Consider the following 111,088-nt stretch of genomic DNA (forward strand, 5'->3'; position numbering starts at 1 on the left):
CACGTTTACAGTCGAGGATTTCGGGAAGCGCCTGCGCGAGCTGCGCAAGGCACAAGGCTATTCACAGGAGGGCTTTGCCCTGACCGTGGAGCTTGACCGAACCTATATCGGCGGGATCGAGCGCGGGGAACGGAATCCCGGCCTCAAGACGATCCTTCGGATCGCTGAGGCGCTCGGGGTGCCTGTGGCGGAGTTGTTCAGGCTCAGATAGTCGAGGACTGTTTCCCGGCGATTTGTGCTTCCCATGCTGAATTGGGAAGATTGCTCAACGCACGAAGACAAGCCGCCGAATTGACTAGTGTCCATAGACAGGTTACTCTCGTCTAAGCAGAAGGGGATTGCACAGGATGATACATCCGGGAGTTGAAGTGCGAAGAACCTGCGTCACGGCGAATGGTTTGTCTGTAACGCAAGCAGCCCAAATACTCGGCGTAGATCGTCGAACACTGAGCAATCTTCTAAATGGCCGATCCGGAATCTCCGCTGAAATGGCTGTGCGGCTTGAGAAGGTTTTTGGTACATCCGCAAAAGGCTGGATGCAGCGCCAGTTGGAATACGATTATGCCCAAGTAATGCTGCGGGCAGCGAAAATTACGTTGGAGCCGTTCTCGGCTGCTGACACAGAAGAAAAGGGCAAGTAGCAGATGGCGGCGGACATTCAAAACCTAGGTGGCTTCGTCTGGTCCATCGCCGAGATTCTGCGTGGTGATTTCAAACAGTCTGAATACGGCAAAGTAATCCTGCCCTTTGTGGTATTACGCCGCCTTGATTGCATCCTGGAGCTGACGAAAACCTATGTTTTAGACACGGCAGAATCCCTGCCAGATGGGGTAGATGAGGCTACCCGCGACATGATGCTGTTTGGCGCGGTCGGCGGCAATGTGAGGGTCTACAACCTATCCCGCTTCACCTTTGACACGTTGCGCGGACAAGACCCCCGTCAACTCCACGACAACCTGGTGGACTACATCACCAATTTCTCGGGGAACGTGCGCGACATCTTCCTTGATAAGTTCCTATTCACCGACCAACTCAAGCGTCTGAAAGATGGCGGCATCCTCTGGAACGTCTTCGAAAGATTTGCAGAGATTGACCTGCACCCCGACACCATCTCGAACCTTGAGATGGGTTACCTCTTCGAAGAGCTGATCCGCCGGTTCTCAGAAATCTCAAACGAAACCGCCGGGGAACACTTCACACCGCGCGAGGTGATCCGGCTCATCGTTGAACTGCTCATCGCAAACGACGATGAAAAGCTCACCGGGCGCGGCATCATCCGTCAGGTATATGATCCAGCGTGTGGTACGGGCGGGATGCTGGCGCTGACCGAAGAAGCCTTGAAGGATTTTAACGACGCCATCCGCGTTGAACTCTATGGCCAGGAGCTGAACGGCGAGTCATTCGGCATCTGCAAATCTGACATGCTGGTCACGGGGCACGATCCCGAGCAGATCGCCTTCGGCAACACACTCACCCAAGACGCCCATGCGGGCAAGCGTTTTCACTACATGCTCTCTAACCCCCCGTACGGTGTGGACTGGAAAAAGTACCAAGATCCCATCAAATCTGAGGCAGAAAACCTCGGGATGGAAGGGCGCTTTGGCGCAGGCACCCCCCGCATCTCTGATGGTCAACTTCTGTTCCTTCAGCACATGATTTCCAAGATGCGCGACGACGAAATCGGCTCACGCATCGGGATCGTCATGAATGGTTCACCGCTATTCACTGGTGGCGCGGGTTCCGGTGAGAGTGAAATTCGCCGCTGGATGCTTGAGAACGATTGGGTTGAGGCCATCATCGCGCTGCCTACAGACCTGTTCTATAACACAGGCATCCAGACCTATGTCTGGCTCCTCACCAACCGCAAGCCCGCCAAACGACAGGGCAAGGTGCAGCTCATCGACGCCAGCGGCGAACGCTTCTGGAAATCCATGCGCAAGTCGTTGGGCAGCAAGCGCCGGGAAATAACCGAAGAGGCCCGCGCCGAGATCGTGCGCATTTATGCGGGCTTCCTCAACGGCGAGAGCGGGGAAGGCGAGGTGTCCCGCATCTTCGACACTGCCGACTTCGGCTACCGCGAAATCCGCGTCGAGCGCCCACTCAAGCTGAATTTCCAGGTAAGCGCCGAGCGGCTAGCCCGCTTGGCCGATCAGAAGCCCTACGCGCGGCAGGATGAGGCTGATCGGGCGGCCATCGAGGCCGCGCTTCTTACCATCGGCGATCAGCTCTTCATCAATCGGGACACTTTCGAAAAAGCGTTGACCAAGGCGCTGAAAAGCACCGATTTAAAGATCGGTGCACCTGTCAAAAAGGCCATCATGACCGCGCTTTCAGAGCGGGATGACGAAGCCGATATTTGCACCGACAAGAACGGCAAGCCTGAACCAGACACCGACCTGCGCGACCACGAACTCGTGCCTTTGGCTGAGGACTGGCGCGACTACATGAAGCGCGAGGTTCTGCCCTTCGTGCCTGATGCCTGGGTCGATCAGAGCCATACGGACGCCCGCGACAAGCAGGTCGGGCGCGTTGGCTATGAGATCAACTTCAATCGTTATTTCTATCAGTACGTGCCGCCCCGCCCGCTTGAAGAGATCGACGCGGAGCTGAAGGCGTTGGAAGCCGAGATCGCTGGACTCCTGAAGGAGGTGGCGGCATGATTTTTGGCGCGGACCGGTCGGTTTCTTATTGCTTTGGTAGGAATCCTGCCCTATCTATCGTCACAACAAGACCCGCCACGCCTCGGACGGAACCTCGGTTTCGCACTGCGCACCCCGGCGGGTTACTTGTTTTCAGGGTATCGCTTTCGCGGCATGGAGGTGCCGCATGAAGTTCGAAAAGCCCGCCGTTTCTGTCCCGGATCAGATCGAGCTTCTCAAGCGCCGTGGCATGATTGTCGGCGATGATGCCCTTGCACAGCACTATCTCGGGTTCATCTCCTACTACCGGCTCAGGGCCTACTGGCTGCCCTTCGAGGTGCCCGCTGCGAACAATGGTGATCACGCCTTCCGTGACGGGACCGCATTCGAGGATGTGCTGACGCTCTACATCTTTGACCGCGAATTGCGGCTGCTTGTTCTGGACGCCATCGAGCGGGTCGAGGTGGCCTTGCGCGCGCAGTGGGCGCATCACATGGCGATGAACCATGGCCCCCACGGCTATCTCGATCAGGTTCACTACTCAATAATTCGACATCACGCAAAAGACGTCACTGCGTTGGAGAAAGAATTCAATCGCTCCGAAGACACTTTCGCAATCCACTACCGTGACAAATACGCCTCGCCCAAGCTGCCGCCGGTCTGGATGGCGGCTGAGCTTATGTCGTTCGGGCTATTGTCGAAATTCTACAGCAACTTGAAAACACGCGCCGATAGAAAAGCAATTGCTGACCCGTTTGCCTTGGATGAAGCAGTGGTCACGTCGTTCGCGCACCATATTAGCACGGTGCGCAATATCTGCGCTCATCATGGCAGACTTTGGAACAAGCGTTTCACTGTGACGATGACCACACCGAGATTTCCCGCCAAGCTGCCCGTCGCCATGCGGGATGCCGACCCGCGCTATCTGCACAACACGCTGGTGATGCTCGACTACCTTTTGGCCCTGATCGCGCCGGATAATGAATGGAAGAAGCGCCTTGTCGCGCTGATCGACGGCTGCCCGCGCGCTGATCCTGCCAGCATGGGCTTTCCGGCGGACTGGCGAACTAGAGGGGCGTGGAGGGTATGAAGATGGTCACTGGGCAATCAGATTTTAGGGCGCTTGAAGCAGAAATCGCAGGGCTTCTGAAGGAGGTGGCGGCGTGAAAACCGTAGATCGGCTAGGAAATAAATCGTCGATTGGCTTGCTACCCACGACCTGGAAGGTTTTGCGGGCAAAGGTTCTGTATCAAGAGAGAAAAGAACTTAGTGAAACTGGTGAAGAAGAACTTCTTTCTGCGTCTCACTTAACAGGGATCACAAAGCGATCCGAAAAGAATGTGGGAATGTTTCTAGCGGAAACGCTCGAAGGATATAAAAAAGTCCATCCGGACGATGCGGTCGTAAACACAATGTGGGCATGGATGGGGGCATTGGGAGTAAGCCAAGAATATGGCGTTATCAGCCCCTCATACGGAATCTATCGCCCTATCGGTGATTCCAAAGACCCCAGATTTTACGATTATGTATTTCGCTCAGCTCCGTTCGTTGCAGAAGTTAATCGTCGCTCAAAAGGCGTATGGTCTTCCCGTCTCAGGCTGTATCCTAACGACTTTTTAACAATGCGGCTTCCATACCCTTCACTTTCTGAGCAGCGTTCCATTGCGGATTTTCTTGACTACGAAGTCGCTCGCATCGATCAACTCATCGAGAAAAAGAACCTGTTCATAAGCCTTACAGCTCAGCGCATTGACGCGCTCGTCGATGAGGTATTCTCTAACTCTTCGGTTCCTAGAATACGATTTGAAAACGTTGTGCGCAGAGTGCAAAGACCAGTTGTATTGTCAGAACATGACGAACTCATCAGATTAGGATTGTTCAATCGCGGACGCGGGATTTTCAAAAAGCCTGCGGCTGACGAGGAAGGTATGGGGGATTCCAGCTTCCACTTCGTGCGAGATGGGGATCTGATTTTGAGTGGGCAGTTTGCTTGGGAAGGTGCCGTTGCCTTGGCGACTGAAGATGAGGACGGCTGCGTCGTTTCGCATAGGTACCCTGTTTTCAAAGGCCGGGATGGCATCAACACAGCCTATCTTCTTGGCTTGCTCAGAAGCGGCTTTGGCGACTTTCTTCTTAACGAAAGTTCGCGAGGATCAGCAGGCCGCAACCGCCCACTCAACACATGGAGGCTTGGGAAGGAAAAAATTCCGATCCCGTCCCGCGAGCTTCAGGAAACCGTTGATCGCGCGCTCGCTTTCGAACGCCAGCTTAAGAAAAAAACCGAGCATTCACTCAGCCTTCTGACTGAGGCGCGAGCGGCATTGATCACAGCCGCTGTCACCGGCCAGATTAACGCGACGGCCTGGGGCAAGCAGGGGCAGACCGACCGCCGCCTTGATGAGATCGAGGAGGCGATGCAGGCATGACCAGACTTTGGATTGTCAGAGCAGGGGCACATGGAGAGCGGGAGCTTGCAGCTATCGACCAGAGCAAACTGTTTCCCGGTTTTCTCGAAGTCGGCGATCTGAGCGCTTGTGCTGATCGGGATGCGGTGCTGGCACAGCTCCAAGAAGTGATGCCCGATCAAGGCAAGAACCGCCTGCGCAATTTCGCCGCCCAGCTCAACCAGTTCGTGAACCGGATCGAGATTGGCGATGTCGTGGTGATGCCGCGCAAGGTCACGAACGGCGTGGCCATCGGGATCGTGACGGGCGGCTACCAGTTCGACGGCGAAAGCGACTTCAAACACTCCCGCACCGTTGAATGGAAGGAAGAGTCGCTGCCCCGCGACACCTTCAAGCAAGACCTGCGGCACTCCTTCGGGGCGTTCATGACCATCTGCCAGATCAAGCGCAACTCGGCGCTTGAGCGTGTGCATGCCGTCCTTGAGATCGGCACCGATCCCGGAGCGCTCCTGGGCAAGCAGGGACAGGCATCGAAGCCCTTGCCGGTGAACGGGACAGACGAAGATGAGACCGAAGCCGAAGACTACCAGACCGACATCGAAGACATTGCGCACCAGCAGATCATCTCGCTGATCAAGTCCGAGTTTGCAGGTCATGCCCTTGCTGATCTTGTGGCCGAGATCATGCGGGTTGAGGGCTACACCACCAAGGTTTCCCCGCCTGGTGCCGATGGCGGTGTCGATATTCTGGCGGCAGGCGGCACGCTTGGCCTTGGCGAAGATCGCATCTGCGTGCAGGTGAAATCCGGCGACGGCGCGGCCAACCATGACGTGGTGCTGCGCCTGATCGGTTCGGTATCGAACACGCAGGCGCAGACGGGGCTTCTGGTCAGCATCGGCGGTGTGAACGCCGTTGCCCAGAAGGAGCTCGACAGCAACTTCTTCAAGCTCCGCCTATGGCAGATGCCCGACCTATTGAAGGCGCTTTTCCGAACCTATGGCGAGCTCTCCGACGAGACCCGCGCCAAGCTACCCCTGAAGCAGATTTGGGCACCGATGACGGGAGGGGCGAGCTAATGGGACAGATACAGCAACACGCTGCCGAGTATGAAACTGTTCGCCGTCTTGCCGAAATGCTGACGAGCACAAGGGAAGACTACAAGGCGACGGAGTCTTATGCGCTTTTCACCACTATCGTTTGTTGGGTTGTTCAGCGGGCGCGCACACCGGCCAATCAGAATGGCCCCGATGATGAGCAGGCGCGAGAAGTAGGCATTGCCTTACAGGCGGCGCGGATCAGTGACGCACCTTGGTTGGTTCAGAATTTACCAGAGATGACGGCATTCGATTTTTTCACCAGCATTCGCAACGCCGTTGCTCATGGTGACGGTCGTCAGATCAGGCCATTGAACGAGAATGGATTTCTGACAGGTCAGATCGTTCCAGTAGCTGGGAATCGCCTTCGATTGCGACGTGCTGACATGCAGCGCCTTGGCTGTGCACTTGCCAACCTGTTTTGCGCGACAATGGCAGCATATGAGCAGGAGGGTGATCTGCAAGAAGCGGCTGAACAATTTGAAGCAGCCGAGGCCATGCCATGACCATGAGAGACCCGCGCCGTCACGCCTTGTTCTGGGTGCCCGATACAGAATTTCAGAGATTTGATGAGTGGAGCTTCCCGAAGTGCTTTTCTTTCGGGGATATGGATATTTTGGAGGAGCATAATTTGGGAGATATTTCAGATAATTACTTTCGATGTGGTCAGGCGCTGATCGAGCAGGTTTACAAAAACGACATCGAGGACTTTGTCGCGCAGTTTCCGATCATCTATCTGTTTCGTCACGCCTTCGAGGTGAAGCTGAAGCAGATCATTCTTGATGATGCACTGCGCCGCTTCGGCAGTATCACATGTGAAAATTACGAGAAGCTGGCAAAAGACCTCAAGGATACGCATAGCCTTCACAAGCTCATGAACCAGATTTCTGGGCTGGACGATTGGGCGAAGAAGCGTTTGCAAGAGCTAAACGCTGTTGATCCTGATTCAACCGCCCTTCGATTTGGCGGCGTCGGAACCAAGGCAAAGGATTATCTCGGTACTGATGTGCGTTTCTTTCACGAGGCGATGTGCGCCCTACGCGACCACCTGACCGCCTTCATGGGTGCGCAGCAGGGGAGGGTCGCGTCATGACGATTTCCGCGCACAGCATACACAAGGAAAAAGTCCTTCAGGATCATCTCATCGCAGAGCTTGTGAGGAGAGAGGGTTACGAACGCCGCGACCCGAAGGTCGATTATGACCGCGCCCTGGCAATGGATCGGGCGCTTGTCCTGCGCTTCATCCAGAGCACGCAGCCTGAGGCGTGGGAAAAACTCACGCAGCACTACACCGCTTCCGCCGAAGACGTGCTCTTCAAGCAACTCGACAAGGCGCTGAAGGATCGCGGGTTGCTCGATGTACTGCGCAAGGGGATCAAGATCGTTCCGGGCATCGCGCTCAGCCTTTGCTATTTCCGATCTGCAAGCGCCTTGGAACCCAAGCGTGTTGCCGAATATCAGGCCAACATCCTGTCAGTTATGGATGAGGTTGAATACAGCCAGAAGCACGGTGGTCGCCTTGACGTGGTGCTCTTCGTGAACGGTTTGCCCGTTGTCACCATCGAGGCGAAGAACCTTTTGACGGGATCGACCTTCCGCAACGCCGAGAAGCAATATCGGGATGACCGCAAACCAGCGGGCGAGCCGCTTCTGACCTTCAAGCGTGGGGCGCTTGTTCATTTCGCGCTCGACGAAGACAACGCCTCGATGACCACACGGCTGATGAACGGCAAAACCCGTTTCCTGCCGTTCAATCGCGGTCGCGATGGTGGTTCGGGCAACGCCGATGTCGAGGACGAACACCGCATCGCCTACCTCTACAAGTCTGGCGAATGGGGGGAGGCGATCTTTTCTCGCTCTGTGCTCCTTGATGTCATTGGGCAGTTCATGCACCTGGAAGTGAGCGGCAAAGACGAGGTGATGATCTTCCCGCGCTTCCAGCAGCTTGACGCCGTGCGCAAGATCATGGCGCACGCCAAAGACCACGGCACCGGCTCCAACTACCTGATCCAGCACTCGGCAGGCTCCGGGAAGTCCAACACTATCGGCTGGCTGGCGCATCATGCGATCAACCTGCATGACGAAACCGACAAGCAGGTTTTCAACACGGCGATCATCGTGACCGACCGTGTTGTGCTCGACAGACAGCTCCAAGGAACGGTCACGCAGTTCGAGCAGACCACCGGCGTCGTCAAGAAGATCGACGGCACATCCCGCCAGCTAAAGGACGCCATCGCCAAGGGTGCACGGATCATTGTCACGACAATCCAGAAGTTCTCGACCGACCACCTGAAAGAACTGTCGGGGCAAGGAAACCGGACCTTCGCAGTGATCGTGGACGAGGCGCATTCCAGCCAATCGGGCAAGAGCGCTCAGGCGATGACTGACGCCCTGACACGCGACGCCAGCTCAAGTGATGACATCGAGGATCTGATTGCCGAGTACCAAAAGGCGCGCGGCCCGCAGGCCAACATCAGTTTCTTCGCGTTCACTGCAACGCCGCGAAATGTCACCTTGGAGCGGTTCGGTGTGACAGGTGAGGATGGTTTGCCCCATCCGTTTCACCTCTATTCCATGAGGCAGGCTATCGAGGAGAAATTCATCCTAGACGTGCTTCAGAATTACATGACCTACAAGGCTTATTATCAGCTCGAAAAGGCTATCGAGGATGACCCGGAGCTGAGCGGGCGCAAAGGGCAGCGCAAGGTCGCACGCTATGCCAGTCTGCATCCGACCGCCATCGGACAGAAGGTCGAGATCATCGTCGAGCATTTTCGCCGTCACGTCATGCGGGAGCTGGACGGGCAAGCCAAAGCGATGATCGTCACACAAAGCCGCGAGCACGCGCTCAAATATTTCTTTGGGGTGCAGACATACATCAAGTCGCAGGGCTATGCTGACCTGAAAGCGCTTGTTGCATTCTCCGGTGATATGGACGTGAACGGCGAACCTGCAACCGAGGCTGACCTGAATGGTTTCGCGGAGACTGAACTTCCTGGCCGCTTCGACGGCTTCAAGCCTGACGGGACGCCTTATCCCGATACGTACCAAATCCTGATCGTGGCCGAAAAATACCAAACCGGCTTCGACCAACCAAAGCTCTGCGCCATGTATGTTGATCGGAAGCTTTCCGGTTTACAGGCCGTGCAGACCCTCTCTCGCTTGAACCGGACACGGGCGGAGAAAGAGCGCACTTTCATCCTCGATTTTCAGAACACCATCGAGGACATTCAGACTGCGTTCCGCCCCTTTTATGAGGCGACCACCGTCGAGGCGATGTCGGACCCCAACCAAGTCCACGACCTGGAGGGGCGATTGTTTAAGTTTGGATATCTCGACAGGGATGAGATCGAACGGTTTTCGCAGACTTATTTTAAGGGCGCACTTAGCACCGCAGACCGACCGCGCCTTGAGGGGCTTGTCCGACAGGCTGTTGCCCGCTTCGAGACAGATGAGGACGAAGGGCGGCAAGAAGAATTTCGACAGTTATTGAAGAGTTTCAACCGCTTTTACGCCTTCATTGCGCAGATCATCTCTCTGGAAGACACCAGCCTTGAAAAACTGGCGTCCTATGGCGGCTGGCTCTCGCGCTTGTTGCCTAACCGGGAGCTTCCACCGGAGATTGAGATCACCGAGGAAATGCTGAGGTTGCAAGCATTCAAAGTTGACAAAAAAGAGCAAGGCAGCGCATCGCTCTCCCCCGGTGACACGCAACCGCTGGCGGCGATTAGTGAGTTTGGAGCAAAACCCTACACCGAAGATGAAAAGAAAGAACTTTCAGAGATAATCAAGTCCTTCAATGATCGGCATGGAACACAGTTCACCGAGGCCCAGATGGCGAGAATTGAGGCCGTAAATCCTGAAATCGTTGACGAAAACATGCGCGAGATGTTGCGGAACAATCCTCCAGATGTTGTTCGGTCAGCTTATGATCAGGCTGTGTTTCAGGGGATGATCCGGATGTTCCAGAATGACGCTGAAATGCGCGATATTATCCTCACTGATCCCGAGATCAGAAATAAGGTCACATCGTATCTTTTTGGGCGCGCATTGCGTGACGCGCAGCGCGTTGCATGATGGGACAAGTGGCGGCGGGGGGCTGATGCCAGCCGAAAAAGCTACTCGTTCTTTTCGCCGGTTGGAAAATCCTCATCCACGATCCGTTGCCACTCAGCCATGTCACGTTCCCATCCTTCTTGGTCATCTCCGTAGTCTTCGTGAAACGGCGGCGCGGGGAGGTCCTCGGGGTGTAACTTGTAGCGGGTCACGATTTTCACAAAGTCTCGGATAATGTCTGGATGCATCCGAGGAAGGCCGTCGAGATCTTCAAGCGCGTGAAGCCGGGCGACCTTGTAACGGTCTTCCATAGACATGTCGGGGTATTTCACGGCCAGAAATCTTAAAACTACTATAGCTTCATCAATCGCCACTTGTGCAGCCCTACCGCTGCGTGGTGCGGGGCGGCCTAAGATGATCTCGTTCAGATCGCCCCCGGTCAGGATAGCCAGGTGAGCAATGGCCGGCGTGGGCACTGCTCTGTGACCCTCTTCATAGGCATAGTAGGTTCGTGGGGTCACTTCTAGAATTTCAGCCATCTGCTGCTTTGTGAAGCCTAACCGAACTCGATAGTTGCGCAGGTTGTCATGTATCGCGCCTTCCGGCGCGAATCGATCTTGCATCGCCTCCCCAGCAATACGCTCATTCTCGTCGCGCTCACCCCGGAGCAAATCTTCTGGTGTTCTTGTGTCTGGGGGCAAAATTCCGAGTTTGGACATAACTTCTCCTGAGTGAGTCGGAACGAAATTACCGACATTTTTCATCTTTGCAAGAACTTATAGACATCACCCCAAAGCCGTGGAATGTTTGCAGAAACTTGTAAGTGTACGAGGAAAAGATGTCGAATTTTCTATCTGAAGGTCAAACCCCGGAGGCTTGGAGCAAATCTCTCAAAAGTCATGGCGTGCATGTCTCCCCAAGACTGATCCGGACGAGAGCACGCGAAATTGGTGAGTTTCACCAGATCGGAAGACTGATGCTTCTGACCTCCGAGCAAATGGAAAAGCTCTTTCAGTCCTCCGGCTCTGCCGCAGAGACCGGCAAGCGCCAATTTTAGGTGACACAAGATGACGCGTCATCAGTTGCCGTCCTGTGGCTCCGAGATTCTTGATAGCGGAATGACACCTGCGCAATGGGTTGAAGTCCTCTCGTCCAGAGGGATCGAAATCGCCGAGCGGACGCTACGAGAACATGCGAACCGCTTGGAGGCGCGCTTTAAGCTCGGCAACGCGATGATCATCACGCCATCACAAATGGATAAAATTCTGACGGAGAGCCAAAAATGCCGCTCGAAATTTACAAACGTGGCTCGGTCTACTGGGTCAAGGGCTGGGTCGAATACAACGGTCGACCGATCGCCGGTCCATATCGCAAAAGCACGCGAGCGACTACTGAAGCTGGCGCAAGGGACTGGATAAGGGATGAGACCGACCTTCAGGTCCGCCAATATGTATTTGGAGAGGAGCGCACTCTACGGTTCGCCGATGCCGTTGAAATCTATCCACCAACCCAGCAGACGGCCCGACAACTACTGCCGATCCTTGAAGAGATTGGGGACCTACCGCTTGGCGAAATCACTGGTGCGCTATTGAAAAGTCTCGGCCCCAAACTGAAACCGAAGGCCTGCACAGATACATGGTGGCGCGAAATCGTAACTCCGGCGCGTGCTGTCATCAACAACGCGCACGAATTCAAGGGAACGCCACTCCTGCGGGTCAAACGGTATGACAAGTTCGAGCGTATTGCCCAGGATCAGCGGAGGCAGAAAACCAGTCGGGTAGAGCGCATTCCGGCAACGCGCGAATGGATCGAGGCGTTTTGTGCGGAGGCTGATCCTTACAACGCCGCTATGGTGCGCTTCATGTTCGAGACGGCGGCGCGCATTGACCAGGCGATTTCCATTGAGCCGGACGATCTGAGACGCGAAACCTGTGAGGTTCGCATCAAGGCCCAGAAAGGCCACGAGGAGAGCTGGATTGCAGTTTCACCCGAAATGATGGCTGAGCTTGAGGCCTTGCAGCCGAAGCGGCCCAAGAACCTGAAAACTGGGCAGCTCCTGTCGCCCCGTGTTTTCGGTTACGGCAGCCCGACCGGCTATAACAACCGCTGGAAGACGATCTGCAAGCGTGCGGTCATCCCATATCTTTCGGCGCATCCCGCCGGGAGGCATGGTTTCTTCACAGAACTGGTGGTCCGGCAGGGCGTTGACCCTGTGACAGCGGCCAAAGCGGGGCGGTGGTCGGACCCCAATCTGCCGATGCGTATCTATGCTCATGCGGAGACCGACGAAGCCGCCATCAGGGCGCGTTTTCGTACAACTCCGGTACAGACGACAAAGCCAAAACCAGCTAAGAAACGGAAAACAAAGAAGGAAATCAAAGATGGATAACTCCCTCCTAAGGGGCAGGTTGCAGGTTCGAATCCTGCCGGGGTCGCCATTTTTCCACGTTCATTGATTTTTTCATTTTTATTCAGTTGGTTGCGAATTTGGGTCCCATTTTTTGGGTTCGTGTGTCCCAGATTACGCGCCCTGTATGATGAGTCTGACAATCTGCTCTCGGTCGGCAGCGCGAGTATAGCGCTCTACCTCAGTCAATGTCACATGACCCGCCATAGCTGCGATTTGGTGCACAGTCTTACCTTGCTCGGCCCAGTAAACACAGAACGCTTTGCGCAACGGAAATATCGAGGTCAAGCTGACGGACCACGACGACCTGCCATATGTCGTGGGATTGGTGCGGCAAGCACTGGACCGTCAACTCGGAGCGGATGAGCCAGCATGACGCAATTCGTTTTCTTGACCGAAACGCTCACTCCAGAGCCGCGTCCGTACCCATACGAAATCCTCGGCCTGCAACCGGGCGATCCTCTGGACGATGTTCTGGCCGTCTACGCAGAACGCAGCGACGCTGCCCCAACAAGCGAGAGCGAAGTTCTACGGGTGCAATCGCCGGATGGGGCTGTGTTCGAGTTCACCTATCAGCTTTTCACCCGGATCGGGGATGTCGGCATCAATGGGCGGCTCCCAGACACGCTTGATCTCGGGGCGCAGCTCCGTATCCCGTTGATGCCGGGCCGAAGCTTTGGCAGGATCGGCTTGGCACGCCGATCGGTGATAATATATCGACGGCGCGATCGGCAGACCCCTGCAGATCGACTCGACGCGCCGATGTATCCGTCGAAACTGAGCCGCGCCGAACTGGCGCGCGCTGCAGAGGCTGGGTACCAGGCAATCGCTGGTGGGCCGGATGCTCTTACGGCGTCGTTTGGGAGAATCAAGGCTGCGTCCAGCAGTCCGACACCCGGTTTCCAAGCCGATTTTGGCGCTTTGGCAAGGCGGATAGAACGGATGGATCATGGTTCCCCACGGTTCGCCAGTTTCATCGACCAACTCAGGGAATTTGCGTTCCAAAATTACCCATACGGCAAGGGGGACGTTCTCTTCGGTCGAACATGTCCCGAGCGACGCGTACACAATCTCGCGTCTGCTGCATCGGCGCATGGCTGAATTATTCAAGGATGTGCCGCATTGCCGTAGGTTTGGGACTGGGCACAACGGATCAGGCAGAATGCATAGAGTTTTCGGCTGAGGTGCATGATGCCCAGATCGCGAACTATGCCTCCTGTTTGTCGCCGAAACGATCTGCGGGCTACCTAGGGATCCGGGGAGAAATGCTGAACCGCTTGGTCAGCGTGGGTTTGATTGGTCTTCGGTTTGATCTTCCCAGGCTCAATCCGATCTACCATCCGGATGACCTGAAACTGCTGGTCGAGCCGCTGGTTGGTCAAGCCGCGTTTATGGATCATCTGCCTTCGGGATACGCCAGCCTAATCAGCATCGGAGGCCATGCGAAATGTCGTTTCGAAACGGTGATGCGCTTGGCTTGTGATGGCAAGCTTGCCACGCTGAGCAGGCTGGACGCAATTCCAAAGCTGGATGGCCTGTTCGTGAGTCTGGATGATCTGCGGGATCAGCTTGAAGTTCCGGCTCCATCAGGGATTACACGTGTCGAAGCCAAGCGCTTGCTACGCATCAACTCCTCGACGGTCGCGTGGCTCATTCGTCAAGGTTGGCTGCCAGCGAAAACGGTGAAGCATCACCGATATCGGCGTCCAGTCACCCTAATCAGCCGCGAGGCGCTAGAGGAATTTCTCAACAGTTATGCCACGCTTGGCATGATGGCAGCGGACGGACATACGCAAGCGATGCATGTTGCCCGCAAGTTGGAAAAAGTAGGCATATTTCCATTGGATTTGGATTGCCGCCTCAGCAAACTTTACCCGCGGACACCGCAGCCGGAGAGGTTGTTCGATCCAGGCCGGATGCCCGAGCCCACCCCCTCATAACTCTCTGAATTTACGTCGCCGTTTGCGCCGTCGCCTTGTGGGCGACGGTTTTTTCATGTTCGGCGGAGATCACTGAACACTCATAAAAATCCTGCTTCAGTCCTTCCGACAGACGCCAAACTAAGTGTCGAAAATCGCCGATTTATTGTCGTCCCCGGAACTATGAATTGCAATAAACAATGGCTTGCATAGCATCCAAGTGCCAAACCATGTGTTGTTCGACATCAATTGAAAAACGACAGTAGGTTTGGCGTTTTTGACAATGCCTCTTCGCATCCTCGCAGTCTTGCAAACCCAGAGGGTCAGATGCGCGGCTCAGGACGTTTTCGTTGATCTGGATTGACGGCACACATTCTATCAGGTCTTCCACCATCCAGTTGAGTGCGACATCGCTCAGGCGGGACTCGGCTTCGGGATACCCGATGATCACTTGGAACCACGCACCCCCCCAATCCCTACAATTCTTCGGCCACGTTCATAACAATTGGCGCGGCTCACGAAACAGCGTGAATGTCGGGTTGATGTTCGGCCCGTCGACATCACAGAGCTTTGTGCGGTTTCACAGGCCGATGCTTCAAATACGGTCGGTCACATGAGCAACACAGCACACGGTCTTTACCTGCTGGAGGTGCGAGATTGACATGAATCATGATTCATGTTTCATATTAGTTAGAGGAGAAATCAGGGAGGAGACCCTAATGCTGCGCTTGTTTGCGTTGACGGCTACTGGTGTGTTGATGTCATCGACAGCCTTTGCCGAAATCCGGATTGCCCATGTCTATGGCAAAACCGGTTCGCTGGAGGCCTATGCCGCCCAGTCGCACAATGGTCTGATGTTGGGGCTGGAATATGCCACCAACGGCACCATGGAGATCAACGGCGAGAAGATCGTCTTGATCGAGAAGGACACCCAGCTGAAGCCGGATATCGGGCGCGCGCTGCTCGAAGAGGCCTATGGCGACGACGATGCACATATCGCCGTGGGTCCGGTCAGCTCGGGCGTGGCGTTGGCCATGCTGCCGGTGGCCGAAGAATACGAGCGTGTGCTGATCGTCGAGCCCGCGGTGGCGGATTCGATCACCGGCGAGAACTGGAATCCCTATATCTTCCGTACCGGTCGCAACTCCTCGCAGGACGCGATTTCCAACGCGGTCGCTCTAGGTGGCGAGGGGGTGGTCGTGGCGACGCTGGCGCAGGATTATGCCTTCGGTCGTGACGGGGTCGCGGCCTTCCGCGAGGCGCTGGAAGAGACCGGCGCCACCATCGCCCACGAGGAATACGTGCCCACCGATACCACGGATTTCACTGCGGCGGCGGAGCGTATCTTCACCAACATGGCCGACTTGGAAGGGGAGAGGAAGCTCTTCATCATCTGGGCCGGGGGCGGCAATCCCATGGGCAAGATCAATGCCATGGAGCCTGAGCGATTTGGCATTGAGATCGCCAGCGGCGGTAACATCCTTGCGGCGCTGAAAGCCCACAAGGAAATCCCAGGCATGGAGGGCGCAACCTACTACTACTACGAGATTCCGCAGAACCCGATCAACGAATGGCTGGTGAAGACCCATTTCGAGCGCTTCGACAGCCCGCCGGACTTCTTCACCGCCGGTGGTATGGCGGCGGGGTTGGCGATCGTTGAAGCGATCAAGCGGGCCGGTGGTGCCGAGGATACCGATGCGCTGATCGAGGCCATGGAGGGGATGACCTGGGAGACGCCGAAGGGCCCGATGCAGTTCCGCGTCGAGGACCACCAGGCGATGCAGTCCATGTATCACTTCCGGACCGAGATCCAGGACGGCAAGGACTATGGTGTGCCGGTTCTCGTGCGTGAGATCGGTATGGATGAAATGAATATCCCGGTCCGCAACCAGTAACACGCGACGCGTGCCCTTCACTTGTGCCACCCCGGGCGGCCGATGCGGCGGCTCGGGGTACAAGGAAAAGAGACCCATGACCCAGACACTTCTTGAGACCGATGCACTGACCGTGCGTTTCGGTGGCCATGTGGCTGTCGACGCGGTGTCGTCCAGCTTCCGCGCGGGCGAGTTGACCGCCATCGTTGGCCCGAACGGCGCGGGCAAGACCACCTATTTCAACCTGATCTCGGGGCAGATCCCCGCCAGTTCGGGGCGCGTGAAACTGCTGGGCGAGGACATCACCCGGCTTGGCGTGGCGGACCGTTGTCGCCGCGGGCTTGGCCGTGCCTTCCAATTGACCAACCTGTTTCCCAGTCTGAGCGTGCTGGAGAACGTGCGCCTGGTCATCCAGTCCAAGCAGCACAAGGGGTTCGGCCTGTTCTCTATGGCCGATAGCCACCAGGAGCTGACCGTTGCCGCTATGGCGATCCTGGAGCGGGTACGGCTGGACATCCAAAAGGGCCAGCTTGTCTCGGAGCTGTCACACGGGGACCAGCGTAAGCTGGAGGTTGCCCTGCTGATCGGCCTCGACCCGATGGTCTACATGTTCGACGAACCGACCGCCGGGATGAGCGTGGACGAGGCGCCGGTGATCCTTGACCTCATCGCGGAAATCAAGGCGGACCGCGCGCGCACGGTATTGCTGGTCGAGCACAAGCTCGACGTGATCCGCAGCCTCGCCGACCGCATCATCGTCCTGCACAACGGGGCGCTGGCCGCCGATGGACCGCCTGCCGAGGTCATGGCCTCCGCCGTGGTGCAGGAGGCCTATCTGGGCAAGGAGCTGGACCATGTCTGAGCCGATCCTTTCACTGCGCGGGTTGCACACCGACATCGCGCAATATCACATCCTCCAGGGCGTTGACCTCGAGGTGCCGCGCGGCCAGGTGACCATGCTGCTGGGGCGCAACGGCGTGGGCAAGACCACGACGCTGAAATCGATTATGGGGCAGTGGAGCGCCAAGTCCGGCCAGATCCTCTATGATGGTCAGGACATAACCCGGCTGCCCGTCTCGGCGCGCGCCCGCGCTGGAATCGGTTTCGTGCCGGAGGACATGGGCATTTTCCGCGACCTGACGGTTGAGGAGAACATGGTGCTGGGCTGCACCACAGGGCCGCTCGACCCCGCGCGCAAGGACTGGCTGTTGAGCGCCTTTCCGGCCCTAGGCACCTTCTGGCACAGCGAGGCGGGCAACCTCTCCGGCGGCCAGAAGCAGATGCTGTCCATCGCGCGTGCCATGGTAGAAGAGCGCAAGCTCTACCTGATCGACGAGCCGACCAAGGGACTTGCTCCCGCCATCGTCTCGACCATGGCCCAGGCGCTGCGGGAGCTGAAGGCGCAGGGTGCCTCCATCCTGTTGGTGGAACAGAATTTCTCGGTCGCCCGTGCCTTGGGCGACAGTGCCGCGGTCATGGACGACGGTCGGGTGATCTGGACCGGCGAAATGGCAGAACTTGCCGCAAACAAGGACCTGCAGGAGCGCCTGATGGGTTTGAGCATGGAGACGCACTGACATGACCCTTGCCCCTGACCACAAGCCGACCTTCGCCAATCTCAGCCTCACCGACCGGCTGGGCAAGGCCATGCCGGTCATACTTGTTCCGATCCTGATCGTGCTCGGCTTCGTTGCCATCGGTGCGCCCTCGTCCTGGCTGACGTTGACGGTGTCCGGCCTGGCAATGGGCATGATGATCTTCATCATGGCCTCCGGCCTGACGCTGGTCTTCGGCCTCATGGACGTGATCAACTTTGGCCATGGCGCCTTCATCTCTGTCGGTGCTTTCGTCGGCGTGTCTGTGCTGATCGCCTTGGGCGACTGGACCGGTGCCGCCTCTCTCCTGCTGAACATGGCGGCGATCCTGCTGGCCGTGGTGGCGGCCATGGCCGTGACTGGTGCTCTCGGCTGGGGCTTCGAGAGGGTCATCGTGAAGCCGGTCTACGGTGCCCATCTCAAGCAGATTCTGGTGACGGTCGGCGGGCTGATCGTCATTGAGCAGCTGATCTATGTGATCTGGGGGCCGGATGAGATCTTCATCAACCGTCCGGAAATGCTGAAAGGAGCGGTGACTTTCGCCGGGGCGGCGATGGAGAAATACCGCCTGCTGGCGGTGGGGATCGGCCTTGTGCTCTTCATCGCGATGCGCATGGTTCTCCGCCGCACCAAGATCGGCCTGATTGTCCGCGCCGGGGTCGAGAACGGCCCCATGGTTGAGGCGCTGGGGTACCGCCTGCGCATTGTCTTCGTCGGCGTGTTCATCGCAGGCTCGGCCCTGGCGGGTCTGGGTGGCGTGATGTGGGGGCTCTACCAGGAGGTGATCACCGCCGGGATGGGCGAGGAGATGATGGTTCTGGTCTTCATCGTGGCAATCATCGGTGGGCTGGGCTCTGTCGAGGGGGCCTTCATCGGCGCGCTGCTGGTGGGGCTGCTCCAGAACTACGTTGCCTTTCTGGAACCGAAACTGGCGCTGGTGTCGAACATCGCGCTGATGACCACAATCCTGATGTGGCGGCCGCAAGGCATGCTGCCTGTCGTGAAGGCAAAATGAGATGATCGTTAAACTTCTTTCCGGGGATCAGCCGCGCTCTGTCCTCCTGACCCTGCTGCTTCTGGTGACCCTGGTCTGTCTGGCTGGCGCGCCCTTCCTTTTTGACGGCGTGCGCGCGCTGGACACGGCGGCGCGGATCTGCATCTTCATCGTTCTGGCGGCGAGCTACGATCTGTTGTTGGGCTATGGCGGCATCGTCAGCTTTGCCCATACCATGTTCTTCGGTCTCGGCGCCTACGGGGTGGCACTGGCGTCGTCGCATATGGGGCGCGGCTTTGATGCGCTGCTGGTTGGCTCCGTGTCCGGCACCGTGGCTGCGATCATCCTGGCGCTGCTGATCGGGCTCTTCAGCCTGCGGGTGCGGGCGATCTTTTTCGCGATGATCACCTTGGCTGTGGCCTCGGCTCTGGCGGTGCTGGTCTCGCAGTTCTCCGGTCTGACCGGTGGCGAGGACGGGCTGACCTACAAAATTCCGCGCGCCCTGACCTCGGCCAACCGGATGGGCGAATTCATGGGCACGCAGATCAGCGGCAAAATTCTGAACTACTATCTGGTGTTCACCGCTGCGCTGATCCTGTTCCTACTGCTGCTGCGCATCGTGAACTCACCTTTCGGGCGGGTGCTGCAGGCGATCCGCGAGAACGACTTCCGCGCCGAGGCCATCGGGTACCGGGTGATCTGGTATCGCACCATGGCCACCTGCCTCTCGGCAGCGGTTGCTGCCCTGGCCGGGAGCCTCTTTGCGATCTGGCTGCGCTATGTCGGGCCGGACACCACGCTGAGCTTCGAGATCATGCTGGACATCCTGTTGATGGTGGTGATCGGCGGGATGGGCACCATGTACGGTGCGGTGATCGGGGCGACGCTGTTCATCCTAGCGCAGACCTATCTGCAGAATCTGATGGGAAGTGCCTCTGAGGCCACCTCGGCCCTGCCACTGGTGCCTGATTTGCTGAATCCGGACCGCTGGTTGATGTGGCTGGGAGTGCTGTTCATTCTCAGCGTCTATTTCTTCCCTACGGGCATCGTGGGCCGGCTGCGCGAGCGCCGTGCATCGTGACGGTTCCGGTTCTCTTCCTGCATGGCTGGGCCATGAACGGTGCGCTCTTTGAGGACATTGCCGGGCGGCTGGGCACGGACTTCGATTGCCATGCGCCCGACCTGCCGGGCCATGGCAGCCGGGCCGCGGCAGAGCCCAGCCTCGACAATTGTGCGGCGGTAGCCCGGCAGTGGATCGAGCGGCTCGATCAGCCGCTCCTGGTCGGCTGGTCCATGGGGGCAGCGGTCGCCTGGCGCCACCTGTCCCGGTACGGCACCGGTGGGGTGCGCGGGCTGGTCACCATCGACATGAGCCCACGCATGCTGCCGGACGCGAACTGGGATCTGGGGCTGATCGGCCAGAGCTCCGCGGCGATCCTGACGACCTCCGAGAAGATCGTGCCGCGCTGGTCCGTCATGGCCGAGCGCATTGCCTGCAACATGTACGCGCGCGACAGCGAGCCGACGGTCAGCCGCGAGACGATCCGGGACCTGCTTCTGGCGCAGGACCCCGAACGCCTGCGCGCGCTCTGGGACGATTTGACCGCCATGGACGAGCGCCGAACGATGGCCGGGATCAACATCCCTTATCTCGTTTGCACTGGCGCCCGGAGCCGCCTTTACAGCCAGAAGGTGGCGCATTGGATCGCGGCACAGGCGGGGCAGGCGCGGGTCGCACGCTTTGACCACTCCGGCCATTCGCCGCACCTAGAAGAGCCCGAGGCCTTCAGCGATGCCCTCCGGTGCTTCGTGGCACGGGAGGGGCTGGCACAAATGGTCCAAGAGCAGGAGGGCAACACCCCATGACCAGACAGACAGGGGCCAGACCCAAGACAAAACGCGGCATCGAGCGGCGCGCCAAGATTCTCGCCGCCGCCGAGCAAGTGATCGGGGAAAAAGGGTTCAACGCCGCCTCCATCGCCGACATCACCCGTGCGGCGGGGACCGCGTTGGGGACCTTCTACATCTATTTCTCCGGTAAGGACGTGCTGTTCCGCGAGCTGGTGCAGGACATGGGGCGCGCCACCCGGTCGCAGGCAGCGGAACGCATTGCGGGTGCGGCCAACCGGCTGGAAGCGGAGCGCGCCGGTCTGGAGGCCTATCTGACCGTCGTGCGCGACCGTCCAATGCAATACCGCATCGTCGAGGAGGCCCGTTTCGTCGATCCCGACGCTTACCGCGACTACTACATGGCCTTCGGTAAGGTCTACGCCGAGCAACTGGAGAAGGCCGAGCGCCGGGGCGAGATCTCGGCCGGTGACGCCGAGGTGCGCGCCTGGGCGCTGATGGGCATTGCCAAGGCCCTGGGCGAGCGTTTCGTGCTCTGGGAAGAGGAGGTCGATATCGAACGCGTGGTGACGGAGACGCATGCCTTCATCTGCAAGGGGCTGGCACCATGACCGATCTGATTTCCTGCGAAATCCTTGACCTTCCCGGTGGGGAGGCCTGCTTTCGGATCACCATGACGGCCCCGCGCGCCAATGCACTGGAACCGGGGTTGCTGGCGGCGCTGCATGCTGCGTTCGATGCGCTGGAACGCTCCGGCGCGCAGAAGGCGCTGATCTGCGGCGGACGAAATTTTTCCACCGGCGGCGACGTGGGCAGGTTCTTAGAGGCGGTACAAGAGGGCCGCGCAGAGGACTACGCCCGGGCGGTGGTGCCGGTCCTGCAGGACCTGATTGCCCGCATGATCGCCATGCCCGTGGTCATCGCGACCGCCCTGTGCGGCGCTGCGACCGGCGGCTCGGCGGGCCTGCTCTTTGGCTCCGATCTCACCGTGGCGGCACCCGGCGCCTTTGTGCAACCCTATTACGGCACCATGGGTTTCGCGCCTGATGGTGGCTGGACTGTTGTCCTGCCGGAGCTGATTGGCACCGCACAGGCGCGGGGCTGGCTGATGGCCAACCACCGGCACGAGGTAGAGGAACTGCTGCGCCTGGGGTTGGTGCAGGCCGTGGATGAGGCGCCCGAGACCCGGGCGCTGGCCCTGCTGGGCGCGATCGAGACGGGCTCTGCGCTGGCGACCAAGGCGATCCTCTGGAACGCCCCTCGACGGGCAGCCCTGCGCGCCGGGCTGGATGCGGAAACCTCGGCCTTTCTCGACCTGATCGGGCGACAGGCGACTCTGTCGCGCATGAAACAGTTTCTTCAACCGAGTGGATGATTGCGATGTTTGATCTGATTCCGGATATGGCTGCGAAACGGGCGGAGTTGACACCCGAAGCCCTTGCCTTTCACGACACCACGACGGGCCGCGACTGGAGCTTTGCCCGGATCAACGAAGCAGCCAATGCGGTTGCCGACGGGTTCTTGGCACGCGGCTTGGCCGAGGGCGATCGCGTTGCCATCCTTTGCCAAAACCGGGCGGAGTTCTTTATCACGCTCTTCGCCTGTCAGAAGACCGGTATCATTCTCTGCCCGCTGAACTGGCGCCAGCCGGTGAGAGAGCTGGCGCAGACCCTCGCGCCGGTGGGCGTGTCGCTGATGCTGACTGATGCGGCCTTCGTCGCCACGGCTCGCGACACAGCCGAGGCGCTCGGCGTATCGGTTCTGACACTGGAAGAGGACCTCGCCAGATGGATCGAGGTGGGCGGCCCAGCGCTGACGGCACCTGTCCCGTCAGAGCGGCCCTGGTATCTGCTCTTCACCTCCGGCACCACAGGGCTGCCGAAATCTGTGATCCAGACCGCGCGCATGGCTTGGGTCAATACGGTCAATATCGGGCAGGCCATCAACATCGCCTCCACCGACCGGGCGGTCTGCTACCTGCCGCTCTTCCACACCGCCGGCATCAATCTTTATACGCTGCCGATCTTCCTGAGCGGCGGCAGCTCCACCATCCTGCCGAAGTTCGAGGTCGGTGTGGTGCGGCACCTGCTGGCATCGGGGCAGATCAACCAGTTTTTTGGCGTGCCCGCGATCTATCAGGAGCTCTCGCTGATGGCGGATATCGGTGCGATGGACTGGGCGTCGATCCGTTGCGGCTGTGGCGGGGCACCACTGTCGGAGCCGCTGATCCGCTTTTTCGCGGAGAAGGGTGCCAAGGTCCTGAACGGCATGGGCATGACGGAGACCGGTCCGACCGTCTTCCTGATGGACCCGGTCCAAGCCGATCGGAAAATCGGCTCTGTCGGGAAGCCGCAAAGCCTGGTGGAGGTGCGCTTGGCCGGTGTCCCCGACGGGGCCGAGGGTGTGGGCGAGTTGCAGCTGCGCGGGCCGGGCATCACGCCGGGCTACTTCGGCAACCCCGAGGCCACGCGCAAGACCTTCACCTCGGACGGCTGGCTGGCGACGGGGGACGTCGCGCGACGGGATGCGGATGGCTACTACTTCATCGTTGATCGCATCAAGGACATGTTCATCTCTGGCGGCGAAAATATTTACCCCGCCGAGGTCGAGCGCGTGCTGAACCAACACCCTGCCATCCTTGAAGTGGCGATCGTGGGCGTGGCGGACCAGAAATGGGGGGAGGTCGGCGCGGCCTTCGTCATGCTGAGGCCCGGCCAGAGCCTCGATCCGACCACGCTGCGGCCCTGGTGCCGGGAACGGCTGGCCGGATACAAGGTGCCCGCGCATGTGCGGATCGTCGCGGATTTTCCGCGCACGGCGGCGGGCAAGATATGCAAACCCAAGCTGCATGAGGGTCTCGAGAATGATTGATTTGCAAGAGCGGTGGTCGCCGACGCAGGCGGATTTCGACGCCTTCGCCGCCGTGTCGGGGGATGACAACGCGATCCATGTCGACCCGGCTTTCTGCGCCGAAACCACCTTCGGACGCACGGTCAGCCACGGCATGCTTCTTTACGCAAAGCTCAGTGGGATGTTGAAACGGCATGACGCGGGACTGGCCCAGGTCAGCCAGACGCTGATGTTCCCGAACCCGGCCTTCACGGGTGAGGAGTTGATCCTGAGCATCAAGGAGGATGCCCCGGGACACCTGCGGATGCAGGTCACCCGCGCACAGGACGGTGCCGAATGCCTTACGGGGGAGGCGGTGGTGACATGTTGATGGTTGGACAGACGGCGCAGATCACACGCAGCTACAGCAAGGACGACCTGGCGGCCTATGCCGCGCTGAGCGGCGCTGGTAGCTCCGATCATGTGCCCGAGCCGCTGATCGCGGCGCTCTTTTCCTACCTGCTGGGTGTGGAGCTGCCGGGTGCAGGCACCAACTACCTCAAGCAAGAGCTGAGTTTCAAAACTGACGCACCGCTTGCCGGGCCGCTTGTGGCTAAGGTCGAAATCATACGCCTACGGCCTGAAAAACACCTCGTAGACCTTTGGGCCAGCTGCAGTGGCCCCGATGGCACTGTCATCTGTGAAGGCCGCAGTTTGGTAAAGGCAAAGGATGTGGCTGGCGCATTCTAGCTGTAGCCTTCCGCCTCAATTCTCTGACAGCGCCAAACCAAGCGTCGAAAAACGCTGGATTGATATCGAACGCCATCCTGTGAGTCGTGAAAAACAATGGCTTGCGTCACCTTGAGGTGCCAAACTAGGTGTCGTCTGACATCCATTTCGGACGCGGCAATGGCTTCGTGATCTTTGATTCTCGGGGCTGCTGCGCGTAGATGATTTTCCTCAACATGCGGTGCGTTTGGCCCAAATGTAGTACCGGACTGCCGCGTACAAATGATTTCTGGCACGGTCTCCAAAGTCGCTCATCCCAGATAGACCGTACCAGACGGATAGGAAATCCGCTTTGGTTTGCGCGTCGCAAGCAGGAAACCCAGCGTCAGAGGCCCCACGCGTCCAACAAACATGATGAACATGATGACAATGCGGCCGGTTGTGTCGAGGTCACCGGTCACCCCACGCGACAGCCCGACGGTCCCAAATGCCGAGACGGTCTCAAAGGCAACATCGAGAAATTCGCCCTCATGAAAGACGAGCATGACGAAAAGGGCAAAAAGGATCAGCAGGACACTCACCATTGCGAGGGCAAGAACCTTCATCACCTGATCGGCGCCCAGTCTGCGCCGGAAAACGTCAAGATGCTGGTGTCGTTTGAAAAAAGCATAGGTTGCAAGAAGCAGTACGATAAATGTCGTGACCTTTATGCCGCCCCCCGTCGAGGTGCTGCCTGCGCCGATGACCATCAGCGTCATGAACATGAGGGTCGTGCCATCGGTCAGACTGCCGATATCAACCGTATTGAAACCTGCTGTGCGTGTCGAGGCGGCTTGAAACCAACTGGCCCAAAGACGGGGCGCCCAATCGAGTTGCCCCAATGTGGCAGGATTATTCCATTCCATCACCGCAAAGGCCGTTGTGGACCAGATGAGGAGTGATGCGGTTCCCACAAGCATCAGCTTGGTATGCAGTGCGAAACGATGCCATTTCCGGGTTCGCCAGATATCAGTGGCAACCGTGAAGCCGAGACCTCCGAAGATAAAGAGCACGGGGACCACGATATTGATCACTGGATTGCCCACCCATTGGCTCAAACTGTCGGGAAAGAGAGCAAAGCCGGCGTTGTTGAAGGCAGAGATCGAGTGAAAGAGTGAGTGCCAAATCCCCATACGCCAGCCGAACTCAGGAATGAAGACCAACGCGAGCAGAGCCGCGCCGATCAATTCACAGAGCAGGACGACACGGAGGATCATTTTGGTCAATTCGAGAAGGTCGGTCGCAGAAGTCTGGTTCAGATCTTCACGCAGATACAGATGATGGGTAAACCCCACCGGCATCCCGAGCATGGACAGGATCAGCACGGCGAACGTCATCAAGCCAAGTCCACCAAGCTGGATTAGAAAAGCGATCACGGCTTGACCGAAGATGGTGAAATTGCTTCCGGTGTCGAGCACAGCAAGACCCGTGACAGTCACAGCCGAAGTTGCCGTGAACACCGCATCGGACCAGGTGATCGGAGCGGCGGTAGAAAACGGTAGCATCAGCGCCACCGCGCCGAGTGCGATGAAGGCTGCGTAGATCAGCACAAGAACGAGTGGCGGAGGAAGGTGCGAGACCTTCCGTTTTGCGACAGGGCGCGACATTGATCAGCTCCCGTAGCGGAGATCATCCCCGAAGTGACGGAGGTCAACGCGCTTGCCGAGCAACAGGAGTTTGTCGCCTTCCTTGAGTTTCAGATCACCGCTTTCGCAAGAGAGGAACTGGTTCTCGCGCATGGCGCCAAGCGGTCGCAGATCGTATTTTGAGAAGATGGCGGGATCGTTCACGGGCTTGCCGTCAAGCCGCGCAGGAACTTTGAAGTCGACAACATGGTATCCGTTGCCAAGGCTGACATAATCCCGCACCAGAGGGTTGTGCAGCATCTGGGCGATATGCTGACCAACCTCTTGTTCGGGCAGGATCACCCGATCCGCGCCGAGTTTGGTCAAGATGCGGTGATGTGTCCGGTTCAGGGCTTTGACCCAGATCGTCTCAAGGCCGAGCAGTTTGACATTCATGGTGCACAGGATGTTCGCCTCGAGGTCTTCACCGATTGCCACAATGGCAACATCGTAATTCCCCACACCAGCTTCCTTGAGGGCCGCTTCGTCCTTGCCATCCGCAATGATCGCTTCGGTCAGTGTATTGGCCAACCGCGTGACATGCCGTTCATCGGTATCAATCCCGAGCACAGGGTTGCCAAAGCGGGCAAGTTCACTGGCAACTGTGCTACCAAAGGTTCCAAGGCCGATCACGGCAAAGCTTCTGGTTTTCAAAGGTCGGGCCTTCCGGCTGTTAATGCTGCCCGCATGTAACGCGTTTTTTAAAGGAAATGGCAAGGTGATGGTCCAAATAAGCAACCAATGGTCCATGACATTCTGCGTGGCGGCTCGAAATTTGATACGGCGCGCTGTTGCCCTCGCTTTTTACGGCGCTGCTATCGTCATATTTTCGCTCCGCGGCCTGACCTCAAACTGTGCAAGTCTTGCATTAAATGCATCCGTTGCTGAGATTTGCCTTGTTGATTGTCATAGAGGCGTTGGACATTTGCGTGAACTCTGATACTCGGCTTCCAACGAACATGGAGCCGGGTGAAATTCCCGGCTGGCTCCTCCGGCCGCCTATCCGCCGGATAACCCATCAACAGATGACATTAACAAAGACCGCTGGAATTGGCTGGCGGCCTATGGATACAGAACTGTTCATGATCTCTCTTTCTCAATACAAGCGTCAGTGGACGCATAACATTCGCGGTGATCTTCTCTCTGGACTCGTGGTGGCTCTTGCCCTCATCCCCGAAGCGATCGCCTTTTCCATCATCGCGGGCGTGGACCCCAAAATTGGCTTATACGCCTCATTCTCCATCGCGGTGATCGTTGCGATCACTGGCGGGCGGCCGGGTATGATTTCGGCCGCGACCGCTGCGACGGCCGTTCTCATGGTGACGCTTGTGCGTGATTATGGGCTGGAATACCTGCTCGCGGCCACTGTGCTGGCGGGGCTTTTGCAAATCGGCGCGGGGGTGTTGAAGCTGGGCTATGTCATGCGTTTCGTGTCGAAATCCGTCATGACGGGTTTTGTGAATGCCTTGGCCATCCTGATTTTCATGGCGCAATTGCCGGAACTTGACCCGGCGAAAGTGCCGATGCTGACCTATGCGTTGGTGGCTGGCGGCCTTGCCATTATCTATCTGTTCCCGCGGATCACCAAGGCCATTCCCTCGCCGTTGGTCACCATCGTGGTGCTGACGATTTTGACCCTTGTGATGGGCTGGGATGTGCGCACTGTCGGTGACATGGGTGCGCTGCCCGACACGCTGCCGGTGTTCCTGATCCCGGATATTCCGCTCACTTTCGAGACGCTGTCGATCATCTTTCCCTACTCCGTCGCGGTCGCTATTGTCGGGCTTCTGGAAAGTCTGATGACACAGCAGATCGTCGATGATTTGACCGACACACCCTCGGATCGCAATCAGGAGTGCATCGGGCAGGGCATCGCCAACACCGCCACCGGCTTTATCGGCGGCATGGCGGGCTGTGCCATGATCGGCCAGTCGGTCATCAACGTGAAATCCGGCGGTCGCGGGCGGCTTTCGGCCTTTGCCGCGGGTGTCTTCCTTTTGATCATGGTTGTGGCGCTTGGCGATATCGTGGCGATGATCCCGATGGCAGCCCTTGTTGCCATCATGATCATGGTCTCAATCGGGACGTTCTCATGGTCGTCTATCAAGAACCTGAGCGAGCATCCGAAATCCTCGTCCATCGTGATGCTGGCAACGGTGTTTTTCGTGGTTTACACTCATAACCTCGCCATCGGTGTTCTTGTGGGCGTTCTGCTTTCGGGCATCTTCTTTGCCTGGAAAATTGCGCAACTGTTCCGCGTCCGCAGCGAGGTCACACCGGACGGCAGCCACCGCACCTATACCATCGAGGGCCAACTGTTCTTTGCGTCCTCTGAGGATTTCATGAAGGCCTTCGATTTCAAGGAAGCGCCGGAGAAGGTGACGATCGACGTGAGCCGTGCCCATATCTGGGATATTTCCTCGGTGGCGGCCCTGGACATGGCCGTGCTCAAATTCCGCCGGGAGGGTGCAGAGGTCGAAATCATTGGCCTCAATGAGGCATCCGAGACCATCGTCGACAAGCTTGCCGTCCATGACAAGCCGGGCGCGATGGATCAATTGATGGGCCATTGAGGGAGAACCAGACCATGACAACGAAAACACTGATCGCCCTTGTCGACGGCTCTGCCTATTCAGAGAGCGTTTGTCGTCACGCGGCATGGATTGCGGACAAGACCAAGTGGAAGGTCAAACTCTATCACGTGATGAATCGGCGCGATGACGTCGAAAAGCAGGACCTGTCCGGGGCAATCCGGCTGGGCGCACGCAGCGAACTTCTTGCGCAACTCTCCGAACTCGATGCGGCGCGGGCAAAGCTCTCTCATGCGCATGGCCGTGCCATTCTCGAAGATGCCAAGGCGCTCATTGCGGGCGATGGTGTTATCGAGGTGGAAACCCGTCTGCGCCAGGGTGATCTGGTTGAGACGGTGACAGCCAAGGACGAAACCGGCGACATGATCGTGGTGGGCAAACGCGGCGAGACCGCAGGCCTTGCTCTGGAGCATATCGGTTCCAATCTCGAACGCATCGTGCGCGCAAGCCACAAGCCGGTGTTCATCGCCAATCGGGCCTTCAAACAGATCGAAAAGGTGCTGGTGGCCTTTGATGGCGCAAGTTCCTCGCTCAAGGCGGTGGATTTTATCGCGCGAAGCCCGCTCTTTGTGGGGCTGAAGGTTGCGCTTGTGTTCGCGGGAAAGGACACGCCGGAGATGACGAAAGCGCTGGACAGCGCTGTCTCAACGCTCAAGGCGGGAGGCATTGAAGCCGAAACGATCATTCAAAGCGGCGAACCCGAAAAAGTTCTGTCGCAACTGACGGCGCATGAGGGGTATGATCTTCTGGTCATGGGGGCTTATGGCCACAGCCGCATTCGGTCTCTCCTTATTGGGTCGACCACGACGGAAATGATCCGCTTGTGCCATGTGCCTGTGTTGATCATGCGATGACCTGATCGCCATTGACCGAGACCGCGGGGCGCTCGATCCGAACGCCCCGCCGCAGTTCAGATCTACGCCGAAACGGTAAATTCTGTCATCATACCCGTCGCCAGATGCGGCATATGATGGCAATGCAGCATCCAGCGCGCGGCCTCGCCTGCATCGAGTGCGACATCAATCATCGACATCGGTGGTACGTAGACAGTATCCCGTAACGCACCCGTATGTGCGCGTCCATTCAAGCCGATGACTTGAAACACGTGGCCATGCAAATGCATCGGGTGGCCCATCATCGACATATTATGGAACGACAGCATGACACGGTCCCCGGTGCGCGCAGTGACCGGCCTGTGTTGGCCCCAGACGGTGCCGTTGATCGTCCAGACATAGGGCTGCATCGCACCGCCGAGCATCAGCATATGAGTGCGATCCACGGCCCGGTCCGGCAGGGCGTCCAGCGCGATCAGGTGCGATTCCTGTACCAGATCGGTGTCGAAGGCGGGCGCATCGGACTCTGCGACAGAGTCAAGTTGCCGGATTTCCGCCCCCTGCGTGGCGAGGATCAGGCCGGTGCGTTCTCGGGCACCTTCGCGTTGGGCAAGGATCGGCCACATGCCGCCGCCAGCGGGCAGGTCAATCTCAACGTCCAGCCGCTGACCCATGGCCAGCCCGAACCGTGTACCCGAGACCGGCTGGATAGCGTGCCCGTCCACCGCGACAAGTCGCGCCTGCTCAGCACCCGTTTCGATCCAGAACACCGTGGCCGCAGAAGCGTTGATGACCCGGAGGCGGATGCGACCGTTCCGCTCGACCTGCACCACGTCCGGGTCCGACAGCGTCCGGTCGTTGGCAAGATAAGCGTCCCAGTTATAATCGTTCAGGTCCATGGCCATATCGCCCATGCCCATCATCCCGCCCATGCCCGGCATGTTGACGATTGCGTGATGATCCATGCCCTGCATCGGCATACCCTGCGTGGGGGACGGGTTGGCATCGACACCATGTCCTGTGTCGTGTCCACCCGCATGGCCGCGGCTGATTTCCGCGAGAACCTCTTCAGGTGTCTTAAACGAGAAGTCATGGAGGAACATCACAACCTCTTGCCGGTCGATGGTCAGGTCCTCGGGCGAGCGGACAATCAGTGGTGCGGCGAGCAGTTGCATTTCTTGTGTGGGCACATGGCTGTGCATCCAGTGTGTGCCCGGTCGCGCGTCGAAGTCATAGGACCGGGTCTCGCCCGGTGCGAGCAGGGGCATGGGCATGTGTGGCACACCGTCCTGTACGTTGGGCGGGATCTGGCCGTGCCAGTGGATGATCGTGCCAACGCCAAGAGTGTTGGTCAGATCGACCCGGAACCTTTGTCCGGGGTTGAGTGTCAGCCCTTGACCTCCGGGACCGGCAAGACCCAAGACGGTCGCCGCTTGCCCGTCAATGTCAAGTGTGCGGGTGGTGGCGGACAATTTGAAAGGCACCAGAGACTGCGCGATGGCAGAATGGGGCATCTGTACAGCGGCAATTGCCGAAGCACTTGCGGCAAGAAAACCGCGTCGTGAAAAGGTGTTCATGGTCGTCTCCTTGGGACATGCCGTCCCGTTCTGAATGCCGATAGGACGCCGCAGGCTTCGGCCTGGACGCACTTAGACGTTAGAAGAGACGGAGCTGAGGAGGACGTTCGTTCAATCCTGGTACATTCACGATGTGGTTCGCATCGGAGGGGACGGCATGGGTGGCAGCGCTGTAAGGGTGTGTGGCCACCGTTCCATTCGGAATCAGAAAGGCCGACAGGCCCGCGCAAACCATATTGCACATTGCCTTGTCCGCAGATCCGCAGTTGTGCTTTTCGCCACAGGCAGGCTGCCCAATTTCAGTCGAATGGATCATCTCACTCAGATGCGATGCGTGATCCGGACCAGTGGTCAGATTCATGCGCGCCGCATGTGCCGAGGCCACCATCGTGACCACGGCGATCAAAACTATGGAAAAAAGGGTCACAAGACGGGCTGACATGCGAGAAAGATAGGCATTGCTCAGGCGAATGTCCATGGCCGCGCCGCTTGTCGGCGTTAGTCCCCGATGACAAGTTTAGTCTCCGTTGACACGCACCTTTCGCCCATCTTCGCGCCATTCCGGTAGCCCGCCTTCAAGGCGCCGGGCATTGAAGCCATGCTTGCGCAGGGCGGTGACCGCCTGATGGGCATAGACACAATAGGGTCCGCGGCAATAGGCCACGATTTCGGTGCTTGGGTCGAGCATCGATAGGTGTCGCTCCAATTCTGCAAGCATCATGTTGCGTGCCCCCGGAATATGGCCCGCAGCGAATTCGTCGGCGGGCCGGACGTCCAGTACAGTCACAGACCCCTCGGCAAGCCGCCTGGCCAGATCCTCTCTGGTGATCGGTTCGGGTGCGTCCTGCCCATCCGACAGTCCCCGCAAAATCTGATCGACCTGTGCGAGGTTGCGCTCGGCGACGACGCGCAGAAGGTCCATCAGGTCCAGTGTCTTCGTATCTGTCAGCCGATAGATCACGGCCTTGCCCTCGCGGCGGCTCGTCACCAGCGCCGCCCGCCGGAGCTGCTGCAGATGCTGTGAACAGTTAGCGAGTGTGAGGCCGGTCTTTTCTGCAAGCGCCTCTACCCCACGCTCTCCCTGCGCCAGTTGTTCGAGCAGCATCAGCCGCGCCGGGGCGGAGAGGGTGCGCGCAACGAGAGCGTATTCTTCGAGAAGGGCAATTTTCGGGCTGGTTGACACAAGTCGCATCCTGACGTTAGAACAATCAAGCAATCAATTGAATAATAGTGAATCCATCGCCCTGTGCAACCCTTGAGGCCCGTGCTGATGCCCCAGTCTATCCTCAGTGCCGAACCAACCATTCGTCTTGCGGTCTTTCTGGGCGTTTTGGTGGCAATGGTGCTATGGGAAATCGCCGCACCGCGCAGGCGGCGGGACATCCCGCGCGTCATCCGCTGGACCAACAACCTTGCGCTGGTGGTGGTCGACACGATCCTTCTGCGGCTCAGTTTCCCGATCCTCGCGGTTGGCCTTGCCGCGATGGCGCAGGATCGCGGTTGGGGGCTCTTGAACAACGTCGATGTGCCTGTCTGGGTCTCGGTTGGTGTCTCGATGCTTCTGCTCGACTTGGCGATCTACCTCCAACATGTCATGTTCCATGCCGTCCCTGGACTTTGGCGGCTGCACCGGATGCACCATGCCGACCTGGATTTCGACGCGACGACGGGTCTGCGCTTTCACCCGGTGGAAATCCTGATTTCCATGGGGATCAAACTGGCGGTGGTCGCCGCCCTTGGCCCGCCTGCCGTGGCGGTGCTGTTGTTCGAGGTGATCCTGAACGCAACGGCTCTGTTCAATCATGCCAATATCGACTTGCCGCGTCCGGTGGACAGGGTGCTGCGTCTTATCGTGGTGACGCCTGACATGCACCGCGTCCACCATTCCGTTGATCCGCGCGAGACCAACTCGAACTATGGCTTCAGCCTGCCATGGTGGGACCGCCTGCTGGGCACCTATGTCGCGCAGCCCGCGAAAGGGCATGAAGAGATGAAGATCGGCATCGAGCAGTTCCGCACGCGTCGCGACCTCTGGCTCGACCGGATGCTGATCCAGCCCGTCCGCGGCCCGGCTTCGGGCCCTGCGCTCGATCCACTCATCTCCGTGAAGGACGCTGAATGACATATACCCATGGTATCCGCGAGAACCTGCGCCCGTCTCTGGAAAAGCTTTTGCAGGTGTTTTTCGTCGGCCTGACCATCGGCGTCCAACGCACTGTCATCCCGGCACTTGCCGAAACCGAATTCGGCGTTGTTCAGGGGGCAATGACCACGATCTTTGCCCTCGTCACATGGCGTAACCACACCCGTCCTGACGCGGCTCGGCGCTTGGCGTCTATCGTTTCTGGCGGGATTCTGGCTATGCCATCGGGGCGCTCGCCATGGGGCTGATTGTGGATGCGTCGGGGATGCTCGAAGCCGGGTTCTGGCTGATCATCGGGATGGAGGAAACCCATCCGCGCAAACGTCCCTGATCGGTATCGCTACCGGAACCAGACCAAAGAACCCGCTCCCTATTTTTAATCGGTTAAGAGGAGAAACCGGATGAAGTTGCAGCACCTACTCTTGGCGACGACTGTCGCATTTGGCCTTAACGCGGCACCTGCCCTAGCACAGGATACGGCCATAGACGCTATGGAGGAATACTTGATGTTCTCGGATTACGAAGCCGGCATTATCCTGCCCCAGCAGCTCGATCAAACCGTCTTTGAGACTGCGCTCTTCGTTGACACCCGCGATGCGGGCCAGTTCGAGGAAGACACGATCCCCGGTGCCGTCAACATTGAGTGGCGAGAAGTGCTTGACCGGATCGAGGAAATCCCCGAGGACCGCATGACCATCCTCTTCTGCAATACCGGTAGCCTGTCGGCGCAGGCCGCCTTTGCGCTGCGGGTGGCGGGGCGGTCGAACGTCGTGGTGATGCAGACCGGCTTTACTGGCTGGCAGCAGGACGCGGCTTATAAACCCTAACCGCTTACCCGCGGTGAGGCAGCAGGATCAGCGCGCTCCCGACCAGACAGAAAGCCAATCCAGCCAGATCCCAGCGGTCTGGCCGGTTCCCTTCTACCAGCCACATCCAGATCATAGATGCAGCGATATAGATCCCACCATAAGCCGCATAGGTGCGCCCAGCGATGTCACTCTCGGTGCGGGTCAGTGCCCAGGCAAAGAAAGCCAGACTTGCGAGACCTGGCATCAGCCAGAGCGCGGATTTGTCGAGTCGCACCCAAGCCCAGACAGCGAAACACCCCGCGATCTCAGCTATGGCTGCCACTATGAACCAGACATAGGTCATTCTTTCGCCCCTTTCCGGCGTCGGGCCAGTTCCCGGTAGAGTGCTTCGCGGGTCACGCTCAATTCATGCGCCACATCCTGCCATCGGCCTTTTGGGGGCAGATGGTTTCCGGCACCAAGCCAGGCGTCCAGCCGGTCGGCCACTTTCGGCAACGATCGGATTTCTGACCTGAACCGTGCAGCCTGAACCCCTCGGGCCAGCGTGGCGGCCCAGGTCGCGGCAAGGTCGGAGTCCGCTGCCAAAGCAGACAGAAAAACAGACTTGGGCAATGTCTGAACGATGCTGTCTGCCGCCGCAATCGCATCACAATGGTAGCTGTCTGAATAGGCCGACGCCTCAGCCAAGACCATTCCCGGCATGGCTCTTTGCAGAACCATTTTCGTACCATGCACCGTATGGCGGCACAGATGAATGTGCCCCGCATTCACCATAAACATCTCGGATACTGGTGCGCCGCTGCGAAATAGAACCTGTCCAACGGCGAGGTAAACGGATCGTGATCCGGTGAACAAGGGTTCCAAGTTCTTCAACATGACTATGATCATATGAAGGATATGACAGGCCTGCAATAAAGGAGGCAACTGGAAAGGCGGAACATCCCATGAAATTGATCCCACTGGCCCTTATAGCTTTAACCTTGCCCGGCTTTGCTCTTGCGCAGGACGAAATGGACACCAACCATGCGCGCCATTTCATCCATCAGGACACCCCACAGTTGAATGAAGGCGGACAATCTGCCTTTGCCGCTATTCAAGAAATCACGGCCGCGCTAATGGCCAATCCCGCGACAAACTGGAGTACGGTGGATGTCGAGGCTCTGCGCCGTCACCTGATCGACATGGACAACGTCACGTTGCGTGCTGATGTTGCGACAGAAGAGATCGACCGTGGGGCGCGGTTTGTCGTGACCTCCACCGATCTGGGCACCGTGGCCTCGATCCGCGCGATGGTGCCCGCGCATGTGGCCACAATGAACGGTGTGGAAGGATGGGCCATGCAGGCGGAAGAGGTCGAAGGTGGCGCGATTATGACCGTCACCGGATCGGACACAGCCCGCATTCGGGGCCTTGGCTTTATCGGATTGATGACCGTGGGTATGCACCATCAAGCCCATCACATGGCACTGGCATTGGGCCAGAACCCCCACGATCACTGACGTTTCCCATAAAGGTTATTGTCCATCTGGCCGGCGCATTGTTCCGTCTCGTCTACTCTCAGAACTGTGACCCCCACCGGGGATGTGCGTCGTCGATGACAAGGGGGTGGGCGTGATGCCGATGCCCCTGAAGATGCGGGTGATCGAGTGGCAGGTTGTCGTGGGTGTGTGCAATAATCTCCGGGTCCTCGACTTGCCAAAGTCGAAGTGCTGTCACCATTCCAACTGACGCCACCGCTGCCAGCGCCACGAGTGCAGGCACCGTCCCGAAAGCCGTCATCAGCCAGCCGGACAGTGGGTAGGTCACCAGCCAGCAGGCATGTGACAGGGCGAATTGCGCGGCGAAGACCGCTGGTCGGTCCTCTGCATGGGCTGAGCGGCGCAGCAATCGGCCCGAGGGGGTCTGGACGGTGGAATAGCCAAGGCCGATGACCAGCCAGATACCCAACAAAAGTGGCAAGCTAAGGCCAACTGACATGATCGCTAGTGCGAGGAAAACAAGCGCTCCAACCATGGCCCAGGCTCCGGCAACCATCACGGGCCTGTCCGCCAAGCGATCCAGCGCACGCGGCAACAGCAGTGCGGCGATCATGCTGCCGGCACCGAAGGCAAACATCGTCCAGGCCAGCGCGCTTTCACTTCGCCCCAACTGCCCCCGGACAAGAACCACCGAGTTCACCAACACCATTGCCCCGGCACTGGACACCGCGAGGTTCAGCCCCAAAAGCCCGCGCAGGCGCGGCGTGGCCAGGTAGATGCGGATGCCCCGCGTCGTGCGGTCGTAGATGCCGCGTGGCTCGGACGCTTTGGGACTGGGCAGAAGGACGGAAACGACCAGCAGGGCAGAGGCCGTAAACCCGACCACGGTGCCAAAGAAGAGGCTGTTGTAGCTCATCACTGCCAGAAGAAGCGCGGCAAGCGTCGGGCTGACGATGTTTTCCAGATCATAGGCCAGCCGAGACAGAGACAGCGCGCGGGTATAGCGCGCGTCCTCGGGCAAGACATCGGGGATCGTGGCCTGAAACGTCGGCGTAAAGGCGGCCGAGGCCGATTGCAGCAGGAAGATGAGGACATAGACCTGCCAGATCTCGGTCACGAAGGGCAGGCAAAGCGCTGTCGCTCCACGCACCAGATCAAGTGCGACCAGAAGGGCACGGCGGTTCACACAGTCCGCGAAGGCCCCGGCAATAGGCGCGATGCCGACATAGGCCACCATCTTGATGGTGAATACTGTGCCCAGCACCATCGCCGCCCCGTCGCCCGCCAGATCATAGGCCAAAAGCCCAAGCGCGACCGTGGCCAGTCCCGTGCCCAAAAGCGCCACCACCTGTGCAAGGAACAGGTGGCGATAGGTGCGGTCGGACAGGATGTCGAACATCTGAAACCTCTAGAGATAACGGGAAATGGCTTTGAGTTCCGTCCGGTCCTGGCTGTCATCCGCGTCCAGACAGTGATCCATGTGATCATGGATCAACGCGTGCTTGGCGTTTCGGATCGCGCTTTCCACGGCCTGCAACTGTTGCGCCACATCCAGACAGGGCCGCCCGTCCTCGATCATTGAAATGACCGAACGCAAGTGCCCTTCGGCACGTTTCAGCCGGGATACGACCTTAGGGTGACTTGCATGGGTGTGAGAGTTTGTCATATGCAAGGGATAACCTCCCCGGGGGGATGGCGCAAGACGCCGAACACGCGGCATGAGCAGAAAGGGACAGGCAGACCATGTACAGTGGCGAAGCGATCATGCGCTGGATGCGACGGGGTTTGGTTGCCCGCCGATACCGTGGCCTATTGTTGGAAGGATCACCGTATCAAATCTGGCAATCGTCAAAAAGTCATGGGGCTGGTCGCGCCCAATTTCATCAAACGTATTGCTTGGGTTTTGCCAATGCCGAGCACATTTACACCATTTACCAGTGAAAGCGGCTGCTTTGAGAATACGTGGCAAATCGTGGATGAAGGCAAGCATTTCCGAAACGGTGGTCGAGTTTCGCCTGAGCGCGCAGTCGAGGTGGCGCATTCCATCTGCTAGAAATAGCTGCGCACCAATGCGCTTGAAATCAGGGCCCATCCGTCTGAGACGACGAAAAACGCCAGTTTAAAGGGCAAGGAGACGATGGCAGGCGGCACCATCATCATCCCCATCGACATCAAAATTGCCGAGACAACGAGGTCGATGATCAGGAAGGGTAGAAAGATTAAAAACCCGATTTGAAAGGCGCGTTCTATTTCTGACAAAAGGAAAGACGGGACCAAGAGCGACAAGGGGGCGTCGCGGGAGACGCCGTCGATTTCCCCCAAATCCATGCGCAACTCTTGAAGTTGCGAGAAAGTATCTGGGTCGATCCGGTTTGACATAAAGCCGCGAAACGGATCGACGGAAAGGGCGAAGGCCTGTTCCAGTTCGACTTGGCCATTCACAAAAGGTTCGACCCCGTTGGTCCAGCTTTCCATGAACACCGGCTCCATCACGAAATAGGTCAGAAACATCGCGAGGCTGACCATCAACATGTTTGGGGGTGATTGCTGTAGGCCAATCGCCTGGCGCAGGATGGACAAAACGGTGACGATGAACGGGAAACAGGTCAACGTCACGGCAATGCCGGGCACAATGCTCAGCACTGTGACCAAGAGCATGATTTGGATGGACCGCGTGGCAAGGGATCCATCCTCGCCAAGGTTGAGGGTGATGTCCTGTGCAACCGCCGTATCTGCATAAAGCGCCAAGCCAAGAAGGAGCGCGGGCAGTAGAAAACGCCGCATGAGCCTCACAGCCCGTTCTTGAGATCGGCCACTTCGGTCAAGCGGACCGCAAGTTGGCCTGCTTGATCACCGTCGAGTTCTTGCAACTCACCACGGGCGATCAACTTGTCGCCGACATAAAGTTCGACGGGGTCGTCCACAGTGCGGTCCAGTGCCAGAATACTGTCGCTTTGAAGTTTGAGCAAATCCTTGACCAAAGGCCGCGCCTTTCCGACGGAGATCATGATTTCAATCGGCACCTGTGAAAACGGGTGCGCATTGGTGTCGTCGCTGTCGTCAACCATGTTTCATGGCCTCCTCGTTCAATGCATAGACCGCGTTGATGGCTTGGCCGATCTTGTCGACCGCCGCATCCATATCGATCCTTTTTTCCAGCTCTCCCATGCGCAGATAGACCTGCCCGTCTGCGAGGCTGGGTTCTTCAATGATTTCCAATGGAATGGTTAACGACTCGTCAATGAGGCGCTGAATTGCCGGACGTGATGCGGGAGAGATCACAATTTGAATCGGTGCATCCGAGGCCTCTTCGGCCATTGGGAGAAGATGTTCCAAAATTGTTTGACCTAAAGTTTCCGTCACCAATTGCGGCAAAACCTTCGCCACCATTTCGGACAAAAGCGGTTCCAAAGCCTTCATGATGTGCGATCGCGCTTCGTGAAATGTGAAGCCTAAGTCCTGAAGATTACGGGCAAATTCCGCACCGATGCGACCCTGATCTTCGGCTTCTGCCGTTGCGGCGTCATCCCATCCTGCCTTATAGCCTTGCTCGTAGGCGGCCATCCGGTTGGTTTCGATTTCCTCGGGAGTGGGTCCGACAGGGGGAGCCGCAGGTGCAGGCGTTTGCGCGGTCTGCCGGGTCGGGGCTTTTTTAGGCGTAGCACCGAAATCTTCCAGCGGGAAAAGAGATTTCATCAGGCGTTCTCCTCCGTGTCTTCCATCCAGCCACGCAGGATTTCAACCGTTTCGTCCTGACGGTCTTCGATCAGTCTTTTCAGGCGCTTCACCGGATCATTGGAAATGCCAAATTCTTCGTCGCCAAAGTCGAAATCTGAAACCACACCAAGGTTGGTAATTCAAAGCCGCCATCAATTTCCCCATTGAGCGCGGGCACATTGGAGCGCGGCATCTCCGGCATGGGAATCGTTGCCGGCATATTGTCCATTCCGCTTCGCTCAGCGGAGTCCGTTGGGGCCGGAAGGGCGGAAGCAGTGGGTTTGGACAGGATCGGACGCAGCACAAATAGACCCAAAACCAGCGAAACAACCGCCAAAACCGCAAGTTGGATGATCGACATCAGATCAACGTTGATCCCGGAAATCAGTGAACTCTGCGCCTCTGTTCCTGCAATGAGGAGGGGTTCGAACTCCATCGTTTTGATCGTGATCTGATCGCCACGAGCCTCATCGAATCCGATGGCGGAGGTCACAAGGGCGCTCAACGCGGCCAATTCCTCCTCGCTGCGCGGGGTCCATATGGTTTCCTCCGTATTTGGATCAACTGTTCGGATTCCATCAACCAAGACAGCAACCGTCAGTCTTTTGATCGCGCCTGGACCACGTTGAACTTCACGGCGGGTTTCCGAGACCTCATAGTTCACGCGCTCACGCGTTTCGCTGTTGTTTGAACTCGAATCACCGCCTGCGGCACTGGTCCCATTGGGCAGGTTGGAGGCGACTGTCACAGATCCATTGCCAGAATCCTGCGAAGAATTGGAACGCTCTTCGGTTTCCGAGCTGATGGCCACGCGGCCTTCCGGGTCGAATCGATGTTCGAAAATGGATTCTTGATCGGTCACCGTTTCGAGCGACACTTCAACCACGGCTCTGCCCACGCCCACGCGCGCCTCAAGCAAGCGCTGAACATTCTGGCGCAGTTCATCGGCGCGGTCTGTGCTGGACGATGCCCCTGCTGTGGCGTCATCGCTTGATACGACCACGCCGGAGCGACCATCAATCACCGACACGTCCTCAGGGGCCAGGCCGGAGACCGCAGAGGCGACGAGATAACGAAACGCCTTGGCTTGATCCGTGGAGAGGGCGCCGCTGGTGGTGATGATTGTGACGGAGGCCGAGGCCGCGATTTGGCGTTTGAAGGGCTGCGAGGAGGGATTGGCGATCAGCACTCTTGCAGAGCGAATTTGTGGCGATGAGACAATCGTGCGCGCGATTTCGCCCTCTTTTGCACGCCAATATGCCGCGTCGAACATCTGTGACGTGGTGCCAAAGCCCGACAGGGAATCAAGCAATTCATATCCGCTGGTTGAATTCGCAGGCAGCCCTTCGGAGGCAAGCGTCATGCGCAACTCATCTCGGGCATTCGTGGGGACAAAGATTGCGCCGCCGCGAATCTCATAGGCCACGCCTTGCGCCTCAAGCGATTGCACAACCTCGCCGGCCGCACTCGATTCGAGCCCGGAATACAAAAGCGCCATGGAAGGTTTGGTCACCATCCGAGACAGCCCGAGAATCGCGGCGAACATTAGCACAGTTGCGCCAATGACAACCACCCGGCGTTTCGGGTCGAGGTTGGACCAAACAGAGAGGATCTGTTGCAAGACGTCACTCCTTAGATGTGCGGGCTTCTGCCCCCGTCTGTTTTAAGGAATGTCTGATGAGCCTTAACAATCGGTTAGCTAACTTCAGGATAAAACGGATTCGAGAAAGAAATTTTTGGATGGACCCATGGCTGACGCTGAACAGCTCGACGAAGAACCAAAGAAAAAATCGAAACTCCCCCTGATCCTGGGGGTTGTCCTGATGTTGGTTTTGGGCGGCGGGGGATTTTTCGCCGTCTATTCAGGCATGTTGTTCGGCGCTGCAGGGGGGCATGAAGAAGAGCAATTGAGCGCATTGGAGGGGGAACCACTTGCGCTTTTGCCAAGCGTCGCCTTCGTGTCTGTTGAGCCTTTGATCGTCAATCTCATTGATACCTCCGGGCGCGGTCGCCACCTGCGGTTTCAGGCGCAATTGGAAGTGCCTTTGCAGTACGAGCAAGAGGTGATCACCCTTCTCCCCCGCGTTGTCGATATTTTGAACGGCTATCTTCGTGCGGTTGAAGTGTCAGAACTTGAAAATCCCTCTGCCTTGGTGCGGTTGCGGTCGCAGATCTTGCGGCGGGTGCAGATTGTTGCGGGTGAAGGACGGATCAAGGACGTTCTCATCATGGAATTCGTGGTAAATTGAGGAGCCCGATATGGAACTGATTGCTGATATCTTGATGATCGCCGGGACCTTCGCCGTGGGTGTGTATTGCGCGGTTCTTGCTCGCCGGCTCAGTCGGTTTACCGATCTTGAAAAAGGTGTTGGTGGCGCGATTGCCGTCTTGTCCGCTCAGGTGGATGATATGACCAAAACATTGATTAAAGCACAAAAAACAGCGGCGGGGTCTGCGGTGAAACTCGAAGACCTCACATCGCGCGCTGAGGATGTGTCGCGTCGTCTCGAACTGTTGATCGCCTCCATGCATGATTTGCCCGAAGCCCCGAAAGCTGGTCCAACCGTGGTTTCGTCCGTTGCTCCGCGGCCTGGTTCGGCAGATGGCAACATTGAAGGCGAAACCTTGTTTTTGAGTCAAAGAACACGCGTGGAGGCCGCAGAATGAAAGCGCCCAAAACAAAGGCGAAAGGCAAGACGCCCAAACGCAAAATTCGCTCAGGGCGTGGGGCTCTTTGGATCATCGCGTTGGTTTTTTTGACCTCCGCTGTGGTGCGTTTGGCGTCGGGCACCGGGGCTGCAATTGCACGGGAGGTTTCGGATCTAGCGCATGATGTGGGAACAGAATCGCATGGGGCGGCTGCTCCGGTTGCTTGTCAAACCGATGAGGAAACTCAGGCGCTGATTGCGGTACTTCTAAAGCGTGAAAAGAGTGTTAAGGAAAAAGAGCTATTGGTCGCTCAAAAAATGAAAGAAATCGATGTCGCGAAAGCTGAAGTTCTGGAAAGCATGGGCGTTTTAGAACAAGCGGAAGCGCGTCTTGAAGCGACCATGGTCCGATCACAATCTGCGGCTGAGGATGACTTGGCAAAGCTCACAACCGTCTACGAATCGATGAAACCCAAAGAAGCGGCAGCGTTGTTTGAGGCGATGTCGCCCGATTTTGCTGCGGGTTTCTTGGGGCGTATGCGTCCAGACGCGGCCGGTGCCGTGATGGCGGGGCTTAAGCCGGAAACAGCCTACACAATTTCTGTCATTTTGGCGGGCAGAAATGCCAATGCCCCAAGTGAATAAGATGCATTTGACAGACTTTTTTAAGAGGTTTGTGACAGGGTTATCTCACCTGGATTCTAGACTAAGGACATAAAATATGATCGGTATTGTTGGAATTTTGCTGATCTTTATCATGGTGTTCGGCGGCTATATTGCCGCGGGCGGCAAGCTTGGCATTATTCTCAAATCGTTGCCCTTTGAGTTCATGATGATCGGTGGTGCCGCTGCGGGGGCTTTTGTGATTTCCAATGACATATCCGGCATCAAACATACGCTGAAGGATATGGGGAAAGTTTTCAAAGGTCCAAAGTGGAAGCATGAAGATTACAAAGACCTGCTGTGTCTCTTGTTCGAATTGATCCGGCTGGCAAGACAGAACCCGGTCGGGCTTGAGGAACATATCGAAGCGCCTGAAAACTCTTCGATATTTACGAAATACCCCAAAATTTTGAGTGACAAAGAAGCGGTCGCTCTGATCTGCGACACTTTGCGCTCGGCCTCCATGAACTATGATGATCCGCATCAAGTTGAGGAGGTACTTGAAAAGCGTCTTGAGGCGAATTTGCATCACGCCCTTCATTCGTCCCACGCGATGGCGGCGATCGGTGACGGGCTTCCCGCGCTTGGGATCGTCGCCGCCGTGCTTGGCGTTATCAAAACGATGGCGTCCATTGACCAGCCGCCAGAAATCTTGGGCAAAATGATTGGCGGGGCCCTCGTTGGAACATTCCTGGGGGTGTTTCTGGCCTATGGTCTGGTTGGGCCCTTCTCGGCAAAAATGAAGGATGTCATCGAGGAAGACGGACATTTTTACCAACTCATCAGAGAAGTGCTTGTTGCGAACCTTCACAACCATGCCACGAATATCTGTATCGAGGTTGGACGCCAAAATACACCTGGCCATTGCCGACCAAGTTTTTCCGAGTTGGAAGAAGCCCTAAAAGAGGTCAAATCGGACGCCGCATGATCCGCGTTTTTACCGTCATTCTTGCGATTTTCTTTTTCCCGCTGACATTGCGGGCGGAGTCGGTTGTTCTCCTGTCTGGAGAGCACGCCGATTTTTCGCGCATTGTTCTGCAGTTTCCGACTGTTGCGGATTGGGAATTTGGACGAAAGGGCGACGATTATGAGTTTCGCGTCTCTGCGCAAGGCATCGAATTCGATGCGAAAGCTGTTTTCGACAAGATTCCCAGAACCAGAATAACAGCCATTTCAACTGAGCCATCCAGCTTTGTCATTCGGGTTTCGGGTGCTGTACATGCCGATGCTTTTGAACTTCGGGAAGGGCGTATTGTCATCGACATTAAAGATGGTGCGCCGAGTTCCGAGTCAAAATTTGAGCGACCTATTCCAGCCGTTGAGACAAATCAAGTCATGGAGAATGACAGTGCTTTTCCTTCTCCTCCTGGGGCCGAAACCGATGAAACATTGCAAACACTTATGCCCAGTGTGGCGGAGGTTAATGTCGCTGAGTCTATGCTGATTTCTGGCGATGGCCGCGATGATCTTGGGGGTGTGCAAGAGGATACGGTGGGTCAGGAAATTGGCCAAGACGGTTTGGAGTTCCCGATTGTGTTTGGCAACGATCAAGCCGGTGACAATCATTTTGAGCCACCACCATTATCAACCATGGGAGATTACGAAAGGGACGCGGAAAAGCGCAATCAACGCGTGGACGAACTTCAGTTGCAGTTGCTTGAACAGGTCGGGCGGGCCGTGTCTCAAGGATTGCTGGATGCGGATGTTACCCCGACTGAAACCATTGTCGAAGAGGCCCAATCCCATACACTGAATGAAGAGGACAAGACTCAGAAAACGACCCCGGAGGCCGAAGTCGAGTTCCCAAAAGCTGATCGTAGCCACGTTCGCATTCAGTCTTCAATTGATCGTGAGCAATTGCGGTCTGCCGAGTCTGAGCGTCGCGATGAATACGACAACATCTGTCTTGAGAATACTCTGGTGGCCATTGAGGATTGGGGCGATCCATTGGATCAAGGGCTACAACTTTCAATGTTTCGTGCGGGCGCGATTGGAGAATTCGACAATCCTGATCCCGAAGGGGTCAAACGTCTGGCGAGATATTATCTTTTCCTCACATTTGGTGTTGAGGCGAAGTCGGTTTTAACCAATTTTGGAGTGACGGTTGAAGGGCACGATGTGCTTTGGGCTATCGCTGACATTATGGATCATGGATACGCATCCAACGCAGGGCGTCTGGACCAACAATTTCGATGTGATGGGGAAGTAGCCTTTTGGGCTGTTATGTCCAAAGAGCACCTGAATGCTTGGGACGATTACAACAAAGACAGTATTTTGGCGACGTTTTCCGCCCTGCCACTGCATATTCGTCGCCACCTCGGACCTGTTCTCTCAGAGCGATTTCTTGAGATCAACGATGAGACGAGCGCGAAATACATTCAAAATGCGATTGCTCGCGCCGAAGGTGAACATGGCGATGCATTCGACCTGCTCGACGCTGAATTACAACTCGAAAATGGCGGGACCGCAAAGGCCATTTCAACATTTGAAGATATTGTCGGTCAAGACGGCCCCATGGCGGCTGACGCTTTGGTGCGCTTGATTGAAACTAAGGCGATATCTGGTGAAACCATTGACCGAAAGTTTGCGGAGAATGCCGAAGCCATGGCCGTAGAGTATCGTGGCAGCGCGGAAGGCCTTGCACTCCAAAACGCGGCAATCCTGGCGCGCATTCATTCTGGTGACGCGGACATTGCGCTTCGGCGCGCCCTTGATAGAGACAGGGAGACCGACACTGACAAGGAGGCTATTGACAGCTTGATGTCTGCGGCTTTGGAACAAGTGACCTCAAGCAAAAATGACATGGTTTTTTCCAAAGTCGTGATCGGAAATCTCCCAAAAATTTCCAGTGCGGCTCTCACAGATTCGGCACGTCTCAAAACAGCACAACGTCTCGTAGGTATGGGCTTTTTCGATTCTACGTTGGAGATGATGACTCTCTACTCGGGTGAGAGTGAAGACGAGGCAAAGCTGATATTGGCCAAGGCTTTTTTAGGTGTTGGAGAGTTCGACGCGGCTCTTCGATATGCCACCCAACTTTCGGGGGAAGAGGCGCGGCATGTCGCGGCAAAGGCATATTTTTATATGAATGCGCCCGAAAAAGCGCTTCAAACACTTGAAGGATTTGGCGATAGTTCTGATAAGGACGCATTTGCAATTGTGGCAGAAGACTGGAATAGCCTCGAAGGTTCTCAAAAACCTGCAATGGCTCAGTTCGCAGCATCCGTGCTGGCAACGCCGCAAATTTCTGAGAGCAACGCTACAGGAGCGCCGAGCCTTTCGTCTGTCCAAGACATCCTTTCTTTAAGTCGCAACAAGCGCAGTGTTCTTGAGGCTGTTCTTGACTGAAAACATGAAACGTTTGGCTCGCGTACACTCTTTGTAAACCACGTTCACCATAGTCTCGTCGAAACAGTAGCAAGAATTGCAGCAGACAATGAGAGTATGGTTTATTTCCAAAGCGCCTGATTTTCTTTCAGACCAGAGTGTCGCAGACAGCGCTCAATCACGACGCTTCAAACCACACCTCCCAAATCGTGCAACCCAATTTCTTCGACTGGATTTTACTTTTTTGAGGCAGCGCGATGACCTTTAACCTCAAAGAAATATTTAAACCCACAATTTTATTGGCGCTGGCGCTCATGGTGGTCATCGTCATGATGGTCTTGCCAGTGCCGTCATGGATTCTCGACCTTGGGCTCGCCACAAGCTTCGCGCTGGCCATCCTGATTTTTACCGTCACGCTTTTTATTGAACGACCGCTGGATTTTTCGGCCTTTCCCACTGTTCTTTTGGCGAGTCTGATGTTGCGCTTGTCACTCAATGTGTCCTCCACAAAGCTCATCATTGGCCAGGGCCATACCGGTACAAATGCTGCCGGAAATGTCATCGAAGGGTTTGCAAGCTTTGTGATGAGCGGTTCGGTTTTGCTCGGTCTGGTTGTCTTTACGGTCTTGTTGATTGTGAACTTTATGGTGATCACCAAAGGTGCTGGTCGGATGGCGGAGGTGGGCGCTCGGTTTGCATTGGACGGCATGCCCGGACGTCAACTTGCCATTGATGCCGATCTTTCCGCCGGCGCGATCACCCATGAACAAGCCAAACTCCGCCGCGAACTGGAACTGGCTGAAACCACCTTTTTTGGTTCATTGGATGGGGCTTCGAAATTTGTGAAGGGTGATGCGGTTGCGGGCCTTTTGATCACCCTTATGAATATCATTATGGGATTGGTCATTGGCGTGGTCGTGCATGGTATGCCGATTGGGAAAGCCTTTGAAACCTATGCGATTTTGACAATTGGAGATGGTTTGGTCAGTCAGATCCCTTCGGTTGTCATTTCTATTGCCGCCGCGCTTCTTCTCGCAAAGGGAGGGACAAGCGGCGCTGCCGATCTTGCGCTCTTCCGTCAACTGGGTAAATATCCGCCCGCGCTCTATACCGTTGCAGTGTTGATGACTCTCTTTGCGTTTGTTCCTGGCCTGCCTTTTGTGCCTTTCATCGGCGGGGCTGCGATCTTGGCTGGAAGCGCTTATTATATGGCGCGCAAGAATGACGAAGAGGCAAAAGAGCAGACGAAACAGGAGGTCAAGGCAAGCGCAGAGGCAGAAAAGCCAGAGTCCATGGGCGACATTCTGGATCTTGATGACATCCATGTTGAGTTTGCCCCAGATCTTGTCGCGATGGTTCTTGACCAACAGACAGGTCTTGATGCCCGTATCGTGAATATGCGCAATCACGTTGCCACCGTGTTTGGTCTCATTCTGCCCGAAATTCGTTTGACCGATGATCCGACCCTGCCAGCGGGCACATATGTTGTTCGAATCCAGGGGGTGGAACAGGCCCGTGACCGCTTGCGCAAAGATCAGGCTTTGGCGCTTGTCTACGGTGACGCACGTGGATTGCCTCTTGGTGAAGACGTGTCTGAGCCGGTATATGGTGCGCCTGCGCGTTGGATCGATCCGTCCAAAAAAGAAGATGCCGCCTTGATGGGATGCACGGTTGTGAGTGCGACCGAAGTCTTGGCCACGCATCTCCTCGAAGTGATCAAGCGCAATTTCCCACGTCTCTTGACGATGAAATCTCTGCGCAGGTTGCTGGATGAAATGAGTAACCTGTCAGACACAAGGCGGGCTGAGGCCAACCAAAAGCTGCTCAATGACATGATTCCAGAGCGGGTTCCGATGGATTTGTTGCTCTCCGTGCTTCGGCTGTTGCTTGAGGAGCGGGTGTCCATTCGAAACATGGCGCTGATTCTCGAGTCGGTTTCCGAAGCTCGCGGTGCCCATTCCACTGCGGAATCTATCTGTGAGCACGTTCGTCAACGCCTTGGATTTCAACTGATTTCTGAGATCAAGCGCGAAGATGGGACCCTGCCACTTTTGCAGCTCGCGCCAGAATGGGAAGATCGGTTCACGACCTACCAAATCGAGGGAGAGCGCGGGAGTACCGATGTTGCATTGCCGCCCGCAGAGTTTAACAAACTTGCCAAAACCATGGCGGATAAAATCGCCAAAGCTGGTGAAACGGGAATTTATCCGGGTATCGTGACTTCGACGCGCCGTCGGCGGTTCCTGCGCACAGTTTTGTCTGCGCAAGGCATCCACAACCCGGTTTATTCGTTTGAGGAAATCGGAACGGATGCCAAGCCCTCCCTCGTCGGATTGGTGCCCGCATGACGGTAGAGCTTGGCGATCTGATTGGATTGAGCCAGGCAGGGTTCGCCGTTGCATTTCTGGTGTTTCTACGCGTTGGTGCGGTCATGGCCGTTCTTCCCGCCTTTGGCGAACGCTCCATCCCGGAGCGTGTGCGTCTGGTTCTGGCCATTTGTTTTACGGTGATCGTTTTCCCGGCCGTTGCGCCACAACTTCAAACCTTGGCGTTGATGCCATCGGGCCTGGCAAAAGGTGTCATGACCGAAGTGATTTCAGGGCTTTTGCTTGGTTTGGCGCTCAGGATATTTGTGATGGCGCTTCAGATCGCAGGAACGATGGTGGCGCAATCTACATCCTTGTCGCAGATTTTCGGAGGCGGTTCCGTCGAGGCCCAGCCCGCCATCGGGCATCTGCTGTCAGTGTCTGGACTGGCGCTGGCGGTGATGCTTGGCCTGCATGTGCGCGTGGCCGAAGTGTTGATCCTGTCCTACGACTATTTCCCCCCCGGCCTTTTCGTCGCGCCTCAGGATGTGATGGTCTGGGGGGTGGGGCATGTCTCGAAAGCCTTCTCGATCTCTTTCACGCTCGCCGCCCCGTTTGTCGTTGGATCGCTGATCTATAACGTCGCGCTGGGCGTGATTAACCGCGCGATGCCGCAATTGATGGTCGCTTTTGTCGGTGCGCCAGCGATCACACTTGGCGGTCTTTTGTTGCTGTTCGCCACGGCACCGATCCTACTTGAAACGTGGCGCTCAGGTTTTGCGCAACTGCTCATTGATCCGTTCGGAGGGCCATGATGGCAGAGGGCGATGATGACAGCGATAAACAATATGAACCGTCACAAAAGCGGCTCAATGATGCGCGCAAAAAGGGTGAGGTTCCCCGCTCAAACGACCTGACCACGGCCGCCGCCTATTTCGGATTTATTATTGCCGCGATGGGGCTTGGCGCGGGCAGTCTTCAAGGCATGGGCACCACGTTACAATCGCTACTGGCAAATGCCGATCTGAATGCACAGGCGTGGTTTGACGGGTCGGGGCGCCCCTGGACGCTGGGCCTGATGACCTCTATCGGAGGAAACATGCTACCATGGTTTGCCATTCCGGCGGTTTTGGCTCTGACAACAGTTTTTGCCACCAGGGCGATGATTTTTGCACCCAGCAAGCTTGAGCCGAAGCTCTCAAAAATCTCACCCATTTCGAATGCCAAAAACAAATTTGGACGCTCTGGTCTGTTTGAGTTTGCCAAAAGCTTTTTCAAATTGCTGATCTACTCGATCGTGCTTGGGTTTTATCTCTATTCAAAACTTCCAGAAATCTTGGCGACGGTTTCACTGAGCCCGGCATGGTGACGACCACATTGGTCAAGCTGGTGATTGGGTTCATGACCATTGTTTTGGTGATTTCTGCTTTGATCGGCGGCGTGGATTTTCTGTTTCAATACACCGAACATATTCGCAAACACCGCATGTCGCGCAAAGAAATGACGGATGAATCAAAGGATCAAGAGGGCGATCCGCATTTCAAACAGAAGCGGCGCCAAAAAGGCTATGACATCGTGATGAACCAAATGCTCGCGGATGTGCCCAAAGCGGATGTGATCGTTGTGAACCCGACTCACTATGCGGTGGCATTGAAATGGGATCGTCTGGCAGGTGGTGCGCCTGTTTGCGTGGCTAAGGGTGTGGATGACATTGCTGCGCGCATTCGCGAAGTGGCCAACGAGAACGCGATTCCGATTCACAGCGATCCGCCAACGGCGCGCGCCTTGTATGCGACGGTGGAAATTGGCGACCAGATTCTGCCCGAACATTATCGTGCGGTTGCGGCCTCAATCCGCTTTGCCGAGGCGATGCGCAAAAAGATGAAAACCCAATTTGGCGGTAAATGATGTCCAAAGACCTTAAAAAACTAAAAAGCCTCAAAGATATTGCAGAGTTGTCCTTGACTGCAGAGCTGGCCAAACTTGCCGCGATCAAGCGCGAAGAAGAGGGGCCGAAGGCGAAGTTGCGAGAGATCGCAGCGGCCCGTGCGCAGCGCGTTCACCATGTTGGAACGTCTGAGGGGTTTGACATGGCGAGCCTGATGGGGGCCGATTCTGCCTGGTATCGGTGGGCTGAAAAGGAAAAGCGCCAAGCCTTGAGGGACTTGGCGCAAATTGCCGAACGGCGTGAGACTCAGCTTGGAAAAACGCGGACAGCTTTCGGTAAAAAGGATGCCCTGGATCGGCTCACCGAGCGTCACGCCGGAAAGACGTGACGCCAACCTGCGTGTTTAGCCAATGTCTTGGCGTACAATATCGATCACCAAAACATCGTTGATCTGCGGCCCAATGGTTTTTTGAGCCACTTCAACCAAAGCGCGCCGCAGGGCGTTCATCGTGCTGCTGTCGGTAAACGCGCCTTTAAATCCACCCGTATTGGCATGATCAAACAGCACTTGAAGGAACGCATCACGCAATTTGGGTTCGCGGGCATAGATCGCTTCGCGACTGCCCGTTGTGGCCTCAAGGCTTAGCGAGAGCACAACCATCGCAGTCACACGCCCTCCGTCAAGATCGGGGATCACGAATTGGTTGTTCAGTTTCACATACTCAAATGCAGTGTTTTCAGGGGGCACCTCTTCGTCACCACCATGCTCTGCGTCATGGAGTGCGGCGGCCTCAGTGTCGCCACAAGGATCAATGGCAACAATTTCCGGGTCCGGGCGTAGCATCAGCCCGCCGCCAACACCCGCGCCAAGCCCAACGAGAGCCAGCAGAATGGGGAGTAGTTTTTTGATCACGGGGCTCTCCTTTAGAACGGCAAAACGATGTCCGCAATTTGTTGCCCATAGCGGGGTTGTTGCACCTGAGAGATTTGGCCCCGACCGCCATAAGAAATGCGGGCAGAGGCGATTTTGTCATAGGTGATTTCGTTTTGGCGCGTGATGTCTTCGGGACGCACATAGCTTCGACCAAAAGCTCACGAATTTCAAAATTCACACGCACTTCTTGCGAACCTTTGATGTGCAAAACGCCATTGGGCAACACATCGACAATCGTCGCTGCAACAAGAAGTTTGAGCTTCTCATTGCGCTTGACGCTGCCATTGCCCGAAGAGGCGGAGGTGGAATTGGTTGAGACGGCGGACCCCATTGTCGCGCCATCGGGCAATTGTGAATTGATGCGTTCGGGGATGCCAAAAAGAGAAGGAACCCCCATGGATTCAGAGCCGGAACGCCCCCGATTGCTGGTGTTTGACATCTCGGCACTGTCGTCGATCTCAACCACCACGGTCATAATGTCGCCGCGTTCAATTGCGCGGCGATCTCCCAAAAGTGAGCCACGGGAGGCATTCCAAAGCGATGCGGCATCCGACGGGCTGCGGATCTCGACTTTTTCCGGTAGGGGCGGATTGAGCATCGCGGACGTTTCGGCGGAGGTTTCAACGGGGGAAAACGAGGGAAGCCGGCCGACCTCTCCGAGATTGCTGCAGGCGGTGAGGGTCAAAACTGTGGGAAGGATACGGGACATACGCATGTGAAAATCCTGATTATTGAGAGATGGACCCGCCGACGCGGACGGTGCCATCCGGCGCAACAACGCCTGAGACGGTGGTTTTGGAGGAAAGGTTCATGACGCGGAGCATGTCGCCGGGGCCAGCACGACCAAGGGCACGGGCATCCGCATAGATGGAGAGACCGCCACGGCTATAGACGAGCGAGACAATTTGATTGCGCTCGATGATGGCCGCCGGCCCGATGTCAGAAGCAGCAATCGGGCGCCCAGTGTAAAGCATCACATGCGCTTCCAGACCTACGGCGTCTTCGATCGCAGTAATGGCGCCCGGGACATCGCCTTCGATCACGGTCAGATCGTCCGGCAATAGCAACGTTTGCGCCCGGATGGTGCGGGTGGCAACCACGGTGTCGGCGGCGCTCGGCGTTGTCAAGATTGACAAGGTGAGGGGTATGAGGAGGCGTTTGATCATCGGATTTGCGTCGTCGCAGAGAGCATCTGGTCGGCGGCGGTGATGACCTTGGCGTTCAATTCATAGCCGCGCTGGGCTTCGATCAGCTCGGTGACTTCACGGACGGCATCGACGGAACTGTCCTCAAGATAACCTTGGCGCAAAGTGCCTAGCCCGTTCACACCCGGCGATGCGACAAGTGCCGGGCCTGAGGCGGTTGTTTCGAGAAAGAGGTTGGACCCAATGGCCTCAAGCCCTTTGGCATTGGTAAAGCCCGCAAGGGAGAATTGCCCCAGAAGTTGCGGATCAATCACGTCGTTGAAATAGGCGTAGACCTCGCCCTCGGCGTTGATCGAAATGGAGCGCGCATCGTCCGGGATGGTGATGCCTGGCACCACCTCATAGCCGTCTGAATTCACGATCAACCCATCGGCAGAGCGTTTGAGCGCGCCGTCACGGGTATAGGCGGATTGGCCAGAGGGCAGGGTGACTTCGATATAGCCTTGCCCTTCGATGGCCAGATCAAGATCGCCGCCGGTCTGCGACAACGACCCCTGGGCCAATTGCACCGTCACCGAAGAAGGCCGCACACCAAGGCCAAGTTGGACCCCGGTGGGCAGGATTGTGCCATCGGCGGAGTTGATTGTGCCGGGGCGGGCCATTTGTTGGTAATGTAGATCGGCGAATTCGGCACGCCGGGCGTTGTAACCCGTGGTGTTCATGTTCGCGAGGTTCTGCGAAATGGTTTCCACCCGCATCTGCTGGGCGCTCATCCCCGTGGCTGCAATTTTGAGAGCACGCATGTCTGGCTCCTTCCTTAACGACCGAGCGTCGAGATGACGGATTGGATCCGTTCATGCTCTTGCTCCATAAATTTTTGACCCATGGTGTAGGCGTGTTGGACCTCAATCATCCGCGCGACCTCTGTGATCGCATTGACGTTCGAGTTTTCGACGTAACCCTGTAGAATGACCGCATTTTCTTGCGGAATGATCGGGCCGGTGGTCATGAACCGAACGCCGTTTGTGCGCGTCAGCGTGTTGGGGTCTTCTGGCATGTAGAGGCCGATTTGCGACAGCGGCAGACCATCAGCGGAGAGCGTACCGTCCGAGGACACCGCAACCGTACCGGCATCCGGCGGAATGAAAATTGCCGCGCCGCCATTGTCGAGCAAGCGATAGCCATCATGGGTGGTCAATTCGCCCTGATCATTGGTGGTAAACGCCCCAGCGCGCGTGAGGGCCTGACCATCGGGGGTGTCGATCATGAAAAAACCATCACCTTCGATGGCAAAATCATAGGCCCCGCCGGTGGGGGTCAAGGGCCCCTGACTGTCATTGGTCAGACGCACATTGCCCTCTGCCATCGACAGGCTGTCTTCTCCCTGTTCCAGATCGGAAATATATTCGGAAAAGATAAGCCCCTCTTTGCGAAACCCGGTGGTGGACACGTTGGCGATGTTATTCGCAATCGCCTGCATTTCGCGGTTCAAACCAACCATGCGAGTCAGGGATGTATATCCTGCGCTATCCATTACAGGCCTCCGATCAACGGGATGATGCGGTCGTGGAAAAAACTGGTGAGGGCTTCGGTCATGAAGCCCATCGACATCCAAAAGACGACGAGAATGGCGACCAGTTTTGGCACAAAGGTGAGGGTCATTTCCTGAATGCTGGTCAGGGCCTGAAACAGACCAACGACCAGACCCGCCACCAAGGCGACGACAAGAATTGGCGTTGAAATGATCACCGCAATCCAAAGCGCCTGTCGCAGCGTGTCATAAAAGACCATCTCATCCATGACTTACACCGGCATCCGCAGGATTTCTTGATAGGCCTCAACGACCTTATCGCGCACGGTCACGGCGGCCTCGACCGCCAGTTCTGTCTGAGCCAGCGCCTGAACCAAAGATTGACTGTCGGCTTTGCCAGACATCGCCGCCTGAGCCACCTCGTCGCCTTGGCGTAAGGTGTCGGCAAAACTGGCGGCCGCCTGACCAAAGGCGTTTTGGGTGGATTGCCCTTCGACCCCCGGTTTTGGTGCGGTGGCTGGGCGTGTCGAGGCGTAGCCTTGGGCGGCAAATGCTGAGCGGATGTCCATTCTGGTCTCCTAAGGTTGTGCGCGGCGTTCTACCGGCGCAGCAGTTCAAGTAGTGACGACGACATTTGTCGGGCCTGATCGAACATCTTAAGGTTCGCCTCATAGCTGCGTTGTGCCTCACGGGCGTCCGCAATTTCGATCATCAGCTCGACATTGGAGCCGTCATAAAATCCATCTTCACCAGCCATCGGATGGCCGGGGTCGTAGACGCGGGTCAGCTCGGTTTGATCAAGCTGAACATCCCCGGTGTTCACCGCGCCGGTCTTAGCCCCTTGCTCGACAACTTCTTCGAAAGAAACGGTTTTTCTATGGTATCCGGGGGTGTCCGCGTTGGCGATGTTCTCCGACACATGGCGGAGGCGATTGGCCTGTGCCTTCATCCCGGAGGCGGAAAGATTAAGAATATTTTGTAGATCTGACATGTTCGGCCTCCGTTACCTGCGCCCGATTGAGGTGCGCAGAATGTTCATTGAGGTTTTGTAGACAGAGAGCGCCAGATCATGTTCGTGCCGCACCTGAGAGGACTTCATCATTTCGGTTTCGAGCGAAACGGTGTTGCCATTGGGCGAACTTGGGCCGGGCGCATCAAAAAGCCGAAACCCATTTGTTTCCTGAGAAGACGCAGACACCATATGGCCCTCACGCGTCGTACGCATGGCCGTCCCGGCTTGGTTGCCCTCATAGGCCTCTTCAAAAGACGCAACATCTTGGGCCCGATACCCGGGGGTATCGGCGTTCGCGATGTTTTTCGCGACGGCTTCTTGACGTGTGACGGCGTGACGGGCCAACCCGCTTGCCATCTTGAAAATATCCAAATTCTCGAACATCGGGGCTTCTCCTCCGAGTTATCTCAACCAAGGCTTAACCTTGATTCCTTTAGAAAGGGTTTCAGAACACGGAGGGCGCCATGAACAGTATTGGGTTTGAAATGCTTCTCTCGGAGATTGCATCGGTGAAACCGGTTCACTCCGTTGGGAGGGTTATCGAAGTGTCGCGCGGGGTTTTGACCGTATCGGGCCTCAGTGACATTGCGGCGCTGGGCGATCTGGTCGAGATTGGACACGGGACACAGATTCGTCGCGGCGAAGTCCTTCAGCTCGACAAAACGAGCGTGACGGTCCTGCCGGATGGCGGACCAGATGGTTTGTCGATTGGTGATCCCGTGGCCCATATCGGTAAAAACCATATTTCCCCGGATGATATGTGGATTGGCCGGGTGATAGATCCCTTTGGCCAACCTCTTGATGGCAAACCTATTTTACAGGGCAACAAACCGCGCGCCCTGCGTGGGAAACCGATGAATCCAACGGAAAGGCGTGCCTTGGGCAAACGTTTGGAAACGGGTTTGGCCGTGTTCAACACGCTCTTGCCGATTGTGCGCGGGCAACGCATCGGTCTTTTTGCCGGCTCGGGTGTGGGGAAATCCACGCTTTTGGCTAAACTTGCCACCGGACTTGAGGCCGATGTGGTCGTCATCGCCATGGTCGGCGAGCGCGGGCGCGAGGTGCGCGAATTTATTGACCGGGTTCTCGGACCTGCGGGGATGAAACGCTCGGTGATTGTCGCCGCGACGTCGGACCAATCGCCGATGGTGCGGCGGCGGTGTGCCTGGACCGCCATGTCGGTGGCGGAACATTTTCGCGACAAAGGCAAACAGGTTCTGTTTCTGGCCGATTCTGTCACCCGATTTGCGGAATCGCATCGCGAAGTGGCACTGGCCACGGGAGAATCCAGCTCGCTCAGGGGGTTTCCCCCCTCCACGTCGCATCTGATTACTTCGCTGTGTGAGCGCGCAGGGCCGGGGATCGGCGACGCGGGCGATATTACGGCGGTGTTTTCCGTGCTTGTGGCCGGATCCGATATGGAGGAACCGATTGCCGACATTTTGCGTGGGGTTTTGGACGGTCACATTGTTCTGGATCGCCAAATTGCTGAACGCGGGCGATTCCCGGCGATTGATCTTTTGCGCTCCGTGTCGCGCGCGCTGCCTCATGCCGCCTCAGACAAGGAGAATGAGTTGATTGCGCGGGCGCGGCGTCTTTTGGGGGTGTTTGATCGATCTGAAATGATGATTCAGGCGGGGCTATACACCTCAGGCACCGATCCGATGATTGATGAATCAATCGAGACCTGGCCGCATTTGGATCACTTTTTGGCGCAGTCAGAACCCAATGGCGTTCAGGCCAGTTTTGAGGGTTTGGAGGCCTGTTTCACCCCGGTCAAAGCCGCGCGCTAAACCATCTTGATCACATCGGGCGGACAGCTCAGCATGTAGCCTTTGCGCGCGATATTTTTGACCAAAAGTTCGCTGACCATTTGGTTGCCCAACGTGTCTCGCAGCCGTTTGATCCGCGTTGCCCCCGCCGCCTCGTCGCAATCGGCAGAGGGACGGCCCGAGATCACACCTTCGATTTCCGCCCCCGACATCACCTCATCATCAAGGCGCGCTTCGGCCAAAACCGAGAGGGTCTCAATCGCCGCAGGCGTCAATTTGAATTCCATATTGTTAAGATAGACCGTGTGCTCAGCTCGCGAAATCATCAGGGACGACACTTCAATCCCGCGTTTTTCAATCTCAGACATGCGGCGGTTCAGCGCGATGATCGTGACCAAAAACACCAAAGCCGCGATGAGCAAGGCGGTGGCAAAGATCAACAGCACAAAGATCACCATCCGGTAGGAGGTCAACGTGTCGGAAAAGGACGTGCCCGACTGGGCGAGGATTTCCAACAGTTTGATCTCGGCCACTGAGGTCAGGTCGTTCTCAACGAAAATCTGTTCGACCCGCGCATTGAACGCATTGGCGTCCGGCAGGTTCAGGAACAAAAACACAGCGGCAATCAACAGGATGGCGACAATTGCCCCCATGCCAAAGATGACAACGCGCGAGACCTTGCGACTGTCAGTATCGGAGGAAATAGTTGCCAGCACTGTCTTTCACCTCGCCAAGTTTATCCTCTGGGATCATCGCGACGATCGTCAGAAGAATCCAGCCGTCTTTTGCCAAACGGGGTTGGAGCGCCTTGGCGGCGGCGTCTTTGGAACATTGCGCATCGCTGAGTTCGGCCACGCCGAAATGCAGCTTAAGCGGATTGTCCTGTTTGGCTTTATAGCTGGCGTAACAGGCAGCCTGTGCCAGCCCCGGCAGGAGGGCAAGCACGAGGGCAAGGGCTGGGAGGAGATGTGGTTTCATGGCTCTCACTTTCATGCCTGCGACCTTGGGTGAAAGGGCGGTGTTATTCAATATCAAAGCCCGAAGACGCCTGCGCTATCCAATGACATTTGACTGATATTGAGCGATGTTCGCCATTCCCGGCATCTCTGTCCCATCACCTCTCCCGCCCCGGCCACATTGGCCATGAACGGGCAACAGGATTTGAAAGGACGACCGATGAAACTCACGAAATTCACCGCCGGGCTGTTGGCACTCTCAATCGGCACTGCCGGAATCGCCGCCGTTCCCGCACGGGCCTCTGATCAAGATGTTGCCATGGCTCTGGGGGGGCTTTTGACGTTGTTTGTGATCGGCAAAGCCATCGACAACAAAGGTGACAACAAAGTGGCCGTCGAAACCTCGCGCGGTAATCCGGACATCTGGCGTGATGGAAATCGGGGCGATGCTTTCCTCATTCCAAACAAGTGTGTTCTCAGCGTTGCCTCCTCGCGTGATGGTCACCAGTACAAATATGGTCGCGAAAACCGGACACGTCTTGTCGCCCTTGAGCGCTGTGTGGATCAAAACCGCAAGGCCCGAGCGCCGCTGCCGCGTGCCTGTGAAACGCGGGTTTCGACCAAACGCGGCCGGGTTGATGCCTATGATGTCGGGTGTCTGAGCAACTTCGGGTTCCGGGTGGCGGGTTCTCGCGGGGACCACGGCCATGGCAAAGGCAACGACCACTGGTAAGTCGATCCAATCAGAATACGCGGTTTTTCGTCCCGATGGGCCGCGTCACTTGGCGGGTGGTTCATGCGTTCCACCCGTCTTTTTACCTTGCGTGCCGGGCGGGCATCGGCTTCACAAGAGTATGACAAAAACTGTTCCTGATTACACGTTTGAAGAGGCCGCCGGCTTGCGTGGGTATACGCGCATTGTCGGTGTGGATGAGGTGGGGCGTGGCCCTTTGGCCGGGCCTGTTGTGGCCGCTGCGGTCTGGCTTGATCCCGCGTGCATTCCCACGGGTCTCAATGATTCCAAAGTCCTAAGCGCCAAACGCCGCGAGGCGCTTTATGACGAAATTCTCGCAGTGGCCGATGTGTCCATTGCCTCCTGTTCGGTGGAGGAGATCGACGAGATCAATATTCTCCAAGCCTCTTTGCGGGCGATGGAACGCGCTGTGGCTGGCCTTAAAATCCGCGCTGATTATGTGCTGGTCGATGGAAATAAAATTCCCGCGGCTTTCGGTCTTGATGCTGAGGCGATCATCAAAGGCGATGCGCGTTCGGTGTCGATTTCTGCGGCTTCAATTGTGGCGAAAACCTGGCGCGACAAATTGATGGTGGATTTAGCGCAACAGCATCCCGGTTATGCATGGGAGAAAAACGCCGGATATGGCACCAAAGCGCATTTGGAGGGGCTCCAAAATCTTGGTGTGACCCCTCACCATAGACGTTCGTTCAAACCTATACACAACATCTTGTATCAAGGAAAAACCTAAGTATCTGATTCGAAAAAGAAATTGACTGCGAATCAGCAATGACTCATCTTTGTCCTCATAAAACGACGCCAAAAATGGTGCGTAATTGACGTCCCTCAGGGGCGCATATGAGGCAGAAAATGAAAACCAAAACCCGCTCGAGTGCGGCATCGCTCCCGCTTAACCAAATTTTGGCTGGCGACAGTATTGATGTCATGAACAGTCTTCCCGAAGGCTCCGTCGATCTTATTTTTGCCGATCCGCCGTACAATCTACAGCTTCGCGGCGACCTTCACCGTCCGGACAATTCCAAAGTGGATGCGGTGGATGATGCTTGGGATCAATTCGACAGTTTCAAAGTCTATGACGATTTTACCCGCGAATGGCTCAAAGCCGCGCGTCGGTTGTTGAAACCGAACGGTGCGATCTGGGCGATTGGCTCGTATCACAATGTGTACCGTATGGGCGCTGAGTTGCAGAACCTTGGGTTTTGGATTCTCAATGATGTGGTATGGCGCAAGTCGAACCCGATGCCGAATTTCCGGGGCAAACGCTTTACCAATGCCCATGAGACGCTGATCTGGGCGTCGAAAAACGAAGCCGCCAAATACACGTTCAATTACGAGGCGCTGAAATCCCTGAATGAGGGGATTCAAATGCGTTCCGATTGGGTGCTGCCGATTTGCAACGGCGGCGAGCGCTTGAAGAATGAGGATGGCGACAAAGCCCATCCGACGCAAAAACCCGAAAGCCTGTTGCATCGCATTTTGGTCGGCACGACCAATCCAGGCGATGTGGTGCTTGATCCGTTCTTTGGCACCGGGACGACCGGGGCCGTGGCCAAAATGCTGGGCCGGGAATTCATCGGTATTGAGCGCGAAGAAAAATACCGCAAAGTTGCTGAAAAACGCATCGCCGCCGTGCGTAAATTTGACAAAGACGCGTTGCATGTCTCCACCTCAAAACGCGCCGAGCCGCGTGTGCCGTTTGGCCAGTTGGTCGAACGTGGCATGTTGCGTCCGGGGGAGGAATTGTATTCCATGAACGGTCGCAAAAAGGCGAAAGTGCGTGCCGATGGCACCTTGGTGTCCAATGACGTCAAAGGCTCGATCCACCAAGTGGGGGCGCATCTTGAAGGCGCGCCAAGCTGCAATGGTTGGACCTACTGGACCTTTAAGCGCGATGGCAAAAACGTCCCTATCGACGTATTGCGCCAACAAATCCGCGCGGAGATGCAGTAAGTCTCTCATCCCAAAATTCAAAAGTTACCGCCTGGTGCCTGCGGCCTGACATCGCGGCACCACCTTGGCCCCGTCTGCGTGACGGGGCCCTTTTTATGTTTTAGAGACGTGGAAGCGGGTTGGTGCCGTCTTTATAAGGTTCCCAATCCTCAAAGGTCGTAAGGTCGGGATAATAGCGTTTGCGCCAGGCTTTGACCTTTGGGTTCATCATGCGTCGCCACACGGGCGGGATCACCGCGGCAACCCCCATCAGCGTATAGCCATAGGGCAATTGCGGCGCCTCATCCTCGTCGTAGTTCTGCAAAAGCGGAAATCGGCGATCCGGTTTGTAATGGTGATCCGAATGGCGTTGCAGATTGATCAACAGCCAATTCGTCGCCATATGTGCGGCGTTCCAACTGTGATGCGGCATGACATGTTCGTATTTACCATCCCCAAGATGCCGACGGGTCAGCCCGTAATGTTCAACATAATTGGTCAATTCCAACTGCCAAATCGCCACAAGCGCCTGCCACATGAACAGGAAAAGTCCGGGCACGCCGCCAATCAAAACCGCGAGGATCAGCATGATGATCTGAAGTGTCCAATAGCGGAAATGCGGGTTGCGCGGATGCCATGGTGACAGTCCTTTGCGCGCCAACAATGCCTTTTCCGCCGCCCATGCCGAGCGCGGGCATTCATGGATCACCCGTGCGAAATAGTGATGGAACCCTTCATTATACAGCGCCGTGACCGCATCGCGGCGAGTGCCGACATGTTTGTGATGCACCAAAAGATGCTCGGTGCGGAAATGCGAATAGAGCACACTCGACAGCAGCAAATCCCCCAGCCAGCGCTCCAGCGTGTTCCTTTGGTGAAACAACTCATGTGCATAGACAATGCCGATGGAGCCAGAAGAGACGCCAAGGCCAAAGAACAACACGATGGTTTCAAAGGTTGAAAGATGAGCGGTGTGGGTGACAAACCAGATCAGCCCAAAGATGTTCGCGAACTGAATCGGAAACCAGATCATCGTGATCAACCGATACCAAAACAGTTCACTTTCGGCTGTGTTCGGGTCTGGATTGGCGGTGTTGAGCCCCAGAACCGCATCCAATGCGCCGATCAAATACCATGCGCAAAGCGGCACCAGAACCAAGGTCCAGCCACCGACAAAAGCGCTCAGCCAAAGCAGGGGCACAACCCCAAGTGAAAGCCAAAAGGGCAGGGCGTTGCGGGTGCTGATTTCACTTAAATTCATCTTTTAGGCTTCCTGATTTGCATCAGACGCTACAGGGTCAGTGGTAAATGTAGAATGAGCGAGGTCAAATGCCTTTCGCATCACGGTCGGTAAATCCGAGGCGCGAAAGGCGTTTTGGCCTCTGAGCGCATAGACCTCCAGCGCGCCCTCGACCTGATCCGCGCGATGAACGGTGAGAATCAGGTGGAAATGGGTAAAGGTGTGACGCACCTCACCCACCTCTATCCAGGCGCCCTCAAATGGCGCGGCCTTTGGATGCGCCTCGCGCCAATCAGTGCCCGGCCAGCCCAACATGCCGCCCAACAGCCCCTTTTCAGGCCGTGTTTCCAACACCCATTCGCCACGCGTCGTGCGCGCGACATAGGCATGTCCATGGCGCGTGGGTTTGGGCTTTTTCGGAGTTTTCAGAGGGAATCGAGCCTGATCTCCGACTTTGCACGCCGCACAAAACGCCATCCAAGGGCAAATCCCACAGGCCGGAGATTTCGGTGAACAGATCGTCGCGCCAAGGTCCATGATTGCCTGAGCATAATCGCCCGGACGCTCATTTGGGGTCAGCGTTTGTGCCAAAGCGGTCAGTTCCGGTTTCGCGGCGGGCAGGGGTGTTTCGAGGCGAAACAGCCGCGATGTGACCCGCTCCACATTGCCGTCCACCACTGTTTCCGGCAGGTCAAAAGCGATCGACGCAATCGCAGCCGCCGTGTAGGGTCCAACGCCCGGCAGAGATAAAAGGCCCTCTCGGGTTTTGGGAAACACCCCGCCATGCTCATCGCGAATGACCCGCGCACATTTCAAAAGGTTGCGCGCACGGGCATAATATCCAAGCCCGGCCCATTCGCCCAAGACCCGTTCATCTTCGGCATTGGCAAGCGCTGTGACCGTCGGCCAAAGCGCAGTAAACCGTTCAAAATAGGATTTCACCGCCGCAACCGTCGTTTGTTGCAACATGATTTCAGACATCCAGATCTGGTACGGATCGGGGCTGATGCCAGCTTTACGATCCTGCGGGGAGACGCGCCACGGCAAGTCGCGTGCATGGCGATCATACCAATCCAAAAGCGTGTCGGCCATTTCCAGTTGTTTCATTCCGTCACGCAATCTTTAGCTCGTGTCATCGGGTTTGTTGTGGCGCGTTTCGTCTGTGGCTCTACAATAGGGCAGACAATCAGATAGACCAGTCGGGAAACCATGGCAGACGTTCAGACACGTGCAAAACGACGCAAACGGGGGTTCGAGAGAACCTCTGGTCTGTTGCAATCGAGGATTCGCGAGGCAACGGAAGCGCGTGGGTTTTCTGAGACCCGGCTTTTGACCCATTGGGAAGACATCGTGGGGGCACAAACCGCCGGTATGTCTCGCCCGATCAAAGTGTCTTACGCCAAAGGCGGATTTGGCGCGACGCTTACGCTTTTGACCACAGGGGCCTTTGCGCCGATGGTTCAGTCCGAAGTGCCGAAAATTCGCGAACGGGTGAATGCGGTCTATGGCTACAACGCGATCAGCCGCATTCATGTGACGCAAACCGCGCCTACGGGATTTTCGGAAGGGCGTGTGGCCTTTTCGATGCCGAAACAGGATCATCGACTGGTGATCACAGAGGATGCGGCGGAAGAGGCCAAATCCATGTCAGAGGGTGCGCAAGACGCCGGTCTGCGTCGCGCCTTGGAGAAATTCGCGAGCACATTCTTGAGCCGCCAAAGCACGCAAACGAAGGAAGACAAATGAACCGACGCATTTTTATGATCACGACCGCCATGGCGGCCCTCGGTGTTGGAGGGGCTTTCTTGTTGAAACCATCCTCTTCGGTGACGAATTTCGTTGTGACGCCGGCCAACGCTCAGGACGTGGCAGAGGTCGATACCTCGGCCATCTCTGATTTGGTGATTGGCAGTTCTGATGCGCCGATTGAGATGATCGAATACGCGTCCTACACTTGCCCGCATTGCGCCAATTTTCATAAGGCTGTGTTTGAGCCTTTGAAAAAAGACTACATCGACACCGGCAAGGTGCGTTTCACCTACCGCGAAGTCTATTTCGACAAATTCGGCCTGTGGGCGTCCATGGTGGCGCGGTGTGGCGGGGAAATGCGATATTTTGGCGTTCAGAAAATCCTTTACGATGAGCAAAAGGATTGGATTGCGGGCGGCAAAGACACGATGGAAATCGTTGAGAACCTGCGCAAAATCGGCAAGCGCGCGGGGCTAACCGACGAGGACCTTGATGCCTGTCTCAATGACGGCGAAATGGCCGAAAAGCTTTTTGCCAAATTCACCAAAGAAATGGCCGAATACGATATCGACGCAACGCCGAGCTTGGTGATTGATGGGGTGAAGCACAGCAACATGAGCTATGCCGATCTCAAGGAGATTCTGGACGCAAAGCTGGCCGAATAATCGTCTAATCCAGCCCCAGACGGGACAAATGCCCGTCAATCTCTGCCCAGTCCGCAAGCTCCAATCGCACAGGCAAAGTGACCACTTTCAACCGAAAGGCGCGGGGCAAACGCACCGCGTCTTTTTCTGTGGTCACAAGTTGCGCATTCAAGGCCAGCGCCTCAACCTCAAGCCGTTTCATCAGTGCCAGTGACAGCGGTTGATGGTCTTTCAGCGCCTCAGCCCGCAACAGATCCACGCCCAACTCCCGCAGGGTTTGAAAGAACTTTTCGGGATGGCCAATGCCCGCAAAGGCCAAGGCGCGCAGGCCCTGCCAGTCCATGCCGGTCGGCAGGGGGACGAGTTGCGCCAAAGCGCGTGGAATCGACACTGATCCAGCCCAATCGCTTGAAAACCGGTCCTGTGCGCGGGTGTCGCCGATGGAAATCAAAACATCCCCTCGCGCCATCCCGGCAGCAACGGGTTCTCGCAACGGACCACCTGGAATCACGCGACCATTGCCAAATCCACGCCAGGCATCGACCACGATCAAGGTCATGTCTTTTTTCACCGACGGGTTTTGCATCCCGTCGTCCAAAATTACCACATTCGCCCCCGCAGCCTCAGCGGCTTGGACGCCTGCGGCGCGATCTTTCGCAACCCAAGTTGAGGTGAAAGCGGCACTCAAAAGCGGCTCATCACCTACATCATCGGCACGGTGTTTACGTTCGTCCACGCGCACCGGCCCCTCCAGTTTGCCACCATATCCACGTGACACCACATGAGGTGCATACCCGCGCGCGATCAGCCGTTGCACGAGCGCGATAGTGGTTGGGGTTTTGCCCGTGCCGCCTGCGTTGATATTGCCAACGCAGATCACAGGAATGCGCGCACGATAGCCGGATTGTGCCACCCGCAGCGCCGTCGCACGGGCGTAAAGCGCGGAAAGGGGGGCCAAAAGCAGCGCTTGCCATCCGGGAGTATTTTGCGGGTTGGACCAAAACAATGGCGGTTTCATGCGCTGATCCTTTCGCGCAGATCGAGAAAATCCTGAACCAAATCCGCCACGCGATCCGTAACTTCGGCGCCAGAGGACGCCACATCCCATGCCGCTTGCGCCATTAACGCGGCCTGATCAGGCGACAAAAGCCGCTCGACCTCTTCGCCCAAAGCGTAGCCGTCGCGAACTTTACGGGCGGCTTTGCCGGTAGATAGGGTGTCATAGGCAGCTTTGAAGTGACTTACATAGGGTCCATGGAGAATGGCAGATCCCATAGCGGCCGCGCCATAGGGGTCAATCCCGCCCCGTTGTGTGAGAGACTGTCCAAGAAAACTGACCGGGGCGGTGCGATACCAAATTCCGCCACTGGAGTGGGGCACGATGATGACTTGCGCGATTTCGGAGATCGCTTTCTCTGGGGTGAGGAGACATACGGTGAGGCCGGCCTTTTCCAACTGCGCAATGACCTGTGTTTCGCTGGCGGAATCGGACAAAGACAGGATGAGTAAAAGTCTGTGCGCGCGTCGCAACGCCCGCTTGTGTGCCCGGATCACTTCGCCCATTTCTGCGGCGTCTACATGTGCGGCAAACCACACAGAGCGGGTGCCGATTTCGGCCACACGCCGGGTCAATTCGGCCTCATCATAAGAGGGTGCAATTCCGCCTTCTTCAAGCAGACCCAGCGCTTCGATTTGATCGGGGTCAACCCCGGCTCGTCGCCAAGCAAGCGTGGCCGCAGCGTTGGCCGTGATGACATGGTCAAAACAGGACAGCACAGCCCCGCGTAAACCGGGGACGTGTTGGTGAATTTCTAGAGTGGGTGTGCTTTTGACGGCGTCGATGGACAGGCACTCGACGCCTCTTTCTTGTGCCGCTTGGATCAAAGCGGGCCTGAACTTGCCCCCGATCCAAATCAAACAATCCGGGTCCCAATGGGTCATGAACCGGCGAATGATGCCCGCGCCTTCTTCGGGTGCCGCGGTGATCGTACACCCGTCCGGGAGCGACCCGGTCGGTGGCGTCACGTCGGCGCCCAAGGTGATCAAGCTGGCGGTGTCCGGGCGGTCTTCGGCCAAGCGGGCATAGAGTTCCATGGCAGGACGCAGAGCCGCTTGGGTGCCGGCATGGAGCCAAACCAGTTCCCCCTTGGCACGCGGCGGTAGATTGTGTGCAAGTCTTTGATTAAAATCAGTTTCTGACAGAACATTTGTTGCTTGAAGTCGCGACAAACGTTCGGTGATCCGGCGTTCGGATCGCCCCATCAGGGTCCTGTAAAGGAGAAAGGAAAGGGCTTTGGCCATGCGGCCTGAACCTCACTCTCCGAGTTCTTCCGTGGCCGAAGCCACGACGTCTTCGTCACGCAGACGATGTAGATGGGCAATGAAATACCGCATATGCGCGTTGTCTACGGTGCGCTGCGCTTCGGATTTCCAGGCGTTATGCGCGGTTTCGTAATTTGGAAAAATTCCGACGATGTGAATATCATCGACATTGCGGAAGACCGTTTTTGACGGATCGACAAGCTCGCCGCCGAACACAAGATGAAGTCTTTGAACCATGGTCTCTCTCCGTTTTGCTTGGCCGCACCCTAGCCCAATGGCGGGGAGGGTCAAGCGGCGCAGAAGTATTGCCCAAATCTTAGGCGCGGGATCGCCAATTTGGATATTGTAGCGGGGCTTCTGTTCCCCTTCTGCGGGCTGGGTGCCATGATGGAAGTATGTTGAAAGACCCAAAGATTGCCCCGCGTCTGATCGTGTTTTCCGATCTTGATGGCACTTTGCTGGATCATGAGAGCTATTCATGGGATCTGGCCCGTCCTGCCTTGGATCAGATGCGCGCTCTGGGGATTCCGCTTGTTTTGGCCAGTTCCAAAACCGCCGCTGAAATAGCTGACTTGCGTTCTAATCTGGGGTTCGAAGACGCGCCAGCCATTGTCGAAAACGGCGCGGGCGTGTTGGAACCGGGCGGTGACGCGACAGCGGATCGAAGCGCACATAGTGCGATTTGCGCGGCACTTTCCGATCTCGACCCCGATTTGCGTCGGTGTTTCACGGGCTTTTCCGACTGGACAATACACGAACTTGCACAGCAGACGGGCCTGTCTTTGGATCAGGCCAAATCCGCCGCGCGACGACATTTTTCTGAACCGGGGCTCTGGCGGGGAACGCCGGAGCAGCGCGCCATATTCGAGACAAATCTGGCGCAAAACGGCATCTTTGCCCGGCAAGGTGGGCGGTATCTTACCCTCTCAATGGGGGCGATCAAAGCCGACCGCATGGCCGAGATTGTGGCGCGGTTTGACCCGAAACCCGTCACCATGGCGTTGGGGGATGCGCCCAATGACGTTGAAATGATCCGTGCCGCGGATCACGGCGTTGTCGTGATGAATTCACACGGGCCGGGTCTACCAGCGCTTGAGGGCGAGGCCACGGGTCGGATTACACGGACGGTAGAACCGGGTCCAAAAGGCTGGAACACTGCGGTGCTGGATCGCATCGCACAGCTCTACACAGAGAGAGGATGACAGATGGCTGATTTTCATCAGGGCGGGCGTGTCGCAACGCTTCACAATCTCCGGCTGAACACCGCAGAAGACCTCAACCGCGAACTCAATGCGTTTGCCACCTCACGCAAGATCACCCTCATCCTACCGTCCCTGTTTTCTGAACTCGAAGGCGACGCGCTTCCCAACATCATCGACGAGCTCAACAAGGTCGATTTCATCCACCGCATCGTGATCGGGTTGGATCGCGCCACCGAAGAGCAATACCGCTACGCCCGCCAGTTCTTTGCCAAACTCAAAGCCGATCATGTGGTGCTGTGGAATGATGGCCCGCGTTTGTCTGCCGTCGATGCGCGGCTTCAGGCGCTTGATCTCTCCCCGTCCGAACCTGGCAAAGGGCGCAATGTGTGGTTTTGCCTTGGCTACACCATCGCGCGGGCCGACAGTGCCGTGATCGCGGTACATGATTGCGATGTTGTGACCTATACGGCGGAAATGTTGGCGCGGCTGGTCTATCCGGTGGTCAATCCGACCTTCCCCTATCAAATGTCCAAGGGTTTCTACCCGCGTGTTGCCGATGGCAAACTCAATGGTCGCGTCACTCGCCTTTTGGTCACGCCGATGATCCATGCTTTGGCCAAGGTGCTCGGCCCCCGCGAGTATCTCGATTTCCTCGCCGATTTCCGCTACCCACTGGCGGGCGAATTTGCCATGCGCACGTCTATTTTGCCGGATATGCGTATCCCGTCGGATTGGGGGCTTGAGATCGGGCTGTTGTCCGAAGCCTGGCGCAATCTCAGCCCGCGTGCCGTCTGTCAGGTCGAAATCTCCGATCGCTATGATCACAAACATCAGGATCTGAGTGAAGAGGATGCTCAAAACGGATTGTCGCGGATGTCCGTCGATATTTGCAAGGCGCTTTACCGCAAACTCGCCGCCGATGGCACGGTGTTCTCAGAGGAAATCTTTCGCTCGATCAAGGCCACCTATTATCGCGGCGCGCTTGATCTGATCGAGACCTATTTCAACGATGCGCGGATGAACGGGCTGCATGTGGATCGCCATATCGAAGAGAAAGCGGTCGAGCTTTTCGCCAACAACATCATTCATGCAGGCAACGTGTTTCTCGATAATCCAATGGAAACGCCGTTCATCCCGAATTGGTCGCGTGTCCATGCCGCCGATCCCGACATCATCGCGTCGATGACCCGCGCCGTAGCGGAGGATATGGAAGAGTATAAATAAGGCGTTTCGGGACAAACACGCGAGCCATGTTTGTCGTGAACCGCTTTAAGCCAAGTTTGGGTCTATTTCAGGCGGGAAAGAATGCCATTGGCCAAGGCCGGACAGCCCGCCACAATCCCATCGAGTTTCGGCGTAGGTTGATTGAACAGGGGAGTTTTGCCGCGCTGGTCGGTGACTTGCCCGCCAGCCTCGGACACGATCAAACTGCCCGCCGCCACGTCCCATTCCCATGTGCCTCTGAGTGAAAACATCGCATCATATCGACCCTGTGCCACCAGGGAGAGGCGATAGGCCAAGGAGGGGCGGAATTTGTGAACAAACTTTGGTGCGCCGCCGATCCAGTGTTCGTCCCTGAGGTGTTGCCCCGTGGCCAAAACCCGCGCACCGTCCAGATCACAACGCTGGCCCGTGCGCAGAGGTTCGTCATTGAGCCAAGCACCATCGCCCTTGATCGCGGTGAAAAGACGGTCGCGCAGCGGCAAATAGACCGCCGCGGCAATGACCTCCCCCTCTTCGGCAATCGCCAAAGAATGCGCCCAATTGTCATCGCCATGAATGAAACTGCGGGTGCCATCAATCGGATCGACAATGAACACCCGTTCCTTGCCAAGACGTTCCGAGGTGGTGTCCACCGTTTCCTCGGACAACCAGCCATAGTCGGGGCGCTCAGACAACAGATACTCATGCAACATCCGGTCCACGGCCAAATCGGCCTCGGTCACCGGACCTTGCCCGTCGCCCTTGTCCCAAACCTCGGGGTTGGCCTTCCAATAGGGCCGGGCGATCTCTCCCGCATTGCGCGCCGCCTCGATCAAAAGTTCAAGGTCGTCAATCGCCAGCAAGTGTCATCCCTTCCACCAAAAGCGACGGCACGACGCGGCTCAGATGCAGGCGCGCGTCATTGGCCGGGATCAATGTGCCCAACATCTCGCGCAGGTTTCCGGCGATGGTGCATTCGTTGACCGGATAGGCAATCTCGCCGTTCTCAACCCAAAACCCACTGGCCCCGCGCGAATAATCGCCCGTGGTCGGGTTGATCGAAGAACCGATCATATTGGTGACCAAAAGCCCGGTGCCCATGTCGCGGATCAAATCGGCGCGGCTTTGGCTGCCTTGGGTCAGGGCGATGTTGGAGGGCGATGGCGACGGGACCGAGGACACGCCACGCGCCGCGTTGCCGGTGCTTTCCAAGCCCAGTTTGCGTGCTGTTGCCAAGTCCAAAATCCAGGACGCCAAGCGCCCGTTTTCCACCAAGGCGCGCTTTTGTGTGGCCAAACCTTCAGCATCAAACAGGCGGGAGGCCGAGGTGCGCGCCCGATGTGGGTCTTCGATCACCGAGAGCGTGGGCGGCAAAACATATTCGCCCATCGCATCGCGCAGCCAGCTTGAGCCGCGCGCCACCGAACTGCCATTGATCGCGGACAAAAGATGCCCGATCAGCGAAGCGGCGACGCGTTCATCATAGAGCACGGGGTAGGCACCGGTTTTCGGCTTGCGCGGCCCCATCCGGTCCAAAGTGCGCTCTGCCGCAATCCGTCCGATCTCTTCGGGGCTGGGCAGGTCCGCGCCAAAAATCCGACCCTCGCCGCAATAATCGCGCTCCATCCCGGTGCCTGTCCCGGCAATGGCGACACAGGAAATCATCCGATCCGTGCGGCTATAGCCGCCGCTAAACCCGTTGGTCGCGGCCATATGGATGCGGCGCTTGCCGTAGGCTGCGGCGGCGGCGTCAATTTGGGTAATGCCCTCGACGGCCAGCGCCGCGGCCTCGGCGCGCAGGGCATCGTCTTTCAATTGTTCGGGATTTGGGTCGTCAGATGGATCATAAAGCTCCAATGCGGAGGCATCGGTAAGGTCGGTGATTTGCGACGGATCGGCTAGGCCTGCGGTGGGGTCTTCGGGGGCGAGGCGGGCCATTTTGACCGCCCGTTCTGCCATGGTCACAAGCGTCTCCGGGCGCGTATCAGAGGCTGACACACTGGCCTGACGTCGCCCGATCAACACCCTGAGGCCAATGTCCACACCCTCAGATCGTTCCGCATGTTCAAGTGCACCTTGCCGGACATTGATCGACACCGACGTGCCATCAATCGCCATCGCATCGGCGGCGTCCGCGCCTGCGGCTTTGGCCGCCTGTAAAAGCGCCTGCGTCAGATCGGAAAGGTCTTGGGCCATGGGAGTTCCTTTGCTGTCCCTGCGTTTGTTTTGGCGCGCGGGTCTGTCGTCTTTATCATGAGTTAGGCCGCCCGCACTCAAAGCGCAAGCGGCCCATAGATTACGTCGCCTAAAGATAACTCAGAACGGCAGGGGTTGACCGTTGGCCAAGATCGCACCGTCTTCCGTCATCTCAAGATCAGAGACCAATTCACCCTCTTTCTCGCCCGGAAGGGTGAACATGCCAAGCATCATCTGCGCCATCGTGGATTCTTCTTGCGGCAAAATCCCCGAGGCTGTGAGCTTATTGATCAGGTCTGTCACCCCTTTGAGGTTCAGCGACATCGTACCCGCAAATGGTGGCATGCCACCGGGCATGGCGGGTTCCTTATCAAGAAATTTGCCAGCCCCAGTGCCCGCAATCGTGGCCCCTGCGAGCGAGAGGAAAATCTCGGGAATTTCGACGGTGTTGACCGCCATACGCGGGGGGCTGTCCGGCTCCATATTTTCGAGGGCGTTGAAGTCAAACAAATCCATTTTGTTGGTCAAAGTGCCGGCAAAATGTAGTTTCAGCGTCGCCGGATCATGCGGCAACTGGCCAGTCGGGTCTGCGATCATCCATGCAAGCTCTGGCAGCGCAAGTTCCTCAAGTCCAATTTCAAGTTCATAGGCCTGCGGCGCGTCCCCGGCTTTGAGCGGAAACAAAACCCCGGCTGTCATGGAGCCAAGGCCAAATTGAATCTGTTGTCCGGGGATCTGTGCGCCGGCCACGGACACCAACATGTCTTTTGCGTGTGCCGTGTAGCCAACAGCGCCATCGTTCAAAGCGAAGTTCAACGTGCTTGACCCGCTGGTCGATGTCAGTTCCATGTCATCGCCCGCCTCCTCGTCCAACACCCGGATCATTGCCGTGCTCGCACCGGACGACAGATCAATGTCCATGGTCGATCCGCCGATTATAGTTGCAAACGCATCGGCACCTTTTGCGCCGGACAAGGACATTGTGCCAGAACCGCGCAAATCGGTTGCGCTGGTGGCCATTTCGACCGTCGTGCCCTCGGTTTCAAACGGCTCAAACCCATAGGTCATCCGGGCCGCGGTAAAATCCATATCCGATGACAAAGCATCGCCATTGCGCAGCATGGTGTAGCTCCCAACGATCCCTTCGATCGACATGTCAACGCTGGGTTGGAGTGTCACGCCTTCCACCACCGCAGGCGCGCTTTTCATCGTCATGGAGCCGCCATCCATGGTATAGCGCATGTCGTTTTTCACGCCCGACACTTCGGTGACGCCGCCAAAGGTCATGTCGACGCGGGTTTCATAGCCGGGCATGTCCAACATCGGGTTGGCGGGGACGCGGCTGATCGAGGTGATTGGCGCGGTGTATTCGATACCGACCTTGCCACCAGACAGCGCCTGAAAGCGGATTTCACGCGCCGTTGAGATCGTTGAGACTGCCCCGGCCGGGTTGGGGATGTCCATCCCATACACCATGTTGCGCACCACCAAAGTGTCGCCCTCGCGGCTTTCTTCGGCGGTGATGTCCATGCCCATTGCGGCCATCATGGATTGGTAATTCTCCCACACCTCTTCGGGCGTGACATCGGCAAATGCTGGGACCCCAATCAAACAGGTCGAGCTGAGAAAAGTTGCAAAAAGTGTGGAACGCATCAGAAGACTCCTAACAGATGCGCGCACAGTTTCGTGATTTGTCGGCAGGGTCAAGACTGGAACCTTGCGCATCAGCGCCCTAAAGTCGCCCGCGAACATAGGAGAGCAGGTCATGTTGGATTTAACCGGAAAAATCGCGCTTGTGACAGGCGCGAGCCGCGGCATCGGCGAAGCCACCGCGCGGCTTTTTGCCGATGCAGGCGCTAAAGTTGCCCTGCTGGCACGCTCAGAGACCGACATTTGTCGCATCGCGGATGAGATCGGAGAGGCGGCCCTCGCCGTGCCTTGCGATGTCGCGTCTTATAAGGATGTTGACGCTGCGTTGAACAAGGTCGAGGGCACCCTCGGTCCCGTCGACATTCTGATCAACAACGCGGGGGTGATTGACCCGATCGCGCATCTGAGTGAGGCCGATCCAATCGCCTGGGGACAGGTGATCGACATCAATGTCAAAGGCGTGTTTCACATGATGCGCCGCGTTGTCCCGTCGATGGTGGCGCGTGGTGGCGGGACGGTTCTGACCATCTCGTCGGGTGCGGCCCATAATCCGGTCGAGGCCTGGAGCGCCTATTGCACCTCCAAAGCCGGTGCGGCCATGCTCACATCCATGCTCGATCACGAAGAACGCGTTCATGGTATTCGGGCCATGGGCCTGTCGCCCGGCACCGTTGCGACCCAAATGCAGCGGGACATTAAAGCCTCGGGTGTGAACCCGGTCAGTCAACTCGACTGGTCGGTCCATATCCCGGCTGATTGGCCCGCGCGTGCTTTGCTTTGGATGTGTGGACCAGAGGCGGATCTTCACTTGGGACAGGAACTGAGCCTGCGCGATGACGCGTTTCGGCGCATATTAGGATTGATCACATGATAGACCTGAAGCAAGACGGCGCGTTTTGGGTTGTGACCCTAAACCGGCCTGAAAAGGCCAATTCTCTCACTTCTGAGATGTTGTCACGTCTGATTAACATTGCCGATGAGGCACAGGGAGCTGCCAAGGTTTTGGTCCTCACCGGTGCGGGCAAAGTGTTTTCTGCCGGGGCCGATTTGGATGAGGCGCGTGCGGGTCTTGCGACCTCGCCGTTGTGGGAAGAGTTGTCTGGCCGCATCGCCGCGTTGCCCTGTCTCACCATTGCCGCGTTGAACGGCACACTGGCGGGTGGGGCCTTTGGCATGGCTCTGGCCTGTGACATGCGAATTGCGGACCCGGCGGCGAAATTCTTTTACCCGGTGATGAAACTGGGCTTTTTGCCACAACCGTCTGATCCAAAACGCTTGGCCAATTTGATTGGGCCTGCTCGGTCGAAAATGATCCTGATGGCCGGGCAAAAAATCACCTCTGAGGCGGCGCTGTCTTGGGGGCTTGTGGATCGTCTGATCCCCGCCGCCGATCAAGCTGAGGCCATCGTCGCCCTTTCAGAGGCGGCGCTGGCCGCCACATCTGATCATATCGCAGGTATCAAAGGTTTGATCCCGGCGTGACGACGCACACCCAAATCGACGCGCTGGTTGTGGGCGCCGGCCCGGCGGGGCTGATGGCCGCAGAGGTGATCTCTGCGGCGGGATTTTCCGTGTGTGTGGCGGAGGCCAAGCCGTCTCCGGCGCGCAAATTTCTCATGGCAGGGAAATCGGGTCTGAACCTGACCAAAAACGAACCGCTGGCGCCCTTCCTTGCCGCCTATGATCCCATCCCCGACAGGCTGCGCGATGCGTTAACTGCGTTCGGACCTGACCAGGTGATCACATGGGCCGAGGGGCTTGGCCAAGAGATGTTCACCGGCTCCTCGGGTCGGGTGTTCCCGAAGGTGATGAAGGCTTCGCCCCTTTTGCGTGCATGGCTGTCGCGGCTGGATGCTCAGGGCGTCGAGCTGCGTCGAAACTGGCGCATGACCGCCCTCGGTGATGAGGTGTGCTTTGACACGCCGCAAGGCGCGGAACAGGTCAATGCGAAAGCTGTCGTTTTGGCGCTTGGTGGGGCGAGTTGGGCCAGATTAGGGTCGAATGGCGCTTGGACGGATTTCGTGTCTCCCTATGTTGCACTGGCTCCTTTCATGGCCTCCAATGTCGGGATTTTGCGCGGTTGGAGCCTGCATATGACCCGCTATTTTGGCGCACCACTCAAAGGTGTAAGCCTGACCTCTGGGGAGTATTCGACACGCGGCGAATGCGTAATTTCGGCGCAAGGGCTTGAGGGCGGCGGCATTTATGCGATCACGCGCGGGTTGCGCGCAGGCGCGCCTTTGCGGATTGATCTCTTGCCGGACTGGTCGGAAGATCGGGTAAAACAGACCCTAATCCAGCGCAAAACAAAGGAAACCCTCACCACATTCCTCAAACGCGCCTTCCGCCTTCCGCCAGAAAAGGTTGCTTTGATGATGGAATGCGCCGGGCCAAAACCCAGCGATCTTTACGCGGCTCTCAAACATTTTGAGATCACCGACATTCGCCTGCGGTTGATGGACGAGGCGATTTCCACCGCAGGCGGCGTGCGGTTTGACAGTCTCACCGATGACCTCGCGGCCAAGTCCCGCCCGGACTTGTTTTTCGCGGGCGAGATGTTGGATTGGGATGCGCCAACGGGCGGCTATCTTTTGACCGCATGTTTGGCGACGGGCCGCCGCGCGGGGCTTGGTGTGCTCAGAGCTCTTTCATAACCTCGGCGGCGATCTCAAAGGACTTGAGCCGTGCTGTGTGATCGTGAATATTGCCGGCGATGATGATTTCATCCGGTTTATAGCGCGCGATCATCGCCGCCAATTGATCCCGTACCATCGGCTTTGTTCCCGTGGCGGAGACGGCAAAAATTGCCTCAAGCTGTGGCAAAAACTGACGCGGTACGACGCTTGCCACATCTTTGACCGGGCGGGGCAATTTGCCCGGTTTGCCCATGCGCAGATTGGCGAACGTCTGCATCATCGACGAGCGGATAAACAGTGCCTCCTCCGCCGTTTCAGCGGCAAACACATTGGTCGCCAACATGAAATGTGGCTTTTCGAGATGTTCGGAAGGCTGGAACATCCCGCGATAAATCTCAATCGCCTGTTCCAGCGCGGCCGGAGCAAAATGCGAGGCAAAAGCATAGGGTAGGCCCAAAATGGCGGCCAATTCTGCGCCATAGGTCGACGAGCCCAGCATCCAAACCGGCACATGGGTGCCCGTGCCCGGAAAGGCGCGCACCGCCGCCGTCTCCGGCATATCTCCGAGATAGGCGATCACCTCCTGAACATCCTGCGGGAAGGTTTCGCCATTAGCATGTCCAGGCGTCAGGTTGCGCCGAAGTGCCCGTGCGGTGGGCATATCCGTGCCGGGCGCACGCCCCAGGCCCAGATCAATCCGATCGCCATAGAGGGCTTGTAACGTGCCAAAGGCCTCCGCCACTTGCAAGGGCGCGTGGTTCGGCAACATGATCCCACCGGAGCCGATCCGCATGGTTTTGGTGGCGTTTGCGATATGGCCGATCACCACCGCCGTCGCGGCAGAGGCAATCCCCGGCATGTTGTGATGTTCAGCCAACCAATAGCGGTTGTAGCCCCAGCCTTCGGCGTGTTGCGCCAGATCGACACTGTTCTTCAATGCGTCAGAGGTGGGTGTGCCATCGGGCACGGGGGCGAGGTCGAGAAGGGAATAGGGGATCATGTGCGGCTCCTTTGCTCACCATGTGGGGCGTTTCGAGCCGGTTCCAAGCGTCTCAGCCTGACCGATTTCGCTCACCGCCGTTGCGCCAGCATGGCAAGACGGATCAAGGCCCGTTCCATCACCGCCATGGTCGGGGCGCGTGAAGACGAGCGCAGGGTCAGATCGGTATCGGTCAAAATACCCAAGGCAGTCTCAAGTTTATACACACCCCAGCCCTGTGCCTGCCGGGTCATACGCTCGCGGCGTGGGCCAAAAATCGGCGGACGGGCGCGGGCAATGCCGGAGGCCGCACCGCCGGGATCAGACGCCGCCGCATGAAGCGCGCGAAAATGGCGCATGGTGAAAATCGAGAGGGCGACCGGATCAATGCCCTGTCCCTCGATCTTGATCATCAACGGGCCAAGCTCGGGCGTGCGCCCCTCAGCGACGATATTCAAAACATCATCCACCTCCGCCTCAGAGGTCGCGGGGGCGCAATTTTGCACATCCTCGCTGGACACGGGGGACGGGTCACTGAGCTTATAAAGTGACAGTTTCTCAAGCGTTTGACGGAAATCTCCGGGGTCGATGCTGCGCGACAAGGCCTCGATGTCGACCATCGCCTCGCGGGAAATGTCCTGTACACCTGCCTTTTTCAACGTCGCTTCGATCTCTGCGCGCGACGGAGGGTCGGCATAAATCGCAACGCAATAGGCGCTTGGATGGCCTTCAAACAATTTGCGCAGTTTCGACGTGGCTTTCAGGCTCCCGGCTGTGACAATCACCTGTGCATCGCCTTCGCGCCAATCAAACAGCGCCTCTTTCATCGCATCGGCCACTTGGTCGGTTGCGTCTTCGACAAAGGCGACACGGGGGCCGGGGAAAAACCCTTGGGCCTTCATCGCATCCATCAACATGGCTTTGTCTTTACGCATCTCCGCACCCGACATCCGGGTCAGGCGCATTTCCTCTTCGCCTTGTGGGCCGATGAGGGCTTCAATCACTTCTTGCCGACGCAGCGCGATCCGCATCGCATCCGGCCCATAGAGCAAAGCCCGGCCTTTTTCGGGTCGGGCTTGGCAAAATATCCAATCGCATCGCGGGGCGAGAGTTTCATTTCTGCATCTCGACGGTGGTGATGAGTTTGCTGACCATTTGATCCGCCAAGATCACCATCAGCCGCTCATAAGCATCGCGGGGGGCGGTGATCGCATCGACGGTCGAGCCGGTGGCGGAATAGGCGGTGAAGCTGGACACGTCGCTTTTGGTCAAGACGCGTTCGGTTTGAATTTCGGTCAGGGTAAAGCTGACTTTGCCTTCAATGTGATAGCGGGTGATTTCCTGATCGCGGGTCAGGCCAATGGCATGTTCCGTGGTCGAGATGTCATAGCTCAATCGATACAGCGGCGCGGTTGTCGGGCCAAATACGGTGCTAAGACGATTGACCAGAGCATAGCTTTCACGATCCGATGGCGCGTCCACATCGACCTGACCACGCAGCGCAGCCGCAGTGCCGCCGGGCGCATAGGCGGGGGAAAATCCGCATCCGGCCACCGCCCCCAAAGAGGCGATGGCGGAGATCAGGAAAGTGCGGCGATCAAACAACGACATTGACGATGCGGCCCGGGACAACAATGAGTTTTTTCGGAGACCCTCCATTGAGCGCCTTTTTCACAGCATCGTTTTCCAAGACCAGCTTTTCAACCTCTTCTTTCGGCATATCCTTCGGAACGGTGATTTCGTCACGCCGTTTGCCGTTGATTTGAATCGGCAGGGTCACGTTGTCCTCGACCAACATCGCCTCATCGGGGATCGGCCAAGGGGCCTTGGTCACCAAACCTTCGCCGCCCAAAAGCGCCCACATTTCCTCGGCCACATGCGGTGTCATTGGCGACATCAGTTGGGCCAGGGTTTTGAGGGCAAAGCGTTTCGCTTCGCGCCCGGCTTTGGATTTGGCAATGGTGTTGGTGAAACCATAGAGTTTGGCGATGGAGGCGTTAAAGCCAAAGGACTCGATGCCTTGGGTGACCTCCAACATGGCTTTATGTGCGCTCCGGATCAGATCCTCGTTGCCTTGGCCCTGTTCCGGGGTTTCACCCAATTCCGCCGCCAAGCGATAGACCCGCGCGAGGTGTTTGGACGACGCCTCCGCTCCTGATGCGGTCCATTCCACGTCCCGTTCGGGAGGTGAGTCGGACAACACAAACCAACGCGCCGTGTCGGCCCCGTATTGTTTGATGATCTCGACCGGATCGACCACGTTGTTTTTCGATTTCGACATTTTGGCGGAAGGGATCACATTGACCCGCTCGCCTGTCTCTTTGACAAACACGCCGCCGTCGCGCTCTTCGACCTCTTCGGGGTAGTGATAGATCGTACGATCATGCGGGCCTTTGCGTTCGGCATTCTCGTAGATCGCGTGGGTCACCATGCCTTGGGTGAACAGCGCGTTGAACGGTTCGCGCGACTTGTCCGGCAAATGTCCGGTCTCGTTCATCGCGCGGGCGAAAAACCGCGAATACAACAGGTGCAAAATCGCGTGTTCAATCCCGCCGATATACTGATCGACATTCATCCAATACTCCGCATCCTCGGCCACGGTTGGCGTGGTGGCGCGCGGCGCGGTGAAGCGGGCGTAATACCAGGAACTGTCGACAAACGTGTCCATCGTGTCGGTCTCGCGCAACGCATCTGCACCGCATTTCGGACAGGCGCAGTTGCGCCATGTCGGGTGGCGATCCAGCGGATTGCCCGGTTTGTCAAAACTGACATCGTCGGGCAGCTCAATCGGCAGGTTCTCTTTTTTCTCCGGCACAACACCGCAGGCCTCGCAATGCACGACGGGGATCGGACAGCCCCAATAGCGTTGCCGCGACAGGCCCCAATCGCGCAGGCGGTACTTGGTCACGCCATGACCGACGCCATTGGCTTCACAGAACGCGATGGCCGTGTTCACGCCCTCGTCGCCGGTTTGAACCGCGTCCCCTGCAAAGCCGCGCAGATAGCGCACAGTGTCGGATTTCAGCGGCGTGTAGGCCTCCGAGGTGTTCAACTCGTCTTTAACCGGTTCAAACACATAATGGATCGGTAGGTCGTATTTGGTGGCAAATTCAAAGTCGCGTTGATCATGCGCCGGACAGCCAAAAATTGCGCCTGTGCCGTAATCCATCAAGATGAAGTTGGCGATATAGACCGGCAATTCCACCGCGGTATCAAACGGATGGCGCACGGTCAGTCCGGTGTTAAAACCAAGTTTCTCAGCCGTTTCAATCGCCTCTTCGGTGGTGCCGCCTTTGCGGCATTCTTCGCAAAACGCGGCGATCTCTGGATTGGTGTCAGAGAGGTGTTTCGCCAGCGGATGATCGGCGGAGATGCCCACGAAGGACGCGCCCAGCAACGTGTCGGGGCGGGTGGTGTAGACTTCGATGCGATCATGAGTGTCCGGGCCATCCACCAGAGAGAAGGCAAATTGCAGTCCGCGCGATTTGCCGATCCAGTTTTTCTGCATGGTTTTGACCTTGTCCGGCCACTGATCCAGATGGTCAATCGCCTGCAACAGGTCTTCGGAATAATCGGAGATTTTAAAGAACCACTGGGTCAATTCGCGCCGCTCGACCAACGCACCAGACCGCCAACCGCGCCCGTCCTCGACCTGCTCGTTCGCCAAAACCGTCATATCCACCGGGTCCCAGTTGACCACCGCGTTTTTGCGGTAAACCAGACCCTTGGCCAGCATGTCGATGAACATCGCCTGCTGTTGGCCGTAATATTCCGGGTCACAGGTGGCAAACATCCGGGTCCAGTCGATTGACAGGCCCAGCGGTTTCATCTGATCGACCATCGTGTCGATATTGGCGTAGGTCCATGTTTTCGGATGCCCGCCCGACGCCATCGCGGCATTTTCCGCCGGCATGCCAAAAGCGTCAAACCCCATCGGGTGCAACACATTGTGCCCGGTCGAGGATTTGTAACGCGCCACAACATCACCCATCGTGTAATTGCGCACGTGACCGATATGAATGCGCCCCGATGGGTAGGGGAACATCTCAAGCACATAGTATTTCGGCCGGGTCTCATCGCGCGTGGCGAGAAACACCTCGGCCTCATCCCAGGCCTGTTGCCATTTCGGTTCGATCTCACTTGGCGCGTAGCGGCTCATGCGGGTGTCCTTTGGATGGTCAGTCAAACGCCGAGCCATTCAGGCCCGGCGTGGTCGCAAATGTCATAAAACGTTGGTGGCTTGGGGTCCAGAGGCGATCAAATCACATGGACCTGCAACATGGATCTGTTGGTCATTTGCCAGAGCGCAACTGACGCGCGCGGGTCAGAATGGCGTCTTCGACGGCGTGAATGGTTTCTTGGCTGACCGCGCCGCCCTTGGTGTAAAGCGATATGTTCAGCGTGCGCGCGTCAAGCGCCGGATCGGTGACATGGATCACCGCACGGTAAGCGCGTCCGCCACCCGGAGGGGTGCCATAGCCGGTGATGATCACACCGGTGAACGGATCGGCCTCTTGCACGGGCAAAAAGGACAAAACATCCAAAGCGGCGTTCCAGATGTATTTGTTGACCTGAACTTTGTCTTCAACCGACCCACGCCCGCCGCCAAAAATGGTGCGGCGTTTGGATTGTTCGATGACAATGGTCTCGCCGTTGAGGATTTCGACAGCCTGACCTGTGGATTTGGTGTCGATGACCTCACCCTCATCCGAGGTGGTCACTTTCGGCCCGCCCGAAAACGGACCGGACCCAATGGAGCCCGCGCTGCCACCAAAAGAGCCAAAGCTGTCAAACCCGCCACAGCCCGCAAGCGTCAGAGTTGCGGCACAGGCGGTGATCAAAACAAAGGTACGGCGAAACATCAAAGGCTCCTCTTAAGGTATCGCGGCAACCGTATCGCTCGCCGGGAAAAGGAACAAGGCCTTCAATGTGTAAAAGCGATGAGACAAAAGGAAAGGGCCGCCCCGAAGGGCGGCCCTTAAGAATTTCAATTCCGTCAGAAATTAGAACTTGAAGGACAGAGCCAGAGTGGCGCCGGAGTTCAGCTCGTAGCCGCCAACACCAGTGTCGATGTCATCGGTGGATTCTGCAGCAACCGAGTTCGCATCAGCATAAGAGGCGAGGAAAGATGCGCCGCCGCCGAGGTCGTATTCAGCCACGACGTAGGCTGCGAAGTCGTTGTCGTTACCGAAGGCGCCAGTGGAACCATCGTCGTCGCCGTCAATGTAACCAGCGGTCACAACCAGACCGGAACCGAAGTCGTATGCGCCTTCGATGGCGTACTCAGCTTCGCCGAGAACTTCTTCGTAGTAAGCGGCAACGGTGATCGGGCCGTCGGAGTAGTCCACGGACACGCCGTAAGCATCGTCTTCGGTCACGGTCGAGTCGTCAAAGTCGTAGGAGACGTAGTAAGCGCCGAGGGTTACCGGGCCAACCGGATAGGACACGTCGATACCAAAGCCGGTGGCAACGTCAGAGTAATCCATGTAGGTCAGGTTGAAGTCAGCGCCTGCAAAGATCGCGCCGAGGTTCAGCGCAATCATGTCTTCTTCGGTGGCGGTTACAGCAGCTGCGGATGCGATGCCACTAGCGTCAAAAGCAACGTCTTCTGCGTAAAGCAAGCCAGCGTTGAACATGCCGAAGTCGTAGCCCAAAGCGACTTGGCTGTAGTGGAACTCGCCGTTGGTTTTGTCGGTGGCGGGGGTAACAGTGCCATCAAACACGTCTTGATCGACGAGAATGGAAGACGCAGCGATGGACAGGCCAGCATATTCTGCGGTTACCAAGAGGCCACCAGTAGCGTCTGCGCCACCGGAGAAGTAACCTTCGTAATCGTCAGCGGCGTCGGCCGGAGCGAAAAGGTCGTTGTCATACAGAGTCGACACACCTTTGAAGGAGGCATATGCGGTGTCAACGTCGCCGAAGGACAGGGTGAACATGTCATTGGACAGCGACAGAACCCAGTCAGAGGAGTCAACAGTGCCCATGCTGAAAGTGTCGTCATCACCGCTTTCCAGGTCGATGTCGAGTTTAGCAGAAGCGGTCCAGCCGTTGTTCAGCTCTTGAGAGAGGTTCACATAGAGGCCGGCATCGTAGTAGAAGCCGTCTTCAAAATCGTCGTTGTAGCCGATTTCTGCGTCACCAGACCAGGTGACTTCAGCGGAAGCGGCGCCTGCGAGCAGAGCGATCGCTGCGGAGGAGAGAAGAATCTTTTTCATTTTTTGCCCTCGTGGAATTTTTGAGTATCAGGCATGCCGGCTAACCCGACACATGGGCATTGAAATGCGCCGAGATGGGTTTTGGGTCAAGCAAACGCACTCTTGGTTGGTCAGCTCTGCCAAAAATGATGCAACTTCGCCACACACCTGTTGCATGGGGGGTGAGACCCGCCTTATGAAACCCAATGAGAGTGGGTGGTTACGCCGAAGGGGACAGATATGGGATTGGCCGAAATCAAACAGCGGATTGTCGACGAAGCCACGCGCTGTGGCCGCAATCCGCAGGATGTGTGTCTGATTGCTGTGTCGAAAGTCCAGCCGGATGACCGAGTCGTCGCGGTGTTGGAACAGGGGCATCGGGTTTTTGGTGAAAACAAGGTGCAGGAGGCGGCGGGCAAATGGCCGGGTTTTAAGGAACGTTTTGCCGGAGTGGAGTTGCATCTGATCGGTCCGTTGCAAACCAACAAGGCGCGGCAAGCGATGGAGCTTTTTGATGTGATCCAGACGTTGGATCGCCTGAAATTGGCCAAAACCATTGCGCGTCTGGCGGAGGAGACCGGTGCCTGTCCGCGACTTTATATACAGGTGAACACCGGGGCCGAGCCGCAAAAGGCGGGTGTGTTGCCCGAAGAGGCTGATGCGTTTATCAAAGAGTGTCGCGATTTGGGCCTGTCAATTGAGGGGCTGATGTGCATCCCGCCCGCCGATGAAGAACCGTCTTTGAACTTTGCTTTGCTGGCCAAAATCGCCAAGCGCAACGGGATCAAAGGTCTGTCGATGGGCATGTCCGGGGATTTCGAAACCGCGATTGCCCAAGGGGCGACGCATGTGCGGGTTGGCTCCGCGATCTTTGGCGAGCGGGCCTATGAGGTCTGACTGTTGTGTATTTAGGCTGCAATGAAGGCAGGCTTAGCGGACAATCAACCGGGTCGCGGGACTGATCCGCTCTGCGATCCATCGCAGATGATCGGCGCGAAAGGCAACGCAGCCCTCGGTTGGATGGCGCGGTTTGCGCCAACGGTGGATGAAAATCGCCGAGCCTTTGCCGGGGGTTGCCTCTGGCCAATTCCAATTTGTGGTGAGCACCAGATCATACAAACGGTCGCCCCGGCGCATTTTTTCATGGCTGGCTTTGAACGGCGCGCGCACCAAATGATTGTAGCGGGGGTGATCCGTGGCATCGCACCACAGGTCGCCGATGCGGATTTCGGTGCCATTCAGCGCGGGCACCCGGTCCGCTCTATAATAGAGTTCCGCGATCTCATGGGGGCCAATCGGCGTGCCGCCGTCGCCTTCGCGCTTGTTGGCAACAATGCCTCCCTTGCCGATGGAACAGGGGAACCGGCGTCCCATGAACCGCGCACCCCACCGGGTGATGACCAGATCGCGTGGGGTTGGCTTCATAGTAAATGCCCGGATTTTTTCGCCTTGGTGGCCAGATAGGCGGTGTTGAACCGGTTTTCACCCACCATAAGCGGCACGCGTTCGGCCACGGTGATCCCCTGTTCCTCCATGCGCGCGACCTTGGCGGGGTTGTTGGTCAAAAGGCGAACGGTGGAAAATCCCATCTCTTTGAGGATCGCGGCGCCAATACGGAAATCGCGTTCGTCATCCTCGAAGCCAAGCCGGTGGTTGGCCTGTACCGTATCAAATCCTTGGTCCTGCAATGAGTAGGCACGCATTTTGTTGGCGTGACCAATGCCGCGGCCCTCTTGGTTGAGGTAGAGCAACACACCCGCGCCGACCTCGCCCATTTGTGCCAGAGCCGTGTTCAATTGCGGTCCGCAATCGCATTTGAGCGACCCAAACAGGTCGCCGGTGAAACAGGCCGAATGCAGTCTCGCCAAAACGGGTTGGCCGCGATCCGGGCGGCCAATTTCGACGGCAAAATGTTCCTCGCCGCCGTCATCTGGGCGAAACACATGCACACGTCCGGCCTCCGAGGCGACCAGTGGCACGCGGGCATGAACCACGTCATGCAGGGGCGCAAGATCGGCCATGAACGGCATGGCTTGGCCCACCGGGATCACAGTCAGGCCGTTCTGGGCCGCGAGGTCCAAGGCGTTTTCGACCTCGACCAAGATCGCGGCGGGCAAGAGGCGTGCCGATTTGGCCAAAGCAATCGCGGCCCGCGCCGCCGTTGCATCGCCGCCGCGCGCTGATTGAAACGGGCCTTTCATCGGATGGGTCAGATCGTCGGCAGGGTCTGCGACTGCCTCAATCCAAGTCACATCTACGTCTTTCGGTAGGATCAGCCGTGCCAGATCGCCATCGTAAGCGCGCGCATTTAATGTTTCGGCCCGTCGTGCCGTGATCGCCAAATGCGCCGTGCCAAGCGAGGCGAGATCCGCAAGCCGCGCAGCCGAGACCCCTTCGGCGGCCACGGCAAGTGCTGCACCAGAGGTGGTTTGCAAGACCACAGGTACGCCCATCCGCAAATCCGCGCGGGCGCGGGCGACACGTTCGGCAAGGGAGGGGGCTAGGCTCATCGGGGCAATCCAGAGTGATTTCAGACCCTTCATGTAGCGATCTTTGACATAAAGTGAAACATTTCCGGTGAATTTGACACGCTTGCGTGAGCACAGTGTTGCAAATCTTGTCGAAGCGGACAGGCGAGCGCACATCACAGTCAAGACACAAACAAAGGAGGTCACTGTGATGGCCACTCTCAAAAAGATTCTGCTTGTTGATGATGATGACGATCTGCGCGAAGCGCTGAGCGAACAGCTTGTCATGACTGAAGATTTCGATGTGTTCGAAGCCGACAGTGGTGCTTCCGCCATGGAGCGCGCCAAGGAGGGGCATTATGACCTCATCATGTTGGATGTTGGCCTGCCGGACACGGATGGGCGCGAGCTGTGCAAACGCCTGCGCAAATCCGGGGTGAAAGCGCCGATCCTGATGCTCACCGGCCATGACACCGACGCCGACACCATTCTGGGCCTTGATTCCGGCGCCAATGATTATGTGACCAAACCGTTCAAATTTCCGGTGCTTTTGGCTCGTATCCGCGCCCAATTGCGCACCCATGAACAATCTGAGGCGGCTGTGTTCCAGCTTGGGCCATATACGTTCAAACCAGCGCAAAAGATGCTTGTCACCGAAGATGACAAGAAAATCCGTCTGACGGAAAAAGAGACCAACATCCTCAAATTCCTCTATCGGGCCACCGAAGGCGTCGTTGCCCGCGATGTGTTGTTGCATGAGGTTTGGGGCTACAACGCCGGGGTGACCACGCACACGCTGGAAACCCATATTTACCGGCTGCGGCAGAAAATCGAACCCGATCCCTCGAATGCGCGGTTGTTGGTGACCGAATCCGGTGGCTACCGCTTGGCGTCCTAACCCGACGAAGCGAAAGCCCCACATCAAGCCCCTGCGCATCGGGGATCGGATGCGCGTTCCCTCTCCCTCGTTCCTCTGGCCCGGCTGATCTCAGTCGGGCCTTTTTGCACGTCTTTCGGGTGGCGTCCGGCGGTTCTGCGCTTTAGCTTTGGGCAAACCCAACGAGGACCCCGATATGCCGTTCACCCTTGCCACCTGGAACATCAACTCCGTCCGCCTGCGCGAATCCATCGTCTGTAAGCTTCTCGAAGAGGAAGCGCCCGATGTGCTTTGTTTGCAAGAATGCAAATCCCCGGTCGATAAAATCCCGATGGATCAGTTTCGCGCCCTTGGATACACCCACATGGTTGCGCGCGGACAAAAGGGCTATAACGGTGTTGCGATCCTCTCGAAGCTGCCGCTGGTGGATGCGGGGGGCGAAGACTACGCCAGCTTAGGCCACGCTCGCCATGTTGCCGCCACGTTGGAAAACGGTGTGACGATCCACAATTTCTATGTGCCTGCAGGGGGCGATGTGCCGGATCGCGAGGTCAACGAAAAATTCGGGCAAAAGCTCGATTACCTCACCGAGATGCGCGATGCGTTTCACGCCAATCGGCCGGAAAAATCCATTCTCGTTGGCGATTTGAACATCGCGCCGCGTGAGGATGATGTGTGGAACCACAAGAACCTGTTGAAAATCGTGTCGCACACGCCGATCGAGGTCAAACATTTGGCGGAAACACAGGAGTCTGGCAAGTGGGTCGACATCACCCGCCAAGATATTCCCGAAGGCCTTTTGTATAGCTGGTGGTCCTATCGCGCCAAGGATTGGGATGAGGCCGATAAAGGCCGTCGTCTGGATCACGTCTGGGCCACGTCGGATATTGCCAATGCCGGGCATGGGTCGCGTGTGCTGCGCGCCGCGCGGGGATGGGAGAAACCATCGGATCATGCGCCCGTATTCGCCACCTTCGACCTTTAATTTTCAGCACATAAAGCGCATATAGGGTCAAGCAAGCAGATAAGGGAGACCACATGATGGATCTGGGTCTAACAAACACCACCGCGACCACCCCGGATGCGGGCAGCTATGTCAAAGACGTCACAGAGGCCGATTTCATGGCCGAGGTGATCGACGCCTCGCAAGAGGTCCCTGTGATCGTGGATTTTTGGGCACCTTGGTGCGGTCCGTGCAAAACGCTTGGTCCGGCTTTGGAGGCGGCTGTGAACGCCGCCGGTGGCAAGGTCAAAATGGCCAAGGTCAACGTCGATGAAAACCAAATGATCGCGGGTCAGATGCGTGTGCAATCCATTCCCACCGTCTATGCCTTTTTCAAAGGTCAGCCGGTTGATGGCTTTCAAGGCGCGTTGCCTCCGTCGCAAATCGCTGAGTTTGTAAAGAAAACCGCCGATCTTGCGGGAGATGGCGGGCTGGCCGATGCCGTGGCTGCCGCTGACGAGATGTTTGATCTCGGCGAGATTGACGATGCGGCGCAAACCTACGCGGCCATCCTTGAAGAAGACCCAAACCTCGCCGCCGCCTTCGCCGGTCTCGCCAAATGTCATATCGCCAAAGGCGAGATTGATGAGGCCGAGGCGGTGCTTAACGGGATGCCCGCAGAGCTTGCCCACACGGCCGTGATTGAGGGCGTTCATGCCCAGATCGCACTGGCGCGTGAGGCCGAAAATGCCGGTCCTGTCGCCGAATTGACCGCAAAAGTCGAAGCCGATCCCACGGATATGCAGGCGCGTTTGGACCTTGCTGTTGCTTTGCACGCCAATGGCCAAATTGAAGAATCTGTCGATACGTTGTTGGCCGCGTTCAAATTGGATCGCGACTGGAACGAGGGCGCGGTCAAAGAACAATTGTTCAAGATTTTCGACAGTCTCAAACCAAACGATCCCATTGTTTTGGCCGGGCGTCGTAAATTGTCCTCGATCATATTTGCCTGATCGGTTTGGTGCTCTAGGTTAGAGCCATGATAACAGCCGCCGATCTTCCCAAAACCATTGCGATTTTCCCGCTGACCGGGGCGCTTTTGCTGCCCCGGTCTCGGCTGCCGCTACATATCTTTGAGCCGCGGTATTTGCAGATGATCGAAGATTGCATGAAAACTCCGACCCGTTTGATCGGCATGGTCCAGCCCCGCAGCGGGGCAGGGGAGGGCAAGCTCAATTCCATCGGTTGCGCTGGCCGGCTCACCGGGTTTTCCGAAACCGAAGATGGTCGCTACATGATCACCCTGTCCGGTATCTCGCGCTTTCGTTTGGGCCCAGAGAGCACCGGGTTTTCGCCCTACCGGAAGTTCGATGTCCATTGGGCGGATTTTGCCGCCGATCTTGGCCCTGCCGAACATGATCCCTGTCTGGATCGTCGGCATTTTATTTCCCTGCTGCGTCGGTATTTTGACGAAGAGGATTTGCGCACCGATTGGGAAAATCTGGGCCGCGCCGAAGATGAGTTGTTGATCAATTCCCTGTCCATGCTCTGTCCCTTTGGCTGTGAGGACAAACAGGCGCTTTTAGAGGCACCGTCTCTTTCCACCCGGCGTGAAACTCTGATAACCTTGATTGAATTCGCTCTCAGAGGCGGCAACAACGAGGATATGATGTAATGGACGCCCCATCCGAACCGCAAACGCCGCTGTTTGATCGCCGCATGTTGGAGGCGCTTGTCTGTCCACAGACCCATGCGACGCTGATCTATGATGCGGAGGCGCAGGAATTGATTTCCAAAACTGCAGGTCTTGCCTATCCGATCCGCAACGGCATCCCGATCATGCTGGTCTCGGAAGCGCGCAAAATCGACGCCTGAGCGGAGTGTTTAAAGCGCGCGCCCCTGCAACAATTTCGGCAAATCACCATTCACCCCGGCGGCCTCGCGGATCGCGGCACGGCGCAGGCCGGTGATCGAATTGACCACACCCATCCCCATATCGCGCGCGATGCGTAGGATTGGATTGTCGTTTGAGAACAGCTTGTTAAAGCTATCCGTCATCAAAGCCATGGTGGCAACGTCAAAGTGACGCCATTGGCTGTAGCGGGCCAAAACATCTTCGCGGCCAATGTCTTCGCCGCGCCGATGCGCGTCCACAATCACTTCGGTCAAGGCACCAACGTCTTTCAGACCCGCGTTCAAACCCTGGCCTGAAATCGGATGCATCCCATGCGCCGCATCGCCGACCAAGGCCACGCGCGGGGCGTAAAATTTGTTCGCCAAGGTGATGTTGAGCGGATAGGCGAAGCGATGGCCAACCAAAGAAATATCACCGAGGAAATCGCCAAATCGCGGTCGTAAAACAGCCATGTAATCGGCGTCTGAGAGGGTCTGAATGTCCCCGGCCATCTTATCCTTTTCGGTCCAGACAATCGAACTTTGATTGCCCGGCAAAGGCAGGATCGCCAAAGGCCCGGACGGCAAGAAGAACTGATGCGCACAGCCGTGATGCGGTAGCTCATGGGCAATCGCACAGACCAGCGCCGTTTGGCCATAGCCCCATCCGGTGCGGCCAATCCCGGCCCGCTCCGCCGTACCGGATTTGCGCCCATCACAGCCAACAATCAGCCGCCCAGACAGCTCCGTCCCATCGCTCAGCGTTACCTTTGCGCCATGGGCATCGACCTCTTGCGCCATGACCGTGCCTTCAATCTGGGTGATCTTGGCCTGACCGTTCAAGGCGGTCAAAAACGCCTGTCGGAGATACCGATCCTCGACCATGTAGCCCATCGGGCTTTCGTCAATTTCGCCGTCGCGAAATTCCAACATAAACGGCGCGGGACCTTCGCCCGGCTTGCCGTCCGTGACCTTCACGTCCAAAATCTCTTGCGCATGAGCGGCCACTTTGGGCCAAATCCCGATGGCCTTCAAAAGCCTTTGAGAGGACAAGGACAGAGCATAGCCGCGTCCGTCAAAGGCATCATTGGCGCGGGCCGCCTGCGGCAATGAGTCGATCAAAGTCACGTCCAACCCCGCATTCGCACAGGCCAGCGCCAAGGCCGGGCCATTGAGGCCGCCGCCGACGATGATCACATCGCTTGAAGGGGTGGAATTCTGGGTCATGACGATCTCCCGGGGGCCATTGCGGACTGGGCTAAATATGATGCACAAGACCGGATTGTCCATGCGCTCATCCGTCGCTAGGTTGGCCGAGAGTGCGAAAGGAAAACCAAATGGCCGATTTCAAAGACATGAGCATGTGTGATCTTGGGCGTGGCATTGGCGCGGGCGACATTGATCCGCGTGATCTGGCGGCTGATTTTTTGGATCGTGCGGCCTCCCACCCGCTCAGCTCCCGGATCTATGCCCGCATGATGGTGGATCGCGCGCTGGCCGAGGCTGAGGCCGCCGCCCTGCGCGCTCAAAACGGTGTGCGGCGTGGTCTTTTGGACGGTGTGCCGGTGTCGTGGAAAGACCTTTTCGACACCGCTGGCGTGGCAACCGAAGCGGGCACCGCGCTGTTGAAAGATCGCATTCCCAGCCGTGACGCCGAAATGGTCCGCCGGGGCGCGCAGGCCGGGCTCGTCGCCTTGGGCAAAACCCATATGTCTGAATTGGCGTTCTCCGGTCTTGGCCTCAATCCAATCACCGCCACCCCGCCTTGCGTCAACGATATGGAGGCGGTTTCGGGCGGGTCGTCCTCTGGGGCTGCCGCCTCGGTGGCCTTTGGTCTCGCTCCTGGTGCGATTGGATCGGATACCGGCGGGTCTGTGCGTATTCCGTCTGCGTGGAACGATCTTGTGGGTCTGAAAACCACCGCCGGACGGCTGTCTTTGGAGGGTGTGGTGCCCCTTGCCGCCGCGTTTGACACAGTCGGGCCGCTGGTCAAAACCGTCGAAGACGCCGCTGCGCTGTTCGCTATTCTGGACGGCACATCTGCCCCCGATCTCAAAGGTGCGACGCTCAAAGGCAAACGGCTTTTGATCCTCGACTCCGTGGTGTTTGACGACATCCGCGATGCGCCCCTTGCCGGGTTTGACGCCGCCGTGGCGAAATTCAAAGACGCCGGAGCCGAGATTCATCGCGCCCGCGTCTCCGCTGTTGAGGCGGCCATGGACCTGTCCGGCATTCTGTTCACCGTCGAAGCCTATGCGGAATGGCGCGAGTATATCGAAGCCAATCCCGGCGCGATGTTCCCGCGTATCTTGGAGAGATTTCGAGCGGGCCAGACCTTCAGTGGCGTGGATTTCGTGGCTGGTTGGAAAAGGCTTGCCCATCTGCGTGCGGAGTACCTCAAAGCCACGGCGGGCTATGATGCCGTGATCCTACCCACCGCGCCGATCCTGCCGCCCCATGCGGATCGGTTGATGACGGATGCGGAGTACTATGTGACTGAAAACCTTTTGGCTTTGCGCAACACGCGGGTCGGCAACCTGATGGGATTGGCAGCGCTGACTCTGCCCACGGGGGTGCCGTCTTGTGGGGTCATTCTACAAACACCGCCTAATACCGAGGCGCAGTTGTTGCGGCTTGGGGCCGCCGCGGAGGCGGCGCTGGCCTAAAAGCCACAACTGCGACACGGCCCCCTCGGTGTCTGACGTCTTTTGCTGGACCCGGAGGCCCACGCCCGCTATCCTGATCGCAATTACCCGGGCAAAAGATCCGGAAACACGAGGCAGTAGCAGTTTCATGACGTTTCCTGAGCGGTTTTCAAACCTGCCAGACTATGCGTTTCCGCGTTTGCGGAACCTTCTCGACGCTCATGCGCCGGGTGGTGAGGTGATGCATATGACCATTGGCGAGCCGCGCCATGCCATGCCCGATTTTATCGGCGAGGTTTTGGCCGAAAACATCGCGGGCTTTGCCAAATACCCGAACAACAACGGCTCGGATGCGTTGTTGAGCGCGATCTCAAACTGGATTGCGCGCCGCTTTGGCGTGACGGTTGATCCCGAGACCGAACTCATGGCGTTGAACGGCACCCGCGAAGGCCTGATGAACGCCTGTCTTGCGCTCTGCCCTGAGAAAAAACGTGGCAAACAGCCGGTCGTTTTGATCCCGAACCCGTTTTACCAAGTTTACGCCGTCGCCGCCGTGACCATTGGCGCCGAGCCCGTATTTGTGCCCGCCACGCGGGACACCGGGTTCTTGCCCGATTACGCCAGTTTACCAACTGAGGTGCTCGACCGTACCGCCATCGCGTATATCTGTAGCCCGTCCAACCCGCAGGGGGCCGTGGCTTCGCGCGACTATCTGCGCGCTTTGATCACCTTGGCGGAAAAGCACGATTTCAAAGTGTTTGCCGATGAATGCTATTCCGAGATCTACCGGGGCGTGCCGCCCACAGGTGCGCTTGATGTCGCGCGCGAATTGGGGGCTGATCCCGAACGCGTGGTGATTTTTCATTCCCTGTCGAAACGCTCCAACCTTCCGGGGCTGCGGTCCGGGTTTGTCGCCTCTGGTCCGCAAAACATACACCATATCCGCCGTTTGCGCGCCTATGCCGGCGCGCCGCTTCCCGGTCCGATCCAAGCGGTGTCCGCGCGGGTTTGGGCCGATGAGGATCACGTCATCTCTTCGCGCGCGCTTTATGCGGAGAAATTCGACATGGCCGATGAGGTGTTTTCTGGCATCGACGGTGCCGCCGCCCCTGAGGCCGGGTTTTTCCTCTGGCTGCCCGTCAAGGATGGCGAAGAGGCGGCGATGAGGCTTTGGACGGAAACCGGCGTTCGGGTTTTGCCCGGCGCATATCTTTCGAGGGACGTGGATGGGGAAAACCCCGGCGCGTCATATATCAGGGTCGCGCTTGTGGCCCCAATCAACGAGACACGGCGCGGGCTGATCATGCTTCGCGACTGTTTGTACACATAAAGAGGCAGGCATGGCATCCTATCAGGCACGTGGTCGCGATCCGCTTTTCGACAGAAACACCCAAGCCGTTTTGGAACGGCGGGGGAAGGAACTTATTGGGCTTGGCCTGATCATCGCGGGAGTTTTGTTTGCCCTGATGCTCGGCTCCTATGTGCCCGAAGATCCAAGTTGGCTGTCCGCCACCGACGCGCCTGTGCGCAATGTTTTGGGTCGGTTCGGCGCTTCGATTGCCTCGCCTTTGATGATCATTGTGGGTGCCGCCTCTTGGGGATTCCCTCTGGCGTTTCTGGCGTGGGGGCTACGGTTTGTCCTGCATCGTGGGGCGGAGCGCGCGCTGACGCGGGCCGTGTTTGTGCCCATCGCCATTGCCGTGGCGGCGGTCTATGCCTCGACCCATGCCTCCACCGCGCCACAAAGTTTTGGCGGCCTGTTCGGGGATACGGTATTGGCCGCATTGATCCAAATTCTGCCTTTAGGACAGGGGTTTAGCCTTAAGGCTCTTTCTGTCCTGTCGTTTTTTGGCACGCTTGCCCTGATGCTGTTCGCCTTTGGGTTTGTTGTCCGCGAATTGCTGGCGGGTGGGCGGTTTTTGCTGATCGGTGTTGTGTCGCTCTATGCACTGGTGTTGCACCTCTTGGGGCGTAGCGCACGCGGGTCGGTGACGGTCGGGCAACGTTTGGCCCAAAATGCTGCGCAACGTCGCGATGAGCGCCGCCAAGCTGCCGCCGAACTTGCCGAATTTGAAGCGGCTCAGGCCGTGCAGGCTCAGCCGCGACCGGGCCGCGTGTTGCGTGCGCCGATGCCGGAAACCGCACCACAGGCCGCGGCTCATCCCGCGGAATATGACGCCAAGCCCTCGCTGTTCGCCAAGATGCCGGGGCTGTTGAAACGCACCGCACCTGACGATTTGGAACCGGAATTGATCGAACGCGACGAGGCCCCGGATGTTTATGTTGCGCCGGGTCAGGACGATCGCATTCGCTCCAAAATCGCCAATGTGATCAGCGCCCGGTCGCGTGTTGGGTCGCGTGAGGCTCCGGCTGTGGCGGAGCGCATTGAGCCGCCGCTCACCGCCGCACAAAAGGCCGCTGCGAAATACAAAAAGGGTCCGAAGCCGATGATCTTGGCGCAAGCCGAGCGGCCGCAGCCGGTGGTTACCCCCTATGTGGAAACCTATGCGGAGGGCAGTTTTGAGAATGACGCTTATGCTGATCCCTTTGCCTCTGATGAGTATAACTATGAGGCCGCCGACAGCTTTGCTGGGGAGGCCTATCCCGAGGTCGAAGAGATTGAAACTCCGGAGTATCTGAGCGCGCAGCCGCAACGCTATGAACCGCCAAAACCCGCAGCCCCCGAGGCCAAGCGTGTGGTGCAACATCCGGTACGCAAGCCTGTTGCCCAGTCGAAACAGGCGCAAGCCGAGGCCCAACCTGCGTTGAAATTCGACCCGAAAGAGGCGCAATACGAAGTGCCGCCGCTGTCCTTGTTGGACAACCCGGTCAATATCGTGCGTCACACGCTTTCGGATGAAGCGTTGGAAGAAAACGCGCGGATGTTGGAAAGCGTGTTGGACGATTACGGCGTCAAAGGGGAGATCGTTTCGGTGCGCCCCGGCCCGGTTGTCACCATGTATGAACTTGAACCCGCGCCGGGTCTCAAAGCCTCGCGGGTGATCGGCCTCTCCGACGACATCGCGCGCTCTATGTCGGCGCTCTCCGCGCGTGTGTCCACGGTGCCGGGGCGGTCGGTGATCGGGATCGAATTGCCCAATGATCACCGCGAAATGGTCAGCTTTCGCGAAATCCTGTCGACCCGCGATTATGGTGATGGCAAATTGTCCCTGCCTTTGGCATTGGGCAAAGACATCGGCGGCGATCCGGTTGTCACCAACCTTGCCAAAATGCCTCACCTTTTGATCGCTGGGACCACCGGCTCCGGGAAATCCGTGGCGATCAACACGATGATCCTCTCATTGCTCTATCGGCTCACGCCAGAGGAATGCCGCTTGATCATGATCGACCCGAAGATGTTGGAACTTTCCGTTTATGATGGCATTCCACACCTTCTGTCGCCGGTTGTGACCGATCCGAAAAAGGCCGTGGTCGCGCTCAAATGGGCCGTGGCGGAGATGGAAGATCGCTACCGCAAAATGTCCAAAATGGGCGTGCGTAACATCGACGGCTATAACGGTCGGGTCAAAGAAGCGCTGGCCAAAGGCGAGCTGTTTTCGCGCACCGTTCAAACCGGGTTTGACGATGAAACGGGCGACCCGATCTTTGAAACCGACGAGTTTCAGCCCGAAACCCTGCCCTATATCGTCGTCATCGTCGACGAGATGGCCGACCTGATGATGGTTGCGGGCAAAGAGATCGAAGCCTGTATTCAACGTCTTGCCCAGATGGCGCGGGCCTCTGGCATCCACTTGATCATGGCAACGCAGCGCCCGTCAGTCGACGTCATCACCGGCACGATCAAAGCCAACTTTCCGACCCGTATTTCGTTCCAGGTGACATCGAAAATCGACAGTCGCACGATTTTGGGGGAACAGGGGGCCGAGCAACTCCTTGGCATGGGCGACATGTTGTATATGGCGGGCGGCGGTAAAATCCAACGCTGCCACGCGCCGTTTGTCTCCGACGAAGAGGTCGAAAAAATCGTCTCGTATCTCAAAGCCTACGGCCCGCCTGATTACGTTGGCGGCGTGGTTGAGGGGCCGGATGCGGATAAGGAAAGCGACATTGACGCGGTGTTGGGCCTGTCCGGCGGTAATACCGACTCGGAAGATGCGCTGTATGACACGGCCGTGGCCATCGTCATCAAGGACCGCAAATGTTCGACCTCCTACATCCAGCGCAAACTGGCCATTGGCTATAACAAAGCGGCGCGTTTGGTGGAGCAAATGGAAGACGAAGGCGTGGTTTCCTCGGCCAACCATGTCGGGAAACGCGAAATTCTTGTTCCTGAACAATGACATATCACATCACGTCAAAATCCGCGTGATGTGATCTAAAGAGAGGTGAAAGGGCGTGCGCAAAGGCGTATATGTGAGGGCATGAAACGCTTTATCACCGCTCTTGCGCCCGCCGCCCTGATTGCTTTTTCCGTTGCTGCCCCGGCAGTGGCGGAGAAATTGTCGCTTGGAACCCTGTCGAACTACCTCAATGGCCTGTCCACGGTTCAGGCGGATTTTACCCAGACCAACGATGACGGATCACGCTCTTCCGGCAGTTTGACGCTCAACGTCCGGGGCGGATGCGCCTGTCCTATGGCGGGGAAAATGATCCGCTTGTTTTGGGGGCGGGCGGCCAGGTTGCCATTTTTGATCCGGGTTCAAACGAACCGCCACAGCGCTTTCCCATGGCGCAGACGCCACTTTCGTTGATCCTGGCGCGCAATGTTGACCTGTCAAAGGCGCGGATGGTGGTGTCGCACACCGAGGTCAATGGTGACACGGTGGTGCGCGCCCAGGACCCGGATCACCCGGAATATGGCTCGATTGATTTGATTTTCAGTGCCACGCCCATCTTGAAAGCCTGGGTCATTCATGATCAGAACGGTGGCGAGACAACCGTTCAACTCACCAAGATGACGCTTGGTGGATCGGTGTCAGACAGCGCGTTCAACATCCGGTCCGAAGCCAAACGGCGCGGTACGCCGATCGACTGAAAGTTTAGAGCTTACGACAGGACATCAACTGTTGGCGATAGGTGGTGGATCGTGCGCCGACTTCGGTGGACACACGCATCAACCATGGTTTCGCGCGGTAACTGCCACGGGCATAGCCGGTTCGGCCCTCGTGATACGCGAGGTATTGCGATGTGGCATCCTGCTTTGAAATGCCCAAAACCGACGTGGATTTATCCATGTACCAGCCCATGAAATCGGTCGCGTCCTGGATGCGATCCCGTTTGGCCCCCCAGCGATTTTGTTCACGGCGATACTCATCCCAAGTGGCATCCAGTGCCTGTGCATATCCGTAGGCTGAACTTTGACGCCCCATCGGGATCACGCCAAGCACGAACCGATAGGGGGTGCGGGCGTTGCCGATAAATTTGCTTTCTTGGTAGAACGTCGCCATTTGCACGTTCACCGGAATGCCCCATTTGCGTTCGGTGGCCTTCATCGCCCGAAGATAGGTGGGGCGTTGGGATACGATGGCGCAGGCGTTTTCGAGTTCCCGAGGGGCGGAGAAATTGCCGCTGCCGCAAGCCGAGACCAACAAAAGTAATGCCACTGCGCGAAGACGTCTGCTCATGTCTGCCTCTCGCTTTTTTGTTTTGTAAGAGAATAGCGGATTTGGGCGCGGTGTGAAATGTCTTTCCCGTGATGTTTGCGACGAAAGGCGGGCATGGAGTCGCGAGTTAAATGACGATGGCCAACAGGATTGGCAAATACAGGACCGAGAGAAGCGTTGAGGCGACAACAAGCGCGGCCACCGCGTCAGAATCGGCACCGTATTTTTCCGCCAACATATAGGAGGTCACAGCGACGGGCGTGGCGATTTGGACCACGAGCACGGCAAATGCAATGGGGTCGAGGTGGAAATAGCGACCCGCCAGCGCCGCGATTCCGGCGCAGAGGATGACCTTGGCCACGGCGATGATGCCCGCTCGACCAAGCCCGTGTGGGTGCAACCGCGCCACGGCAACCCCAAGCGTGATCAACATGATCGGAATGGCGACTTGGCCCAAGAGTTCGAGTGTGTTCATCGCGAATTTGGGCAGGGTCCAGCCTTGCCACAAAAACAGCGCGCCAAGGGCGGTGGCCCAGACCAAAGGTTCCTTGAACGCTTTCGCAGGAGAGCCGCCACCCGCCGTCACATAGACGCCAAAGGTAAAGGACCACAACGCCATCACAGCGAACACCACCACAGCATAACTCAACCCCGTTTCACCAAAGGCGAAGAGGGCAAGCGGCAGGCCAAGGTTGCCGGTGTTGCCGAAAATCAGCGGGGCCAAGAATGTACGACTGTCGAGTTTGAACAGTTTTACCGCCAGATAGGCGGCCAACGTCACCCCCGCATAAGCGGCGACCGCAGCGAAAGACAGAGCGGTCAAAGCGGCGGGTTCAATATCGGCTTTGACCAAAGCGGTAAAGATCAGTGCCGGGACCGAGAGTGTCATTGTCAGCTTGGTCACGAATTCCAAACGGTATTCATGACCGGTCTTCACCCAGGTGAACCCGACCAGTGCCAAAAGGAAAACCGGCGACACGATTTCAAGCACTGTTAGAACGAGGTTCACAGACTGTTTCCCATTTCTTTGCCCGTCCCCCGTGGACAGTCGCCATTTTTACGGTCTACTAACCGTTTATGGGGGTTGCAACGTCATGATGACATCACGTGCCAAATATCATCTTGGGCAAGTTGTCTGCCACAAGCAACATCGCTTTCGGGGCGTGATCTTTGACGTGGATGCGATGTTCTCGAACACCCAAGAATGGTATGATGCCATTCCCGAAGACAGCAGGCCCCATAAAGACCAACCCTTTTATCATCTGCTCGCTGAAAATGACCAAAGCTATTATGTAGCCTATGTGTCTGAGCAGAATCTTGTTGCAGATTATTCCGGTGTTCCGGTTGAGCATCCCGATCTGTCAGATCTGTTCGGTCCGTTTGAGGACGGGTCCTACCCGCTGCATTTTCAGCTTAACTGAAGCATGTGGGTCAGGTGACAAGGCTTAGTTGAGGCGACCGATGGACATGCGAAAAGAGAGGCGATTTTGGCCTTCTTCATGTGTGTACTCCAAATCATGCGCCAATTCCCGGATCAGAAACCAACCAAACCCACCCTCAGGAAGATCGGCAACGTCGCAATTGAGGTCGCATTGCATCCCCAGTGGCGGTTCGCCATTTGGCATCATTGCCCCGGTGTCGATGACGGTACACCATAGCCCGGCTGTGGTTTGCGACAGTTGAATTTCAATGATGCCCGCCTCATTCCCACGATAGGCATGTTCGACGATATTATTGAGGATTTCTGCCAAAACGAGTTCAAGACTGGCAAGTTCGTCGGAGGAAAATCCGATCGGTCCAAGGCCATTTTTGATGCTTTTCAATCCGCGCCGAACGGCGTTTTCTCGTGCGGGAAGAATGATCCTCAACTCATTTTCTTTCGATTGCGGGGCGACACGCCGGACCACTTTGCTTTGTAGATTGCCCTCAGGACGCATTCGCGACGCCCTCCACCGCCGTGGAGACGCTGTCGTGAATGGTGAATACGGTGTCCATGCGAGTCAGGTGGAATACCCGTTGCACGGTTGGATGAAGAGCCGCGAGTTCCAGACGTTGCCCGTGGCGCACGGCTTTCAATGCAGCAACCACAGCACCAAGACCGGAACTGTCGAGGAATTCAACATTGCCGAGGTCCAAAATGATGCGAGAGGGACCAGCCTCACTCAATCCACGCATCTCATCCTTAAACTGGATCGCGCAGGCGGCATCAATCCGGTTTTCATCAACGCATACGACACGCACATCCTCAAAATCCTGATGGTTCAGTTTCATCTGCGATACCTTTGCTCTTCCGATGAGATGAAACTACGATCCAAATATTACCAATGAGTTTGCACAGACGCGAAAAATGGAGAAAATCACATGGATTATGCCGCTTTGTCGGATCGGATCAAAAGTCTCTGCGAAGGCGAAGAGGATATGGTCGCTTTGATGGCAACGTTTGCGTGCGAAGTGCACCTATCAGATGATCGATTCGATTGGACTGGATTTTACCGCGTTGTTTCCAAAGACCTTTTAAAGATCGGGCCTTATCAAGGCGGACATGGATGTCTTGTGATTCCGTTTTCTCGAGGCGTCTGTGGCGCCTGTACGCGCACTGGCGAGGCCCAGTTGGTTGAAGACGTCGAGGCCTTTGAGGGCCATATCGCCTGTTCGTCCACAACGCGTTCTGAAATTGTCCTGCCTGTGCGAAATGCAAAAGGCACGCTTCTTGGCGTCTTTGATATCGACAGCAATCTGCCTGCCGCGTTCACGCAAGAGGATGTGATGGCACTGAGCGAAATCCTCGACGACACCTTTGCCTCTTGCGCATAGCCATGCTATCGCCGCGCCATGGATACCATCTACGCCCCGCCGCAAGATCCGCTTAAAATCATCCACATGGATCATGAAATCCTTGTGGTCGATAAGCCTGCGGGGCTCTTGTCGGTGCCAGGCAAGGGAGAACACCTTGCCGATTGCCTGATCGCGCGGATCAAGGCGGTGTTTCCGGAGGTTTTGCTGATCCATCGTTTGGACCGCGACACCTCTGGCGTGATGATCTTTGCGCTCACGCCTCATGCGCAACGTCACATTGGTTTGCAATTTGAGAAACGTCAGACCAAAAAGACCTATGTCGCCTGGGTTCAGGGCCATATTGCGGAGAAAACCGGCACGGTTGATCTGCCGCTGATCGTCGATTGGCCCAATCGTCCGCGTCAGATGGTGGATCATGAAAACGGTAAGCAGGCCATCACCGATTGGCGTGTGGTCCGCTATACTGAAGATCAAACACGCGTTCGCCTTATGCCCAAAACCGGACGTTCGCATCAGTTGCGTGTGCATATGTTGGCGTTGGGGCACCCAATCATGGGTGATCCGTTTTACGCCACCGGAGTCGCACGCGTGGCTCCGCGTTTGATGCTGCATGCCGAGCAATTACGCTTGCGTCACCCTGACGGCGGGGCGGGGCTGTCCTTTACCGCTAAATGCCCGTTTTGACAAAGCCCGAGTAATTTTGTCGCGGGGCGGATCAGAAGGGTGTAAAACCCATTTTTAGAACCTATCTAAACTTACGAACCACGCATTTACTCAAAGGAGAAAACCATGGGCCTTCGCATCAATGACATTGTTCCCAATCTGACCGTGACCACCGACCAAGGTGAGATCACTTTGCACGACTGGATCGGCGACAGCTGGGCGGTGATTTTCTCCCACCCGAAAGATTTTACACCCGTCTGCACCACCGAATTTGGCGCTGTGGCACAGCTTGCCGACGAATGGGCGGCGCGCAACACCAAGGTGCTTGGCGTGTCTGTGGATGGCGTTGAAGAGCACAAGGGCTGGAAAGCCGACATCGAATCCTTTGCGAGCGCCAAAGCGGGCTTCCCGATTGTGGCGGACACCGATCTGGCCCTGTCCAAAGCCTTCGACATGCTCCCGGCTGAGGCCTATCTTCCGGATGGCCGTACCCCCGCAGACACCGCCACTGTGCGTTCCGTCTTTATCATTTCGCCGGATAAGAAAGTTCAGTTGATGATGACCTATCCGATGTCCGTGGGCCGGAACTTTGCCGAAATCCTGCGCGCTTTGGACGGTCTTCAAAAGACGTTTGGCGTGCCTTTGGCGACCCCTGCGAACTGGACCATCGGCCAAGACGTGATTGTCGCGACCTCTTTGGATGACGCGGCTGCGACCGAAAAATACGGCACGCTGGACAAAAAACTGCCCTACTTGCGGTTTGCCAAAGACCCAAAGTAAGGGTCTAACACAGCTTAAATTCGCCCCTGTTCGCCTGTGCCATTCTTTCTTATGGTGCTCGCGAATAGGGGTTTTTTATGCTGTCATTTCTGCGCCGGACCAAATCCATCTCCCGCATCGCGCTTGATCCGCCGGTGCCTTTGCCGGATCGCTCAGGTCTCGCCCTTGTCGTGATCGTCAAAAACGAAGCGGCCCATATCGGCGAATGGGCGCGGTTTCACCTGCGCGCCGGGGTGTCGCATGTCTATGTCTATGACAATGGCTCGACGGACACGACATTGGTCGAAATGGTCGCTGCCATCGGGGTGCAACACATGACGGTGGTTCCGTGGGATCAAAAGCTGCGTGATGGCGTCACAGGTGCGGAAATCCACAACCAAGTGCTGGCCTACGCCCATGCGGTGCGCAATTTTGGTGCGGCCTATCGGTGGATGTCCTTCATCGACGTGGATGAATTCCTCGTTCCAAAATCCGCCGATACTTTGCCCGATTGCCTTGCGCATCTGGAGGGAGAAACCAACATCTCGCTGCCATGGCATATGTTCGGTCGCAACGGCTTTGAGGCCGCGCCTGAGGGCGGGATAATCGCCAATTACACCCGCCGTCACCCGGACCCGATGAGCCCGTTGAAAGGCATGTGCAATTTCAAAATGATCGTCGACCCTTGCCATGTCACCGCGATCAAGGTGCATTCGGTCGAGACGGACGGATCAACCGCAAGCGTCAACGACACAGGCACACGCGCCGCCGCCGGGGATCGTAAAAAACCGAGTTTCTATTCCGCCGATCACATCCAACTGAACCACTATTACACCCGCTCCAATGCCGAACTTCACGCCAAAATCAATCGCGGCTCCAACATGACCCAAGACGAGGCCGACCATAAACGCCGCGTCATGCGCAAGGTCGATCAGATCGAGGCGGAGAGTGTCGAGGATCTGGCGGCGAAGCGGTGGTTTGGCGCGCGCCCCTAGCTTTATTGCAGCGTAAATACTCAAACAAAAAGCCCCGCCAAAAGCGGGGCTTCTCTTATGTCTAACCAAAGAGCTGATTACTCAGCGACTTCCTCGGTCACGCCTTCTTCGCCAGTCGTTTGATCGACCATTTTCATGCCGAGGCGCACTTTGCCGCGGTCATCAAAGCCCAGAAGTTTCACGTAAACGTCCTGACCTTCTTTGAGAACGTCGGACGGGTGATTCAGGCGGCGGTTTTCGATCTGGGAGACGTGCACAAGGCCGTCACGCTTGCCAAAGAAGTTCACGAACGCGCCGAAATCGACGAGTTTCACAACCTTGCCTTTGTAGACCTTGCCTTCTTCCGGCTCTGCGACGATCGAATAGATCATGTCGTAGGCTTTCTGGATGGCTTCACCGTTGGCGGAGGCGATTTTGATGATGCCGTCGTCGTTGATGTCGACTTTTGCGCCGGACATTTCAACGATTTCGCGGATCACTTTACCGCCGGAGCCGATCACTTCGCGGATTTTATCAACCGGGATCTGCATGGTTTCGATGCGCGGAGCGTGGGCGGAGAATGCGCCAGCGCCGGACAGCGATTTGTTCATCTCGCCGAGGATGTGCAAACGACCTGCTTTCGCCTGAGCGAGCGCTTGTTTCATGATCTCAGGCGTGATGCCCGCGACCTTGATGTCCATTTGCAAGGAGGTGATGCCGGCTTCGGTGCCAGCGACTTTAAAGTCCATGTCACCCAAGTGATCTTCGTCACCCAAGATGTCGGTCAGGATGGCGAATTCGCCATCGTCTTCCAACACCAGACCCATGGCCACACCAGCCACAGCGGCTTTGAGCGGCACACCAGCGTCCATCATCGACAAGGAGCCACCGCACACAGACGCCATGGAGGACGAGCCGTTGGATTCGGTGATCTCAGACACGATGCGGATCGTGTAGGGGAAATCGGTGGCAGCGGGCAGAACGGCCTGAAGGGCGCGCCATGCGAGTTTGCCGTGGCCGATTTCGCGACGACCCGGAGAGCCAACACGACCCACTTCGCCCACAGAGTACGGAGGGAAGTTGTAGTGCAGCAGGAAGTTGGATTTGAAGTTGCCATGCAGCGCGTCGATGAACTGTTCGTCATCGCCGGTGCCCAGCGTGGTCACAACCAAGCCCTGCGTTTCACCACGGGTGAACAAGGCAGAGCCGTGGGTGCGCGGCAAAAGACCGGTTTCGCAAACGATCGGGCGGACCTGATCCAATGCACGACCGTCGATGCGCTTGCCCTCTTTCACCACAGTGCCGCGAAGCACGGAGGATTCGAGCTTTTTCAATGCAGAGCCGAGGTTTTCATCGGCCAGCTGGTCCTCAGTGAGGGTGGCTTTGATGTCGTCCTTGGCGGCAGACACCGCAGCAACGCGTTCTTGCTTGTCGGTGATCGCATAAGCGGCGCGCATTTTGTCTTCGCCTGCCGCTTTCACGGCGGCGAACAGCTCGGCATAATTCGGCACAGCGAATTCAAACGGCTCTTTCGCGCAATCTTCGGCCAGATCAATGATCAGGTCGATGACCGGCTGGATTTGCTCATGGGCAAAGGTCACAGCGCCGAGCATTTCATCCTCGGACAGCTCATAGGCTTCCGATTCCACCATCATCACGGCGTCTTTGGTGCCCGCAACAACAAGGTCCAAACGCTGCTCAGGGTTCGAGCGCAGGTTCTGCATGTCGTCGACTTCGGGGTTGAGGATGTATTCGCCATCCACAAAACCAACGCGACACCCGGCAATCGGGCCACGGAACGGCGCGCCGGAAATGGTCAGAGCGGCGGAGGCGGCGATCATTGCAACGACGTCCGGGTCATTGACCAGATCGTGCGACAGAACCGTACACATCACGAGGACTTCGTTTTTGAAGCCTGGCACAAACAGCGGGCGGATCGGACGGTCGATCAGACGCGCCGTCAGCGTCTCTTTTTCCGTCGGACGTGCTTCGCGTTTGAAAAAGCCACCCGGAACTTTACCGGCGGCATAGTATTTCTCTTGGTAGTGAACCGTCAGCGGAAAGAAATCCTGCCCCGGTTTTTGTGCCTTTGCAAAGGTCACGTTGGCCATGACCGAGGTTTCGCCAAGGGTGGCGATCACGGTGCCATCGGCCTGACGGGCAATCTTGCCCGTTTCCAGTGTCAGCGTCTCTTCGCCCCACTGGATCGATTTTTTCACTTCGTTGAACATCAAGTGTATCCTACTTGGGAGCTCTCCCGCCCCTGCGGGTCTCCCGATTGATTGGCGGCCCCATTGCCGCCGACCCCTCTATCCTAATCTCACAACGCCGGGGTCATTGCGTCACGTCTCAGATGAATCCGCCCATACAGCAATTCCTTGGTTTTGTAAAAGACTTCGTTCTGGCTGACGCATCCCAAAATTGACATAAACGCGTGCAAAACATAGTTAGAATCCCCCACGAGGTTTTAAGTGCAATTGAAATCCGGTTTTTATGGCCTGCTGGCCGCCCTTTTGTGTGCGCTATCTCTAGTCGGCGCGCCTCGCGATGCATGGGCCCAATCCACGCAAGAGACCGCGGCAGAGGATGAGGCCGCGCGCATTCTCGCCATAGGCGACTCCATGATGGCGTGGCATATGATTTCCGGCAATTCGATCGCGGATGCTCTGTCTGACGCGTTGGGTGAGCCCGTGGTCAACCGCTCTGTTGCGGGGGCGCGGATCATTTATGGCCTGCCGATCACTGGTGCGCTTGGGCTTAAAATCGCCAAACAATACCATGGCAAGCCGTGGGATTGGGTGGTGGTCAATGGCGGAGGCAATGATCTTTGGCTGGGCTGTGGCTGTGGCAAATGTGAGCGCAAGATCAACCGTATGGTGGCGAAAAGCGGCACCAGTGGCGACATTCCGCAGTTGATTACACGAATCCGTAAAACCGGCGCGCGCGTGGTCTTTGTCGGCTATCTGCGCAGTCCTGGCGTCGATTCCATCATCGACGCGTGTCGCCCGTCGGGTGACGCGCTTGAGGCGCGCCTGGTACAGATGGCAGAGCAGATGGACGGGGTCTATTTTCTCTCCATCGCCGATCTCGTGCCTGATGGGGACCGCTCCTTTCACGGGGCAGACATGATCCACCCATCGAAGAAAGGGTCAAAAGCCATCGGGCGTATGGTGGCCGATCTCATTCGACAGGTCGATGAAAGTCGCTAGAGGCCGCTGAACCCCATAAAAAATCCCCCGGTTTCCCGGAGGATTTGTAAAATGCAAAGCGAAACCGCCCACACAACGCCTGAACGATATCCCATAGGGAGGCGTAAGGCGCGGGGGCGATCTGCTTTTGGCTTAGCGACGCAGGCCCAGACGTTCGATGAGGGACTGGTAACGGGACTCGTCTTTGCCTTTGACGTAGTCGAGCAGCTTGCGGCGCTGTGCGACCATCATCAAAAGACCACGACGGCCGTGGTTGTCTTTTTTGTGGATTTTGAAGTGCTCGGTGAGCGTGGCAATGCGCGAGGACAGAATGGCAACCTGAACTTCAGGCGAACCGGTGTCGCCCTCTTTGGTTGCGAATTCTTTCATCAGCCGTGCTTTTTCTTCAGCAGTAATCGACATCGGGGTCTCCTTTAAGATCAAAGGGTTATGGCACAGGCCGGGATGTCGTCCAGCAAGGCCCTTGGAGGGTGTTCTCAATCCGATCAACTGAGAATAGGCGCACTTAGTCGGATTCTGTCAAAAAGGAAAGGGGTTTGTGAGTCAGTTCTATTATTGGCCTGCACCCGCCTTTGCTGTTTCGTTCATGATCTCTGTTGCCATTTGCTTGGCCCATTCGCCGACAATCGGCACGACTTCCATTTGATTGAGAACATATCCCACAATCGACACAAGAATGGTGGCCCCTGCCACAGAGCCAAAGCCAAAGGCCAAGCCGCGCAGAAACTGAAACCACATCAATTTCCAATAAGAATCATGAATACGCACAAATTTATGCCGGTTAAAACGCGCCACCTCTTCGCGCAGCCCCTTGATATTGCTCGATAAGGTTTCGGTGTCGTCCGTCATGCTCTCCGCCTCACTTAGGGTATACTCGCACGCCCTTATTAGCGCCTTTTTTGCAAAATGAAAATTAACCTGCATTAACAGATATTTAGATTAACTTGTTCGGAGTTTCTCCCTTTCATTTTTAGGCGAATGGCGTAAGTTGGAACAGGGTGAATATGTGTGAGGAATGGGTGGATGCTTTGGGCATTGGCGTTGTTAGGGCTGCTTCCTGCGGCATTCGCGGTCAGCGACATGGCGATGGCGTCTGATGAGGCTGATCCATCAGACGATGCCACTGACGAGACTGTCGCGGATAGTACAGAGTCCACCACGGACACGGTTGATCTTGTCGATCCCGTGGATGAGGCCGATCTTTCGGAAGGGGTTGATCCAGCATCCGTGGGCACCACCGCCGATGACCCCGGCGAAGATTACATCGTGTCTCTCGGTTCCGGCGAAACCCAATTTGAAAATTTTATCAGCGGCGAAGACCAGGTGACCCTTGATCTCAGCGATGGCGGAACGGGTGAATTTGTCATTGAGCCAATGCTCGATGACAACGGTGCAGAAATAGGCACAAGCCTGTCCTATCTTGAGGGCCAAGGCGAAACCACTTTGTCCTTCCTCGGTCTCAAGGAGCTGCCGGTCGATGATATTTCCGTGCTGATCACTGACCCGGACACATTGGAAACAACCCTTTTTTCGCTCAGCGAGCTGGGTGACTTTGGGGCGATTGATCCAAATGATCCCGATGCCCCTGATGTGGCTGGCCCGTCGGGGAGCGCCGAGGACGATGTGCTGACACCCAATGATCCCGATGCTCCAGATGTCGCAGGGCCTGTGGGAACCGCCGATGATGACGTGCTCAGCCCGAACGTGGATGATACCCCCAGCGGTGGTGCGCCAACGGGCTCACTGACTGGCGAGACGGTCGAGTATACCTTGGGCGATGATGGCGAAACCTTCATTCTGGCTGATGATGCGATGCAGGGTGGCACTGATGCGATGCTTGCGCTCGATGATAACAACATGCCCACCATCGACGCCGAGGGAACGCTCAATATCGTCACGGGGGGCGCGGGGGATGACACGATCGCGGCGGGCGATGATGCGGCCATTATTGATGGCGGCGCGGGCAATGACACGATCTATGGCGGGGATGGCACGGCCATCCTGTCGGGTGGCGCGGGTGATGATACCATCTATGCCGGCAATGACACGGGCTCCGCCTATGTGCTGTCCGGGGATGACGGTGCGGACCATCTATATGGCGGCGACGGCGATGATACGATCCTGATGGATGCCAATGACGTGGCCGCCGGTGGCGCGGGGGGCGATAGTTTCTGGCTCTACTATGACGCCAGCGCCGGGGTCGGCCATGCCGAAATTACCGATTTTGATCAGGGCGAGGACATGCTGCGCGTGACCCTCAATCCCGATGACACCTATTCCGGCACGCTCGATGTCGAGGTCAGTCAGACCGAAGACGGCCTGTCGAGCCAAGTGATTGTGAATGGCGATGTGGTCGCGGTGCTGTACGGCTCCCCCAATGTCACGGCGGCTGATGTCGTGGTCGAACTCAGCCCCTCGGCCCTGTCCTAAACGCGCCTTGCCTTATGTCTGCGGCCAAAGCTCCGGCTTTTGGGTGTAGGCAATATAGAGCGGGTGTTTGGGATGCCCGGCCTTGGACAGGCCAAGATGAAACAAATCCCGCCCCGTGTTTCGCAAAAGCCGCTCCATATCGGCACCGCGATTCAAATGCGCGCCATGGGTGCCCCAGGCACAGACAATCTGATCGGCCCAAAGCGCAAATTCCGCAATCGTCGCGTCATTTTCCGGGCCAACAGGATCCGCCGCCTGCCGCATCTTTTTCGGATCTGTGTCGCGCCACGCGAAAATATTGGTGACGCAAAACGATCCAAACCCCAAAGTCCGCGCCCGCCGTTCACAGCGTTCCACAGTCGGATCGTTCTGAACTTCTGTGGCAGTCGATGGGTTCAGCATGACAAAAAGCGCCTTGCGCCCCTCTGGTTCCCATGTGCGGACCAACGAGTAACGATAGCGTTCGCAATCGGAATAGACGGCGGTCGAGGGCGCATCGCCTTTGATATGGGTGCGGGTGATCATCGGCGTTGAATGGCGTGTTCTGCGGATCAGATCAAGCCTTCAGAGGTTGAAAACCCGCGAGGGGTGCAATTCACCGCCCATATAGCGGCCAACGGCCAAGGGTTTGCCTTCAAATGACGCCCAAACCTCGTCGCCATATTCCACCCCATCTGCGGGATAGACCATGCCGGGATTGCCGTTCTTAAGCCGCACCGCGCCTTCGGGGGTGCAGCGCACCTCTTCGAGATCAGACAGCCCCTCTTCGACGGGCCGGATGTAGGCGTCGAGCGCTTCGGTCTTGGCCAATTTATCAATGGTGTCCACGGTGATGCCGTCTTCGGCGTCCCATGGCCCGGACCAGTTTCGGCGCAGCCATTGCACATGACCGAAACAGCCCAAAACCTCACCCAAATCGCGGGCAATCGCGCGGACATAGCCGCCCTTGCCGCAGACCATTTCAAGGATCACATGATCTGCGTCCACACGCTCGATCAGGGTCAGTTCATCGACAAATAGAGGTCGGGAGGCGATCTCGAACGCTTCGTCGGCGCGGGCCAGTTTATAGGCGCGCTCTCCGTCAATTTTCACCGCCGAAAACTTTGGCGGCACCTGCATGATGTCGCCGACAAACTGCGGCAAAGCGGCTTCGATTTCTGCGTCTGTTGGGCGGCTGTCGCTTTCAGACAGCACCTCGCCTTCGGCGTCATCGGTGTTGGTCGATTGGCCCAAACGCACGGAAAAACGGTATGATTTCAATGCATCCGTGATGTAAGGCACGGTTTTTGTCGCCTCGCCTAGGGCCACGGCTAAAACACCGGTTGCCTCTGGATCAAGCGTGCCGGCGTGTCCGGCCTTTTGCGCGTTCAACGCCCAGCGCACTTTGTTGACAACCGAGGTCGAGGTGATGCCAGCAGGTTTGTCCACGACCAACCAGCCGTGAACCTCGCGGCCCTTTTTACGACGCGCCATTACTCTTCTTCATCCCCATCAGGGGTGTCATCGGGCGTGTCGCCTTTTTGAATGTCGCGCTGAACCCGTTCGTCGGAAAAAATCCGGCGGGTCTCGTCCATCCGGTCAAACGTATCGTCCAAGGCAAAGCGCATTTCGGGCGTGTGTTTGATGCCCAAAGCCTTGCCGACCTGATGGCGAATTTCGCCTTTGTTGCGGCGCAAGGCCTCAAGGGCGGCGTCGGCATCTTTGCCACCCAGTGGCAGGATATAGGCGGTTGCGACCCGAAGGTCCGATCCCACACGCACCTCGCCCACCGTGATCGACATCATGGTGAGATCTGGATCGTGAATTTCACCGCGCGCAAGCATTTCAGAGAGACGACGCCGAATGGCCTCGCCAATGCGCAGGGTACGATGCGAACCGCTGGGTCCGCCGGAATGAGAACGTTTTGCCATGGCCGCGAGATAATCCCGATTGACCTTTCATGCAAGCGGGCTTTGCCAAACTCTTCGCCGCACGCTAAACCACGCCAACACATTCGTCAGGAGACCAAAGACATGAGTGACATCCCCGGCACCCTCCCCGGTATCGTGATCACCGGCGCATCCGGCCGTATGGGCCAGATGTTGATCAAGACCATTGTGGCCTCTGATAAATGTAAACTCGCGGGCGCGATTGAGCGCACGGGGCATGATTGGGTTGGCCGCGATGTCGGCGAGGCCATGGGGGGCACGGCGCTGGGCGTGACGGTCACCGATGATGCGTTGGAGGCGTTTTCTCAGGCGCAAGCGGTGATTGATTTCACCGCCCCCGCCGCCACGGTGGAATTCGCAGCCCTTGCGGCGCAGGCGCGGTGCGTGCTTGTGATCGGGACCACAGGGCTGAGTGAGGATGACTTGAATAAACTGTCGCTTGCGGCGCATCACGCCACGATCATTCGGGCGGGCAATATGTCGCTTGGGGTGAACCTTTTGACCAAGCTAACAAAAATGGTCTCTGCCGCCTTGGATGCCGATTACGACATCGAAATCATCGAGGCCCATCACAACAAAAAAGTCGATGCACCATCTGGCACGGCTTTGATGCTGGGCGAGGCCGCCGCCGAAGGGCGTGGGGTGTCGTTGAACGATGTGCGCGAGTCTGGACGGGACGGCATTACGGGCGCGCGCAAACGTGGGGATATTGGGTTTTCGGCCATCCGTGGCGGCGACATTATTGGCGAACATGACGTGATGTTCGCGGGCGAGGGGGAGCGGATCATCCTGCGCCATGTGGCGTCTGATCGGTCGCTTTTTGCCAAAGGCGCGCTGAAGGCCGCGATTTGGGGACAGGGGCAAAAGCCCGGCGAATATGATATGCTCGACGTGCTTGGGCTTTGATCCCGTCTTTACCGTGATCTCAATACTCAAAAGAAAGCCCGCAGATTTCTGCGGGTTTTCTTTTAGCGCTGAGGATCAAAAGTCAATCGCGAGGCCCTTTTTTTCCCAATCGCCATAGCGCACGGGTTCTGGGCCCTCACGACCGCCCAACTCAATTGGCATCTGTGCCAACGCCGCTTCGCGGGCTTTGCGACGCTCTTCGGCTTCGGCCAAAGCGCGCTGAGCGGCGGCGGGCAAATCCGTCTTTGTATCTAGGGCGGGCTTTTGTGTATCGTCGCTCATCGAGAAATCCTTGTCCGGCTTGCCCTTCTGATATACTCGCCAATGCCATGAAAACAAGATCAACCAACACCCCATCCGCAGTTGCGGGGCTTGAAGCCCGGCGTGCCGCTCTGGCGCTGCTTGACGCCATTTTGGTGGAAAAGCGGCTTTTGTCCGAAGTGCTGTTGCTGCGCACCAAAGATTTGACGCCCGAAGACCGGGCCCGCGCGCAGCGATTGGTGAGCGAATGTTTGCGGGTGATGGACCGTTGTGATCGGATGCTTGGCCCGCATTTGACCAAACGCCCCGCGCCGCATGTGATGAATGCGCTGCGCCTTGGGGTGTATGAAATCTGTGCCGTGGGGGAGGCGGCGCATGGGGTTGTAAATGCCTATGTCGCTTTGATGCAAGAACGCGCCAAGGCCAGCCATTTCAAAGGCTTGGTCAACGCGGTTTTGCGCAAAATCGACGCCAGCAAAGACAAATGGGACGTGCTGCCCGCACCGATGATGCCGAAATGGCTGCGCAAACCGTTGATCGCGGATTTCGGCAAAGAGACTGTGGCTCTGATGGAGGCGGCCCACGCGAAGGGTGCGCCGCTGGATTTGAGCATAAAGGGCGACATGGCCGGATGGGCCAAGACGCTGGGCGGCACGGTGCTCCCCACGGGCTCTCTGCGACTTGATCC

117 protein-coding genes, 5 pseudogenes and 1 other annotated feature (2 of these 123 only partly in view) are annotated in these 111,088 nt (G+C 57.3%); of the genes and pseudogenes, 67 read left to right on the forward strand and 55 right to left on the reverse strand.

Annotated elements, in window-relative coordinates; translation table 11 throughout:
• From C8029_RS18650 to C8029_RS18690, 9 genes are all read left to right on the forward strand, one after another.
• On the forward strand, positions 1-211 hold the 3' portion of the coding sequence (locus C8029_RS18650) for a helix-turn-helix domain-containing protein (RefSeq protein WP_226946394.1). It extends 23 nt beyond the left edge of the window; the window shows 211 of its 234 coding nt (coding positions 24-234); its start codon lies beyond the left edge, outside the window; its stop codon occupies positions 209-211.
• Positions 212-347: 136 nt separating this feature from the next.
• Positions 348-641 (forward strand): HigA family addiction module antitoxin, encoded by a 294-nt coding sequence (locus C8029_RS18655; protein WP_152003487.1) that lies wholly within the window; start codon positions 348-350, stop codon positions 639-641.
• 3 nt (positions 642-644) lie between these two features.
• Positions 645-2,660 (forward strand): type I restriction-modification system subunit M, encoded by a 2,016-nt coding sequence (locus tag C8029_RS18660; RefSeq protein ID WP_152003488.1) that lies wholly within the window; start codon positions 645-647, stop codon positions 2,658-2,660.
• A gap of 166 nt (positions 2,661-2,826) precedes the next feature.
• Positions 2,827-3,729 carry an Abi family protein gene (locus C8029_RS18665; protein ID WP_152003489.1) on the forward strand — a complete coding sequence of 301 codons (903 nt, stop codon included), beginning with the start codon at positions 2,827-2,829 and terminating at the stop codon, positions 3,727-3,729.
• Between the two features lie 73 nt (positions 3,730-3,802).
• On the forward strand, positions 3,803-5,065 hold the full coding sequence (locus tag C8029_RS18670) for a restriction endonuclease subunit S (RefSeq protein WP_226946395.1): 1,263 nt from the start codon (positions 3,803-3,805) through the stop codon (positions 5,063-5,065).
• The gene (locus C8029_RS18675; protein ID WP_152003490.1) at positions 5,062-6,120 is read left to right on the forward strand and encodes a restriction endonuclease; all 1,059 of its coding nucleotides are present in this window, start codon (positions 5,062-5,064) and stop codon (positions 6,118-6,120) included. Before C8029_RS18670 ends, C8029_RS18675 begins: the two co-directional genes overlap by 4 nt.
• Complete coding sequence (locus C8029_RS18680; RefSeq protein WP_152003491.1) at positions 6,120-6,644, forward strand: hypothetical protein; 525 nt, start codon at positions 6,120-6,122, stop codon at positions 6,642-6,644. The genes C8029_RS18675 and C8029_RS18680 overlap by 1 nt, the downstream gene beginning before the upstream one ends.
• Entirely contained in the window at positions 6,641-7,231 is a 591-nt protein-coding gene (locus tag C8029_RS18685) for a hypothetical protein (protein WP_152003492.1), read from the forward strand. Before C8029_RS18680 ends, C8029_RS18685 begins: the two co-directional genes overlap by 4 nt.
• Complete coding sequence (locus tag C8029_RS18690) at positions 7,228-10,215, forward strand: type I restriction endonuclease subunit R (protein WP_152003493.1); 2,988 nt, start codon at positions 7,228-7,230, stop codon at positions 10,213-10,215. Before C8029_RS18685 ends, C8029_RS18690 begins: the two co-directional genes overlap by 4 nt.
• A 41-nt stretch (positions 10,216-10,256) precedes the next feature.
• Here the strand turns inward: C8029_RS18690 and C8029_RS18695 are convergent, their stop codons facing one another.
• Positions 10,257-10,913 carry a helix-turn-helix transcriptional regulator gene (locus tag C8029_RS18695; protein ID WP_193217691.1) on the reverse strand — a complete coding sequence of 219 codons (657 nt, stop codon included), beginning with the start codon at positions 10,911-10,913 and terminating at the stop codon, positions 10,257-10,259.
• Between the two features lie 563 nt (positions 10,914-11,476).
• Between C8029_RS18695 and C8029_RS18700 the strand changes: the two genes are divergently transcribed.
• Positions 11,477-12,583: a tyrosine-type recombinase/integrase gene (locus C8029_RS18700; protein WP_152003495.1), complete on the forward strand. Its 1,107-nt coding sequence runs from the start codon at positions 11,477-11,479 to the stop codon at positions 12,581-12,583.
• Positions 12,584-13,216: 633 nt separating this feature from the next.
• Here the strand turns inward: C8029_RS18700 and C8029_RS18705 are convergent.
• Positions 13,217-13,363: pseudogene (locus C8029_RS18705) on the reverse strand (IS3 family transposase); the annotation flags it as partial.
• Between the two features lie 503 nt (positions 13,364-13,866).
• On the opposite strand from C8029_RS18705, the gene C8029_RS18710 reads away from it, so the two are divergent.
• The 12 genes from C8029_RS18710 (at position 13,867) to C8029_RS18775 (ending at position 24,410) form a co-directional block, all read left to right on the forward strand.
• Entirely contained in the window at positions 13,867-14,541 is a 675-nt protein-coding gene (locus C8029_RS18710; protein ID WP_152003496.1) for a helix-turn-helix domain-containing protein, read from the forward strand.
• Positions 14,542-15,239: 698 nt separating this feature from the next.
• Positions 15,240-16,415 carry a substrate-binding domain-containing protein gene (locus C8029_RS18725; protein WP_152003497.1) on the forward strand — a complete coding sequence of 392 codons (1,176 nt, stop codon included), beginning with the start codon at positions 15,240-15,242 and terminating at the stop codon, positions 16,413-16,415.
• Between the two features lie 76 nt (positions 16,416-16,491).
• The gene (locus tag C8029_RS18730) at positions 16,492-17,256 is read left to right on the forward strand and encodes an ABC transporter ATP-binding protein (RefSeq protein ID WP_009570496.1); all 765 of its coding nucleotides are present in this window, start codon (positions 16,492-16,494) and stop codon (positions 17,254-17,256) included.
• Entirely contained in the window at positions 17,249-17,971 is a 723-nt protein-coding gene (locus tag C8029_RS18735; RefSeq protein WP_009570497.1) for an ABC transporter ATP-binding protein, read from the forward strand. The genes C8029_RS18730 and C8029_RS18735 overlap by 8 nt, the downstream gene beginning before the upstream one ends.
• Position 17,972: 1 nt before the next feature.
• Positions 17,973-19,004, forward strand: a complete 1,032-nt coding sequence (locus tag C8029_RS18740; RefSeq protein WP_009570498.1) for a branched-chain amino acid ABC transporter permease — start codon at positions 17,973-17,975, stop codon at positions 19,002-19,004.
• A 1-nt stretch (position 19,005) separates the two neighbouring features.
• Positions 19,006-20,064, forward strand: coding sequence for a branched-chain amino acid ABC transporter permease (locus tag C8029_RS18745; RefSeq protein ID WP_009570499.1), 1,059 nt, complete (start codon positions 19,006-19,008; stop codon positions 20,062-20,064).
• Positions 20,061-20,849 carry an alpha/beta fold hydrolase gene (locus C8029_RS18750; RefSeq protein ID WP_226946396.1) on the forward strand — a complete coding sequence of 263 codons (789 nt, stop codon included), beginning with the start codon at positions 20,061-20,063 and terminating at the stop codon, positions 20,847-20,849. The genes C8029_RS18745 and C8029_RS18750 overlap by 4 nt, the downstream gene beginning before the upstream one ends.
• Complete coding sequence (locus tag C8029_RS18755; RefSeq protein WP_009570501.1) at positions 20,846-21,442, forward strand: TetR/AcrR family transcriptional regulator; 597 nt, start codon at positions 20,846-20,848, stop codon at positions 21,440-21,442. Before C8029_RS18750 ends, C8029_RS18755 begins: the two co-directional genes overlap by 4 nt.
• Positions 21,439-22,206: an enoyl-CoA hydratase/isomerase family protein gene (locus C8029_RS18760; protein WP_009570502.1), complete on the forward strand. Its 768-nt coding sequence runs from the start codon at positions 21,439-21,441 to the stop codon at positions 22,204-22,206. The genes C8029_RS18755 and C8029_RS18760 overlap by 4 nt, the downstream gene beginning before the upstream one ends.
• A gap of 5 nt (positions 22,207-22,211) precedes the next feature.
• Complete coding sequence (locus tag C8029_RS18765) at positions 22,212-23,702, forward strand: AMP-binding protein (RefSeq protein ID WP_009570503.1); 1,491 nt, start codon at positions 22,212-22,214, stop codon at positions 23,700-23,702.
• Positions 23,695-24,051 (forward strand): MaoC family dehydratase, encoded by a 357-nt coding sequence (locus C8029_RS18770; RefSeq protein ID WP_152003499.1) that lies wholly within the window; start codon positions 23,695-23,697, stop codon positions 24,049-24,051. Before C8029_RS18765 ends, C8029_RS18770 begins: the two co-directional genes overlap by 8 nt.
• Positions 24,018-24,410, forward strand: coding sequence for a hotdog family protein (locus C8029_RS18775; RefSeq protein WP_226946397.1), 393 nt, complete (start codon positions 24,018-24,020; stop codon positions 24,408-24,410). Before C8029_RS18770 ends, C8029_RS18775 begins: the two co-directional genes overlap by 34 nt.
• A gap of 290 nt (positions 24,411-24,700) precedes the next feature.
• Here C8029_RS18775 and C8029_RS18780 read toward each other — a convergent pair whose 3' ends face one another.
• Together C8029_RS18780 and C8029_RS18785 are read right to left on the reverse strand one after the other, a co-directional pair.
• Positions 24,701-26,035 carry a TrkH family potassium uptake protein gene (locus C8029_RS18780; protein WP_009570506.1) on the reverse strand — a complete coding sequence of 445 codons (1,335 nt, stop codon included), beginning with the start codon at positions 26,033-26,035 and terminating at the stop codon, positions 24,701-24,703.
• Positions 26,036-26,038: 3 nt separating this feature from the next.
• Entirely contained in the window at positions 26,039-26,803 is a 765-nt protein-coding gene (locus C8029_RS18785) for a potassium channel family protein (RefSeq protein WP_152003500.1), read from the reverse strand.
• Between the two features lie 208 nt (positions 26,804-27,011).
• Positions 27,012-27,069, forward strand: a sequence feature (sul1 is cis-regulatory element that is thought to sense ions involved in sulfur or methionine metabolism; They are found in Alphaproteobacteria).
• 66 nt (positions 27,070-27,135) lie between these two features.
• Here C8029_RS18785 and C8029_RS18790 point away from each other — a divergent pair.
• Together C8029_RS18790 and C8029_RS18795 are read left to right on the forward strand one after the other, a co-directional pair.
• Complete coding sequence (locus C8029_RS18790) at positions 27,136-28,626, forward strand: SulP family inorganic anion transporter (RefSeq protein WP_009570508.1); 1,491 nt, start codon at positions 27,136-27,138, stop codon at positions 28,624-28,626.
• Positions 28,627-28,640: 14 nt separating this feature from the next.
• A complete protein-coding gene (locus C8029_RS18795; RefSeq protein ID WP_009570509.1) occupies positions 28,641-29,498 on the forward strand; it encodes a universal stress protein in 858 nt (285 codons plus the stop codon).
• Between the two features lie 62 nt (positions 29,499-29,560).
• On the opposite strand, the gene C8029_RS18800 is transcribed toward C8029_RS18795, so the two are convergent.
• From C8029_RS18800 to C8029_RS18810, 3 genes are all read right to left on the reverse strand, one after another.
• Positions 29,561-31,054, reverse strand: coding sequence for a multicopper oxidase family protein (locus C8029_RS18800; protein WP_009570510.1), 1,494 nt, complete (start codon positions 31,052-31,054; stop codon positions 29,561-29,563).
• Between the two features lie 79 nt (positions 31,055-31,133).
• Positions 31,134-31,532 (reverse strand): hypothetical protein, encoded by a 399-nt coding sequence (locus C8029_RS18805; protein WP_152003501.1) that lies wholly within the window; start codon positions 31,530-31,532, stop codon positions 31,134-31,136.
• A 39-nt stretch (positions 31,533-31,571) separates the two neighbouring features.
• Complete coding sequence (locus tag C8029_RS18810; RefSeq protein WP_152003502.1) at positions 31,572-32,237, reverse strand: ArsR/SmtB family transcription factor; 666 nt, start codon at positions 32,235-32,237, stop codon at positions 31,572-31,574.
• A gap of 87 nt (positions 32,238-32,324) precedes the next feature.
• Between C8029_RS18810 and C8029_RS18815 the strand changes: the two genes are divergently transcribed.
• The 3 genes from C8029_RS18815 (at position 32,325) to C8029_RS18825 (ending at position 34,024) form a co-directional block, all read left to right on the forward strand.
• Positions 32,325-33,176 carry a sterol desaturase family protein gene (locus tag C8029_RS18815; RefSeq protein WP_152003503.1) on the forward strand — a complete coding sequence of 284 codons (852 nt, stop codon included), beginning with the start codon at positions 32,325-32,327 and terminating at the stop codon, positions 33,174-33,176.
• Entirely contained in the window at positions 33,173-33,445 is a 273-nt protein-coding gene (locus tag C8029_RS22560) for a hypothetical protein (RefSeq protein WP_226946398.1), read from the forward strand. Before C8029_RS18815 ends, C8029_RS22560 begins: the two co-directional genes overlap by 4 nt.
• A gap of 258 nt (positions 33,446-33,703) precedes the next feature.
• Positions 33,704-34,024 (forward strand): rhodanese-like domain-containing protein, encoded by a 321-nt coding sequence (locus tag C8029_RS18825; RefSeq protein ID WP_198430588.1) that lies wholly within the window; start codon positions 33,704-33,706, stop codon positions 34,022-34,024.
• Positions 34,025-34,028: 4 nt separating this feature from the next.
• On the opposite strand, the gene C8029_RS18830 is transcribed toward C8029_RS18825, so the two are convergent.
• Both C8029_RS18830 and C8029_RS18835 read right to left on the reverse strand, forming a co-directional pair.
• Positions 34,029-34,349, reverse strand: a complete 321-nt coding sequence (locus tag C8029_RS18830; RefSeq protein ID WP_009570516.1) for a YnfA family protein — start codon at positions 34,347-34,349, stop codon at positions 34,029-34,031.
• A complete protein-coding gene (locus C8029_RS18835) occupies positions 34,346-34,882 on the reverse strand; it encodes a Crp/Fnr family transcriptional regulator (protein ID WP_157789778.1) in 537 nt (178 codons plus the stop codon). Before C8029_RS18835 ends, C8029_RS18830 begins: the two co-directional genes overlap by 4 nt.
• 68 nt (positions 34,883-34,950) lie before the next feature.
• Between C8029_RS18835 and C8029_RS18840 the strand changes: the two genes are divergently transcribed.
• Positions 34,951-35,505: a hypothetical protein gene (locus C8029_RS18840; RefSeq protein ID WP_152003504.1), complete on the forward strand. Its 555-nt coding sequence runs from the start codon at positions 34,951-34,953 to the stop codon at positions 35,503-35,505.
• Between the two features lie 58 nt (positions 35,506-35,563).
• Here C8029_RS18840 and C8029_RS18845 read toward each other — a convergent pair whose 3' ends face one another.
• The 7 genes and pseudogenes from C8029_RS18845 to fliF form a co-directional block, all read right to left on the reverse strand.
• A complete protein-coding gene (locus tag C8029_RS18845) occupies positions 35,564-36,883 on the reverse strand; it encodes an MFS transporter (RefSeq protein WP_152003505.1) in 1,320 nt (439 codons plus the stop codon).
• Between the two features lie 9 nt (positions 36,884-36,892).
• On the reverse strand, positions 36,893-37,150 hold the full coding sequence (locus tag C8029_RS18850; protein WP_152003506.1) for a metal-sensing transcriptional repressor: 258 nt from the start codon (positions 37,148-37,150) through the stop codon (positions 36,893-36,895).
• A gap of 96 nt (positions 37,151-37,246) precedes the next feature.
• On the reverse strand, positions 37,247-37,525 hold the full coding sequence (locus tag C8029_RS18855) for a hypothetical protein (protein WP_152003507.1): 279 nt from the start codon (positions 37,523-37,525) through the stop codon (positions 37,247-37,249).
• An 8-nt stretch (positions 37,526-37,533) separates the two neighbouring features.
• A complete protein-coding gene (fliP, locus tag C8029_RS18860; protein WP_152003508.1) occupies positions 37,534-38,268 on the reverse strand; it encodes a flagellar type III secretion system pore protein FliP in 735 nt (244 codons plus the stop codon).
• 5 nt (positions 38,269-38,273) lie between these two features.
• The gene (locus C8029_RS18865; RefSeq protein ID WP_009570522.1) at positions 38,274-38,552 is read right to left on the reverse strand and encodes a FliM/FliN family flagellar motor switch protein; all 279 of its coding nucleotides are present in this window, start codon (positions 38,550-38,552) and stop codon (positions 38,274-38,276) included.
• Positions 38,545-39,180 (reverse strand): FliH/SctL family protein, encoded by a 636-nt coding sequence (locus C8029_RS18870; protein WP_009570523.1) that lies wholly within the window; start codon positions 39,178-39,180, stop codon positions 38,545-38,547. Before C8029_RS18870 ends, C8029_RS18865 begins: the two co-directional genes overlap by 8 nt.
• Positions 39,180-40,822, reverse strand: a pseudogene (fliF, locus tag C8029_RS18875) (flagellar basal-body MS-ring/collar protein FliF). The gene C8029_RS18870 and the pseudogene fliF overlap by 1 nt, the downstream one beginning before the upstream one ends.
• 127 nt (positions 40,823-40,949) lie before the next feature.
• Between fliF and C8029_RS18880 the strand changes: the two are divergent.
• From C8029_RS18880 to C8029_RS18920, 9 genes and pseudogenes are all read left to right on the forward strand, one after another.
• Positions 40,950-41,450, forward strand: coding sequence for a flagellar basal body-associated FliL family protein (locus tag C8029_RS18880; RefSeq protein ID WP_009570525.1), 501 nt, complete (start codon positions 40,950-40,952; stop codon positions 41,448-41,450).
• A 10-nt stretch (positions 41,451-41,460) separates the two neighbouring features.
• Positions 41,461-41,868, forward strand: coding sequence for a hypothetical protein (locus tag C8029_RS18885; protein WP_009570526.1), 408 nt, complete (start codon positions 41,461-41,463; stop codon positions 41,866-41,868).
• Positions 41,865-42,494, forward strand: coding sequence for a MotE family protein (locus tag C8029_RS18890; protein ID WP_009570527.1), 630 nt, complete (start codon positions 41,865-41,867; stop codon positions 42,492-42,494). The genes C8029_RS18885 and C8029_RS18890 overlap by 4 nt, the downstream gene beginning before the upstream one ends.
• A gap of 76 nt (positions 42,495-42,570) precedes the next feature.
• On the forward strand, positions 42,571-43,440 hold the full coding sequence (gene motA, locus C8029_RS18895; RefSeq protein ID WP_074643855.1) for a flagellar motor stator protein MotA: 870 nt from the start codon (positions 42,571-42,573) through the stop codon (positions 43,438-43,440).
• A complete protein-coding gene (locus C8029_RS18900; RefSeq protein WP_152003509.1) occupies positions 43,437-45,860 on the forward strand; it encodes a hypothetical protein in 2,424 nt (807 codons plus the stop codon). Before motA ends, C8029_RS18900 begins: the two co-directional genes overlap by 4 nt.
• A 236-nt stretch (positions 45,861-46,096) precedes the next feature.
• Positions 46,097-48,187: a flagellar biosynthesis protein FlhA gene (gene flhA, locus C8029_RS18905; RefSeq protein ID WP_152003510.1), complete on the forward strand. Its 2,091-nt coding sequence runs from the start codon at positions 46,097-46,099 to the stop codon at positions 48,185-48,187.
• Positions 48,184-48,960 carry a flagellar biosynthetic protein FliR gene (locus tag C8029_RS18910; protein ID WP_009570531.1) on the forward strand — a complete coding sequence of 259 codons (777 nt, stop codon included), beginning with the start codon at positions 48,184-48,186 and terminating at the stop codon, positions 48,958-48,960. The genes flhA and C8029_RS18910 overlap by 4 nt, the downstream gene beginning before the upstream one ends.
• Positions 48,960-50,053: pseudogene (locus tag C8029_RS18915) on the forward strand (EscU/YscU/HrcU family type III secretion system export apparatus switch protein). The gene C8029_RS18910 and the pseudogene C8029_RS18915 overlap by 1 nt, the downstream one beginning before the upstream one ends.
• A 53-nt stretch (positions 50,054-50,106) precedes the next feature.
• A complete protein-coding gene (locus C8029_RS18920; protein WP_193217693.1) occupies positions 50,107-50,421 on the forward strand; it encodes a hypothetical protein in 315 nt (104 codons plus the stop codon).
• Between the two features lie 15 nt (positions 50,422-50,436).
• Here C8029_RS18920 and C8029_RS18925 read toward each other — a convergent pair whose 3' ends face one another.
• The 9 genes and pseudogenes from C8029_RS18925 to C8029_RS18965 all read right to left on the reverse strand — a co-directional run bounded on the left by C8029_RS18925 (position 50,437) and on the right by C8029_RS18965 (position 55,039).
• Positions 50,437-50,946, reverse strand: coding sequence for a flagellar basal body-associated FliL family protein (locus C8029_RS18925; RefSeq protein WP_009570534.1), 510 nt, complete (start codon positions 50,944-50,946; stop codon positions 50,437-50,439).
• An 11-nt stretch (positions 50,947-50,957) separates the two neighbouring features.
• Positions 50,958-51,676 (reverse strand): annotated as a pseudogene (flgH, locus tag C8029_RS18930) (flagellar basal body L-ring protein FlgH).
• A 19-nt stretch (positions 51,677-51,695) separates the two neighbouring features.
• A complete protein-coding gene (flgA, locus tag C8029_RS18935; RefSeq protein ID WP_009570536.1) occupies positions 51,696-52,133 on the reverse strand; it encodes a flagellar basal body P-ring formation chaperone FlgA in 438 nt (145 codons plus the stop codon).
• Positions 52,130-52,915 carry a flagellar basal-body rod protein FlgG gene (gene flgG, locus C8029_RS18940; protein ID WP_009570537.1) on the reverse strand — a complete coding sequence of 262 codons (786 nt, stop codon included), beginning with the start codon at positions 52,913-52,915 and terminating at the stop codon, positions 52,130-52,132. Before flgG ends, flgA begins: the two co-directional genes overlap by 4 nt.
• A 14-nt stretch (positions 52,916-52,929) precedes the next feature.
• Positions 52,930-53,646 carry a flagellar hook-basal body complex protein gene (locus C8029_RS18945; protein WP_040401745.1) on the reverse strand — a complete coding sequence of 239 codons (717 nt, stop codon included), beginning with the start codon at positions 53,644-53,646 and terminating at the stop codon, positions 52,930-52,932.
• A complete protein-coding gene (fliQ, locus tag C8029_RS18950) occupies positions 53,646-53,912 on the reverse strand; it encodes a flagellar biosynthesis protein FliQ (protein ID WP_009570539.1) in 267 nt (88 codons plus the stop codon). The genes C8029_RS18945 and fliQ overlap by 1 nt, the downstream gene beginning before the upstream one ends.
• Positions 53,913-53,915: 3 nt before the next feature.
• Positions 53,916-54,212, reverse strand: coding sequence for a flagellar hook-basal body complex protein FliE (fliE, locus tag C8029_RS18955; RefSeq protein ID WP_009570540.1), 297 nt, complete (start codon positions 54,210-54,212; stop codon positions 53,916-53,918).
• Between the two features lie 29 nt (positions 54,213-54,241).
• Positions 54,242-54,634, reverse strand: coding sequence for a flagellar basal body rod protein FlgC (gene flgC, locus C8029_RS18960; protein WP_009570541.1), 393 nt, complete (start codon positions 54,632-54,634; stop codon positions 54,242-54,244).
• 12 nt (positions 54,635-54,646) lie between these two features.
• On the reverse strand, positions 54,647-55,039 hold the full coding sequence (locus C8029_RS18965; protein ID WP_009570542.1) for a FlgB family protein: 393 nt from the start codon (positions 55,037-55,039) through the stop codon (positions 54,647-54,649).
• A gap of 80 nt (positions 55,040-55,119) precedes the next feature.
• On the opposite strand from C8029_RS18965, the gene C8029_RS18970 reads away from it, so the two are divergent.
• Positions 55,120-56,448 carry a FliI/YscN family ATPase gene (locus tag C8029_RS18970; RefSeq protein ID WP_009570543.1) on the forward strand — a complete coding sequence of 443 codons (1,329 nt, stop codon included), beginning with the start codon at positions 55,120-55,122 and terminating at the stop codon, positions 56,446-56,448.
• Here the strand turns inward: C8029_RS18970 and C8029_RS18975 are convergent.
• Both C8029_RS18975 and C8029_RS18980 read right to left on the reverse strand, forming a co-directional pair.
• Positions 56,445-57,143: a winged helix-turn-helix domain-containing protein gene (locus tag C8029_RS18975; protein WP_152003512.1), complete on the reverse strand. Its 699-nt coding sequence runs from the start codon at positions 57,141-57,143 to the stop codon at positions 56,445-56,447. The two genes, C8029_RS18970 and C8029_RS18975, sit on opposite strands and share 4 nt — an antisense overlap.
• Positions 57,115-57,405: a hypothetical protein gene (locus tag C8029_RS18980; protein ID WP_152003513.1), complete on the reverse strand. Its 291-nt coding sequence runs from the start codon at positions 57,403-57,405 to the stop codon at positions 57,115-57,117. The genes C8029_RS18975 and C8029_RS18980 overlap by 29 nt, the downstream gene beginning before the upstream one ends.
• A gap of 198 nt (positions 57,406-57,603) precedes the next feature.
• On the opposite strand from C8029_RS18980, the gene C8029_RS18985 reads away from it, so the two are divergent.
• The 3 genes from C8029_RS18985 (at position 57,604) to C8029_RS18995 (ending at position 60,087) form a co-directional block, all read left to right on the forward strand.
• Entirely contained in the window at positions 57,604-58,116 is a 513-nt protein-coding gene (locus tag C8029_RS18985; RefSeq protein ID WP_009570546.1) for a hypothetical protein, read from the forward strand.
• Between the two features lie 121 nt (positions 58,117-58,237).
• Positions 58,238-58,867: a ribonuclease HII gene (rnhB, locus tag C8029_RS18990; protein WP_152003514.1), complete on the forward strand. Its 630-nt coding sequence runs from the start codon at positions 58,238-58,240 to the stop codon at positions 58,865-58,867.
• Positions 58,868-58,986: 119 nt separating this feature from the next.
• Complete coding sequence (locus C8029_RS18995; protein ID WP_009570548.1) at positions 58,987-60,087, forward strand: site-specific DNA-methyltransferase; 1,101 nt, start codon at positions 58,987-58,989, stop codon at positions 60,085-60,087.
• Positions 60,088-60,187: 100 nt separating this feature from the next.
• Here C8029_RS18995 and C8029_RS19000 read toward each other — a convergent pair whose 3' ends face one another.
• A complete protein-coding gene (locus C8029_RS19000) occupies positions 60,188-61,327 on the reverse strand; it encodes an alkane 1-monooxygenase (RefSeq protein WP_009570549.1) in 1,140 nt (379 codons plus the stop codon).
• Positions 61,328-61,330: 3 nt separating this feature from the next.
• On the reverse strand, positions 61,331-62,413 hold the full coding sequence (gene mutY / locus C8029_RS19005) for an A/G-specific adenine glycosylase (protein WP_009570550.1): 1,083 nt from the start codon (positions 62,411-62,413) through the stop codon (positions 61,331-61,333).
• A gap of 102 nt (positions 62,414-62,515) precedes the next feature.
• On the opposite strand from mutY, the gene C8029_RS19010 reads away from it, so the two are divergent.
• Positions 62,516-63,052 carry a DUF721 domain-containing protein gene (locus tag C8029_RS19010; RefSeq protein WP_040401748.1) on the forward strand — a complete coding sequence of 179 codons (537 nt, stop codon included), beginning with the start codon at positions 62,516-62,518 and terminating at the stop codon, positions 63,050-63,052.
• Positions 63,049-63,720: a DsbA family protein gene (locus C8029_RS19015; RefSeq protein WP_009570552.1), complete on the forward strand. Its 672-nt coding sequence runs from the start codon at positions 63,049-63,051 to the stop codon at positions 63,718-63,720. Before C8029_RS19010 ends, C8029_RS19015 begins: the two co-directional genes overlap by 4 nt.
• Positions 63,721-63,724: 4 nt before the next feature.
• Here C8029_RS19015 and lpxK read toward each other — a convergent pair whose 3' ends face one another.
• From lpxK to C8029_RS19030, 3 genes are read right to left on the reverse strand one after another with little or no spacing between them, the layout of a single operon-like run.
• Positions 63,725-64,717 (reverse strand): tetraacyldisaccharide 4'-kinase, encoded by a 993-nt coding sequence (gene lpxK / locus C8029_RS19020; RefSeq protein WP_152003515.1) that lies wholly within the window; start codon positions 64,715-64,717, stop codon positions 63,725-63,727.
• On the reverse strand, positions 64,714-66,000 hold the full coding sequence (locus C8029_RS19025) for a 3-deoxy-D-manno-octulosonic acid transferase (RefSeq protein WP_152003516.1): 1,287 nt from the start codon (positions 65,998-66,000) through the stop codon (positions 64,714-64,716). The genes lpxK and C8029_RS19025 overlap by 4 nt, the downstream gene beginning before the upstream one ends.
• A gap of 12 nt (positions 66,001-66,012) precedes the next feature.
• A complete protein-coding gene (locus tag C8029_RS19030) occupies positions 66,013-66,258 on the reverse strand; it encodes a DUF4170 domain-containing protein (RefSeq protein WP_009570555.1) in 246 nt (81 codons plus the stop codon).
• A gap of 158 nt (positions 66,259-66,416) precedes the next feature.
• Here C8029_RS19030 and C8029_RS19035 point away from each other — a divergent pair, with 158 nt between their 5' ends.
• Positions 66,417-67,223 carry an HAD-IIB family hydrolase gene (locus C8029_RS19035; protein WP_152003517.1) on the forward strand — a complete coding sequence of 269 codons (807 nt, stop codon included), beginning with the start codon at positions 66,417-66,419 and terminating at the stop codon, positions 67,221-67,223.
• A gap of 3 nt (positions 67,224-67,226) precedes the next feature.
• Positions 67,227-68,447 (forward strand): glycosyltransferase family protein, encoded by a 1,221-nt coding sequence (locus tag C8029_RS19040; protein ID WP_009570557.1) that lies wholly within the window; start codon positions 67,227-67,229, stop codon positions 68,445-68,447.
• 62 nt (positions 68,448-68,509) lie between these two features.
• On the opposite strand, the gene C8029_RS19045 is transcribed toward C8029_RS19040, so the two are convergent.
• The 3 genes from C8029_RS19045 to C8029_RS19055 all read right to left on the reverse strand — a co-directional run bounded on the left by C8029_RS19045 (position 68,510) and on the right by C8029_RS19055 (position 72,275).
• Entirely contained in the window at positions 68,510-69,289 is a 780-nt protein-coding gene (locus C8029_RS19045; protein WP_009570558.1) for an inositol monophosphatase family protein, read from the reverse strand.
• Positions 69,276-70,622, reverse strand: coding sequence for a TldD/PmbA family protein (locus C8029_RS19050; protein ID WP_009570559.1), 1,347 nt, complete (start codon positions 70,620-70,622; stop codon positions 69,276-69,278). Before C8029_RS19050 ends, C8029_RS19045 begins: the two co-directional genes overlap by 14 nt.
• 120 nt (positions 70,623-70,742) lie before the next feature.
• Positions 70,743-72,275 carry a hypothetical protein gene (locus C8029_RS19055; protein WP_009570560.1) on the reverse strand — a complete coding sequence of 511 codons (1,533 nt, stop codon included), beginning with the start codon at positions 72,273-72,275 and terminating at the stop codon, positions 70,743-70,745.
• Between the two features lie 112 nt (positions 72,276-72,387).
• Between C8029_RS19055 and C8029_RS19060 the strand changes: the two genes are divergently transcribed.
• From C8029_RS19060 to C8029_RS19070, 3 genes are read left to right on the forward strand one after another with little or no spacing between them, the layout of a single operon-like run.
• The gene (locus C8029_RS19060) at positions 72,388-73,143 is read left to right on the forward strand and encodes an SDR family oxidoreductase (RefSeq protein ID WP_009570561.1); all 756 of its coding nucleotides are present in this window, start codon (positions 72,388-72,390) and stop codon (positions 73,141-73,143) included.
• Complete coding sequence (locus C8029_RS19065; RefSeq protein WP_009570562.1) at positions 73,140-73,754, forward strand: enoyl-CoA hydratase/isomerase family protein; 615 nt, start codon at positions 73,140-73,142, stop codon at positions 73,752-73,754. Before C8029_RS19060 ends, C8029_RS19065 begins: the two co-directional genes overlap by 4 nt.
• Positions 73,751-74,926, forward strand: a complete 1,176-nt coding sequence (locus tag C8029_RS19070) for a TIGR03862 family flavoprotein (protein ID WP_009570563.1) — start codon at positions 73,751-73,753, stop codon at positions 74,924-74,926. Before C8029_RS19065 ends, C8029_RS19070 begins: the two co-directional genes overlap by 4 nt.
• On the opposite strand, the gene C8029_RS19075 is transcribed toward C8029_RS19070, so the two are convergent.
• The 6 genes and pseudogenes from C8029_RS19075 to C8029_RS19100 form a co-directional block, all read right to left on the reverse strand.
• Positions 74,910-75,908 (reverse strand): LLM class flavin-dependent oxidoreductase, encoded by a 999-nt coding sequence (locus tag C8029_RS19075; protein WP_009570564.1) that lies wholly within the window; start codon positions 75,906-75,908, stop codon positions 74,910-74,912. The genes C8029_RS19070 and C8029_RS19075 overlap by 17 nt on opposite strands.
• Before the next feature lie 71 nt (positions 75,909-75,979).
• A pseudogene (gene holA / locus C8029_RS19080) lies at positions 75,980-77,004 on the reverse strand (DNA polymerase III subunit delta).
• On the reverse strand, positions 77,001-77,498 hold the full coding sequence (lptE, locus tag C8029_RS19085) for an LPS assembly lipoprotein LptE (RefSeq protein ID WP_009570568.1): 498 nt from the start codon (positions 77,496-77,498) through the stop codon (positions 77,001-77,003). The pseudogene holA and the gene lptE overlap by 4 nt, the downstream one beginning before the upstream one ends.
• Entirely contained in the window at positions 77,485-80,046 is a 2,562-nt protein-coding gene (gene leuS, locus C8029_RS19090) for a leucine--tRNA ligase (RefSeq protein WP_009570570.1), read from the reverse strand. Before leuS ends, lptE begins: the two co-directional genes overlap by 14 nt.
• Before the next feature lie 133 nt (positions 80,047-80,179).
• Positions 80,180-80,749: a DUF3576 domain-containing protein gene (locus C8029_RS19095; RefSeq protein WP_009570572.1), complete on the reverse strand. Its 570-nt coding sequence runs from the start codon at positions 80,747-80,749 to the stop codon at positions 80,180-80,182.
• A 141-nt stretch (positions 80,750-80,890) separates the two neighbouring features.
• Positions 80,891-82,105, reverse strand: a complete 1,215-nt coding sequence (locus C8029_RS19100; RefSeq protein WP_009570573.1) for a porin — start codon at positions 82,103-82,105, stop codon at positions 80,891-80,893.
• Positions 82,106-82,324: 219 nt separating this feature from the next.
• On the opposite strand from C8029_RS19100, the gene C8029_RS19105 reads away from it, so the two are divergent.
• Positions 82,325-82,981, forward strand: a complete 657-nt coding sequence (locus tag C8029_RS19105; RefSeq protein WP_009570574.1) for a YggS family pyridoxal phosphate-dependent enzyme — start codon at positions 82,325-82,327, stop codon at positions 82,979-82,981.
• 33 nt (positions 82,982-83,014) lie between these two features.
• Here C8029_RS19105 and C8029_RS19110 read toward each other — a convergent pair whose 3' ends face one another.
• Entirely contained in the window at positions 83,015-83,509 is a 495-nt protein-coding gene (locus tag C8029_RS19110; RefSeq protein WP_009570575.1) for a L,D-transpeptidase family protein, read from the reverse strand.
• Entirely contained in the window at positions 83,506-84,594 is a 1,089-nt protein-coding gene (ribA, locus tag C8029_RS19115) for a GTP cyclohydrolase II (RefSeq protein WP_009570576.1), read from the reverse strand. Before ribA ends, C8029_RS19110 begins: the two co-directional genes overlap by 4 nt.
• Positions 84,595-84,763: 169 nt before the next feature.
• Here ribA and C8029_RS19120 point away from each other — a divergent pair, with 169 nt between their 5' ends.
• The 5 genes from C8029_RS19120 (at position 84,764) to C8029_RS19140 (ending at position 88,247) form a co-directional block, all read left to right on the forward strand.
• Entirely contained in the window at positions 84,764-85,450 is a 687-nt protein-coding gene (locus C8029_RS19120) for a response regulator transcription factor (RefSeq protein WP_009570577.1), read from the forward strand.
• 175 nt (positions 85,451-85,625) lie between these two features.
• A complete protein-coding gene (locus C8029_RS19125; RefSeq protein WP_152003518.1) occupies positions 85,626-86,414 on the forward strand; it encodes an exodeoxyribonuclease III in 789 nt (262 codons plus the stop codon).
• Between the two features lie 53 nt (positions 86,415-86,467).
• Positions 86,468-87,385: a thioredoxin gene (gene trxA, locus C8029_RS19130; RefSeq protein WP_009570579.1), complete on the forward strand. Its 918-nt coding sequence runs from the start codon at positions 86,468-86,470 to the stop codon at positions 87,383-87,385.
• A 26-nt stretch (positions 87,386-87,411) separates the two neighbouring features.
• Complete coding sequence (locus tag C8029_RS19135) at positions 87,412-88,047, forward strand: LON peptidase substrate-binding domain-containing protein (protein WP_152003519.1); 636 nt, start codon at positions 87,412-87,414, stop codon at positions 88,045-88,047.
• Positions 88,047-88,247 (forward strand): Trm112 family protein, encoded by a 201-nt coding sequence (locus tag C8029_RS19140; protein ID WP_009570581.1) that lies wholly within the window; start codon positions 88,047-88,049, stop codon positions 88,245-88,247. The genes C8029_RS19135 and C8029_RS19140 overlap by 1 nt, the downstream gene beginning before the upstream one ends.
• Before the next feature lie 9 nt (positions 88,248-88,256).
• Here C8029_RS19140 and C8029_RS19145 read toward each other — a convergent pair whose 3' ends face one another.
• Positions 88,257-89,492, reverse strand: a complete 1,236-nt coding sequence (locus C8029_RS19145; RefSeq protein WP_152003520.1) for an FAD-dependent monooxygenase — start codon at positions 89,490-89,492, stop codon at positions 88,257-88,259.
• A gap of 110 nt (positions 89,493-89,602) precedes the next feature.
• Here C8029_RS19145 and C8029_RS19150 point away from each other — a divergent pair, with 110 nt between their 5' ends.
• The 4 genes from C8029_RS19150 to C8029_RS19165 all read left to right on the forward strand — a co-directional run bounded on the left by C8029_RS19150 (position 89,603) and on the right by C8029_RS19165 (position 95,906).
• Positions 89,603-90,931, forward strand: coding sequence for an amidase (locus C8029_RS19150; protein WP_152003521.1), 1,329 nt, complete (start codon positions 89,603-89,605; stop codon positions 90,929-90,931).
• Between the two features lie 127 nt (positions 90,932-91,058).
• Positions 91,059-92,240 carry an aminotransferase class I/II-fold pyridoxal phosphate-dependent enzyme gene (locus C8029_RS19155; protein WP_152003522.1) on the forward strand — a complete coding sequence of 394 codons (1,182 nt, stop codon included), beginning with the start codon at positions 91,059-91,061 and terminating at the stop codon, positions 92,238-92,240.
• Between the two features lie 10 nt (positions 92,241-92,250).
• Positions 92,251-95,211 carry a DNA translocase FtsK gene (locus C8029_RS19160; protein WP_152003523.1) on the forward strand — a complete coding sequence of 987 codons (2,961 nt, stop codon included), beginning with the start codon at positions 92,251-92,253 and terminating at the stop codon, positions 95,209-95,211.
• A 281-nt stretch (positions 95,212-95,492) separates the two neighbouring features.
• Complete coding sequence (locus tag C8029_RS19165) at positions 95,493-95,906, forward strand: LolA family protein (protein ID WP_353617620.1); 414 nt, start codon at positions 95,493-95,495, stop codon at positions 95,904-95,906.
• 4 nt (positions 95,907-95,910) lie between these two features.
• Here the strand turns inward: C8029_RS19165 and C8029_RS19170 are convergent, their stop codons facing one another.
• Positions 95,911-96,495, reverse strand: coding sequence for a transglycosylase SLT domain-containing protein (locus C8029_RS19170; protein ID WP_009570587.1), 585 nt, complete (start codon positions 96,493-96,495; stop codon positions 95,911-95,913).
• Positions 96,496-96,601: 106 nt separating this feature from the next.
• Entirely contained in the window at positions 96,602-97,483 is an 882-nt protein-coding gene (locus C8029_RS19175; protein WP_009570588.1) for an AEC family transporter, read from the reverse strand.
• Between the two features lie 85 nt (positions 97,484-97,568).
• Between C8029_RS19175 and hspQ the strand changes: the two genes are divergently transcribed.
• Positions 97,569-97,895, forward strand: coding sequence for a heat shock protein HspQ (gene hspQ / locus C8029_RS19180; protein ID WP_009570589.1), 327 nt, complete (start codon positions 97,569-97,571; stop codon positions 97,893-97,895).
• A gap of 24 nt (positions 97,896-97,919) precedes the next feature.
• Here the strand turns inward: hspQ and C8029_RS19185 are convergent, their stop codons facing one another.
• Positions 97,920-98,342: an ATP-binding protein gene (locus C8029_RS19185; protein WP_157789779.1), complete on the reverse strand. Its 423-nt coding sequence runs from the start codon at positions 98,340-98,342 to the stop codon at positions 97,920-97,922.
• Positions 98,343-98,400: 58 nt separating this feature from the next.
• Complete coding sequence (locus C8029_RS19190) at positions 98,401-98,745, reverse strand: STAS domain-containing protein (protein ID WP_009570591.1); 345 nt, start codon at positions 98,743-98,745, stop codon at positions 98,401-98,403.
• Positions 98,746-98,835: 90 nt separating this feature from the next.
• Here C8029_RS19190 and msrC point away from each other — a divergent pair, with 90 nt between their 5' ends.
• From msrC to C8029_RS19210, 4 genes are all read left to right on the forward strand, one after another.
• Positions 98,836-99,288, forward strand: coding sequence for a free L-methionine (R)-S-oxide reductase MsrC (gene msrC / locus C8029_RS19195; protein WP_152003524.1), 453 nt, complete (start codon positions 98,836-98,838; stop codon positions 99,286-99,288).
• An 18-nt stretch (positions 99,289-99,306) separates the two neighbouring features.
• Positions 99,307-99,954, forward strand: a complete 648-nt coding sequence (locus C8029_RS19200) for an RluA family pseudouridine synthase (RefSeq protein WP_009570593.1) — start codon at positions 99,307-99,309, stop codon at positions 99,952-99,954.
• Positions 99,955-100,059: 105 nt separating this feature from the next.
• Positions 100,060-100,713 carry a peroxiredoxin gene (locus C8029_RS19205; RefSeq protein WP_009570594.1) on the forward strand — a complete coding sequence of 218 codons (654 nt, stop codon included), beginning with the start codon at positions 100,060-100,062 and terminating at the stop codon, positions 100,711-100,713.
• A gap of 77 nt (positions 100,714-100,790) precedes the next feature.
• On the forward strand, positions 100,791-101,687 hold the full coding sequence (locus C8029_RS19210) for a glycosyltransferase family 92 protein (RefSeq protein ID WP_152003525.1): 897 nt from the start codon (positions 100,791-100,793) through the stop codon (positions 101,685-101,687).
• A gap of 77 nt (positions 101,688-101,764) precedes the next feature.
• Here the strand turns inward: C8029_RS19210 and pnp are convergent, their stop codons facing one another.
• Complete coding sequence (gene pnp / locus C8029_RS19215; protein ID WP_009570596.1) at positions 101,765-103,897, reverse strand: polyribonucleotide nucleotidyltransferase; 2,133 nt, start codon at positions 103,895-103,897, stop codon at positions 101,765-101,767.
• 240 nt (positions 103,898-104,137) lie between these two features.
• Here pnp and C8029_RS19220 point away from each other — a divergent pair, with 240 nt between their 5' ends.
• Positions 104,138-104,875, forward strand: coding sequence for an SGNH/GDSL hydrolase family protein (locus C8029_RS19220; RefSeq protein WP_152003526.1), 738 nt, complete (start codon positions 104,138-104,140; stop codon positions 104,873-104,875).
• 132 nt (positions 104,876-105,007) lie between these two features.
• On the opposite strand, the gene rpsO is transcribed toward C8029_RS19220, so the two are convergent.
• Together rpsO and C8029_RS19230 are read right to left on the reverse strand one after the other, a co-directional pair.
• A complete protein-coding gene (gene rpsO / locus C8029_RS19225) occupies positions 105,008-105,277 on the reverse strand; it encodes a 30S ribosomal protein S15 (protein WP_009570598.1) in 270 nt (89 codons plus the stop codon).
• Positions 105,278-105,427: 150 nt separating this feature from the next.
• The gene (locus tag C8029_RS19230) at positions 105,428-105,724 is read right to left on the reverse strand and encodes a DUF5665 domain-containing protein (protein WP_009570599.1); all 297 of its coding nucleotides are present in this window, start codon (positions 105,722-105,724) and stop codon (positions 105,428-105,430) included.
• Between the two features lie 174 nt (positions 105,725-105,898).
• Between C8029_RS19230 and C8029_RS19235 the strand changes: the two genes are divergently transcribed.
• Positions 105,899-107,305, forward strand: a complete 1,407-nt coding sequence (locus C8029_RS19235) for a calcium-binding protein (RefSeq protein WP_152003527.1) — start codon at positions 105,899-105,901, stop codon at positions 107,303-107,305.
• Between the two features lie 12 nt (positions 107,306-107,317).
• Here C8029_RS19235 and C8029_RS19240 read toward each other — a convergent pair whose 3' ends face one another.
• The 3 genes from C8029_RS19240 to rbfA are packed head-to-tail and all read right to left on the reverse strand — an operon-like array spanning position 107,318 to position 109,215.
• Positions 107,318-107,830 (reverse strand): DUF1643 domain-containing protein, encoded by a 513-nt coding sequence (locus tag C8029_RS19240; protein ID WP_009570601.1) that lies wholly within the window; start codon positions 107,828-107,830, stop codon positions 107,318-107,320.
• Positions 107,831-107,869: 39 nt separating this feature from the next.
• Positions 107,870-108,778 carry a tRNA pseudouridine(55) synthase TruB gene (truB, locus tag C8029_RS19245; protein WP_009570602.1) on the reverse strand — a complete coding sequence of 303 codons (909 nt, stop codon included), beginning with the start codon at positions 108,776-108,778 and terminating at the stop codon, positions 107,870-107,872.
• Positions 108,778-109,215, reverse strand: coding sequence for a 30S ribosome-binding factor RbfA (gene rbfA / locus C8029_RS19250; RefSeq protein WP_009570603.1), 438 nt, complete (start codon positions 109,213-109,215; stop codon positions 108,778-108,780). The genes truB and rbfA overlap by 1 nt, the downstream gene beginning before the upstream one ends.
• Positions 109,216-109,317: 102 nt before the next feature.
• On the opposite strand from rbfA, the gene dapB reads away from it, so the two are divergent.
• A complete protein-coding gene (gene dapB, locus C8029_RS19255) occupies positions 109,318-110,139 on the forward strand; it encodes a 4-hydroxy-tetrahydrodipicolinate reductase (RefSeq protein ID WP_009570604.1) in 822 nt (273 codons plus the stop codon).
• 75 nt (positions 110,140-110,214) lie between these two features.
• Here dapB and C8029_RS19260 read toward each other — a convergent pair whose 3' ends face one another.
• A complete protein-coding gene (locus C8029_RS19260) occupies positions 110,215-110,421 on the reverse strand; it encodes a DUF1674 domain-containing protein (protein ID WP_009570605.1) in 207 nt (68 codons plus the stop codon).
• A 47-nt stretch (positions 110,422-110,468) separates the two neighbouring features.
• Between C8029_RS19260 and C8029_RS19265 the strand changes: the two genes are divergently transcribed.
• A protein-coding gene (locus C8029_RS19265; RefSeq protein ID WP_009570606.1) for an RsmB/NOP family class I SAM-dependent RNA methyltransferase crosses the window boundary here: on the forward strand, positions 110,469-111,088 show its 5' end (the start). Its footprint extends 673 nt past the window's final position; only the first 620 of its 1,293 coding nucleotides appear in the window; its start codon is at positions 110,469-110,471; its stop codon lies beyond the right edge, outside the window.

The sequence above is a fragment of the Roseobacter sp. TSBP12 genome (assembly GCF_009129705.1).
Taxonomy (GTDB): Bacteria; Pseudomonadota; Alphaproteobacteria; order Rhodobacterales; family Rhodobacteraceae; genus Celeribacter; species Celeribacter baekdonensis_A.

Bases quoted from the DNA above. Each gene is read 5' to 3' on its own strand.
- C8029_RS19000 (WP_009570549.1), bottom strand. From the start codon at position 61,327: ATGAATTTAAGTGAAATCAGCACCCGCAACGCCCTGCCCTTTTGGCTT.
- C8029_RS19065 (WP_009570562.1), top strand. From the start codon at position 73,140: ATGATAGACCTGAAGCAAGACGGCGCGTTTTGGGTTGTGACCCTAAAC.
- C8029_RS19235 (WP_152003527.1), top strand. From the start codon at position 105,899: ATGCTTTGGGCATTGGCGTTGTTAGGGCTGCTTCCTGCGGCATTCGCG.
- C8029_RS18655 (WP_152003487.1), top strand. From the start codon at position 348: ATGATACATCCGGGAGTTGAAGTGCGAAGAACCTGCGTCACGGCGAAT.
- C8029_RS19095 (WP_009570572.1), bottom strand. From the start codon at position 80,749: ATGTTTCGCCGTACCTTTGTTTTGATCACCGCCTGTGCCGCAACTCTG.
- C8029_RS18980 (WP_152003513.1), bottom strand. From the start codon at position 57,405: ATGAAACCACATCTCCTCCCAGCCCTTGCCCTCGTGCTTGCCCTCCTG.
- motA (WP_074643855.1), top strand. From the start codon at position 42,571: ATGATCGGTATTGTTGGAATTTTGCTGATCTTTATCATGGTGTTCGGC.
- C8029_RS18855 (WP_152003507.1), bottom strand. From the start codon at position 37,525: ATGCGCCACCTCGACTGCGCGCTCAGGCGAAACTCGACCACCGTTTCG.
- C8029_RS18780 (WP_009570506.1), bottom strand. From the start codon at position 26,035: ATGTCGCGCCCTGTCGCAAAACGGAAGGTCTCGCACCTTCCTCCGCCA.
- C8029_RS19140 (WP_009570581.1), top strand. From the start codon at position 88,047: ATGGACGCCCCATCCGAACCGCAAACGCCGCTGTTTGATCGCCGCATG.
- C8029_RS18790 (WP_009570508.1), top strand. From the start codon at position 27,136: ATGATCTCTCTTTCTCAATACAAGCGTCAGTGGACGCATAACATTCGC.
- C8029_RS18710 (WP_152003496.1), top strand. From the start codon at position 13,867: ATGCTGAACCGCTTGGTCAGCGTGGGTTTGATTGGTCTTCGGTTTGAT.
- C8029_RS18945 (WP_040401745.1), bottom strand. From the start codon at position 53,646: ATGGATAGCGCAGGATATACATCCCTGACTCGCATGGTTGGTTTGAAC.
- C8029_RS18775 (WP_226946397.1), top strand. From the start codon at position 24,018: ATGCCTTACGGGGGAGGCGGTGGTGACATGTTGATGGTTGGACAGACG.
- C8029_RS19145 (WP_152003520.1), bottom strand. From the start codon at position 89,492: ATGACCCAGAATTCCACCCCTTCAAGCGATGTGATCATCGTCGGCGGC.
- C8029_RS18865 (WP_009570522.1), bottom strand. From the start codon at position 38,552: ATGGTTGACGACAGCGACGACACCAATGCGCACCCGTTTTCACAGGTG.
- C8029_RS18815 (WP_152003503.1), top strand. From the start codon at position 32,325: ATGCCCCAGTCTATCCTCAGTGCCGAACCAACCATTCGTCTTGCGGTC.
- C8029_RS19060 (WP_009570561.1), top strand. From the start codon at position 72,388: ATGTTGGATTTAACCGGAAAAATCGCGCTTGTGACAGGCGCGAGCCGC.
- C8029_RS19205 (WP_009570594.1), top strand. From the start codon at position 100,060: ATGGGCCTTCGCATCAATGACATTGTTCCCAATCTGACCGTGACCACC.
- C8029_RS19125 (WP_152003518.1), top strand. From the start codon at position 85,626: ATGCCGTTCACCCTTGCCACCTGGAACATCAACTCCGTCCGCCTGCGC.
- truB (WP_009570602.1), bottom strand. From the start codon at position 108,778: ATGGCGCGTCGTAAAAAGGGCCGCGAGGTTCACGGCTGGTTGGTCGTG.
- C8029_RS18755 (WP_009570501.1), top strand. From the start codon at position 20,846: ATGACCAGACAGACAGGGGCCAGACCCAAGACAAAACGCGGCATCGAG.
- C8029_RS18745 (WP_009570499.1), top strand. From the start codon at position 19,006: ATGATCGTTAAACTTCTTTCCGGGGATCAGCCGCGCTCTGTCCTCCTG.
- C8029_RS19200 (WP_009570593.1), top strand. From the start codon at position 99,307: ATGGATACCATCTACGCCCCGCCGCAAGATCCGCTTAAAATCATCCAC.
- C8029_RS19230 (WP_009570599.1), bottom strand. From the start codon at position 105,724: ATGACGGACGACACCGAAACCTTATCGAGCAATATCAAGGGGCTGCGC.
- C8029_RS18830 (WP_009570516.1), bottom strand. From the start codon at position 34,349: ATGACCTATGTCTGGTTCATAGTGGCAGCCATAGCTGAGATCGCGGGG.
- C8029_RS18690 (WP_152003493.1), top strand. From the start codon at position 7,228: ATGACGATTTCCGCGCACAGCATACACAAGGAAAAAGTCCTTCAGGAT.
- C8029_RS19155 (WP_152003522.1), top strand. From the start codon at position 91,059: ATGACGTTTCCTGAGCGGTTTTCAAACCTGCCAGACTATGCGTTTCCG.
- C8029_RS19160 (WP_152003523.1), top strand. From the start codon at position 92,251: ATGGCATCCTATCAGGCACGTGGTCGCGATCCGCTTTTCGACAGAAAC.
- lptE (WP_009570568.1), bottom strand. From the start codon at position 77,498: ATGTCGTTGTTTGATCGCCGCACTTTCCTGATCTCCGCCATCGCCTCT.
- leuS (WP_009570570.1), bottom strand. From the start codon at position 80,046: ATGAGCCGCTACGCGCCAAGTGAGATCGAACCGAAATGGCAACAGGCC.
- C8029_RS18985 (WP_009570546.1), top strand. From the start codon at position 57,604: ATGAAACTCACGAAATTCACCGCCGGGCTGTTGGCACTCTCAATCGGC.
- fliP (WP_152003508.1), bottom strand. From the start codon at position 38,268: ATGCGGCGTTTTCTACTGCCCGCGCTCCTTCTTGGCTTGGCGCTTTAT.
- C8029_RS18770 (WP_152003499.1), top strand. From the start codon at position 23,695: ATGATTGATTTGCAAGAGCGGTGGTCGCCGACGCAGGCGGATTTCGAC.
- flgC (WP_009570541.1), bottom strand. From the start codon at position 54,634: ATGTCAGATCTACAAAATATTCTTAATCTTTCCGCCTCCGGGATGAAG.
- C8029_RS19025 (WP_152003516.1), bottom strand. From the start codon at position 66,000: ATGGCCAAAGCCCTTTCCTTTCTCCTTTACAGGACCCTGATGGGGCGA.
- trxA (WP_009570579.1), top strand. From the start codon at position 86,468: ATGATGGATCTGGGTCTAACAAACACCACCGCGACCACCCCGGATGCG.
- C8029_RS18730 (WP_009570496.1), top strand. From the start codon at position 16,492: ATGACCCAGACACTTCTTGAGACCGATGCACTGACCGTGCGTTTCGGT.
- C8029_RS22560 (WP_226946398.1), top strand. From the start codon at position 33,173: ATGACATATACCCATGGTATCCGCGAGAACCTGCGCCCGTCTCTGGAA.
- C8029_RS18885 (WP_009570526.1), top strand. From the start codon at position 41,461: ATGGAACTGATTGCTGATATCTTGATGATCGCCGGGACCTTCGCCGTG.
- C8029_RS18825 (WP_198430588.1), top strand. From the start codon at position 33,704: ATGTTCTCGGATTACGAAGCCGGCATTATCCTGCCCCAGCAGCTCGAT.
- msrC (WP_152003524.1), top strand. From the start codon at position 98,836: ATGGATTATGCCGCTTTGTCGGATCGGATCAAAAGTCTCTGCGAAGGC.
- C8029_RS18870 (WP_009570523.1), bottom strand. From the start codon at position 39,180: ATGAAATCTCTTTTCCCGCTGGAAGATTTCGGTGCTACGCCTAAAAAA.
- C8029_RS19030 (WP_009570555.1), bottom strand. From the start codon at position 66,258: ATGGTTCAAAGACTTCATCTTGTGTTCGGCGGCGAGCTTGTCGATCCG.
- C8029_RS19150 (WP_152003521.1), top strand. From the start codon at position 89,603: ATGGCCGATTTCAAAGACATGAGCATGTGTGATCTTGGGCGTGGCATT.
- C8029_RS19170 (WP_009570587.1), bottom strand. From the start codon at position 96,495: ATGAGCAGACGTCTTCGCGCAGTGGCATTACTTTTGTTGGTCTCGGCT.
- C8029_RS18995 (WP_009570548.1), top strand. From the start codon at position 58,987: ATGAAAACCAAAACCCGCTCGAGTGCGGCATCGCTCCCGCTTAACCAA.
- C8029_RS19210 (WP_152003525.1), top strand. From the start codon at position 100,791: ATGCTGTCATTTCTGCGCCGGACCAAATCCATCTCCCGCATCGCGCTT.
- rnhB (WP_152003514.1), top strand. From the start codon at position 58,238: ATGACAAAAACTGTTCCTGATTACACGTTTGAAGAGGCCGCCGGCTTG.
- lpxK (WP_152003515.1), bottom strand. From the start codon at position 64,717: ATGAAACCGCCATTGTTTTGGTCCAACCCGCAAAATACTCCCGGATGG.
- C8029_RS18760 (WP_009570502.1), top strand. From the start codon at position 21,439: ATGACCGATCTGATTTCCTGCGAAATCCTTGACCTTCCCGGTGGGGAG.
- flgG (WP_009570537.1), bottom strand. From the start codon at position 52,915: ATGCGTGCTCTCAAAATTGCAGCCACGGGGATGAGCGCCCAGCAGATG.
- C8029_RS19190 (WP_009570591.1), bottom strand. From the start codon at position 98,745: ATGAAACTGAACCATCAGGATTTTGAGGATGTGCGTGTCGTATGCGTT.
- C8029_RS18890 (WP_009570527.1), top strand. From the start codon at position 41,865: ATGAAAGCGCCCAAAACAAAGGCGAAAGGCAAGACGCCCAAACGCAAA.
- C8029_RS18845 (WP_152003505.1), bottom strand. From the start codon at position 36,883: ATGTTCGACATCCTGTCCGACCGCACCTATCGCCACCTGTTCCTTGCA.
- C8029_RS18970 (WP_009570543.1), top strand. From the start codon at position 55,120: ATGAACAGTATTGGGTTTGAAATGCTTCTCTCGGAGATTGCATCGGTG.
- C8029_RS18795 (WP_009570509.1), top strand. From the start codon at position 28,641: ATGACAACGAAAACACTGATCGCCCTTGTCGACGGCTCTGCCTATTCA.
- C8029_RS18840 (WP_152003504.1), top strand. From the start codon at position 34,951: ATGAAATTGATCCCACTGGCCCTTATAGCTTTAACCTTGCCCGGCTTT.
- C8029_RS18910 (WP_009570531.1), top strand. From the start codon at position 48,184: ATGACGGTAGAGCTTGGCGATCTGATTGGATTGAGCCAGGCAGGGTTC.
- ribA (WP_009570576.1), bottom strand. From the start codon at position 84,594: ATGAGCCTAGCCCCCTCCCTTGCCGAACGTGTCGCCCGCGCCCGCGCG.
- flhA (WP_152003510.1), top strand. From the start codon at position 46,097: ATGACCTTTAACCTCAAAGAAATATTTAAACCCACAATTTTATTGGCG.
- C8029_RS18735 (WP_009570497.1), top strand. From the start codon at position 17,249: ATGTCTGAGCCGATCCTTTCACTGCGCGGGTTGCACACCGACATCGCG.
- C8029_RS19105 (WP_009570574.1), top strand. From the start codon at position 82,325: ATGGGATTGGCCGAAATCAAACAGCGGATTGTCGACGAAGCCACGCGC.
- C8029_RS18685 (WP_152003492.1), top strand. From the start codon at position 6,641: ATGACCATGAGAGACCCGCGCCGTCACGCCTTGTTCTGGGTGCCCGAT.
- fliE (WP_009570540.1), bottom strand. From the start codon at position 54,212: ATGGACATCCGCTCAGCATTTGCCGCCCAAGGCTACGCCTCGACACGC.
- C8029_RS19035 (WP_152003517.1), top strand. From the start codon at position 66,417: ATGTTGAAAGACCCAAAGATTGCCCCGCGTCTGATCGTGTTTTCCGAT.
- C8029_RS19110 (WP_009570575.1), bottom strand. From the start codon at position 83,509: ATGAAGCCAACCCCACGCGATCTGGTCATCACCCGGTGGGGTGCGCGG.
- C8029_RS19075 (WP_009570564.1), bottom strand. From the start codon at position 75,908: ATGATCCCCTATTCCCTTCTCGACCTCGCCCCCGTGCCCGATGGCACA.
- C8029_RS19135 (WP_152003519.1), top strand. From the start codon at position 87,412: ATGATAACAGCCGCCGATCTTCCCAAAACCATTGCGATTTTCCCGCTG.
- C8029_RS18725 (WP_152003497.1), top strand. From the start codon at position 15,240: ATGCTGCGCTTGTTTGCGTTGACGGCTACTGGTGTGTTGATGTCATCG.
- C8029_RS18660 (WP_152003488.1), top strand. From the start codon at position 645: ATGGCGGCGGACATTCAAAACCTAGGTGGCTTCGTCTGGTCCATCGCC.
- C8029_RS19050 (WP_009570559.1), bottom strand. From the start codon at position 70,622: ATGGCCCAAGACCTTTCCGATCTGACGCAGGCGCTTTTACAGGCGGCC.
- mutY (WP_009570550.1), bottom strand. From the start codon at position 62,413: ATGAAACAACTGGAAATGGCCGACACGCTTTTGGATTGGTATGATCGC.
- rpsO (WP_009570598.1), bottom strand. From the start codon at position 105,277: ATGTCGATTACTGCTGAAGAAAAAGCACGGCTGATGAAAGAATTCGCA.
- C8029_RS18805 (WP_152003501.1), bottom strand. From the start codon at position 31,532: ATGGACATTCGCCTGAGCAATGCCTATCTTTCTCGCATGTCAGCCCGT.
- C8029_RS18675 (WP_152003490.1), top strand. From the start codon at position 5,062: ATGACCAGACTTTGGATTGTCAGAGCAGGGGCACATGGAGAGCGGGAG.
- C8029_RS18700 (WP_152003495.1), top strand. From the start codon at position 11,477: ATGCCGCTCGAAATTTACAAACGTGGCTCGGTCTACTGGGTCAAGGGC.
- C8029_RS18880 (WP_009570525.1), top strand. From the start codon at position 40,950: ATGGCTGACGCTGAACAGCTCGACGAAGAACCAAAGAAAAAATCGAAA.
- C8029_RS19055 (WP_009570560.1), bottom strand. From the start codon at position 72,275: ATGCGTTCCACACTTTTTGCAACTTTTCTCAGCTCGACCTGTTTGATT.
- C8029_RS19240 (WP_009570601.1), bottom strand. From the start codon at position 107,830: ATGATCACCCGCACCCATATCAAAGGCGATGCGCCCTCGACCGCCGTC.
- C8029_RS19040 (WP_009570557.1), top strand. From the start codon at position 67,227: ATGGCTGATTTTCATCAGGGCGGGCGTGTCGCAACGCTTCACAATCTC.
- C8029_RS18740 (WP_009570498.1), top strand. From the start codon at position 17,973: ATGACCCTTGCCCCTGACCACAAGCCGACCTTCGCCAATCTCAGCCTC.
- C8029_RS18850 (WP_152003506.1), bottom strand. From the start codon at position 37,150: ATGACAAACTCTCACACCCATGCAAGTCACCCTAAGGTCGTATCCCGG.
- hspQ (WP_009570589.1), top strand. From the start codon at position 97,569: ATGATGACATCACGTGCCAAATATCATCTTGGGCAAGTTGTCTGCCAC.
- C8029_RS18695 (WP_193217691.1), bottom strand. From the start codon at position 10,913: ATGTCCAAACTCGGAATTTTGCCCCCAGACACAAGAACACCAGAAGAT.
- C8029_RS18665 (WP_152003489.1), top strand. From the start codon at position 2,827: ATGAAGTTCGAAAAGCCCGCCGTTTCTGTCCCGGATCAGATCGAGCTT.
- C8029_RS19260 (WP_009570605.1), bottom strand. From the start codon at position 110,421: ATGAGCGACGATACACAAAAGCCCGCCCTAGATACAAAGACGGATTTG.
- dapB (WP_009570604.1), top strand. From the start codon at position 109,318: ATGAGTGACATCCCCGGCACCCTCCCCGGTATCGTGATCACCGGCGCA.
- C8029_RS18800 (WP_009570510.1), bottom strand. From the start codon at position 31,054: ATGAACACCTTTTCACGACGCGGTTTTCTTGCCGCAAGTGCTTCGGCA.
- C8029_RS19015 (WP_009570552.1), top strand. From the start codon at position 63,049: ATGAACCGACGCATTTTTATGATCACGACCGCCATGGCGGCCCTCGGT.
- C8029_RS18835 (WP_157789778.1), bottom strand. From the start codon at position 34,882: ATGTTGAAGAACTTGGAACCCTTGTTCACCGGATCACGATCCGTTTAC.
- rbfA (WP_009570603.1), bottom strand. From the start codon at position 109,215: ATGGCAAAACGTTCTCATTCCGGCGGACCCAGCGGTTCGCATCGTACC.
- flgA (WP_009570536.1), bottom strand. From the start codon at position 52,133: ATGATCAAACGCCTCCTCATACCCCTCACCTTGTCAATCTTGACAACG.
- pnp (WP_009570596.1), bottom strand. From the start codon at position 103,897: ATGTTCAACGAAGTGAAAAAATCGATCCAGTGGGGCGAAGAGACGCTG.
- C8029_RS18680 (WP_152003491.1), top strand. From the start codon at position 6,120: ATGGGACAGATACAGCAACACGCTGCCGAGTATGAAACTGTTCGCCGT.
- C8029_RS18900 (WP_152003509.1), top strand. From the start codon at position 43,437: ATGATCCGCGTTTTTACCGTCATTCTTGCGATTTTCTTTTTCCCGCTG.
- C8029_RS19120 (WP_009570577.1), top strand. From the start codon at position 84,764: ATGGCCACTCTCAAAAAGATTCTGCTTGTTGATGATGATGACGATCTG.
- C8029_RS18965 (WP_009570542.1), bottom strand. From the start codon at position 55,039: ATGTTCGAGAATTTGGATATTTTCAAGATGGCAAGCGGGTTGGCCCGT.
- C8029_RS18785 (WP_152003500.1), bottom strand. From the start codon at position 26,803: ATGGACCATTGGTTGCTTATTTGGACCATCACCTTGCCATTTCCTTTA.
- C8029_RS19010 (WP_040401748.1), top strand. From the start codon at position 62,516: ATGGCAGACGTTCAGACACGTGCAAAACGACGCAAACGGGGGTTCGAG.
- fliQ (WP_009570539.1), bottom strand. From the start codon at position 53,912: ATGGATGAGATGGTCTTTTATGACACGCTGCGACAGGCGCTTTGGATT.
- C8029_RS19165 (WP_353617620.1), top strand. From the start codon at position 95,493: ATGCGCCTGTCCTATGGCGGGGAAAATGATCCGCTTGTTTTGGGGGCG.
- C8029_RS18765 (WP_009570503.1), top strand. From the start codon at position 22,212: ATGTTTGATCTGATTCCGGATATGGCTGCGAAACGGGCGGAGTTGACA.
- C8029_RS19100 (WP_009570573.1), bottom strand. From the start codon at position 82,105: ATGAAAAAGATTCTTCTCTCCTCCGCAGCGATCGCTCTGCTCGCAGGC.